Below are 115,343 nucleotides of genomic sequence, written 5' to 3' on the forward strand. Positions count from 1 at the left end.
TTACCCGCAGATAATAATACACGCTAGCAGCACTAGCTAAAACACCAACCACGGCTAAACCAACCATATCAGCACTGATAGCCGCAGCAAATACGTAATACTTACCTACAAAGCCAACCAGCGGAGGAATTCCTGCTAAAGAGAAGAGAAAAACGGAAAGCGAAATCCCCATCAGTGGTTCTTTATAACCAAGACCTGCGAGGTTTTGCACCTGATTGAAATCAAGACCTTTGTTTCTTTCATAGTATGCGATCACTCCAAAAGCACCCACATTCATGAGGGTGTAAGCGAATAAATAAAATAGTACCGCACTGTATCCCTCAAATGTACCTGCTGCTAAACCAACCAGAGCATATCCGGCGTGAGCCACACTGGAATAGGCGAGCATTCTTTTCACATTGTCCTGTACAAGAGCAATGATGTTACCAAAAATCATGGTTACAATAGCGATGAGGCTTAACACTGACTGCCAATCCAATCCTTCCATAATCGGAAGCGCTCTTGCAAGCACCAAAATAAAGGCAACAAACGTACCTGCTTTAGAGGCGGTAGCCATGTAAGCGGTTAATGTGGTTGGTGTCCCCTGATAAACATCGGGAGTCCACATATGAAATGGTACGGCAGAAATTTTAAACAAAAAACCTACCAACAGAAGCCCGGTACCCGCAAGAAATAATAGATTTGTGCTTGCAGCTGCTCCAATTTCAGGAATGTTTGTGGTACCTGTAGCACCATAAAGAAGAGCCATTCCATAGAGTAAGAATCCTGTTGAAAATGCTCCTAACAGAAAGTATTTAAGCGCAGATTCTGCACCTGCTTTTTCGTCTTTAATCAAACCTGCCATTACATATAAACAGATAGACATGGTTTCCAGACCTACAAATAACGTAATCAGGTCGTTAGAACCGGCAAGGGCCAGCATCCCCGAAGTAGCAAACAGCATCAGGGCATAAACCTCACCATAGTAGTGACCGATGCCCTTCAGATAATCTTCACTAATAAATACACAAAAAACAGCACCGGTAAGTATGATCATATTTCCGAAAGCTACAGGGCCTCCGTAAACCAGCATTCCTGAAAATGCTGTATCTAAGTTAGTACCCAAAGATTGCACACTCACGATGAGAGCTGCAATCAGGGAAAGAGCCGTAATCCAGAAATTGAAGGGGCTATCTTTTTTCAGTGATTCCACCACAATTACTACTAAACCAGCAACGGCTGTAATAACACCGGGTAGAAAAGCTTGTATGTCGCCTAAATAATCCATTCGCTAATTTTATAAAACGCTTTCAATTGCTTTGGCAAGGTCTACATCTTTTTGAGTGACCTTATCGCCCGCATCATGTGTATTTAAACTGATATTAACCGTGTTGTATACATTAAACAACTGCGGGTGATGTACCTGTTTTTCAGCTTCCAGTCCAACCCGGACAATAAACCCGAGGGCTTCACTGAAATCATTAAATGAAAATTCTTTTTTGATAACATCATCGCCTAACTCCCACCCTTCTAAGGAATTCAGAGCTTTGCGAATATCCTGTTTTGAAAGTGGTTGTGCCATGTTATTTGGATGCCATTTGTGATTCAACTTGATCTACGTCATAGAATCTTGCAGTCCAGTCAGGAAGGTCTTCATCAAGTTTTGACTGCTCGATAACAGCCATACTTTTTTCCTGAGATGCTTCAATTAATTCCGTTACCTGTACTTCTGAATACTTCGTGAAGTCAACCGGGTGGATTCCAATCCAAAACATGAATATTACCAATGGAACCAGTAAACCGATCTCACGACCATTCAGATCTACTAATTTCTCATTTTCTTCATTAGTCAGCGGACCAAACATTACCCGCTGGAACATCCACAGCATATACACTGCAGCCAAAATCACACCGGTAGCAGCGAGTATGGCAAATACCTTGTTGTTATACAGTTCTGAGAAGAATGATCCGTTCAGAATTAAAAACTCACCTACAAAACCGTTCAATCCCGGTAATCCTATTGACGCTAAAGTCGCAATCATGAACATTACTGTAAACACAGGAACCTTCTTGGCAATACCACCAAAGTCTTTAATCATACGAGTGTGGCGCCGATCATAAATCATCCCAACAATAAGGAAGAGCGCTCCGGTTGAAAGTCCGTGGTTAATCATCTGGATGATAGCACCCTGAACAGCAACGGTGTTCAGAGCAAAAATTCCCAATACAACAAATCCTAAGTGACTGACCGATGAATAGGCAACCAATTTCTTCACATCTTTCTGAACCATCGCCACAAGCGCACCATATATGATTCCAATCACAGCAAGTGTGGCCATCCAGGGAGCAAACTCCATAAATGCATTCGGGAAAATTGGCAAACAAACGCGGATCAATCCATAAGTACCCATCTTAAGCATGATGGCTGCAAGCACTACAGAGCCTGCCGTTGGGGCCTCGGTATGCGCGTACGGCAACCAGGTATGGAAAGGAAATAAAGGCACTTTGATACAAAAGGCCAGTGCAAAAGCCAGGAATAAATACGTTTGCTCAACCAAACCAATGGTATACATATCACTGGAAAGGAATCTCCAGTCGGTTGTAAAATTTGTTCCAGCTCCCATCGCTGCGCCGGCATCATATCCAAGATAGATCAATCCAACCAACATTATGAGTGAACCGACCAATGTGTAAATGAAAAATTTAATGGTGGCCTGAATCCGCCCGGCTCCGCCCCAGATACCAATCAGAAAGTACATGGGAATCAAAGAAAGCTCGAAAAATACATAAAATACCATCAGATCAAGCGAAGCAAAAACTCCCAAAGAAGCCGTTTGCAACAACAAAAGCATACTCAGGTAACCGGCCAGATGTTTTTTCACGGAATTCCATGATGATAAAATCACGATAGGCCCCATAAAGGTAGTAAGCATGAATAATAACAGACTTAATCCATCCAGACCCACGAGGTATTTAATGTCTAATGATTCCATCAACCTTCCGCCTTCAGTTAAAAACTGCGGGGTTCCTGAGGCTGCAACATCAAAACTCAACATCAGAGGCAGAGAGGCTACAAAGGTTAGGGCTGTCACCAACAGGGCAATCCACTTTCGTGAGGTTTCATTCTTGATCATTAAAATCAGCGGAATGCCTAACAGTGGTAAGTAAATAACGATATTTAAAAGAGTTTCCATCTACTAATCAGTGACAATTACATTATCATTAAATAAAGGATCACAATTACGCCAATCACAAATGCCAGCGCATAACTTGAAACCACTCCCGTTTGGACGTATCGGAATAAGCTTCCGAATAAGCGGACCGTTCCCGCTGTAGCATTTACAATTCCATCTACCACTTTCATATCAAAAACGGCAAGAACTTTGTCGGAGAACTTCACGATAGGATCTGAAATCAGTCCCTCATAAACCTCATCGAGATTATACTTGTCTTTCCATGTTTGATAAAGTCCACCAAATCGATCGGCGAGTTTTGCGTCCGACTCAAGCTGCTGATTGTTGTTGTACATTCTGAAGGCTGTCCACGTGCCGGCAATGGCAATAACAATAGAAAACGCCATGATGCCCCACTTGATTGGCTTGCCAAGAATCAGCTCATAATCAGCATTAATGTTGTACAGCCAGTTATGCAGTAAATTTATATGAGCAGTTTCTCCGGTGAAAGTTTCCACAACAAAATTAGGTACACCTAAGAATCCGCCTACAGCAGCCAGGCCTGCCAAAGTCCAAAGAGGAATCGTCATGGTTGCAGGACTTTCGTGCAGATATTTTTCAGCTCCGATAGCTTCCTTAAAACGCTGCCCCAGTTTGAAGTCCCCATGAAAGGTAGTAAGTGTAAGACGGAACATATAAAAAGCGGTAAGGAACGCAGTAATCATTCCAACACCCCAAAGCGCCATATACATATAGCTTCCAAATTCACCGGCTCCGGCGTTGGCAGTCATGGCTAAAATTTCATCCTTAGAAAAGAACCCGGCTAATGGCGGGATACCGGCAATGGCAATAGTCGAAATCAGAAAAGTCTTGTAGGTAGATGGCATGTATTTTCGAAGCCCACCCATATTTCTCATATCCTGCGGATCGAAATGCACATCTTTGCCTTCGTGCTCAAGCTCATGCTCCACATGGTGCATGGCATGAATAACCGACCCTGAACCGAGGAACAGACAAGCCTTAAAGAAAGCATGGGTTACTACATGGAACATGGCGGCAGTAAAAGCTCCGGAACCTAAAGCCAGGAACATATACCCCAGCTGTGAAACCGTAGAGTAAGCAAGCACACTTTTAATATCATTTTGAGTGATGGCAATAGTGGCAGCAACAATCGCGGTCAAAGCTCCAATAACCGCTACAATCAGCATTACTTCCGGTGACATCACAAACATCGGCGACATTCTTGAGATCAGGTAAATACCTGAAGTTACCATCGTAGCCGCATGGATAAGGGCAGAAACCGGAGTCGGACCAGCCATCGCATCTGGCAGCCAAACGAACAATGGAATCTGTGCAGATTTACCGGTTGCCCCGATAAACATCAATAGACCAATAGTGAAGGTATACTCGCCGGAGAACGCATCCAGGTTTCCAAGAATTACATCAAAGTTCAGGCTCCCTACCGTTTGGAAAACCATGAACATCGCAATCAAAAATGCGAAGTCACCAATTCGGTTGTAAATAAAAGCTTTTTTGGCTGCATCAGACTTGGCCATATCGGTGTACCAGAAACCAATCAACAGGTAAGAACAAACTCCAACTCCTTCCCACCCAAGGAATAACAGCAACAGGTTATTACCAAGAACAAGATTCAGCATCGCAAAGATGAAAAGGTTCAGGTAGGCAAAGAACTTCCAGTACCCTTCATCGTCAGCCATATACCCCATTGAGTATAGGTGAATCAAAAATCCTACACCGGTTACCACCAGCGTCATTAAGATAGAAAGCTGATCCAGCCGGTATGCAATATCAACACTGAAGCTCCCCACTTCCATCCAGGTAAACAGCTTGTAAACCACTGCTTCGGATTCAGCATTAATATTCAGAAAGAAATAAACTGCAATCGCAAAAGGCACAAATACAGCCAGGTTGGCAATCAACCCTATGAGTTGCTTCTTATTTCTATAGTTCTCTGCGAACAGGCCGATAATTCCGTTGATCAGAAAACCAGCTAATGGAAGAGCAATTATGAGTGAAAACAGCGCCGTAGCGGATTCCATTTATTAAACTTTGTTTTGATTTCAGTAAAAACAAAGCCGCGACTCGCACGGCTCCGAAATGGATGGCAAAGATACAAAAAACTATAGGAAGGTAAAGACAGTTTTACCTGATTTTTTGTTCTTTTTCAATCGCTGCTTTACAATATTTTAATGAGAAATTTCAGAATCAGATGAGTTCTGTTTTTGAAAGCTTCCTGCAACTGTTATTTTATGAACTTAAAATTTTTAACTATTCAACTCGAACATCGTGGTCTCATCATCATTATTTAAAAAACTACGTTACTTATTAGCTCCCATGTTTGTTTTGCTTCTTTCCGGAGTAGCTTTTGCTGCTGAAGAAGGAGTAAACCATGGAATTGACGCTAGTGAATTAAGCTTATTTTGGGTCATTCCTTTTGCGGGAATCCTTCTTTCAATCGCTATTTTCCCTCTCGTTGCCGAAGATTTTTGGCACCATCATTTTGGGAAAATATCCGCTTTTTGGGGATTTCTGCTCGTAATACCTCTCATTTTTGAATTTGGATTTGATAAAGCCCTTTATGAAGTGCTTCATGTTTACCTGCTGGAGTACATTCCCTTTATCATCTTATTATTTGCCTTATTTACCATTTCGGGTGGTGTCCGGATTAAAGGATATATGAAAGGTACCCCCGAGGTTAATACCGGACTTCTCCTTATTGGTACCATACTCGCCAGCTGGATGGGTACGACCGGAGCCGCCATGCTTCTTATCCGCCCTATGTTGCGCGCCAACGCCTGGAGAGAAAAGAAAGTCCATATGGTAGTATTCTTCATTTTCCTTGTTGCTAACGTTGGAGGTTCATTAACACCACTTGGCGATCCTCCGCTATTCCTTGGATTCTTACAGGGAGTAAGCTTCTTCTGGACTACAACCAACTTATTCTGGGAGATGGCTTTTGTTGTAGTGATTCTGTTAGTCCTCTATTATTTCTGGGATAAAGCCCTTTATAATAAAGAGACTAATACTCAGCCTTCCAGCGAAGGAAGCGAGCCGCTTGGACTTGAAGGTAGCTTTAACCTGTTGCTGCTTGGTGGTGTTGTTGGAGCCGTACTATTCTCAGGATTGGTAAAACTTGGAGAATTTGAGATTTATCATGTACACGTGAAGTATGAAAACCTTGTTCGTGACTTTACCCTGCTATTCCTTTCATGGGTGAGCTGGCATTTCACTTCTAAAGAAAGTCGTGCAGCTAATGGATTCAACTGGTTCCCGATTCAGGAGGTTGGAAAACTTTTTGCCGGAATCTTTGTTACCATCATCGCCCCAATAAGTATGCTTAAAGCCGCACAAGGTGGCGAAGGCGCACTTCAGTTTGTGAACAACGCTGTGTTTACGGGTGGAGAACCAAACGATGTAATGTTCTTCTGGATAACTGGTATGCTCTCAGCATTCCTGGATAATGCCCCTACTTACCTGGTATTCTTTAATGCCGCCGGTGGTGATGCAGCTATCCTGATGACAGAACTCAAGAGTACTTTAATAGCCATTTCTTCTGGTGCAGTATTCTTTGGTGCTATGACGTATATTGGTAACGCACCCAACTTCATGGTTAAATCAATTGCCGAGCAGGATGGTGTTAATATGCCAAGTTTTGGTGGCTATATGTTATGGTCTTTTGGTATACTGGTACCAATTTACATACTCGTAACCCTGATATTTATATAACTTGATTAATCCGATTAAAACATCATATTTCACTAAAGGAGCAGCTTTTATGTTGCTCCTTTTTTTTGGCTTCAACCTATCTGCAAAAGCCCAGAACCAAGCGGTTGAAGATTCAACCGAATTCGCCTTTCTTCCGGCTTTAGCCTACGATAGTGATTTGGGATTGATAGCAGGTGGCATTGCCAGTCATTACAAGTACCGTGATGGTATGAAACCATTCTACTCTTTCCTGAATTTTTATGGTATCGCAACTACCCGGGGACTTATCTCTGTTTTCCTGGAATATGATAAGCCATATATTTTTGACTCCGATCAGCGGTTTTATTCAGAAATCTTCATGTCCCGCTTCTCTGGTAATCAGTATTACGGGATTGGCAATTACAACGAACTCCCAGATGTTCTTCTTGATAGTACCGACTACTATTTATACAATTCTTTTTCTGCCGGTTTCGACTTTATGCTGCGAAAGCCTTTGGTTAAAAAGAACCAAGGACCACAATTGGATATATACGGTAAAATTACCTACGAGTATGAAACCCCATATAATAATAAAGACAGTCAGCTTATTATTGACGACCAGCCAGCCGGAGTAAACGGGTCTCATATTACAGCTATCGGGACGGGAATAGTTTGGGAGGGCCGTGACCAGGAATTTCAACCTTCTACCGGAACGTACCTGAAGGCCGGGATTGAGGTGGGAAATAAAGTGATAGGCAGCGACTATAACTATCTGCTGCTCGAAACTGATGCACGTGCATATACCTCTTTTCACCTGCTAAAGAAAATCACTTTTGCTAACCGCCTTTTCTTCCAGCATTCTTCCGGAGAATTGCCTTATTGGCAGCTTCCTGACCTGGGTGGTGCTGAATTAATGAGAGGTTATCCGGAATATAGATTCAGAGATGAGAACGCCATTTTGCTTAATTCTGAATTAAGAACATGGCTGTTTGAATTTCCCACCATAAGTTCACGTTTTGGCGGAACCTTATTTACAGACATCGGCCGCACCTTCCCAAATGGAGAATCAATAGAGACCATAATCAATGACCTTAAATACACCTATGGGTTTGGAATCAATGCTTCTTTCTTCACTGCTGATTTCATTCTAAGAGCCGATGTTGGTTTTTCTAAAGAAGACTATGGCATTTACTTCACTGCAGGGTATTTGTTCTGATTATCAATCCGTAGCTCCTGCCCACTATATTTGCAGTTGTGAACTTGATTCAGAATCCGAACCATTCTCATACAATCTTTTAGAATAAAAAAAGCCCTCCTGAAATCAGGAAGGCTTTAACCAAAACAACACAAAAGGTTGTGTTATAAATTTGTAACTGCTACCAGCGTAAGAGGTTGATTTTACCCACATCTACTGTCAGGTTATTCCTGAAGATTGCAATAATGATTGCTAATCCAACAACGGCTTCAGCAGCTGCCACCGCCAGGGCAAAAAATACCAGAATTTGTCCGTCTATGTTTCCATGATGACTTGCAAATGAAACCAGTGATAGGTTCACGGCGTTCAACATCAGCTCAACACACATGAAAATCACAATAGCATTTCGGCGAATCAGCACACCAATAATTCCAATGGTAAACATGATCGCACTTACTCCTAAAAACCAGTCAATTCCTACCATAATTAAATCTCGTCTGTTCTTTTAATTTTATGCTGTGCAATCATCAGTGCTCCAACTACTGCTGCGGTCAATAATACAGCAGTCAGCTCAAATGGCAACAAGTAATCAGTGAATAGCACATCTCCCACTGCCTCAACGGTTCCAACAGCAGCCATTTGTTCAGAAATTTGCGGGAGCATATCAGTAACCCCGGCAAGACTGTAAAAGATTTGCCCCATTACACCCATTGCCAGAAGGAAAGCCAGCATATATTTTACACGGAACTTATCAAACAGTTTTTCTTCATCTTCCACATTTAACAACATGATGACAAAAAGGAATAGCACCATGATGGCACCTGCATATACCAATATTTGTATCACGGCCAAAAACTGAGCGTTGAGGATGAGGAAAATTCCAGCCAGTGAAACCATGTTCAAAACAAGGAACAATGCACTGTTTACCACATTCTTGTTGATGACCATAGCCAATGCTGAGCCTATAGCCAGAACTGCTAACATGATGAAAAAATAAACGACCATAAATAATCTGTTTTGTGAGCGCCAAAGGTAGCCATATTTGCTTCCGGCTTCAAGAACTTGAGGTGCTATTTTTATTATTTATAAAAATTTTATTGTTATACGATAAAATAAATCAGTCCTGCCCCACCAACAAGCCAGCAGTAGTAAGAAAAATAGTGAAACCCTTTTTTCTTCAAAATGATGATGAGGTATTTCAGGGCAAAGTAACCTGAAATAAAGGACGTAAAGAATCCTACTACCAGGCTAATCATTTGCGCATCGCTTACCCCTACTTCCATCATCTCTTTAAACTGAAGCAGCATCGCACCTGCTATTACCGGAATCACCATGAGGAACGAAAAATTAGCAGCGTCTTCCCTCTTCACCCCTAAATACAAAGAGGCAGAAATGGTTGAACCTGCACGACTCACCCCGGGGATCATCGCAAACGCTTGTGCCAGTCCAATCACAAAGCTATTAGGAAGATTAATATCCTTGGTCGTATCACCAACAAACCTGGTAAGAAATAAAATCAAGCCCGTCACAATAAGCATAATGGAAACCAACAGCGGGTCCATAAAAATATCTTCAATGTAATCCTTTAAAGTGAATCCAATAACCATGGCTGGAATCATACTTACCAAAATAAAGCCAATCAGTTTTACTTGTGGATCATCTTTTTTCTGTGATGGGGCTTTCAAAAATCCAACACCCGACATCAGCAAATCCCCCAAAAGCTTGCGGTAGTAAATCAGAATGGCGCACAGGCTTCCAAAATGCACAACTACTTCGTAAGTGATGCCGGCTTCAAGGTCTCCGCCTAAAATATATTTACCCAAAACAAGGTGCCCTGAGCTGCTAATGGGTAAAAATTCGGTTATTCCCTGGATGAGTCCTAATAAAAAAGATTGTAAAACGTCCATTTATTATATTTGTTCACTTTTTGAAGGCGAGAAAATAATCATATCATCAGCTAATACTAAAAAAAGAATTTAGAAAATGAGCGAATACGCAATTGACATGGAAGCGCTGGGCGAAAAAATAGAAAAGAACAGCGCCTTTATTGAAGACATTCGAAAAGAGCTAGACAAAGTAATTATTGGTCAGCGCTATATGATTGACCGCTTATTGGTGGGACTGCTAACCAATGGACACGTACTTCTTGAAGGTGTTCCCGGACTGGCTAAGACCCTCACAGTTTCGAGTTTGGCTACGGTTTTGGATACGGCTTTTCAGCGCATTCAGTTTACACCTGATTTACTCCCTGCCGACCTGATTGGTACGCTCATCTACAATCAAAAAGAAGCGGAATTCCTGGTTAAGAAAGGTCCCATTTTTGCGAACATTATTTTAGCGGATGAGATCAACCGTTCTCCTGCAAAAGTACAAAGTGCTTTGCTTGAGGCCATGCAGGAAAAGCAGGTTACCATTGGTGAAAACACCTTCAAACTGGATGAGCCTTTCTTGGTACTAGCCACTCAAAATCCGGTTGAACAGGAAGGAACCTACCCTCTTCCGGAAGCACAAGTTGACCGTTTTATGCTGAAGCTGAAAATCGATTACCCGACCGAGAAGGAAGAAATGCTGATTATGCGTCAGCAGGCCAAAACAGGTAAAAAAGAGCAGTTAAATAAAGTGGTAAGTCCTGCCAAGATTTTAGACGCCCGTGCTACCATCAACGAAATTTATATGGATGAAAAGGTAGAGCAGTACATTGTAGACCTAGTGTTTGCCACCCGTAAGCCCAAAAACTACAACCTGGATGATCTCGAAGATTTAATCAGCTTTGGAGCCTCTCCGCGAGCCACTATCAACCTCAACCTTGCCTCCCGGGCGCAAGCCTTTATGGAGCACCGAGCATACGTTACACCGGAAGATGTGCGAACTATAGCGATGGATGTTTTAAGGCATCGCATAATCCCCACTTTTGAAGCGGAAGCCGAAGACATTACTCCGGAAGATATCGTGACTAAGATTATGAACAATGTCCAAGTTCCGTAGGAATATTGAACACTCAACATCGAATTTCGAACATTGAATTTTTAAGGGCGCCGGTTGGCGCCTTTTTTTGTTTAATGAGTCATCGCGAGGAGCCCACATGCCTGACCTTAAATCTATTTTTACTTTCGACGCGGCGATCTCCTTGAATCTATTTATTACACTTACTCAATTAACTAACCTTTTCTACTCCCAAAAAATCAAAAACTGGTCGTTCAGTCCATCGGTTAATCGCTGTTCTTTTTGATTGATAAAAGATAGAACGACCGATTTGCGATGGACGATTTAACTCATTTCTATCTCGTTACAGCCACCCGGAACGTTGGGGAAAAAAGAGATAGAAATGTGTACAAGAGAATAGCTTTTTTAAGCTTTCGAGGAGTTGAGTAGACAATTCTCCAAGGATTCTGAATCCTTGGAGAATTTGTCGTTTAAAACAAACCATCTTTTTAAACTCAAACCGTTTTCACATAAGCTGAGAAAAACCTCATCCAATAAAAAAGCCTCGCTCAACTTAATGAACGAGGCTTAATAACTTTAGAAAGCTATTCGAGAATTACTCTTCTTCGTCAGAAGATTCGTCCTCTTCTTTCTCAGCTTCTTCAGCTTTTGCTTCATCCTCGGCCTTTTTCTTCTTGGCTTTGGCAGCATCCGCTTTCTTCTGTGCTTCAGCTTTCTCTTTTTCTTCCATGTCTTTCTTCAAAGCTGCAAGACCTGACATTTCACCGAGTGTCGGAGCACCGGTTTCTGTGTTAGCACTTTCAACTTTTTTCTTGGCTTTCTTGGCTTTGTTCTTGTCAGAATCAAGCTGACTCAATTCGATGTTTTTGTTTCCTTCATCGAAGTTCAGAACAAATGCGTCTTCAACTTTATCGCCTTCTTTATATTCGGCTTCGGTTGATTTAGCATAGCTAAGGAATGCTTCAGCACCTAATGGAAGCTTAACAAATACGCCTTTGTCGGTAGTTTTAACAACTTCACCTTCAACGGTGTTACCCGGTGCGTACTCTTCAGCATATTGTTTCCATGGGTTGTCTTCCACTTGCTTGTGGCCAAGGGTGATTCGACGGTTGTCGAAGTCAACACCAAGGATTACAACCTCGATTTCCTGATCTTTGTCAACCACTTCATTTGGATGGTCAACTTTCTCAGTCCAGCTCAGGTCAGAAACGTGAATCAAGCCATCAATACCGGGCTCGAGTTCAACGAATACTCCAAAGTTGGTAAGGTTGCGAACAACACCGGTGTGCTTGGATCCAACAGGGAAACGATCAAGGATGTCTGCCCATGGGTCATCTTCAAGCTGCTTAACACCAAGAGAGATTTTCTTCTCTTCTTCGTTGATGTTCAGAACAATACATTCTACGATGTCATCTTTCTCAACTAATTGAGACGGATGCTTAATATGCTGTGTCCACGACATTTCAGAAATGTGGATCAGACCTTCAACACCTTTCTCAAGCTCAATAAATGCACCGTAATCAGCGATAGAAACAACGCGACCCTGTACTTTATTTCCTTCAGGATACTTCTCGTTGATAGCGTCCCATGGGTGTGGCTGAAGTTGCTTCAGACCCAGAGATACTCGCTTACTTTTCTCATCAAAATCGATAACAGCTACGTTCATGCGCTGGTCGAGTTGTACAATCTCGTGTGGATCGTCAACACGTCCCCAGGATAGATCCGTAATGTGAAGCAGACCGTCAACACCACCAAGATCGATGAATACACCGAAGTCGGTAATGTTTTTAACAGCACCTTCGAGAACCTGACCGGCTTCGATCGTTTCGAGAATTTCTTCTCTCTGCTCCTCAAGATCAGACTCAATAAGAGCACGGTGAGATACAACTACGTTCTCAGCAGCCATATTCAGTTTAACAACCTGGAATTCCATGGTTTTGCCTACATAGGCGTCAAAGTCACGAACAGGTCGAACATCAATTTGAGAACCAGGCAGGAAGGCATCGATGCCTAATACATCTACAACCATACCACCTTTAATGCGGCGCTTGATATATCCTTCAATAATAACGCCATCGTCATGGGAAGCTTCAATTTTCTCCCATGCTTTCAGGATGTCTGCTTTACGACGGGATAGAATTAATTGTCCTTCTTTGTCTTCAACACGATCAAGGAATACTTCCACTTCGTCGCCGGGCTCCATAGCTTCAAGAGCTTCATTGGAAAACTCGTTGACCTGGATAATACCCTCAGATTTGAAACCGATATCTACAACAACGTATTTCTCATCTACTGAGACCACACGGCCGTGTACAATTTCTTTTTCTTCAATTTCATTAAGGGTATCTTCATACATACCCACCATTTCATTGTACTCGTCATCAGAATATTCATCGGATGGACGTTGCAGGTCTTCAAGTTTGTATACCTCTCCTTCCACGTCTCCGGAGTACACATGAGTCAATGTCTCTTTTCTCTCTTCTGCGGCTTGTTCTTCAGCTTCAGTAGCTTTTGCCTCTTCGGCTGTAGTTTCGTCTTGCTCTTCCGCTTCAGCTACTGCTGTTTCTTCAGCCGAATTTTCAGCTGTTTCTTGTTCTGCTTGTTCTTGTTTTAATTCGTCAGTCATTATGTTTGGTTATTGGTTTACCTCACAATTGACTTTCAATTGTGGGATAAGTTATGGTTAATTGTTTTTCTGTGTTGATATCAGTTGTTCTATCTTATTACTGATGAAAGCGACTTGTTCCTTAAACGTCATTTCGGATGTATCCACCAAAATGGCATCTTCGGCTTTTTTAAGAGGATCAGAATCTCGGTTAGAGTCTATCTCATCCCTGCCAGCAATGTTTTGTTTCACTTCTTCAAGCGTAACGTCCTTGCCTTGCGCTTTCACTTCCTTGAATCTTCGCTGAGCTCGTGTTTCCAAATCAGCAACCATAAAAAACTTTAAAGCTGCATTGGGGAAGACGGCTGTCCCTAAATCCCTTCCGTCGGCTATATACACATCGTGTTTAACAATCTCGTGCATCAAATCATTGACAAATGCACGAACATCCGGGTTAGAAGCCACTTCACTCACATGCTCAGAAACTTCCATGCTTCTGATTTCGTCGCTTACATCACGACCATTCAAGAAGGCATGAAACTTTTCTTGTTTGAAGTGAAAGGAAATCTCACTTTCTTTCAGTGAATCAAAGAACTGTGGTAAATCTTTGTTTGCGTCCAGATAAACTAAGGTAGCCACACGATACAACGCTCCTGAGTCAAGAAATTGAATCTGAAGGTTGGCCGCTACGGCCTTAGCTGTTGAACTTTTACCCGATCCTGCGGGTCCATCGATTACCACTATCATAACAGATCAGCTAAATTAAACTTATCTTGTTAATTATTCAATCATTTCTTGTTTAATATTTTCATAACTCTTAATTTTGGTTTCTCGGAAAGATTCGAGGAAAAAATAATTTTAAAAGCATATTAGCAATGCCAATAACCGAACAAGCCAAAAAAAGAGTACGACAGGCTGCAAAACACAGAGATCATAACCGAAGCCGTAAGTCAAAGATGAGATCTTTGGTTAAGAAAGTTTATGAAATTGATGACAAAGCAAAAGCTGAAGAAGCTCTGAAGGAAGCTGTGTCTTACCTTGACAGAATGAGCGTGAAGGGAATTCTTCATAAAAATAATGCTGCCCGTAAAAAAGCTCAGTTAACTAAATACGTTAACAACCTATAAATTATTAGCTGAATGGCCAACGCCGAATCGAAAGCACTGCTCGTCATTTTAGATGGATTCGGGTTGGCTGAAAACCCAGATGTCAGCGCGGTAGATAAAGCTGACAAGCCTTTCATTGATTCTCTTTTCCAAAAATATCCGCACTCCAAACTCTCTGCCAGTGGAGAAAATGTAGGTCTTCCAGATGGCCAATTCGGAAATTCTGAAGTAGGCCACCTTAATATCGGAGCTGGAAGAATTGTTTGGCAGGAACTTTCCAGAATTAATAAAGCCATTAAAGATCGTTCTTTCTTTGAGAATGAAGAACTTCTGGATGCGGTAGAAAAAGCCAAACAAAAGAATAAGATTCATATCATGGGTCTTTTCTCAGATGGCGGTGTTCACAGCCATAATGAACATTTATTTGCTTTACTTGAGCTGTGTAAAAATCACGGTATCGATAATGTTAATGTTCATGCATTTACTGATGGCCGGGATACCTCCCCTAATGGTGGAATTGAATATGCAAAAGAGTTTGAGGCTAAAGCACAAGAAATTGGGGTTGGCCAACTTTCTTCCATCATTGGAAGATATTACGCCATGGACCGCGATAATCGCTGGGAGCGCATTAAGCTGGCCTATGATCTGCTGGTACATGGAGAGGGTAAAAAGTTTGATTCCGCTGAAGAAGGATTCAAAGCCTCCTATGCCGCCAAGGTAACCGATGAATTTATTAAACCTATTTTGCTGGATGATTCTCCGGAATCACGTATCCAGAAAGGTGATGCTGTCATTTTCTATAATATTCGCGGAGACCGTGCCCGACAGATTTCGAGAGCTTTAAATGAAGATGGGTTTAATGAGTTTGATGTGGAAGATTTAGATCTTCATTATACGACCTTCACTTCTTACGATGAGACTTTTGAGTTTGCCCGGGTAGCTTACACCCCACAGGAACTCACAAATACGATGGGCGAATGGATCAGCAAACAAGGATTGAAACAGTTCAGAATTGCTGAAACCGAAAAGTATCCACATGTTACCTATTTCTTTAATGGTGGCGTTGAAACGCCCAATGAAGGCGAAGATCGAATTGTGATTCCAAGCCCAAAAGTGGCTACCTATGATCTTCAACCTGAAATGAGTGCCGACAAAGTAGCTGATACACTTTGTGAAAAACTATCATCAGAAGAATATCAGTTTGTAGTACTCAATTTTGCCAATCCTGATATGGTTGGCCACACCGGTGTGATGAAAGCCGCTATAGAAGCTGTCGAAACGGTCGATAAACAACTCAAGCGGGTTATCGAAACCGCGAATAATCACGGTTATCGCTCGCTCATAATTGCAGATCATGGCAATGCCGACTGCATGATTAAAGAAGATGGAAGTCCGCATACAGCTCATACTACCGCTTTGGTTCCGGCTATTGTTGTAAATTTTCCGGAAGAAATAACCTTAAGGGATGGTATACTGGCAGACGTATCCCCTACGCTCCTAAAGCTTATGGGGATTGAGCAACCGAAAGAAATGACCGGCAAATCGTTATTTTAATTCTATCGATTCGCATTTAGTTTGCATTTACTTTTCCGCGCTACTACCTTCGAGTAGTAATGAACTAAAGCAGTGTTTCACACGTTTTTTTATCTGAATATTCACAGATTTATTTAGCAATTATTTAAGGAACTCGTCAGATGGAGGGAAATTTTTCAAGCAAAGTTCGAGATGTAATACAGTTCAGCCGGGAGGAAGCTCTGAGGTTAGGACATGATTATATCGGGACGGAGCATTTAATTTTAGGTATCGTTCGTTTAGGTGATGGAGTTGCAGTCCGAATTCTCAAGAATCTGGATTGTGATCTTTTCAAGCTTAAAAAAACTATTGAAGACACCGTCAGAGGAACTGGTGGATCTGTACAGGTTGGTAATATTCCACTTACCAAGCAAGCCGAGAAAGTACTTCGGATTACTTACCTGGAAGCCAAGCTTTACAAAAGTGATACCATCGGCACCGAGCACCTTCTGTTATCTCTCTTGAGAGATGATGAAAATATCGCTGCACAAATACTGCAACAGTTCAGTATTTCTTACGATGCAGTTCGCGAAGAACTGGATCTTATCATATCCGGAAAATCTCGTGACGATCATGGCGATTCCTCGTCTATGACTGCGAGTGCATCTACATCCAAAGGATCCGGTTCCGGATCGGGAAGCTCAAGGGAAAAGAAAATGGAAAAATCAAAAACACCAGTACTCGACAACTTTGGCCGTGATCTCACTGAGATGGCTGAAGAAGGTCGCCTCGACCCTATTATTGGTCGTGAAAAAGAAATTGAGCGCGTGGCCCAGGTGCTGAGTCGCCGTAAAAAGAATAATCCGGTACTTATTGGTGAACCGGGTGTTGGTAAAACTGCTATTGCAGAAGGACTGGCAACCAGAATTGTGGAGCGTAAAGTATCACGTGTTCTTTATGACAAACGTGTAATTGCACTTGACCTTGCTGCATTAGTAGCGGGCACTAAATACCGTGGCCAGTTTGAAGAGCGAATGAAAGCGGTTATGACCGAGCTCGAAAAAACGGATGATGTCATTCTGTTCATTGATGAACTTCATACCATTGTTGGAGCCGGTGGAGCAAGTGGCTCGCTGGATGCTTCCAACATGTTGAAACCTGCACTCGCACGTGGCGATGTACAGGCAATTGGAGCTACAACCCTGAATGAATACCGTCAGTTTATTGAGAAAGACGGTGCACTGGAACGACGTTTCCAGAAAATCATGGTTGATCCGACCACTCCGGAAGAAACAACAGAGATTTTAAACCAGATCAAACCGAAATACGAGAAACATCACAGCGTGCGCTTCACCGATGAAGCAATTGATGCTTGTGTAAAACTCACGGATCGATATGTGACTGATCACTTCCTTCCCGATAAAGCAATTGATGCTTTGGATGAAGCCGGAGCTCGGGTTCACTTATCCAATATCACGGTACCACAGAATATCATTGATCTGGAAGAAGAGATTGAAACCACCAGCGAAGAGAAAAATTCGATGGTCAAGAAGCAGCGCTTCGAAGAAGCTGCCCGTTTGCGGGATAAAGAGAAACGTCTGATTGAAGAATTAGAAGTTGCGCAGCGCCAGTGGGAAAAAGAATCTGAAAACATCGTCTATGATGTGAATGAAGAAGATGTTGCTTCTGTAATCGCCATGATGAGTGGCGTGCCTGTGAATAAAATCACCCAGAAGGAAGGCCAAAAACTGCTCAAGATGAAAGAAGAGCTAAGCGGCCAGGTGATTGGACAGGACGAAGCTATTGTGAAATTGACCAAAGCTATCCAGCGTACACGCGCCGGATTGAAAGACCCAACTCGTCCTATCGGTTCATTTATATTCCTTGGACCCACCGGTGTTGGTAAAACAGAAATGGCTAAGGTGCTTTCCAAGTATTTATTTGATAAAGAAGACACACTCATTCGTATTGATATGAGTGAATATATGGAGAAATTCTCCGTATCTCGTCTGGTAGGTGCGCCTCCGGGCTATGTGGGTTATGAAGAAGGTGGTGTGCTGACTGAAAAAGTCCGTCGAAAGCCATACAGTGTCATACTTCTGGATGAAATTGAAAAAGCTCACCCGGATGTATTTAATATTCTACTTCAGGTGCTGGATGATGGAATTTTGACTGACAGCCTTGGCCGTCGTGTTGACTTCCGTAACACCATTATCATCATGACTTCCAACATTGGAGCACGTGATATCCGAAATATGGGTAAAGGTATCGGTTTTGATACCGACGAATCTGCTTTCGATTACGCGAAGATGAAATCAACCATCCAGGATGCGCTTAAGAAAGTATTCAATCCTGAATTCCTGAATCGTATTGATGACGTGATTACATTCCGTCCACTCGAGAAAGCCGACATTTATAAGATCATCGATCTAATGAACGAAGATCTCTTCAAACGAATCAAGGAGCTGGGTTATGAGATTGAAGTAACCAAAGCTGCCAAGGAATTCATTACAGATAAAGGCTTTGATCAAAAATATGGTGCGCGACCTCTGAAACGTGCTATCCAGAAATACATCGAAGACCCTTTAGCTGAAGAATTGCTTGAAAACAGCCACAACGAAGGCTCTGTCATCAAGATTAAGATGAACAACTCTCGTGACGGACTTGAATTCGACTGGAAAGAAGCTGAACCTTCGGCTTCCAAGAAAGAAGACAGCGATGAAGCAAAAGAAGAAGATACTTCAGAAAAGCCAAAAGAAGCTTAAGCTGATATTTTTCTGAAAAGAAACTAAAGCCAGTACATATTTTATGTGCTGGCTTTTTTATTTAGATCAAGATTCTATATCTGGGAGATTGCGGATCTGGGTCCGCAATGACTGAATACAGCTATTACGTTCAATCAAAAACTAACACTCAAATTCAGCGCCTTACTTAACCCGGTTAAAGAATAGCTGTTGGAACCTGTTCGCTTCAAACTCAGAGAAAGTAATTCAGAAATCCCAAGGCTGGAATTATAATCCTGACGCTCAATCGCTCTTGCTTCAATATTAATGGCATGAAACTCTATCCCCGATAAAACGGAACCGGATTCATCGCCTGTAAGTGCGATAATCGTATTATCCTGCGGCACATACTCTGCAAAATGAAGCATAGACCTGAAACTGGTGCTTCCCTCTCTCTCTCCATCCAGAACCGAATACACTCCCACCCTGCTATTTGAACGGACCGTCAAAAATTCCCCATCTTCAGAAAAACGCACATCAGCAATGGTCTGATTAAATGAAATTGTCTCCAGCTCATTACCAAACCGATCCATGACATCAATCATATCATCTTCACCATCTTTATAGGAAACCACTGCAATAAACTGCCCGTTTTCAGAAACCTTCACAAACCGGATGGGGCGATCTCCGCTATAAAAAATGTCGCTTGTCGTCCAGTTAGGTTTTACGATTCGTGCCCTGGAACCTTCAATTTGATCCCGAACAATCTTGGGATTATATAAAACCACTGTTTTGAAAGCTGGATCAGCAGCTAATTCAGAAACCGATTCTCCCTCTGTACTTTGAGAACTATTTGAAACAGACTGCTCAATTTTTCCCGATTCATCAAAAAACAGGAAGTTCGCAATGTTTTCACGCACTATAAAACCACCATTAGGCTTTACATATACCTTAACGGAATTATCATCTGACTGAAGCTTGTATGATGAAGAGCTATATAATTCCTCTCCTGCTCCTTCGAATACCGTAACACCTGAATTATTTAACGCACTAGATAAAGCAGTAATATCATTCAAATCGGAAGAAACCGCACCAGAGCTAAAGCTTAGGGAGCTGTTATTTAAATCAATTTGGTGCCCGGCTACTGTAAATTGATTCGTATTATTACCCTGGGTTGAGGAAGATTCAGAAATACGTAGTGATTGTGAAAAGGCTGTTCCGGTAACCAGCGCAAAAACAATAAAGGAAAATATATATCTCATGAGTGAATTTTGATTAAATGCACTGCAAAGAACGGGATTTTTCAACAATATTTCTTCTTTTTCAAAGGCTTTTTCTCAAAATTCATATCTTCAGTGAAAATCAGAAAAATAAACTCTTTATATGGGCTATCATCTAATTACAGGCGGATGCGGATTCGTCGGAAGAAACTTCGTAAAACGACTTCACAAAACTACTGACGACATCATCTTTTTTATTGATGATTTGTCCGTTGGAACTCACCCTTCAGATTGGCTTCCGGATGGAACTCCGGCCCGTAAAAAAAATGGCTTGGAGTTTTTTGGAGAAGATGAGCGTATGGTATTCTTGAAACAGGATGCCCGCTATTTCATCCGGGCCATGCTCGACAATGAAAATCACATTAAAGACACCTACGGATTGGATGTAACCCGGTTCAAAGATGTATTTCACTTCGCGGCTATTGTTGGCGGACGCGCAAAAATTGACGGCGACCCGATGCTGGTTGCGCTCGATTTATCTATCGACGCTGAGTTTTTCTTATGGGTATGTCGGCAGAAACCAAATCGTGTTCTTTACCCAAGCTCCAGTGCTGCCTACCCTGTTGATCTTCAAACAGAAGAGGATGCTATTGCACTCAGCGAAAGTGATATCAACTTTAAAAATATGGGGCAACCTGATATGACCTACGGTTGGTCTAAACTCACCGGAGAGTATTTGGCTCATATTGCTGCTAAATATTACGGTGTATCTGTTACTTGTATCCGGCCGTTCTCTGGCTATGGAGAAGATCAGGATCTCTCCTATCCAATCCCCGCCATTGCACGCCGAGCCGCACTCAAAGAAGATCCATTTGAAGTTTGGGGAACCGGGCAACAAGGTCGCGATTTCGTTCATATCGAAGACGTAATGGACTGCACCCTTCACGCCATGGAAAGAATTACAGATGGACGAGCCATTAATATTGGAAGTGGCCGGTTAACTTCCTTTCTTGAAATCATTGAGATTTTCACGGAATTCGCTGGCTATGATCCCGAAATCAAAAAACTGTTGGATAAACCAGTTGGTGTTCATTCCCGCTATGCAGACATGAATTACGTAAATGAAGAACTCGACTGGAAGCCCAAACTTTCTCTGCGAGAAGGCATGCGACGCGTTTATGATGTTGCAGTAGAAAAATACGCATAAGCTGTGGCAAAAATCGTATGCTTCGGGCCCGGACCAAAATTTAAGGGGGGAATTTCCAACTATAACACCTCGCTGGCAAAAACACTGGACAAAGATCCGGATAATGAAGTCCACATTGTGTCATGGACCAACCAGTATCCGTCTATTATTCCGCGAGAGTTCGTAGACAAAACCAGCCAGTCCGATTTTTTGGAAGGTACCCGGATTAAGGTGAAATATATCACTAACTATAACAATCCATTTAGCTGGAAGGAAACGGCGAGATACATCAAGTCACTTAATCCCGATAAAGTGATTTTTCAGTGGGCAATTTCCATACAGGGAATTCCGATGGGATCGATTGCAAAATGGCTGAAAAAACATTCTGAAGCTGAAGTCATTTTTGATCTCCATTTTGTAGTACAGAAAGAAGGCAGCACCATAGATGAGCGGCTCACCAGAATAGGCATCAAACATGCCGATACCTATATCACCCATGCCTACAAAACGGTAGATGAACTAAAGGAGCTTTATCCAAACCGGGATTTCGCCGTAAATGAAACCGGAGAGCGATCGAAAACTGAAGCTACAACCGTAATAAAGCTTTTTCACCCAGTCTACGATTTATATGAACCGGATCCCGATTTTGATACGGAAGCTTTTAAAAAAGAACTAGGCTTAAAAGAGCATGTATTTCTTTTCTTTGGATTCATACGAAAGTACAAAGGACTGCATAACGCAATTAAGGCTTTCAAAAAAGTAGCTGATCAGCGGAATGATGTTTCGTTGCTGATTTGCGGAGAAGAATTCTGGGCTACGCTCGATACTTCTAAAATCACCACCAAAATTAAGCGTGGATTATTTGCAGTTGCTCAAAAGCTGTTTCTCAAAAACAAGGAAAGTGAACAAGATTACAGGCCTCTTAAGTTGATTGAAGAGCTGAATTTGGAAGATAGAACCGTCGTAAAAAACGAATTCATCCCCAACGAAGACGTGAATAAATATTTTCAAGTAAGTGACTGTAGTGTGCTTTACTATCTCACTGCTACCCCTTCTGGTGTAGAGTCTTTAACCTATAATTTTGAACTGCCAATTCTGGCTACCAACGTAGGCCACTTTCCTGAAACCATAAAAGATGGTTTTAACGGATACCTCGCTGAAGACCGGGATATCGACTCCATGGCAGAGCAAATGCTGAAGTTTATTGAGCACCCTCTTCCATCAGAAAATGTTCGGAAATCAGCCGAGAATATGAGCTGGGAAAACTACGTTACTGCTATCCTGAAAGATCACACCAAATAATTACTAATTTTTAGAAAAAAGTGATTTATTCGTTTGGCAACCGTCTGAAATAAGTCCTATATTTGGAGTCTTTCGAAGAACGGGGAGTGGCGCAGTCCGGTAGCGCATTCGCTTTGGGAGCGAAGGGTCGCAAGTTCAAATCTTGTCTCCCCGACTAAAGAAAGATTTTTCGGTTTTATGATCGGAAAATCTTGTTTTTTTGACATATTGTAAGTTGAGCGCCCGTAGCTCAACTGGATAGAGCAACGCCCTTCTAAGGCGTAGGTTACAGGTTCGACTCCTGTCGGGCGTACTAGCTTTTAGCTTTTGCTTAAGGCGACATGGCCGAGTGGTTAGGCAGAGGTCTGCAAAACCTCGTACGGCGGTTCGAGTCCGCCTGTCGCCTCTAAAGAGGGTTGCACATATTGCTCTTTTATTGACTTATTGATTTTTCATAATGCCGCGTTCGTCTAGGGGTCCAGGACGCCGCCCTTTCACGGCGGTAGCACGGGTTCAAATCCCGTACGCGGTACTATAATGGAGCTCGTAGCTCAGTAGGTTAGAGCGCTAGGTTGTGGCCCTAGAGGCCGTGGGTTCAAATCCCATCGGGCTCCCTTTTTACTTAAGCTGTGGATTGATACATCATCCACGGTTTTTTTATTGAAAAAATTTTATGCCGCGTTCGTCTAGGGGTCCAGGACGCCGCCCTTTCACGGCGGTAGCACGGGTTCAAATCCCGTACGCGGTACAAAACTAAAAGGCCTGTGAGCTTCACCTCACAGGCCTTTTCTATTAGTGGTCACTTATTGTTCTTAAAATTATTTTCTGATGATTTAATCATAGTTTTTTATCGCACTTCGGAGTAATACGAATCCTAGAATCCCACTTATCAGAGAACCTATAATGATGCCAACTTTGGCATATTCGAGGTATTGGGCCGTATCAAAAGAGAGACCTGCAATAAATAAACTCATTGTAAAGCCAACACCACTGAGGCAGGCAAGTCCGTAAACAATCTTCATAGTTCCTGGTTTATCAGGCAGAGTACTTAGTGCCATTTTTTTCATCAGAAAAACTGCACTGAAAATCCCTATTTGTTTCCCAAAAAACAGACCCGCTACAATCCCCCATGTTAATGGTGAAGCAAAAGCTTCGGTCAAAACATCTGTGTTGATAGTAACACCTGCATTAGCGAATGCAAAAATCGGTATGATCCCAAATGCTACCCATGGATGCAGCTGATGCTCGAGCCTGTATAATGGGGATTCTGCTTCTTCCACCACTTCTCCTACATAGCTTAGGGCAGTCTCTCTTGACTCCGTTTCTTTGTGGATTATCGCATGTTTGAAAAGTTTCGAGGCTGCTTCAATTTTCTCAGATACAAGATCAAGACTTGATGTTCGTCGTGCGGGAATTGTTAAACCTAATAATACACCAGCGATGGTAGCGTGCACACCCGACTTCAAAAAAGCTACCCAGAGCACGATGCCCACCAACATATACAAACCTATCTTGTTCACATTCATCATGTTCATGACTACCAATATGACCAATGCAACCCCGGCTATGATTAAGGCAGTCATTTCTATACTGGCTGTATAAAATAATGCTATCACCATTACGGCAATAAGGTCATCTACAACGGCAACCGCAGTTAAGAATACCTTTGCCCAAACCGGAACTCTCGATCCCAGAAGGGTTAATATTCCGATGGCAAAAGCTATGTCGGTAGCGATGGCTATAGCCCAGCCATCTACAAATTCGGTTCCCTGATTGAATCCAAAAAAGATTAATCCCGGAACCAACGCTCCTCCGAAAGCAGCTACTATCGGCATCATTGCAGATTTCAAATCGGAAAGCTCGCCGTACTTAACTTCTCGTTTTATCTCAAGACCGATCAGCAAAAAGAAGATTGCCATCAACCCGTCGTTAATCCACAGGATGAGTGGCTTATCAATTTTAAAAGATGAGATTCCTACTGCCAAATGCGTTTGAAATAAATCAAAATAGGTTCCTGCAAACGGCGTATTTGCAATGACCAGAGCAAGTACCGTAGTAACTAAAAGGATGATACCCGATGAAGACTCCGTTTTCAGAAACTCCTGTATTGGCGTTATCGGGTTAATTGAACGTAATTTATCTTTCATAATGAATAGGTTGTTTTAATCTTTATTTTAATTTCTCATTAGTTCTTTAATGTCTTCCGGATCACCCACCATCAGGAATTCATCTTCTCCGCTAATGATGGTATTACCATGTGGAATGATGAGCTCTTTTCCTCTGTAGATTATGGTTATGAGGCTCGTCCCGGGTAGACTTATATCCCTGATAGCCTTGCCAGTAAATGCCCTGAGCAGCTGACTATCCTTTACTTTCAAATGAATGAAATGTCCTTCGGTCAACAGACATTCTCTCAACTCTTTTTTATTACCTGATTGGAGCCACCGGTTTTGAAAACCTGAAGACTGTACAATTTCAGCTAAATGCCCGACCAACCGGATATCCAATCCCTCCTCTTCTTTGGGAACCAGGAGAATGGCATACATATAAACATCGCTTTCAATTCCTTCTATGTTCAAATTAAAGGCTTGCTTTATTCGAAACACTACCAGCTCCGGAGTTTTTATCTGCTCCATTGAATGATAGCTGCAGATAGCCTTACTGCCTAGTTTGTTAAAACGTACATTGTAACTTTGGCTTAACTCGTTGAACAGTTTCTTTTTTTCAATCTTTAGGCGTCCTGCAAAGATTTCTGAAGCTTCATCTAAAAGATCATCCACATTATTTAATGAGTGATCAACATCTATAATTACACTTCGGGCAATAGTTTCTTTATAGGAAAGATGTTCACCTGAGCTTTTCTCGTTGAGAACATTTAATAGTTCATGTTCCAGATCTTCATACCTTCTTTTTCCAAGCCTTTCATGCACATGAAAAATGGCTCCTCTTCTGCTAATCTGACCTTTTGTGTAGTACATAAACCAAGCCACACACATCACAACAATAAAGCCGGTTAAAGACACGGCAAGAATTCCCATTTCAGCAACCAGCCATACTGAAATTAGCATCCCGACAATTTGAACCCAGGGATAGAATGGTGATTTAAAACCTGGTTGGTAACCTTTGATGTTACTTTCTCTCATAACAATCACAGCAAAACACATCAACCCAAAAAGCAATAGTTGAAAAGCGCTGGCGAGCTTCGCTACTGCTTCTACATCAAAAATCAGCAGAATTAAGATCATGCAGACTACCGTTACGATAATGGCATAATAAGGAGTGCCCTGCTTCCCAATATCGCTGAACCGTGGACTCATGAGTTTGTCTCTCGACATAGCGAATGGATACCTCGAGGCAGACATAATGCCCGCATTTCCGGTTGAAGCAAATGCCGCTACGGCTGCAACTACAATCAGAAGCACACCACCGGAACCGGGAAGCCAACTCATAAATTTAGCGCCGGCATCAGCCACGGGCGTAAGGCTTGAATAAAACTCCTGAGGAGTCAAAATCTGTTGCATTACATAAACTCCTGCCACATAAATCAACGAAGCTGTGGCTAATGAAAGAATCATACCAAGCGGTATATTTCTATCTGGATTTTCTACTTCTTCAGCCACACTGGTAACCTTGGTAAGCCCGGCGTAGGACACAAAAACCAAACCTATAGTGGAGATAAAACCATGAAGGCTATTGCTGAAAAATCCATCTTCCGAATTGGTAATACTGAAATTTAAGCCAACCGCTGATACACCCTGTATAATAAAAACCCCCATAATCAGCACCAATACGGTTACTAATATCCGCTGCAAGAGCGTTGTTTCTTTGGCCCCAAATATATTGAGGAAGCCAAAGATAAGTGTGAGAATAAGGGCAAGCATTGTAAATGAGACATCAACAAAAAGTGCCAGATATGCACCCATACCAATTAATGCGAAAGAACTCTTGAACATCAAAGCTACCCAGGATCCCAACCCGCCAATGGTTCCAACCATTGGCCCAAGACTTCGGTCAAGGAAGTAATAGGTTCCCCCCGATTTAGGCATAGCCGTAGACAACTCCGCGACACTAAGCATGGCAGGTATTATCAGAATACCAGAAGCCAGGTAAGCCAAATACACCGACTCCCCTGTTTGTGCTGCTGCAATTCCCGGTAGCAAAAAGAACCCTGAACTAAACATTGCACCAGTACAAATTGCAAAGACATCGTACAGACCGAGCTGTTTTTTTAGTTTTTTATCAGACATCAGAATACACCTATATTTCTATTGGATATAGTTAACCACTAATAATTTTTGTTTTTTTGTCAGATACACCCTATCCAGCACTGTTATTTATAAGCAGGAAGGGCTCTTAATGGTTTTTTGAGATTTAAAAAACCTGAATACTAAAACGGAGTACTACTTCAAGCGGCGTTCAGGAAAGTCCGTAAAGTTGAAGAAAAGCTCACTTCCGAGACAGTTAAAAAGAATGGCACATAAATATTTTTGGCACATGCCCCGAAGCTGAAGCAAGTTACTTTTTGGACAAAACGAATTTAAGTGAATAGATACTGACATAGCCATTGGCTGTTAATTTATAAAATTGCAGTTTAGCTAAATCAGGAGCAAACCTTGTTCTGAATCCAACAGATGAGTTGACGCCCATAAAAGACGCTCCTTATTTATGACAAAACAAAATAACGGAAAAATATTTTATCTGACAAGTACAAGTTTCTATAGATTAATGCTTTTAACAAAAAGTTAATCTGTAAAATGCACTCAAGTTGTTGATAATAATAACTTGCAGAAATTATTAATTTTTCTTCAGCTCAAAACCAAGATAGTAGCGAATTGGTTCATTTTGTCCGGACTCTCCATATACAAATAGCTGATAAGTGTAAGTGCCCGCCTCCAGATAATCTTCTCCAACATAATCGATTGGCTGTAGTACGGCTTTCTGCCCGTCGATCTCGGATTCAATGTAAGCATACCGGTACGCTTTCTTAACCTTTCGGTAGTCGCTGCTGTCGGCAGGATCTAATGTACCATAACTTACTTCTTCTTCAGGGAAAGAAACCCTGATATTCTCCAGAGTGTACTCTGAAGAATTCTCAATTCTGATCTGCACATCTTTATCTTTATCTGTATCAAAAATGTTTCCGTCACATCCGGTTATCAAGATGAAAAGTGAAGTGAAAATGAAAAGCAGCTTAAAGTTTGTGTTCATGAGTGTTGGGATTAGAAGTTGACCGACAAAATATAAACGCTTTTAAAAATAGATAAGTATTGCTGCTAAATAATTTCTCTTATCCGGGGCTTTTGATCCTTTACATTGTTTTTATTGATCATCTCACCGAGTAAACCGGTTGAGAAAAACTGTACACCTACAACCATCAATAAAATTCCGAGAAATAAGAGCGGACGGTCTCCTATACCCTGCCCATAAACAAACTTAAGAAATGCCATATACAGATTAATGCCACCACCTATCATGAGCAATAGCACACCTACTGTACCAAAAAAATGCATGGGCTTTTGCAGGTAACGTTGTACAAAAGTGATTGTGACCAGATCCAGAAAACCATTCATAAACCTGGACAGGCCAAATTTAGTTTTCCCATATTTTCGTGGATGATGGGTGACTACCTTTTCAGTGATCCGGCTGTAGCCCTCCCTCTTGGCCAGCATAGGTATATATCGGTGAAGTTCTCCATACAGATAAATATTCTTAACAACTTCCGCCCTGTAAGCCTTCAATCCACAATTAAAATCATGCAATTCAATTCCGGCCACCTTACGGGTAACAAAGTTGAAAAACTTAGAGGGAATGGTCTTGGAAATTGGATCATGGCGTTCTTTTTTCCAGCCACTTACCAGGTCATAACCATCTTTCAGCATTTGAACCATTTCGGGGACCTCATTAGGGTCGTCTTGCAAATCGGCATCCATCGTGACAACGTACTTGCCTTTTGCTTCCTCAAAACCTGCCTGCAGTGCGACACTCTTTCCATAGTTATGACTGAGTGCGATACCATGGACAAAGTCTTTCTTCTTCCCTAACGAGATAATCTGTTGCCATGATTTATCAGCTGAACCGTCATCTACAAAAATAATTTCGTAGGAATAATCAGCCGATAATGCATTATCGATTGCTTTTTCTAGTTCAGGCAGTGATTCCTCTTCATTATAAACCGGAACAACAATGCTGATGTTAATATTTGCTTGCGAAGGTGTATCTTCCAAAATGTATTCTTTTATATATGTTCAGAAATGGTTTACTTTCATGCCATTAAAAACGTTCTAAAATACACTTTCTGTTTGCTATGAAAAAATTGTATTACTCAATGGGAGAAGTTAGTAAGCTTACCGGACTTGAGCCCCATGTTTTAAGAAACTGGGAAAAAACTTATTCGGACCTTAGCCCCAAGAAAAACAGCGCTGGAAACAGAGTGTATAAAGAGCAGGAACTTGCCTTGATTTTCAAGATCAAAGAATTGCTTCACGACAAAAAATATAGTGCCGAAGGTGTACAAGAAATTTTACGAGATGGTGAAAAAAAAGACACTACACCGCTTAGCGCTAAAGCCCGTAAAGATCTGAATGAAATAAAAGTATTTTTGAACGACCTATTAGAGCGATTATAACTGTAACCTCGTGCCTGATCAAATAGTCGCTGAGTAATTTCCTTTCTTTAGTACAAGAATCATCAAAAACTGCGTACAGACCATAACTGCCATCCCCAAAAGATGCAGCACCTGAAGCACACGGGGCATAGCTAAATAGTATAAACCCACTCCTATCAGTACCTGAAGAAAAACCAATGTTACATTTAGGTTACCCAGCTTTCTTATCCAACCTTCCGCTTTATTCTTCATCAAAATATAGAATAGCCAGACTGAAGCAAGTACCAACAGCCATGAAAAACTGCGGTGAATTGGAAATACTGAACCGATATTTTCGAGCCAGCTGCCACGCGGTGGAACTACAGCAGCATTTTTAACAACATCAATAGCTTCACGCACCTGAGTTCCCAGAACCAGCTGTATCATCGTCAGAGCTAATAAAATCCAAACCGTCCATAGTAACTTTGTTCTAAAACTTTCTTCGATCCTGATTTTGAACAAGTCACTGGTAGCTTCAAATGTAGCATATAGGAGCACCGTCACAATCACCATAGCTACAAGCATATGTGCTGTAATTAAGCCTTCATGAAGGCCGGTTCTCACAACTACACCGCCGAGCCATCCCTGAAAAAGTACGAGCACAAAAGCAGCAATGGAACTGTAAAAAACTGTAGGTTTCTCTTTTCTATACCTGGCCGAGAGCAGAAAAGTAGCCGTGATGAGTAATCCTATAACTACCCCGACCAATCGATTTACATACTCTATCCAGGTCTTCCACACATTGAACTGAGATTCATCAAAACCAGCCGGAAGGTCTGCTAAAGTAGTGGGAGGTATCCACATACCAAAGCATTTGGGCCAATCAGGACACCCTAGCCCTGCACCTGCAGCACGGACAAGTCCACCTACTAAAATTAAAAATAAGGTGGCTAAAACGGTGGTTATTGCTGTTTTCTGAAAAGCATTCAATTTCATAGCTGAAAGACTGTGAAGTATGAGGAATAATATTTAAATTTGGTGTTTGTAAACGTATTTATTTCGACCTATCAAATTTACATGAATTCAGCCGAAGATAACATTCTCATCAAGAGATCTTTTACGGATGTTATTACCGATTACTATCAACTGACCAAGCCCGGCATTACTATGTCGGTACTGGTTAGTATGCTGGTTGGTTTTATCCTTGGCAGTGGGGCTAACATCAATTTTGTGACGCTCATTCACGCTTTGATAGGAACTTATCTGATAGCTGCAGGTACCGGTGCTCATAATCAGTTTATCGAGCGAGTTTCGGACGGTTTGATGAAGCGAACTTCCAAACGCCCTCTCCCCGACCACCGAATCGATTCCAAAAGTGGAATGATATTTTCCTTGAGCCTGATTTTCTCCGGCTTATTATATCTAATCCTTCTGGTTAACCCTGTTGCGGGAACCGTATCCTTTTTCACAGCCTTGATTTATCTGGGTGTTTACACTCCAATGAAAAAAGTTTCACCCATAAATATCGCTATTGGAGCCATACCAGGAGCATTACCTCCTGTAGGCGGATGGGCTGCAGCAACTGGTAACATTGCTGAACCTGGGATGTGGCTGCTATTTGGAATTATGTTTTTCTGGCAGGTTCCTCACGTACTGTCAATTGCCTGGTTGTGTAAAGATGATTACTCTAGTGCAGGATTAAAGATGCTTCCACGTAAAGATGAGAAAGGTTACAAAATCATATTCTGGTCACTTATTTGCACACTATCTATATTTCCAGTGACCTTTGCCCTTTACCAGCTGGATATCGCCGGTATGCTCTTTTTGATTTTAGGATTACTCTTTGCAGCTGGCTTCCTCTTCTACACTATTAAATTTGGTATGAACCGAACCAAGGAAAATGCCAAAAAAATGATGTTTGCTTCCATCGCCTACCTCCCACTTGTTTGGATAGCCGTATTTGTGGATCGCTTTTTTGTATAAAGCCGAAATAAGATTCTTTAGGAAATCTTTATAACCACATTTCCTGTTTTCTCGCCGGTCTCTACATAGTGATATGCTTCTTTGATTTCATCAATAGCATAAGTCCGGTCAAGCACCGCTTGGTATTTTCCTTCTTCCATCAATTTTTTAATAAACCTGATGGTTGCACTAATATCTGAGGGAACGGGAAATTTTACTTTTTTCCCATCTGATCCTGAGGTAATAAGTGCCAAAAATGGATTCTGAATGTATGGCCCCAATTCAGATGAGATATAGATTCCTGAGGGCTTTAGCAGTGATTTACACTTCGAAAAGGTACTTTTACCCACGGCATCAAACACATAGTCAAACTCATCCGAAAGCCGTGTAAAGTCCTCTTTGGTATAGTCAACTACCGCATCCGCGCCAATAGATTTGAGTAAATCTAAATTCTTTGTATTGCCAACGGCTGTCACGGATGTCCCGAAATATTTCAAAAGCTGTACCATTGCAGAGCCAATAGCTCCGGTAGCACCATTTACCAAAATGTTATCTCCTCGCCTAAGCTCTACCTTATTGATAAAGTTATAAGCATAATGAGCACCCTCGAGTGAGGCGGCTGCATGCTCAAAGGAAACGCTCTCAGGTATCCTGGAAAACAATCCATCTTCATTGATGATCAAGAATTCCGCCTTTGATGCTAATCCGGAATCATTAAAACCAAATACTTTGTCGCCAACCTTATAGCTGTTTACTTCGGCGCCAATGGCTTCAACTTCTCCTGAAAAATCCGTGCCCGGAATCTTAATTTTGGGAGAGTTCAATCCATGAAAAAAACGCATAATAAAAGGCTTGGCCCTAAGAATCGCGCAATCCGTTCGGTTTACTGTAGATGCATGAACTTTCACTAATACCTGGTTTGGCGACGGAACAGGCTTTTCAATTTCCTGCAACTTCAGGACTTCCGGTCCGCCATATTTTTCATGCAGAATTGCTTTCATATCACCTTTTCTGGATTTATCAGGATTGTTTAGTTCTTAGAATATAAAAATCGAAGCATATCTGGCACCCGCTTTGCCCAGGCTCGTTCGTTATGAGCTGCTCCTTCCTCAATCACAAAATTAAGGTTTTCTTTAGACCAGCCTTTATTTAACAATGCTTTGTTCAGAGCCTTTGCACTTTCTACAGCTCCTTCTCCTTCTGCTGTTCCCATATCCAGCCAGATGTGCTGATTAGTTGCACCAGGCAGTTCGTTAACCTTACTGATAATCATCTGGCCATCCCACCAAACTGAAGGAGAAACCACCAGTAAATTACTGAATGTGTCCTGATACTCAAGTCCGAGATATAGCGTAATCAATCCACCAAGAGATGAACCTCCAAGCGAGGTAAATTCTCTTTCCGGCCTGGTTCGAAAATTCTGATCGATGAACGGCTTCACTTTCTTTATAATAAATCCACCATACAAATCACCATCCCCACCCATTGTTGGCTTACTTGCAACAACCTGGTTTACCTCCGTCTCTTTCACATCAAAAGTAAACGTGATCCCCGCTTGAGCAAGGAAAAATGCATGTTCAGATTCAGGAATTAGCGGCTGCCAAAATTGTCCACCCGGAATCATAGTCAAAAGAGTATCGTGTTTTGTTTTAAACCGAATCGTATCACCCTCTGTACTGATATAATTACCAGCAAATGCCTCAGGAAATGTGGTTCTTTCCTGACTTGATATGCGGTTTAGCTCGTATCTCCACACCTGTTCGGTTGGGGTATATTCATCAAAACGGTTTTGAGTATTTCCAATTCCCACAATAATAACCGGCTCAATCTCACCGGCTCGAATCAGCTCCTCCGCTGCCTCGTCCACTCTCCACTCCTGCCCGATCTCTGATGCATCAAATAATGCCTGCCCGTCATGCATATATAAAACCGGGTAACGCTGATTACTTTCTTTATAACCCGGTGGCAGATAGACATATAAATCTCTTGGCACGAGATTGTCACTTTGGAAATCCCTGAAAATTTCAACCTGACCGGTAATAGTAGTCGGGGCCTGTGGTGGTTCATCCGCCCACTTTAGCGTTACTTTATTTTTTACTCCTTGATAGATCATTGCTTCATGATTCCGCCCTTTCTGCCAACCATCATCAGGATTATTCACTCCATCTACTTTTATCTTGAAGGAAACCAGTAAGCTATCTGAGTGTAGATTAAAAGGTACGGCAACTTCATAAATCCCATCTTTGTCAGGATCTGATGCTTCAAAAGTATTTCCCCAGTTCAATGGAGACTGGTCACCCCGAATACCCACTATTTCTGTTCCGTGTTTTAGCCAGCCTTCAGAAATCGGCTCCGTCATATCCAGTGAGAAATAAACGGTGTCAACTGACTGGGCTGAGATATTGTGAGGAAAAAACAGATGGAAAAAGATCACCCCAAAAAGACCGTAACTGAGTAACTGACGCATAGATATTTTTATGAAATAAGGTTGGTTAATAAGCCGCAGAATATACGCCTTATACCTATTTGAGTTACTTATTTTTTAAGGTTACTTCCAAAAAACTGGTCACATGTTCCATCGTAGTCTCAAACCAGGGATGAAATAGCCAGAAAGAATGAGGAGCCTGTTCCAGCAGATGGGTCTCATTATAAATGCCATGCTTATTTAGGGCTACCGTCATTTCTTCTCTTCCAGCCAAAAACCGAGGGTAGGCACTTCCAATAAATAATGTAGGTGGTGAATCTTTGTTAACATGAGAAAGAGCTGAAGCTTCGATCCAGGTTTCCTGGGCTTCCTGTTGATCCCCTCCCAGCCACAACGAAGCAACTCTTCCCTCCTCCGACACCGGATGAATAAACGCCAGCACGCCATCTATATCAATCAACGCCTGTATAGTTGTAGAAGCTTTAGAAGTATCGGCCGGATCTTCAAACTTTGATTTATTCTGAGTGTTTGCAACCAAAGCGGCAATCTGACCGCCAGCCGAAGTACCCATAATCGCAATTTTATCCCGATTGATCTGATACTTTTCCGAATGATCCCGCATCCATTTCAGCGCTGACTTTACATCATAAATAGCCGCCGGATATTGGGCTTCCGGACTTAACCTGTATTCTACAGCAACGGCCACATAGCCTTCTGAAGCTAATCGCATTGAGATCTGCTTCATCATAGATTTGTTACCGGAAATCCATCCTCCACCGTGAACAATTAGTACTCCGGGCTTGATTTCTGAATTCTGTCTTGGTGAGTAAAGGTCAAGCTGAAGGTTGCGCTGACCCGTATTCTTAAAAACTATATCCTTTTGAATAGTGACCTCATTCTCCAGTTTTTGATCTACCAGTTCAATATCAGGATAGTTTTTTACGTATTTCTGATAGGCACTTTGTAGGGTGTAAGAAGTGTCGCGGGGAAAGTCCTGGGCAATTAAATCAGAACAACTGATTAAACACAATACTAAAATGGAAAAAATATAACTCTTCAAAACAGTCTGACTAAAAATTAATAATTCACAAACTCCAAAAATCCGCACCAACAGTGTCATCCGTGTTCCATTACCCTTTCCCATGAATAGCATTATAGTCTTTAATCACCGTTCGCAGGAAGTCGTCTCCGCTCATGCCATGATCTTCCACTCCTAAACGGTCTTCAATTTTTTTGCGGGTTTTTTGGAGCATAAGAAACCAGTTGTCATAATCGTAATGTGAGCGGGAATCCAGTACTTCACGAATAATCCGAATATCTTTGTCATTCAGTTCGGCTACCTGCTTGAATTGAGGTTCATAAGCATCGGCTATTTTAGAATACAGGGTGTTATCAAGGTTCACTTTTTTGCGTTCTTTAATCACACAGGTTTTTCCAAGGATGTCTCCCACCCTTTGCCCTTTTCCATTCAGCAGAATAGTTACAAAAGCCAGTACTCCGCTGGTCATCGATATTTCGATAAGCCTGAACATCCATCGGATAATATATCCGCCAAGATTGGCCCGGGTCCCATCTATTTTAACCACCCGAATGCCAACAATCTTTTTACCCAGGCTATATCCATTCGAAATGACCTCAGAGACAAGGTGATAGAGCATCAAAGGCAACACCAGTATGATATAAAGCACCCATATTGAATCCTCAAAATTTCCCGCTGTGGACGGACCAATATCATTGGCATAGCCCCAGATCCAAATTACCACCAGGTAGTAAATCCCTATAAAAAAGGCATCCAGAAAGAAAGCAAGGATGCGCTCCCCCACTCCGGCAGGTTCGTAGCTAAGTTTAACATGTTGCGATGTTTCAATACCTACCATAAGTGCTGATTTATTAGGATTTCTGTGGTTTCGGATTGGTTTTGATTTGTTATCTTCCTGCACACAAACGAGCGCCAAGTTAGGCTCATGTATGTTAAAACGAAAGTGAATTCGCTGAATGAGAGAAGTTGCCTTTTTACGAAAAAATGCGGACAAGTGGAAGGAGTTTGAGCAGCTGCTGAAGGATAAATCGCAGGATGATCCCGATAAACTAGCTGACCTGTACATTGAGCTGAATGCTGACTTAGCCTACGCCCAGGCGAATTATCCCGGCAGCAAAACCGAGGAATATTTGAATCAGCTTTCGGTGGCGGTTCACGATGAAATATATCGCTCGAAAAAAGAAGAGACGAATCGTATTGTTACTTTCTGGACTCGTGAGCTTCCCGAGCTTTTTGCTACTAAGCAGAAAGAACTGCTCTACAGCTTTATCGTTTTTAGTATAGCCATAGCAATCGGGGTTTTATCTTCTATAAATGACCCTTCATTTGTACGCTATATCATGGGCGATGCGTATGTAAACATGACCATCACCAATATTGACCGGGGTGATCCGCTGGCTGTATATAAAGAGGCCGAAGAAATGAATATGTTCTTCGCCATTACCATCAATAATGTCCGGGTTTCTTTCTATGCTTTTGCAAGTGGGCTGTTAACCTCATTGGGGGTTGGCATGGTTCTGTTGAATAATGGAGTGATGGTGGGTGCATTCATACACTTTTTTGCTAAATATGGATTAGTTACTGAAGCCCTTCGTGTGATTTTCATCCATGGTATTCTGGAGCTTTCAGCCATTGTGATTGCCGGAGCAGCAGGGTTTGTAGTAGGCAACGGTTTTTTATTCCCGGGTACTTTTTCAAGAAAAGAATCCTTCATCAAAGCCGGGAAAGAAGGGTTAAAGATGATTATTGGTTTGGTCCCCGTTTTTGTGGCTGCCGGTTTATTGGAATCGTTTGTAACCCGCTATACCGAAATGCCACTTTGGTTGAGCTTATTCATAATTTTAGGTTCATTAGCCTTTATTCTATGGTATTTTGTATATCTGCCTAACACTTTAAAATCAAAAAAATGAGCGAATTCAAACTTCAAAAATATCGTGATCTCGGGGGTATTTTAACCGATTCATTTGCTTACATCAGGGTACATTACAAAAGCCTTGGCAAAGCTCTGGGACTTCTGGTTTTGCCTTTCTATATCATTTCCGGGCTGCTAGTTGGCAGCGGATATTCCAGCTTTTTCACTGCCATAATGGATAACCCGGATGCTTCTGCTGATGCTCTCTTTAGTGGGGACTTCCTGATTGGAATGCTGCTCCTGGCCTTTTCATCCGGGGCCTTATTAACGGTTTCTTTGACCCATATTAAGCTTGCACAGGATACCAACGATGTTCGTTTTGAACAGATTTTCAATAATTTCGGGCGCAATTTCTTTACGCTGCTGGGGCTATATATCCTGATTATCATCATTGTATTCTTCGGGTTTATGTTTTTCATCATCCCCGGTATTTATTTTGGAATCAAACTTTTTGTGGCTCCGGCCATTGCTGTAATCGAACAACGAAATCCCTTTGACTCCATCAGCCGGTCCTGGGATTTAGTACAAGGTCATTGGTGGTTTACTTTCGCCACTTACCTGGTAATGAACATTATCACTTCCTTCATGTCGTATGTGTTGATTATTCCCATGTCCATAATATTTGGCTTCCTTGCCGCTTCAGGCGCTGAAAACTCAGCAATGATTGGTACCGGAATGGGACTTTTTTACGGACTGCTTATCGTAGTGGCTTCTTTGTTTTCCGTCCTGATGCTGATTGCTATGGCCTTGCAGTACTTCAACCTAATCGAACGGAAAGAAGGCAGAGGCCTGCGCGAGCAAATTGAGGAGCTGGGTTGATATACAGATTGCTGTTCATACTTTGTTTTTTACTTCCTGCAAATGTATTCGCTCAGGATTCATCCGCAATTCAGTTCCGGCCTGATAGCAGTGAGGTTAACATCAGAACCATCGATACTTCAACTCTCGATAGCCTGACCCGCGAAGATGTTTTTGCTTATAACGAACAAGCCAAAAACCCTGAAACTTTATGGAGCCGTATACAGCAGTGGATTTTTCAGATTTTGGCGTGGATTTTCAGCAGCCCATGGGCTTCAATTACCATTCGGATTATATTCTTTACAATTTTCGGAGCCCTTCTATTTGCCCTGATAAATCAGATGATGGGAGGAAATCTGACCTCTTCATTCTCAAAGAAAAAAGCCGGTCAGGCACTCTCTCTGAATATCGGTGAGTCCGAATTATCTAAAACCGATTATGATGAAATGCTGCAGGCGGCACTCTCAGAAACCCGCTATCGTGATGCCGTCCGTATTCTGTACCTGAAGTCATTACAGCAGCTCAATGAACATGAACTCATCACCTGGAAACCCGACAAAACCAATCACGATTACCTGCGGGAACTAGGAAGCCACCCCTCTCGCAGTTTCTTCAATAAACTCACGACCTATTATGAGTATGTGGAATACGGAGATTTTAAGATCGATAAGACCGGCTTTGAAACGGTTCAGAATGTATATCATCAATTTAAAGATCAGGCCGGATCATAGTGTTTAAAAAAGAACGTACATACTATTTCATCCTTGGCGGACTGATCTTTATTTATGTCCTTGCCCAGATCTTAAGACCAAGACCTTTGGACTGGACCGAAAGCTTTTCTTCCGAAGATAAAATTCCCTATGGAGGGTACCTTATTCAGAATCTGCTTCCTGCCGCATTCCCTGATGATCAGATAACTATTAACAGATCTCCAATTTTTGAATACGCTGACACTACCAATCCCCGGAAAAACTGGATTTTCATCAACAAAAGTTTTGGTATCGATCGCTGGGAAACCGACATTTTACTTTCGCTGGTTGAACAGGGAGCGAGCGTTTTTATTGCTGCACGTACCTTTGAGCAAGCACTTCAGGACAGCCTTGAAATCGGTACGTACTTGAACAATCCCTTTTTAACCAGTGGCTCTATTCTGGATGAAGACACCGCTCACGTTAACTTTACCAACCCTCAACTGAAAACAGAATCCGGTTTCCCTTACTATCAAAGTACAACCGAAACCTATTTTTCCAGTTTCGATTCCACTTTTCAGGTTACTTCTCTTGGGGTAAATGACGAAGGGAATCCTAATTTCATCAGAATTCAGTTTGGTGAGGGTGAGCTGTTTCTTCACTCCAATCCCACCCTTTTTACCAACTACTTTGTGCGGGAAGAATCCGGAGCAGATTATGCACTAAAAGCACTTTCCTATTTGCCGGAACGGGAAACCATTTGGGATGAATATTATAAAGATGTGCGCCTCGCTGGAGGAAGTGTTGTTCGATATGTAGTATCTGAAGAACATCTCAGTTGGACCTGGTTCATCAGTCTAAGCGGGGTTTTGTTATTTATGATATTCAGAGCCAAACGGAAGCAGCAAATTATTCCTAACATTGAAGCCCCAAAAAACTCCAGTATTGAATTTGCCCGAACCATAGGAAGCCTGTATCTCGAGAAAGGTGATCACAAGCTAATTGCTGATAAGAAAATCCGGTTCTTCTTTGATTATATTCGATCCAATCTTGGACTGGATACTTCTGAAATTGATCGTGAAAGAAAACATGATATAGCCCTCCGGTCTGGGATTGAAGAGACTGAAATACAAGCACTTTTTGATTTGATTGATAAAATTTCAAGTCAGGATAACATCAACCAAAAAGAATTAAAATTGTTAACCGAACGAATTGACGAATTCTATAACCTGAGTCAACGATGAGTACAGAAGAAAAAGATCCCACAAACGAACAGCCATCAGCTGAAAACGAAGAAAAAGCGCCCTTTGAGAGCCGCACCGATTTATCCGGCGTTGAGAAACTGGTGGAAAGCATCCGCACCGAAATCGGTAAAATCATTGTCGGTCAGCATCGTATGGTCGATTTACTCATAGCTGCCCTACTGGCCGATGGTCATGTGCTGATTGAAGGCGTTCCGGGTGTAGCCAAAACCCTGACTACCAAATTGCTGGCCCAAACCATCAGTGCTGATTTTTCACGTATTCAGTTCACGCCCGACCTGATGCCGGCTGATGTTATCGGAACATCGGTATTCAATCCTAAAACCACCGACTTTGAGTTCAAAGAAGGACCAATATTTTCAAATCTTGTTCTAATTGATGAGATCAACCGTTCTCCGGCAAAAACACAGGCTGCACTTTTTGAGGTGATGGAAGAGCGGCAAATTACTGTGGACGGAAAAACCTATTTTATGGAGCCTCCTTTTATGGTTATTGCCACCCAAAACCCGATTGAACACGAAGGAACCTATCGGCTTCCTGAAGCACAATTGGACCGTTTTTTATTCAGGATTGATGTACCCTACCCATCCCTTGATGAAGAAGTAAAGATTTTATCCGGAAGTTATTCCCGAAAAAACAAGCTGGATATCAGCGCTCTCGATAAAGTGATCTCCGCAGAAGAAATCGCCAAGCAACGTAATGTAGCCGCTTCGGTTCATGTAGAGCCCGAGCTGATGAAATACATTGCCCAGATTATTCAGAATACACGAAATAGCAGTTCGGTATCGATAGGGGCTTCACCACGTGCATCCGTATTTGTGATGAAAGCTGCACAAGCATGGGCTGCAATGAACGGCCGGGATTTCATCACTCCGGAAGACGTGAAAGAAGTTATCAATCCCGTACTTCGCCACCGTATCACGCTCACTCCCGAAAAAGAAATGGAGGGAATGAAGCCCGATCAGGTAATACAGATTATCTTAGAAAAGGTGGAAGTCCCGCGGTAATTGACATAATTTTCCTCTCCCCGGGGGGATTAAGGGGTGGGTCAATATTTGTAAAGACAACGAAGTTGAATCAAACATAACCCTCACCTTTGTTTCCTCTCCTCTGAGAGGAAGACTCTTTACCTAAAATTTTGCGCTTGAAGAAAAATAATAACTCACAATGAACCCACTGACCATTTTAAAACAACTGCATCTCAGCAACCTGTTTTTCCAGGTACTGGCAGGAGTAGCTCTGGCCTTCCTGGTGGGATATTTTGTGCCAGCTATTGGGGCTTTTGCTGAAGTGCTGTTCTTCGGTTTTGCAGTGATATTTGGTGTCGACCTTGTTCTTTTATTTAGCAGGAAAGTGCCGGTTTCCGGAAGACGAATTGTAACCCAGCGGCTCTCCAATGGAGATGAGAACACAATCCGGTTACAATTAACCAATAAATTTAACTTTTCAGTACAGGCAGAGATAATTGATGAAATCCCGCATCAGTTTCAAATCCGGGACTTTAATATTGCAGCCTCTCTAGAGCCGGAACTAAAAAAAGAATTCACTTATGAACTGCGCCCGACCGAACGCGGCGAATATGATTTTGGTGACATGAATATATTCCTGAATACAGGAATTGGATTTGTGATGAGGAAATTCAGCATCGCTGCAAAACAAACGGTTCCGGTATACCCCTCTTTCATTCAGATGCGTAAATTTGAGATGTACGCCATTTCAAACCGGCTGACGGACATTGGCATCAAGAAGATACGCAGAGTGGGCCATACCATGGAATTCGACCAAATCAAGGAATATGTGCGGGGCGATGATGTCCGTTCTATCAACTGGAAAGCTACCGCGCGTGCCAACGACCTGATGGTAAACCAGTACCAGGATGAGCGATCCCAAAATGTTATAAATGTAATTGACATGGGTCGGGTGATGAAAATGCCTTTTGACGGACTTCATCTCCTCGACTACGCCATCAACACAAGCCTGGTGATTTCAAACATTGCACTTATCAAGGATGATAAAGCAGGGTTGGTTACTTTCTCTAATAATGATTCTGTGGTGGTTAAACCGGAGAAAAAGCGTACGCACATCCAGCGCATTCAGGAAGCTTTGTACAACCTCAACACCAATTTTCTGGAATCAGACTACGAGCGACTGGTAGTGTCTCTTCGAAAGCATGTAAATCAACGAAGCCTGGTATTGCTTTATACCAATTTTGAGACTTTTTCATCCATGGAGCGGCAACTTCCTTATCTTCAGCGCATTGCCAAAGATCATTTGCTGGTCACCATCTTTTTTGAAAATACTGAAATGACCAAACTGCTCCATGAAGAGTCGAAAACAATTGGCCAGATTTACACCAAAACTATTGCAGAGAAATTCGCCTTCGAGAAAAAGCAGATTGTGAAGGCTTTAAATCAACGTGGCATTCAAACCATCCTCACTCCACCCAAAGAGCTTTCGGTAAATGCCATTAATAAGTATCTTGAGCTAAAAGCGCGGGGGCTTATATAACAACTATTAGCTAGCAGGCTTTAGCTGAAAAGTTGTGACAAATTAATAATTCAATGTCATTCCTGCGAAGGCAGGAATCTGCTTGTCTTCAAGTGCATTTTCTTAGAATAAAAACCAGATCTCGAGCATTCGCCGCGAGAAGACTACAAATAATTGACAGCTACTTTAATAAATAGCCGGAAAGCGCTCCGTATCTGCCTTTCGCATCATTTCGTAAATTGCTTCGAAGATATCCTCGGCGTTGGGCTTGCTGAAGTAATCTCCATCAGAAGCGTAGGCCGGACGGTGGTCATGAGCTGTCAGGCATTTTGGTTCTGAATCCAGATCAAAATATCCACCCTGCTCTTCGAGTACCTTATGCAATATGTACGCCGAAGCTCCGCCCGGAACGTCTTCATCCACAATTAAGAGACGATTGGTCTTACTGAGTGATTTTCCAATTACATGATCCAGATCAAAAGGCATAAGCGTTCTCACATCAATCAGCTCGATGGAAATTCCGGCATCCTCAAGTTGCGGTATAATGCTTTCCACAATATTGAAGGTCGATCCATATGAAACTACCGTAATATCGTTTCCTTCGTTGATTATCTCAGGTTTGCCAAGCGGCGTCGTGAATTCACCTAAATTGGAAGGCATATCTTCTTTGAGGCGGTATCCATTCAGAGGTTCAACAATAATCGCAGGATCATCTCCCTGCAGTAATGTATTGTAGAATCCGGCTGCTTCCGTCAGATTTCTCGGAACACACAAATGCACACCCCGGGCTCCGCTGGTTATCATTCCCATTGGGGAACCTGAGTGCCAGATTCCTTCGAGTCGGTGGCCACGAGTTCTTACAATTAATGGCGCAGCCTGCCCTCCTTTAGTTCGATATCGGAGTGTAGCAAGATCATCCGAAATTCCCTGAAAACAATACAAAAGATAATCCAGGTACTGAATCTCAGCAATGGGCCGAAGTCCGCGAATCGACATCCCAATTCCCTGTCCTAAAATCGTAGCTTCACGGATTCCGGTGTCGCTCACGCGAATCTCGCCGTATTTATCCTGCATTCCTTCCAGTCCTTTATTCACGTCACCAAGTTTCCCAGAGTCTTCTCCAAAAACCAGTGTATTCGGATATTTCTCAAAAATAGCATCAAAGTTTTCGCGAATAACCAACCGGCCATCCACACGTTCCGGATCTTTAGGATATTCCGGCTTCACCTCTTCTATGTTCAATGGTGAATATGGAGTCTGGCTATATAAATGAGAATTATAGCGCTCTTTATTTTCTGCCCTATAATCGCTGACCCAATCAGCCAGTTCCTGGCGTGCAGAGCCCTTTTTACCCGCTGTTACCGCCAACGACTTTCGAGCCGCTGACAAAATATCTTTGCGCATTGCATTCGGGTAATTCTTAAGTTTTTTAGCAAAGTCACCCAGTTTCTCAACACCACTTTCGTCTTTCAGTTTATTGATCAGATCAATAACAGTGGATTTCTCTTTTTTTATGGGGTCCATGAACGCTTTCCAGGCTGCTTTCTTGGCTTCATTGATTTCATCCTGTGCCTCTTCTTCCAGCTTATCCAGTTTATCAGCCGTAGCAATATCATTCTCTAAAATCCATTGGCGAAGTCGTTCAAGGCAACAATACTCTTCTTCCCACTTCAGTCTTTCTTCTGATTTATAGCGCTCATGTGAACCGGAAGTGGAATGTCCCTGTGGTTGTGTTACTTCCTGTACATGAATTAAAACCGGCACGTGCTCTTCACGCGCAATCTTTTCCGCTTTTTGGTAAGTCTCGATGAGTGCCTCATAATCCCAGGCTTTTACCCTCAGAATTTCATACCCATCTTCATCCTTGGTTCTCTGGAATCCTTTGAGTACCTCAGAAATATTCTCTTTGGTAGTTTGGTATTTCTTAGCCACAGAAATACCAAAGCCATCATCCCAAACCGACATGATAATGGGCACTTGCAAAACACCGCCTGCGTTGATGGTTTCCCAGAATACTCCCTCAGAAGTACTTGCATCACCGATGGTACCGAAAGCTACTTCATTTCCTTTATTGGAAAACTTCTTCCATTCCTTGCCTTTCAGCGCTTTCTCGTTACGGTATACCTTAGAGGCTTGAGCCAGTCCTAAGAGACGTGCCATTTGTCCGGCTGTTGGCGAAATATCTGAAGCCGTGTTTTTGGATTTGGTTTGATCAATCCAGTTGCCCTCATTATCCACCAAGCGAGTTGCAAAGTGGGAATTCATCTGTCTTCCGGCTGAATTTGGATCGGCTTCTACATCAGCGTGGGCATAAAGCTGTGCAAAAAGCTGTTGGGGAGTTACTTCCCCTATTGCCATCATAAAAGTTTGGTCTCGATAATAACCGGATCGGAAATCACCATTCTTAAAAACTTTGGCCATTGCAATCTGCGGCACTTCCTTTCCATCTCCAAATATCCCGAACTTGGCTTTTCCGGTGAGTACTTCTTTTCTACCGATCAGCGACATATGCCGGCTTACCCAACCCAGTTTGAAATCTGCAAGGATTTCCTTTTTCTGAGCAGCGGTAAACTTACTTTTTGTCGTCTTTTCTTTTACTTGAGCCATTATTTGATTTTAGTTCTGAATATTTAGGAAAGCGCCCTTCCAAAAGGGGCGATATAATACGGAAAAGCGCTTTTTTATGAAACAGTCTCTATCGTCTTTATCGTTCTTTTTCTGTTAAATTATGATGAATTTTGAGCTTAACCATATTCTTCAAAAGCTAACCCTTCAAGGGTTAATTTGTTTTAAAGCTATGGCTGGAATCCTTAAAAACCCTTGAAGGGTTTATATCAAAATTTACCTACTCAGTGAAACCTCCTTTAGTCATTTTTATTGGATCTAATGCCTTATCAAGTTCTTCATCCGAAAGATCAGTCATTTCTTTGGCCACTTCTTTTAGAGCTCGTCCTTCTGCAAAAGCCTTTTTGGCAATCTTGGCTGCCTTATCATACCCAATAATTGGATTTAAAGCTGTAACCAGGATCGGATTTTTCTCAACCATAGATGCAATATTCTCTTTTCTTACCGTAAGTTTGGAGACGGATCGGTCGGCCAGGTTACGTGCTGCATTCGCCAGAATGTCGATTGACTGAAGCAGGTTGTGTGCCACTACGGGCAGCATCACGTTAAGTTCAAAATTTCCAGCCTGCCCGCCAATAGTCACTGTGGCATCATTACCAATTACCTGTGCGCAAACCATAGTAAGTGATTCTTCGATCACCGGATTCACTTTTCCAGGCATAATTGAAGAGCCTGGTTGTAGAGCGGCTAGCTCAACTTCACCAATTCCACTGTTTGGACCAGAATTCATCCAGCGAAGGTCATTCCCGATTTTCATCAAGCTAACTGCAATAGTTTTAAGCTGTCCACTTAGCTCAACGGGCGCATCCACGGTAGCCTGTGCTTCAAAATGATTTTCAGCTTCAGTGAATGTTTCGCCGGTGAGTTCAGAAATTTTAGCTGCGAATTTCTTCCCGAAATCTTTGTGTGTATTAATTCCGGTTCCAACTGCAGTTCCGCCCTGAGGTAGTTCGCTTACTCTCTCCAGGGCCGATTCAACCCGCTTGATTCCCAATTCAACCTGGCGGGCATAGCCACTGAATTCCTGCTCAATGGTGACCGGCATGGCGTCCATGAGGTGAGTTCGTCCGGTTTTAACTACGTCGGCATATTCTTTTCCCTTTTCAATGAAAGCCTTGTGCAGATGTTTCAGCGCCGGGATCAAATCATTGTTTACAGCCTTAACTGCAGCTACCCGAATAGTCGTTGGTATTACATCATTGGAGCTTTGTCCATAGTTGATATGATCGTTTGGGTGGATATTTACATCCAGGTTTTTCTTCAGCTCATTGGCCCGGTGAGCAAGTACTTCGTTTGCATTCATATTCGTGGAAGTACCCGAACCCGTTTGAAAAATATCGATAACGAATTCTTTGTCGTGCAGTCCGTCAATTACTTCTTGCGAAGCAGCTTGAATAGCTTCAGAAACTCCTTCATCCAGAAGTCCCAGTTCAGCATTCACCGCTGCGGCCGACTTCTTCACAAAACCCAGCGCCTCAATAAACTCACGGCTGAATTTGATTCCGCTTACCGGAAAATTGTCGTGTGCACGCTGGGTTTGAGCTCCATACAAGGCATCTTTCGGAACTTTAACTTCACCCATGGAATCTTTCTCGATACGATATTCACTCATTCTTCTGCTTTCTTCTTTAAATGTTGAGAATTACACGCCCCAAAATGATTCAAAAACGCTGAGCGTTCGGGGCAAACAAAATTTTACTTGATAGCCTTAAGAAGATAAGGAAAAACTATGTAGATGTTGTGAATCGGATGTTAAAAAGAAGGGATGCCTTAAGAAATAATGGCTGAGCGGTTAAAGCTCTTTCGAGTACATTCGGTAGGTCTTATCCAAAGAACCCCCGATGCGTTCAGCTACGCGAATCATTTCAGGGTTTGATTCCAGAATCCAGCTGAGTTCGGAAACGGTTTTACCTTCGGTTTCCAGTCCATTTTGGATAGAACGCTGATGGAGAAGGGCATCGATTCCTTTGCCCTGCCATTCCGGTAGTACGCCCATTAATGCTGTCCGGAGTCCTTTTACCCGGCTTTTACCCCAAAGGAGCTTGATAAATCCAAATGGAAAGAGTTTTCCATTCATCCCCTTGAGAATTTCATTGATATTGGGAAGTCCAATGGAAAAAGCTACCGGTTCACCTTTTATCTCCGCGATATGAGCATAATCCGTATCTACAATCATTTTAAGGTCTTTACCCGCTGCCTGGAATTCTTCTTCGGTTAGCGGGATGAAGCCCCAATTATCTTTCCAGGCCTTATTAAAGATTTCCCGGACAATTTTAATCTCGGAATCCATCTTTTTCAAATTTACCGGACGGATATTCAAATCAGGAAGTCGCTTCTTAACTATTTCCATCGCCCGGTTCATGCGATCTACAGCTACCGTTTCAGTATCCACGATATAGGCATACATATCCATTTCTTTACTGAATCCGGCGTTCCTGATCAGCTCATCATAATAAGAAAAGTTGTATGGCATCATGATATATGGATCTTTATCAAAACCGTCAATCAAAACACCAATAGTGTCCATCATACTGGGACTGGCCGGTCCCACTACTTTATTCATTCCCTTATCGCGAAGCCAGTCTTCAGCTACACGGAATAGTAAATTCGTGGTATGCTGATCATTTATACTTTCGAAAAAACCGAAATGGCCGGTTTTTGTACCATGAAATTTATTAAAGCGATGATCTATAATAGCAGCTATTCGCCCGACGTCTTTGCCGTCTTTCTCGGCTATGAATAAAGCTATTTCAGCATTATTGAAGAAAGGATTCTTGTTGGTATCAATCAGTTTTTTCTGATCCATTCTGAGTGGCGGCACCCAATGTTCTTCGCCTTCATAAAATGGATAAATGAAATTGGTAAATCGTTTCTTTTCCTCTTTGGTTGAAACGAAGGTTACCCCTGAACTATTCATACAGCCTGGATCAGATTATTATATTATTCAATTGCTGAATGACCATTTCTGTCGATCACGCCATGCTTTAAACCAACTTTACGGAAAGCTTCCAAAATTTGGTCAAGATGTTCATCTGTATGACTGGCCATATAACTGGTTCTCAATAGAGATTGCCCTTGTGGCACAGCCGGAGGAACAACAGCATTTGTATAAACGCCTTCCTCAAACAGATCTTTCCAGAATTTGAAACAGCTCATCATTTCCCCAATTACAACAGGGATAATTGGACTTTGACTACTCCATACATTAAATCCTAATGCGCGCAGTTCTTTGCGCATATAATTGGCTATTTCCTCAAGGCGTACTAACCTCCAGGGTTCCTCCTGAAGAATTTCCAGAACTTTAAGTACGGTAGCAACATTGGCCGGCGGCATGGATGCACTAAAGATATGCGCCGGTGATTTATGGCGAATGTATTCAATTACAGGACGATCACCTACCAAAAACCCTCCTAAAGAGGCGAATGATTTTGAGAACGTTCCGCTGATTAAATCGACTTCATCGGTCAGGCCAAATACAGAGGCTGATCCCCTTCCACCTTCACCAACAACTCCAATAGCGTGAGCATCATCAAGATATAGGCGGGCATTAAATTCTTTGGCTAGTTTTACCAGTTCAGGTACTTTAGCCAGTGTTCCTGACATGGAGAAAACCCCATCTGTTACAATGATTTTTCCGGCATCAGGGTCGGCCCGTTCCAGAAGCTTTCGAAGCTGATCCATATCGTTATGTTGATAACGCATAGTTTTTGCATTCGAAACAAGGGTACCAACAACAATACAAGCGTGATTATCCTTATCCGAAAAAATAATATCGTTACGATCAGCTATAGTCTGTATAGAGCCTTCATTGGTTTGATAGCCGGTACTGAAAAGCACACACCCTTCCTTACCCATAAACTTGGCTAATTTATCCTCCAGCTCGAGGTGACTGTCGAGCGTACCATTTAAGTAGCGGGAACCTGTACAACCGGTTCCATATTTTTTAAGCGCATCTTGTGCAGCTTTAATAGTACGCTGATCGTTGGTGAGGCCTAAGTAATTATTAGACCCAGCCATAATTACTTTTTTGCCTTCAATTTCAACTATGGTACCATCGGTGGCTTCGAGAGGTTTAAAGTACGGATACAGCCCCATCTCTTTGACTTCATCCGCTTTTGTAAAATTAAAAGCCTTGGAAAAAATGTCTGATTTTGTGGCGCTGGATTTTTTATCGGCCATTCGGTAATTCCTTAACAAAGATTCTAAATAAACAGCGAAATATAGCCAGTATTAAATTTCTATCAAATTTTCGCTAACTCGTTATTACGAACTGATCGCTGTAAAATAAGTTCAAATTTCGTGCTGAAGATAAGAAATATATCGGTCTGCTACTGAATTCTAAAAGTGTAATTAACATCAAAATTCACAGAATTCAAAAATTCTGCTTTCAGCGTTTATAAAGCTGTTTTTTTTGTTCTACTAACTGCTCGTATTTATTAAAAAGAAGTTTGAAATGATCATCCATTGTTCCTATTTCTTCTTGAGCAGCCGTTTTGCATGCTTCAACCATCTCCTCTCTGTCTCTTGAGGTAATATCAAGCAGGGCACCTTTTAAGGATTCCGAGTTTCCGGCTTTAAAGGTTTCGGCAATATCAGGATTGGCAATATCACCAGCCCCTCCCCTTTTGGGAACAACCACAGGCAAGCCACTGCAAACTGCCTCGGCCACTACAATGCCATACGTTTCTGCTGATGAGCCATGAACAAAATAATCGCATGAAGCGAGGATATTTGCCAGTTCATCGCGGTTTTCCGTAAAACCCATCAGCTTAACATGCGGAGTTTTGTTCGCTTTAAAATCCACATACTTTCGTATGGGTCCGTCGCCGAAAACAATCAGTGCCATTGGCTTTTCTTCCGCGGCTGCATGAAAGCCATCGATTAGAGAGCCCAGTCTTTTTTCGGGGTGATGACGACTTATGGCAATCATCAATTTAGCTGATTCAGGCAACCCAAAATCTGCTAATAGTTTTTTCCGGAGCTCTGTATCTCTTCTGCCAGGAGAAAAGAAATCTTTATCTATTCCAAATGGGACTGGGATTGGGTTATGCACTCCATAATTATCAATGCGTTCGCCCAACCATTCGCCACTTACAATGGTCGCATCAAAATTATTGCTGAGCCGCTGGAGGTACTTCCAATAGAAACCAAACAGCTTGTCAACCCGATCAAAGCCGAGCATATTTCCAAATATAGTATGAGGGTAAGCAGCAACCGGATCCTGATGAAAAATGAAGGTCTTAACAGCCTCTCCTTTCCATCTGCCAGCAAACCATCCACCCGTCCAGGGGGAGGAACCCTCAACCACATCAGGATTTTCACGATCCAAAATTTCATGAACGGCTTTTTCGCGCCACAAAATATAATAGCGCCAGTCTACCGGTAGGCGCGGGCCTTTAACCCAAATCACCCTTCCTCCATAGCGTTCTTCTTCTCCCCAATCCTCACCAGGAGCAACGATTACAATTTCATGGCCATGTTTTTTCCCAGCCTGCAATTTTTGGTTGATGTAGGTTTTTACCCCACCTCCCTGATCTGTATAAAATTCGGCGACGTCAATGATTTTCATGAACTAAAATTTTTTATAGATAGGTTTGTGGCACCGGAAGTTCTAACGCTTCTTTGTAATTCTGCACCAGCTCACCATTAATCTCATCCCACTCATATTGTACTGCCTTGTCACGGGAGGCTTTCTTCATTTTGTTACGAAGATTTGAATCAGAGACGATAATGGCTAATTTTTTGGCAAAATCTACTTTGTTCTCGGGTTCAGCTAGTCCTCCATTCACTCCGTGTTCAACCAGGGATTTACTTCCTGTAGCATCAGCAACCAGACAAGGCAACCCACTACTCATGGCTTCCAGAGTAACATTTCCAAAAGTTTCGGTATGAGATGGAAAAAGGAATACATCACTGCTAGCATAAGCTCTTGCCAGGCTTTCCCCTTCCAGAAATCCGGTATAATGTGCTTCAGGCATTAATCTCTGTAATTCTGCTTTAGCAGGTCCATCACCTACAACCAGCGCCTTAACTTTTGAATTTTTAGATGCTACTTGCTGCACACTATGCCGAAAGGTATCCAACTCTTTTTCCCAAACAAGCCGGGATACAAAGGTCACAATAATATCATCGTCTTCAAATCCAGCACCTCTCCTCCATTCCAGGTCTCTTTTTTCAGGTGAAAACAATTTTGTATTTACTCCTCTTGCCCAAATTTTCATGCCTTCATTAAAGCCATGAGTTTCCAATTCGTCAATCATTGACTGTGACGGCACATACACATGAGAACAGGAATTGTAAAACCAGCTCAAATACCGCCAGGCAATAAACTCAATAGGCGTGAGACCATAATACTTGAAGTAGCTTGTAAAATGTGTGTGATAGGAACCAACTACCTGAACATTATTTTTTTGTGCCCACAACAATGCCTTATATCCGGCCAGGTCTGGCGTTGCAATATGAACAAGAGTTGGATTGAAGTCTTCCAGTTCCTTAATTGACCTGGCTGAAATCCCTATTGGTACTCTATACTCTCCACGCCCAGAAACAGGCATCCTAATGGAGGGAACTGAAACCAAGCGCCCATTATGTTCGAGCGCCGGCTCTTTTACTGTTGGACCAAATACCAAAACTGGTATTCCCTGATCTTCTAAATATTTCACCAACCGATTCAACGTAAGCGAAACACCGTCTTTGATGTGATTATAGTTGCCTGTAAAAAGGGCGACTCTTAATTCTTTCATAAAAATTTAAAAGCAGAAGGTAGATTTGTATCTTAATTACTCGGCGATGATTTTCGCTGAAAACTCTTTTTTTATCCTAAACAATTCGCCAAATATAAGGAAATAAATGAAAGCCTTTGTAACCGGAGGAACAGGTTTTATTGGAAGTCACCTGGTTGAAGCTTTAATCAAATCTGAAGACTATGACGAGGTTCGATGCCTGGTAAGAAGTGACGAGAAATGGCTGGCTGGGCTAAACTTCAAAAAGATCTCCGGAGATCTTCAAAACCTTAACGCTTTATCGAAAGGACTTGAAGGTGCGGATGTAGTATTTCACATTGCCGCTATCGTAAAAGCTCCCACAAAAAAAGAGTTTACTCATGCGAATGTAGATGCCACCGAAAACTTAGTGCGACTAGCCCAGAAAAAGGGCGTCAGGAATATGGTGATTTTATCTTCATTGGCGGCAGCAGGTCCTAGTAAAGGATCCCCAAAAACTGAAGGTGAACCCATGAATCCGGTGAGTATGTACGGTGAGTCAAAAAAAGAGATGGAAGCCCGCATCAAGAAAGCCGTTGGTAAAGATGACAGTATTAAAATCATCCGCCCGCCTGCTGTTTACGGACCTCGTGAAGATCAGATTTACTCTTTCTTTCAGGCTTTTTCAAAAGGAATCTGCCCTATCGTAGGCGATGGGAACAATCCCCGTGTTTCAATGGTGTATGTAAGTGACTTAGTAATAGGAATTATGCAGGCGGCTCAAAAAAAGGATACTGGCATACATACCTATTTTATCTCCGGTGAAGGCACCCATTCCTGGAATGAGATTCGTGCCATTACTTCTAAAGTAATGGGTAAAAAAGCCATCCCGATTAAGATTAAACCTAAGTTGGTTAAGAAAGCGGCAACTGTAATTGAAAATGTAGCATCATTAATTGGGAAATATCCCGTTATTAATAAAGAAAAAGCTAATGAGTTAATTCTGGAGTGGACTTGCTCCTCAGAAAAAGCTCAAAAAGAATTAGATTACGATCCCAAAGTTTCACTGGCAGAAGGAATCTCCAGAACAGTCCACTGGTATAAAATGCATAATTGGTTATAGTATTATGAAATTTATTGTAAGGATTACCCTGATATTCACATTTACTTTCATCTCTTATGCTCAGGTACACGGACAAGAGAAATTAGTCCAGAATTATTCCCGAATGATGGAAATTCCGGACGTTTCAGCAATGGAATCCTCTCCTACACATCTTTATATATTGTCTGAAAGTGAAGGGATGGCTGTTTTCAGAGCCTACCCGGATTCATTGCAATGGCTTTATACTTCTTCGGGTATGCAACGCAGGGGAAACAAGATCATGGCAGATATCCGCTTTGCTTACCTCTTCGGTGACTCCAGAAGACTTACGGTTCTGGAACCCACTTCGGTGTTGGGAGTCTATTCCTCCACTATTTTACCGGCTCAACCCAGAGCTGCGGCTCGCTTGAAGAACAGTTTGTACATAGCGTTAGGAGAAGAAGGACTGGGACGCATTTCACTTGAGTCGCCGGAGTCGGTAGATTCTGATCCCGAGTCTGTAGCTAAGAATCAGATAAAAGGAGCTGAAGTTTTAGATTTACGATCGTCCAACGTGAGCAATCAGCTATTTGTGTTAACGGATGCTCCTTCCTTACTTGTTTTTAATCAACAGGACAGTACCCTTCGTATTTCAGAAAACATTTCTCTGCGAAAGCCCCTCGAACAAATTTTTATAGATCAGGAACGGGTTTGGGGAAGCACTGTAAACGGGGAGATCTTTGAGATAAGATCATCGGGAACGGGGAAAAGAATTGGAGTTACCAATGAGTCTGTAAATCATATCTCAAGCTGGAATGGAAGGTTGTTTGTAAGAACAGCTTCAGGTCGGGTATGGACCACTGATGAATCTGGTCTTCTTGAAATATGGAAAGATGATCAAAGCGCCGGGAATTATCTGGCCAACAGCGCTAGCCGAATTTGGATTTCAGAAAATGATAATATTTCTGAAATCATCCTGAAGGAAAAAAGAACCAATGATTCACCTGTTACATCTGGTGACTTTAAAATAAAGAGTATCCCAAATCAGGTTATCACCTATCCAAATCCACTTATTTTAGCCTTTGAAATGGAAGGCAATTATCCCGCAGGACAGGTTGAGTTTTCTTATCGGTCGAATGCACAAAACGCTAAGATCCGAAAGCAGGGGTTTTTCTGGCAGCCAACAGTAAATCAGGTTGGAAATTTTTGGTTTAATATTGTCGCCACCAATGCCGAAGGTCAATCGGACAGCACCCGCTTTGTTGTAGATGTACGTTCTTTTAATGCCCCTCCCCGTTTTAGCCCTGTCCGTTCTACTTCTATTGCAGTAAATGAAAAGTATATCCTTCAGTTTAATGCAACCGACCCCGAAAATCCTCAAAATTCATTAGTCAGATATATTGGGGTTGATATGCCTGATGGCGCAACTATTAATGAAAAGACCGGTGAATTTACCTGGACCCCAACTGAACGACAGGTAGGAGAATCTACGTTTAAAGTGATCGCAACAGACAGACTTGGAGCTGCATCTTCCATTGATGTAACTTTAAACGTTCTCAACATCTCCCGTAGTGGTGAATAGTAATTTCAGAACTTATTTTCTCTTTTGAACAATAACGACTTTTCGCATTCCCTGTTAAAGTGGTACAAAGATCATAAACGCCAAATGCCCTGGCGGGGTGAAGCCGATCCCTATAAAATTTGGGTATCTGAAATAATGCTTCAGCAAACCCGTGTTGAACAGGCAACTCCCTACTTCCAGAATTTCATTTCTTTATTTCCTACTGTTTTTGATTTAGCTAATGCTGACCAGCAGGAAGTTCTGAAAGCTTGGGAAGGGTTAGGCTATTATAGCAGAGCCCGTAACCTTCATACCGCAGCTAAAACTGTTGTGAATGAATATGATGGCGAGCTTCCTGACACCTACGACGAAATCATCAAATTGAAAGGAATTGGACCTTACACTGCTGCTGCAGTAACCAGTATCGCATTCAACAAACCAAATGCTGTGGTTGATGGAAATGTGATTCGCGTGTTAACGAGATACTTTGGTATTGAAGATGACATCCGAAGTACCAAAACGAAAAACAAAGTTCAGGACTTTGCTAACGAGCTGATTGATGAAGAAAATCCGGCCGATTTCAATCAAGCGATGATGGAAGTGGGTTCTATTGTCTGTAAACCATCTAACCCAAACTGTTCTGAATGCCCGGTTCATTCAGGTTGTGTTTCCTTCAAGATGGCCAAAACGGATTCGATTCCCTATAAATCACCCGCAAAGAAAAAGCCCCATTACACGATTGGAGTTGGCATTATTGAGGCCGAAAATGGAAAATTATTGATAGCCTTACGTCCTGAAGATGCTATGTTGGGGGGACTTTGGGAATTCCCGGGCGGAAAACAAAAAGACGGGGAAGAAATCCAGCAAACTGTAGAGCGGGAAATGAATGAAGAGCTCGGGGTTCAGGTAAAAGCCTACAAAGAACTGATGAGCCTGAAGCACACCTATTCTCACTTTTCCATTACCATGCATGCGTGGATGTGTAAATTAGTTTCAGGGGAACCTCAGCCTAAGTCAAGCCAGGAAATACGCTGGGTTAAGCATGCTGAATTAGAACAATATCCTTTTCCAAAAGCCAATAAAGTACTCACAGAACGCCTTATGAATAAAGGACAGGGTGAGTTGGAAATTTAATTACTTAATGGCGACCCCTGCGATATGAGGAATGATGGGTATAAACAGCGTTGAATGAGAAAATTCGTCCTGTTTGATTTCACTGAATCCTGCCATTAGTATGATTCGCCCCGTATCCCTTGTCACATTACATCCATCAAAGAACCACTTCCAGGAGTTTTTCACCGTTCGCTGAACTTTACATACCCAACTATGTTTATGTGCTCTGACATGCTCCAGATAAAGAAACTTTCCTTCAGGTTGAAGAATTCTTTTTACCTCAGACAGAACCTTTGGCGGATTCTTAACCGAGCACAGCACTAAACTGCTGATCACCATTGCAGCAGAACCATCGGAAAGAGGAATTTCTTCTGCCACCGATTCATAGATTTCCAGATTGATTCCATACTTTTCAGCCCGGTGATTCAAAACGTTTTTAAATCCTGCATTTGGCTCAATCACTTTTACTTTAGTGCCCTCTCTCAGGTATCTGAAATTAGCCCCATATCCTGCCCCAATTTCCACAAGAACATTTGGGTGGTCTTTGAATAAAGCTTCTTTACGCCTACCATACTGCGAATGCATGTAGTTATCTACTATGCCGAAGAACCAATTTTTTATAAACTGAATCAATTCGCCTTGTTTTTGTTTGGTAGATGAAGGGTTCGAAATTGCGAACCCTGTATTTATCGGCTTTTGTAACCAATACTTTATTATAAATAATTCAGAGTAGTACTTTGCCCAAAAAAAGAAAAAACTTCAAAACCCTATCCAGAAATAAATTACTTGAGCTTAAATCTTTTCTGGATGAGCTTGTGAATAAGATTGAACAACCGGATTACATCAATGATGACCCGGTTCAATTCATGCACGCCTTCGAGGATAAACGGGATCAGGAACTTGCCGGTTTTTTTGCAGCAACCATGGCCTGGGGGCGCCGGGATATTGTGAATGCAAAAGTTGAAGAACTGCTTCAACGCATACAGTACAAACCTGCTGAATTTATTGAACATTATTCGGAAGATGATTTTTCAGCATTTGATGGCTTTAAGCACCGAACCTTTAAACCTGTTGACATTCACTGGCTAACGAAAATCTTGCAAACCATTCTTTTAAAGTACGGTTCCTTCGAACGTTTTTGGAAACACTGTTCTGATGAGGCTAAATGCCAGAAGAGAGAGTTGATTGCTGTTTTCCATGAGAAGTTTTTCACCTTTCATCCCGAAATGCCCGGACGAACTCGTAAACATGTATCCAATCCCGAGAAAAACAGTTCGGCCAAACGACTGTATATGTACCTGAGATGGTGTATTCGCAAGAACAGTCCGGTCGATCCGGGCATCATGGATTTTATGGCACCATCAGAGCTAAAAATTCCATTAGATGTACACGTAGCCCGTCAAGCTCGAAAATTAGGTTTGTTATCCAGAAAACAAAACGACTGGAAATCAGTGCTCGAATTGAATGCAAGATTGAAATTTCTCGACCCTGAAGATCCCGCTAAATATGATTATGCACTGTTCGGAATTGGTGTTTTGGGATCTGATATTCCTGATAAATATGTAATCAACCCTTAATTAGTACTTCATATATATGAATGCCCCGCCGTAGAGTAAAAAGGCCGTCAATATGGAGTACCCAAAGTATCCAAGAAAGAAGGTGAAAATTACTTTAACGTGGTCCATAAACCTGTTAAACCTAAGGTAACTTCTCATCACATAGTATGTGAAGCCAAGCATTATACCGATGGTCAATACCATATACCAGGAAGATAAAGCAAAACCTTGTTCATCAATTAATGGAGAGACCAGGGATGAAAAAATCGAGAAAGTGGTCAGGTTGTAAAGCATCATCACATAATGATAGACAAACTTTTCTTTTTTGGATTTAAAAAACATCCATGAGAAAAGAGCCATAATGGGGGCAAAAATAAGAATGGCTCCCACCTGTGAGAATTTTTCAGAAAACATGACTGACAATTCTAAGAAGCTGTCAAAGTACTTCTGCCAATCGAAGCCGGGCACTTGTGCCGAAAGAGTAGCAATAAAAGTATTGAGGTCTTCACCCGCTCCTTCTTCCAGTGCATGCCTGTATAGAGCTTCATAATCCACAAAAAAGCCGACTATCACAGCCGTTATAGCCAAAACAATGATCGCATACCTGAATGGGTTTATATAACGGCCCCTGTCGGTAAAATACGAATCGATGACCACACCCGGCGACTTTATCATATGCCATACCGTTACCGGAAGCCCCCTTTCAAGGCTTAATACATCCTGAGTAAGGTCTTTAAAAACACTGTTTTCAGTTACATTCGGTCTTTTTGATTCAGAAGTGTTACTCATAGTATAGCCCCCGCTACATATTTAAAATAGAATGTTAGATTAACCGACTTTTTTCTTATATTTGCAACCCCAATTCTGGGAAAAAATTAAACGAAAGGATGTGATACTTCATGTTAGGAGTCGAAGTTAAAGACAACGAAAGTGTTGACCGCGCAATAAATCGCTTCAAGAAACTGGTAACAAGATCACGTGTTCTTAATGAATACAAAGATCGTCAACAGTATACGAAGCCTTCTGTTGAGCGACGCGAAGCTTTGAAAAAAGCAAAACGTGAACAACGACGTCGCCAGCGCGACAACTTCTAAACGAAGTTAAACTCATTTGAGCCCTCTGGTTTTTAACCGAGGGCTTTTTTTATGGCCTGATGTACGTACCGAACCCCTTCTTTCTCTTTTGATGCCGGAAGAATAACCTGTTTATATCCCAATTTCTTTGCTTCTTTTTCACGCTGTTCAAGGTGAGGCACCGTCCGGATTTCTCCTCCCAAACCCACCTCGCCTATAAACGCCATATTTTGAGAAACCGCTTCATCCATTAAACTGGAAACCAAAGCACAGCATACACCTAAATCTCCGGCAGGATCGTTGAGTCTGAATCCACCCGCTATATTCAAATACACATCGTGATTAGAGAAGTTCTTACCTACTCTCTTTTCCAAAACCGCGAGTAATAAGGCCAGCCGGTTTCGGTCAAAACCGTTTGCTGTACGTTGGGGTGAACCGTATGACGATGGAGTTACAAGTGCTTGTACTTCAATCAAAAGCGGACGAGTTCCTTCCATCGTACAAACCACAGCATTTCCACTTACTCCGGATGTTTTATCAGAAATAAAGAGTTCAGATGGATTGGAAACTTCAATCAGCCCGTCCGATTTCATCTCAAAGACACCTACTTCCTGTGCTGCTCCGAAACGGTTCTTCAGGCTTCTAAGTAAACGATAGGTATACTGTTTATCGCCCTCAAACTGAAGAACCGTATCGACCATATGTTCCAGAACCCGTGGACCGGCTATGTCGCCTTCTTTAGTCACGTGTCCAATCACCAATGTGGTAATATTTTTCTTCTTGGCCAGCTGCTGGAACAAAGCCGCACATTCTTTCACCTGTTGAATGCTCCCCGGCATACTCGACAACTCGGTTCGGTACACTGTTTGTATGGAATCCACGATCAACAAGTCGGGCTTCATCTTTTGCGCTTCAGCGATGATATTATCCACCTGGGTTTCGTTGTAAATCAGCAGTTTATCTGATTCTACTCCAAGCCTGGCTGCCCGCTGTTTAATTTGTCCAGCCGATTCCTCTCCGGCACAATATAGAATGGTTAAATCAGGATTGGCTTTTGCGATCTGAAGCGTGAGTGTGCTTTTTCCTACTCCGGGTTCTCCTCCAATTAGCACGTAAGATCCCGGTAAAAATCCCCCTCCCAAAACCCGGTCCAACTCTGTAATATTACTTTTGAATCGGCTTTTTTCGGAAGTTTCTACCTCTTCTAATTTCTGAGGAGCCGCAGAGGATTCCAGCCCTTCAACTTTGGCTTTGTGTTTTGATGAAGACTTATTTTTACTGACCGTTTTTTCTACAAAGGTATTCCACTCGCCACACGACGGGCAGCTTCCATTCCACTTAGGCGAAATGTATCCACAGCTGGAGCATTCATATTGTGTTTTCACCTTCGCCATGAGTTAATCTTGTGTCTTTATTTCAACAACTTTTTGGTTCACATACCAGGTTGTGGCCATCATACCCAGCCCAATACTTATGTAGTAGCTTATTATCCTCCACAAGAAAACGGCCAGCCCAATAAAACCTTCACGGGAAATTAAAGGGCCCTGAAACAGTACAAAAAGTCCTTCCACGCCACCACTACCGCCGGGAGTTGGGACTACGAGAAAAGCCAGATTCATAGCTAAACTTCTCAACACCGACAGAACCTCCGGCGCAGGCAGCAGACTTAAAACTACAATTGTGGGTAAAGCTATTCTTGCCAGCCACGACATCGTTGACAGGAAAAAAGCTTTCAGCAAAAAACTAAGGGGCTTCTGACCCAGTTGCTGAGCATATTCTTCCAGGTTTTCAGCTTCCTCTTCAACCTTGTCACTCATTCTTCTGAGAAAAGGCAGCTTGAAAACAAACTTAACTACTTTTTTAATTGCAGCTGGATTCACTAAAACACCATAAGCTAGTAATCCGGCATAGCTCAATAGCCCCAAATAAAGCAAACCCATTGATACATCACCAACCAAACCTATTTCCGGAGGCACTACTTCATAAAAGATGCCGGATATCAACAGAATAGGTATGGCCAGGGCAAACCAGATTTGATCAAGTAATACACCATACAGAATAATGGCACCGGAATCGCCCAGCTTTATTCCTTCTTTGGTCATAGCATAGGTCGCCATAGGCGCACCACCAATGGTTGAAGGTGTTACAGCAGATGTAAAATCCCAGGCCAACACCACGCGAACTGAGGCATACCAGTCTAACTTTTTTTCTGACAGGAATCGAATCTTAGCGGCAGAAAACCACACCCTCAGCAATGAGACAACGAGAGCGATTATCAATCCTGGTAGTCGGCTTTTGGATAGATATTCCAATACCCCGGGAGTATAAGTCCAATATATAACCCCCGCCATAGTAGCAAGGCTTAACATTATGGATATAATCAGGTATTTCCTTGAAAACAAGGATTGGGGCTGGCTGATATTTACGGATTCAGAACTCAATTATTAGCTACTTAGATATAGATGGGCCTTCAATAAAAAAGCCTTACAGGTAAACCCTGTAAGGCTGTAATTATTTTGCACTATCAGGCTAGTGTGATTTCGTCGTTCAGGTAAACATCCTGAATCATATTCAATAGTTTCACACCTTCTTTCAGTGGTCGCTGAAATGCTTTACGTCCACTAATAAGCCCCATACCACCGGCACGTTTGTTAATGATGGCTGTTTTAACAGCATCGGCGAAGTCGTTGGATCCGGAAGCACCACCTGAATTAATCAATCCGGCACGCCCCATGAAGCAATTTGCTACCTGGTAACGAGTCAAGTCAATAGGATGGTCAGATGATAATTCTGAGTAGATACGCTCATCCAGTTTTCCATAGCTGGAGTCGCCACTATTCAGTGCTTTATAACCACCATTATTTGTTGGCTGCTTCTGCTTAATAATATCTGCACCCAGTGTAGTACCAAGGTGGTTTGCCTGACCTGTTAAGTCAGCTGAGGAATGATAGTCAACACCATCTACTTTAAATGCTTCATTTCGGGTGTAGCACCAAAGAATGGTTGCCATCCCCAGCTCATGAGCGTAGGCAAAAGCCTGGGCTACTTCCTGAATTTGTCGGCTTGATTCTTCGGAACCAAAGTAGATCGTTGCTCCAACCGCTGCAGCGCCCATATCATAAGCCTGATCAATAGTTCCAAACATAATTTGATCGTAGTTGTTTGGGTAGGTCAAAAGCTCATTGTGATTAATTTTAACCACAAACGGGATTTTGTGTGCATACTTTCTTGAAACAGAAGCCAACGCCCCAAATGTGGAAGCTACTGCATTGCAACCCGCTTCAATAGCTAAGTTTACAATACGCTCAGGGTCAAAATAATCTGGATTTTTAGCAAATGAGGCACCTGCGGAGTGCTCAATTCCCTGATCTACAGGCAGAATTGACAAAAAACCAGTACCGCCCAAACGGCCATTGTTTAAAAGTCTTTGAAGATTTTGCAGAACCCGGTTGTTTCGATCCGAATGGTACCAAACATCGTCAACATAGTTTGCGGTTGGTTTGATCAGGCGGTCTTGACTGATAGTCTGACATTTGTGACTAAGTAGATCAGAAGCTTCATCTCCCAGAAGTTCTTCGATACTGTTAATTCCTAGTGACATATTAAGTTTTCCCTTATTAGAATTAGTTTTCTTGTGAGTGAGTAAGTGGGCTGAAAATATAAGCCTAAAAGAGGGGAATGGCTAAAGGGAACTTTTAAGAATTAACCTATTTAATTAATGTCATACTTTGGGTGGTTGTACCTGCATTGGTTTTAATCTGATAGAAATAAGTACCACTTGGTAAATTGGTTGCTTCAAAACTGACCTTATGGCTGCCCGCTTGTTTAAATTCACTACTTATCAAACTGCGAACTTTTTGTCCTAAAAAATTATACACATTCAAAGATACAGACATTGCTTCCGGAAGATTATACGAAATGACTGTTTGAGGATTGAATGGGTTTGGGTAATTATTGAAAAGCTCTACTTCTTGTGGAATCTCTGCATTGAAACCTTCTTCAGCTGAAGTGACAATACTCCATCCCGTTACAAATAAAGCATCCCTTGTGAATGAAATTTCTTTCACCAACTCTTTTTCTGAACCATCAAGGTTTGAACGGTATATGGCACCTCCCTGCCCAGAGAACAGATAGTCCTCAACCCAATAAATTTTACCCGTTGTTTCTTCAATATCTATAGCGGCAGGACTATCAGCATCTGCAATTGATTCCACATCACCCCCACTCAATGGAACTCTCCTGATTTCATCATTGCTGGAGTCTGTCCAGTAGGCAAACTCTGATTGCGTATCCAATGTAATACCAGTCGGCTGTATGTAGGACGCCATTTCAACCACAGTGGAAACACCGCCTCCGTCTATATTTGCACTCATTATGGCACCTGATTTAACCCAGTACATTTTTCCGTTAGCTTCATCAAGGTCAATGTCCAGTATTCCGTTTGTCACGCCGTTGGATTCCCCTGCAATCAGCTCTTCAGTTTCACTACCATCCATATTAGCCCTGTAGATGGCACCATCATTTCTGAGATCAGCCCAATACATTTTCCCATTATCGGTATCCAACGCAATCCCTCGTGCATTCGGACTTTCGGTTAAAACCTCGCTTTTCAAGCTGTCTAAATCTGCCCGATATATTTCGGAATCAAAAGCACTATCCTGAGTCCAGTATACATATCCGCCTGAAGTATCAACAGCAACGGAATTGATAGGAAGTGAACCTCCTTCAGCAATAAATATTGGCTCTGCACCACTGTTCTGCTGTACCCATAAGGTGTCATCTGATACATAATAGATTTGAGCTTCTGCCAGGTTTGGCATCAGCATATAAGCAATACAGGTAACAACGAATGCAGTTATTGATTGGAAAAATGTAGTAGAATTGAGCATCGGATTTTTAAATAGTTTTTTCATTAATGAGTTCTGAAAGCTTTCTTTCTTCATTTATTTACGAAACAGGTAATTGAATTGGCTCATACTACTTGAACATTTCATTATATAACACAGCTCCTCACTACGTATTGGAATTATAAATCCAGGATAAAAACTGTATCTTTAATTTTAAAATTAAGATCAAAACAATTCATCAGTAATGAATATCGGTCCCATCGAATTACCAGAACAACCCCTGTTTCTTGCTCCTATGGAGGATGTTACAGACTCCCCCTTCCGGCAGCTTTGCCGTCGAAAAGGAGCTGACATTGTGTTCACAGAATTTATCAGTTCAGAAGCCATAATCCGGGATTCTGACATCGCTATGCAAAAGATGGATTTTGAGGAAATGGAACGTCCGTTTGGGGTTCAGATTTTTGGTGGCCGGGAAGAGGCTATGGAAGGGGCGGCAAAAGTAGCCGTGGATCAGAATCCTGATCTGGTTGATATTAATTTTGGATGTCCTGTTTATAAGATCGTAAAAAAAGGTGCAGGTGCCGGTTGCCTCAAAGACCTCGCCATGATGGAGCGGATGGCTGGTACTGTAGTAGATGCTGTTACAGATCGCCCGGTTACGGTTAAAACACGTCTGGGATGGGATGACAACACCATCAAAATTCAGGAAGTTGCCCTCATGCTTCAAAAACTTGGTGTTAAGGCGCTTACTGTTCACGCCAGAACCAGGTCTCAAAAATATAAAGGTGATGCAAGATGGGACTGGCTAAAAAAGTTAAAGAATACACCGGGGTTGGAAATCCCTATTATTGGTAATGGTGATGTCACCTCCCCAGAGCTTGCCAAAAAAATGTTCGAAGAAACCGGAGTGGACGGGGTAATGATTGGCCGGGGCGCTATTGGCAATCCATGGATTTTTGAACAAACCCGCCATTACCTTGAAACGGGTGAATTACTTCCTGAACCAACTGTTCGTCAGCGGGTTGAATTATGTGCGGAACAATTACGGCTTTCTGTTCAGCAACACGGAGAGCGGTATGGTGTTATCATCATGAAGAAACATTATGGACAATACCTGAAAGGGGTTCGGAATGGCAAAAATCTTCGTATGCAACTTATGGAACATGACGAGATGGATCCGATTCTGGAGCTTCTGTACAATTTCGATGAGACTGAAATTCATGCCGTAGCTTGACAGAAGCAGCTGGATTTGATAGCACAACCCTGTTTTCTATACACTGAGGAACTGATCACCAGAAATTGAATCTTTTCCTGACTTGGGTCGTATTCTGCTAAACCTTTGAACTAAAACACTCCCATGCTAGCACGATTAGCCCGACTTTTTAAATCCCTTCTTGGAGCATCAGCCATAGCAGCTTCTCCCCTCAAAGCCATTACAGGTATCGTTATTAGCATCATTCTACCCTACTTGTTATATGCCTTTCTAGGTGGATTTGGAATAGCTTTAGCTTTGGTGGGCATTATCTGGGGAATTGTATGGCTGGCAAAAAAAAAGTAGTAAACTTTTGCCAGTCACACATTAACTAGCCCATTCCATCTATTCTTCTGAATCTTTCTTCTCTGATGTAGTATCAGATTTACGCACCCAAGGCTCCCAATCTTTTCCTAATGTATATTTTTGAATCCACTTAATTTCTTCTATATCACGGGTTCGCTGATTTCTTGGCTCTCTAAACCCATGCCCTTCCCTTTTAAATGAAATATACCGTGTGTCAACTTTTCCAATATCCCTAAGATAAGTAAAGAAAATTTGGCTCTGTTCAGGAGTATCAACCCTGTCTCCCTGACCATGCAAAAATAAAGTAGGTGTTTTTACGTCCTTTGCGTGCATAGCCGGAGACCGCTCTCTGTATGCTTCCGGATTCGACCATGGAGTGCCACCTATGTACCAAAGACTTATATCAAAGTTAAAACCAAGAGCATATTCAGAAGTCCAATCTGAAACCATTGCCCCAAGTGATGCCGCTTTAAACCGATCCGTTTTTGTTATAACAGTTCCGCCTAAAATACCCCCATAACTCCATCCTCTGACGGCCATTTTATTCGGATCAATTTTCTTATCGTCAATCATTTTGTCTACTCCAGTCATTAAATCCTGGAAATCTCCATCTCCAATATCCTGCATATTTGCTCTAAGAAACTCATCGCCATAAGCTGTACTTCCGCGGACATTTGGTGCCAGCTGTACATATCCCAATCCTGCCCAAATATGATATCTTGGACTAAAACTATTCATAAAAACACCGGCGGGCCCTCCGTGAATATGTAGTAAAAACGGAGCTTTGCCATTATTTTTGATATCTGACGGGCGATATTCTATGCCTTCAATTTCCATACCATCGGAACTCGCCCAGTTTACAATCTCATATTCAGCAAGCTTAAGACTGTCTTTTATAAATGGATTCAGGTTGGTCAAACGCACCGGGTTATCAATTTCATCTACTTTTGCCACATAAAGATCGGGAGCTGTTACTATGTCTTCTTTGGTAAAAAGCACCTTCTCCCGGCTTTTGTCAAAATCTATAATATTGATCGAACCTTTTACATTTGAATGCTGGGTGATTTCTCCATTTTCTGTTTTAAGTGAATAAAGGTTAGCATTTGTTCTTACGATCCCATTAAATAAGACAGTGTTGCCATCATTAGTCAAATAAAAGTCTCTGATCTCGCCATTAAATTCACCTGAAAGAACTTCGTATTCCCGAGAATCAGCGTTCATTCTCCAGAGTTTATCTTGTCGAAGTTCCCACTCTTTATCATCGGGAGCAGTGTATAAGAAATGTTCATTATCAGGCAGCCAGGTTAAATTATTTTCTGGCGCTTTATTTTCGGTGAGACGGATTGCGGTAGTATCTCCCGCCGGCAACATATATATTTCGGAAAGGTTACCTTGATTTCTTCGATTCTCAAACCTTAAGGTTAAAAGAATTTTTTCCTGATTCGGTGAAACTTCAAAATCACCAATTATATTTTCCCCACGGGTAAGCTTCGTTTCTTTCTTTGACTCCAGATCAAATTTCCACAAGTGATTCCAGTCCCCTTCTGTTTGACCATTTGGAGCTTCATCCATAAAAAAGTGATCGTAACCAGCTTTATATTTCTTCTTTTCTTTATCACTTTTAGGTACGTCAGCTACAAAATATATGGCTTTACTATCACTTGACCACTCATAACTGCCCACGCTATTTTCATGCTTTGTAAGTTGAATGGCTTCTCCCCCCTGGGTAGGCAATAAGAAGAGTTGAGAATTGCCATCAACTGTTCTTTTAAGTGAAATATAGTTGCCATCCGGTGAATATTGCATGCTGCTTGCACCTTCTTCACCTATATATTGATAACTTTCACCACTATCAGCTGGTATATAATGGTATGTGGTTTCGTATTTATTTTTCTCCCAGTTTAATTTCGTTTTGCCGAAAATAACCGAATTTCCATCTGGTGAAATCATAGAGGATCCCACTCTTATCATGTCGAGATAGTCATCCGTAGTCATAGCACGTTTTTGTGCCGAAATATCTAAAGCAACGAATAGTAAAAGTATTGAAAGAATAAATTGACGCATAAGAACTATATTGTTTTTTTCAAAAACTGAATATAATAGTATAAGCGCCAAAACAAAGAGTAATTACCTTTTTATAGAGAAGTTTCCAGACAATTACTCCATAAGCTACTATCTACAAGTAATCTTTACCCATAAATGGCTTCAATACTTCAGGCACTCTTACCTTTCCATCCTCTTCCTGGTAAGCTTCCAAAATTGCTGACACCACACGCGGAAGTGCCAATCCCGATCCATTTAAAGTATGTAATGTCTCTATTTCTTTTTCATCTTTTCGGTATCTGAGTTGCATTCGTCGGGCCTGGAAACTTTCAAAATTAGAACAGGAACTTACTTCCAACCAGCGCTTTTGGCCCGGACTCCAAACTTCAAGATCATATTTCTTACTCTGGGTAAAACCCATATCTCCGGTACACATCAAAAGCGTTCGGTAAGGAAGTTCAAGGGCTTCGAGTAATTTTTCTGCATGCTCCCTGAGGCTTTCCAGCTCGTCATAAGAGTCTTCCGGTTTCACGATTTTCACCAGTTCTACTTTATCAAACTGATGAAGCCTGTTCAATCCGCGTACATCTTTGCCGTAAGAGCCGGCCTCACGCCTCCAGCATGGAGTATGGCAAACATATTTCAGGGGCAAATCCTTAAGCTCAATGATTTCATCACGGTGAAAATTGGTAACCGGAACTTCAGCCGTTGGAATGGTGAAGAATTCATCCCGTGGAATAACATACATCATATCTTCCTTATCCGGAATCTGACCTGTTCCCCTTGCTGAATCTTCATTTACAAAATAAGGAGCCTGAAGCTCGGTATACCCTGTCTTTCCAGCTTCATTGATGAAATAGTTGATCAGTGCTCTTTGCAATTGAGCAACTCCACCAACGTAAAATGGGAAACCGGCTCCTGTAACCTTAACACCTCGTTCAAAATCAACCCAACCGTGTCGTTCGGTCAATTCCCAGTGAGGCTTGCGCCATTCATCCTTGCTTGGCTCACCCCAGGTTTTAAAAGTCTGATTGTCATCTTCAGTAGCCCCAACCGGAACACTGGGATGGGGAACATTTGGAATCCGGAGCAACATATCATCACGCCTTTCGCGGAGCTCTTTAACCTCCTCTTCAATCTCTTTTATCTTTTCCTTCATCTCAGAAGTTTTTTTGATAATCTCCTGAGCCTCTTCTTTTTTTCCCTGCCCCATCAGCTTTCCTATCTCCTTCGCTTTTGTGTTACTTTCACTGCGAAGCAAATCTCCTTCATGCACTTTTGATCTCCATTCTTCATCTATGGCAAGTACTTTTTCAACTACCGAAATATCTTTCTCACCTTTATTGATGATAGCCTTTTCTACCCGTTGCTGGTTTTCTTTGATGAAGTTGATGTCGAGCATATTTGAATACTAAATGTTTGAAGATTTAAGCATCAAAGATAAGAGGTATTCGCCTTTTTGTTATACCTTTTTTAGACCTATTAATTTTAGAAATACATCTTGATTGGAAGCGCTTTTTGTATTGACTACCTAAATAATTAAGGTTATCATTCGACATTCAAAGAATTTTTAGGGAATCTAAGGCAAATTATGAGTCATTTATTAGACGATACCGATCTGGCTATTTTAAATCATCTTCAGGAACATGGACGAGCTCAGCGAAATACGATTGCTGAATTAGTAAACCTTTCCGTCCCTTCCGTTTCCGAAAGAATGAAAAAGCTGGAAGAACGTGGCCTCATAGAAGGCTATAAAGCGATTCTTAATAGCAAGAAATTCCATTTTGATATAACAGCCTTTATTTTTGTTCAGGTCGATGGTTCTGAGAACTATAAAGCTTTTGTTGAAAAAGCCGCAGAAGAGAGAGAAGTTTTAGAATGCCACTCAATTACCGGCGACGGTTCGCACTTCCTCAAAGTGCGAACAAAGAACACGGGTTCCTTTGAAAGTCTCCTTTCCAGAATTCAAGCCTGGGAAGGTGTCAGTAAAACCCGCTCAAACCTTGTCTTATCCAGCTTTAAGGAAACAAGATCGCTACCTGTCGAGCATGCTGTTGAGCTTATAAAGCAATAGAACAGCTCCAATTTACCCACATATTTCATTTACTTACTAGAGCAGGAATCGTTAACTTACGTCATTCTGACAGTATGTAATTCTAAAGGTATCAGTGATATCAATGCAGCTTGCCTGACAATCAGCTGATACTTAATTCTATTTTTTATATGGATCGCGAAGTATTTCAAGAACAGTTTGGTTTGCTTGGCAGCTCTGAAGCCATGCGACAGGTTATCGATAAGATTATGCAAGTCGCTAAAACCGATATCACCGTAACTTTACAAGGTGAGAGTGGAGTAGGTAAAGATGTGACAGCAAGGGCTATTCATTCCATGAGTGACCGCAGCCGAAACAACCTTGTTATTGTAAACTGCGGGGCTATCCCTGAAGGTATTATTGAAAGTGAATTATTCGGACATGAGAAAGGTGCTTTTACCGGAGCTGAGACCTCCCGTGAAGGCTACTTTGAGAAAGCTAACGGCGGTACCATTTTCCTTGATGAAATCGGAGACACTCCCAAAAATGTTCAGGTGAAATTGCTTCGGGTACTCGAAAACGGGGAGTTTTTCAGAGTAGGATCAAGCAAAGTGCAAACAACGGATGTACGAGTCATCGCTGCCACTAATCAGAATCTCTGGCAAATGGTACAGGACGGAGCATTCCGGGAAGACCTCTACTATCGCCTTGATACCGTACAAATTAAACTACCGCCATTGCGGGACAGGCAAGAAGATGTTATCCCAATATTCAGAAAGTTTGTAGAAGAATATTCAGCCCGATATGATTCTGTTTTTAAAGGTTTTTCTGATGAAGCAAGAGAGTTGCTGATTTCCTATCGATGGCCAGGCAACATCAGAGAGCTTAGAAATGTAGCCGAACAGCTTGTTGTACTGGAGAAATCACAATTCATTGACAAAGATAAGCTCCAGAAATATCTGAAAGGCCGGCAAAGGCAAGGCAGAACAGACAACCTCCCCATGGTGGCTAATGATACTTACCGCGAAGAAGCTACAGGACCGGGAAATGACTTCGACCGAAAAGACCGTGAACTGGTTTACAGGGCTCTGGTTGAACTCAGAAATGACATAGCTGACGTCAAAAAGATGTTTGCTAATTTCCTTTACTCCACGTTTTCAAGTAAAAACCTGAAGGCATTGCCTGCTTCTGTCAGGGATGAAATGGATAAATCAGAAGCCCCCGGAGTTAATGTTGATCTGGGTGATCATGCCACGCTTGGAATGCAATCCATGCCCGAGACCCCTGATTTGGACGAAGGAGAAGAATCAGAATTAGTAGATTTTCTTCAGAATGATGAGATTCCTTCTATTGAGGAAGCAGAAAAATTTCTTATCCAGCAGGCGCTTAAACGCTTTGATGGAAACCGCAGAAAAGCTTCAGAAACGTTGGGTGTAAGTGAACGAACCTTGTATCGAAAACTGGATCAGTATGGACTGGAATAGAATTATCCTTTTATTAACGCTGTGCTTTTCCCTGATTTTCGGAGGCTGCCTGAGATATAGTTTCACAGGTGCGTCTATTCCGCCTGGCGTCAACACCATTTTTATTCCCTTTTTCCCGGATCAGTCTAACAGTGGACTCGGGGATCTAAGTGACCGTCTGAATGAAGTATTAATCAACCGTTTCGTAAATCAAAGCAAGCTGCAGTTGGCTAATAATGAAAATGATGCCGATGCAGTTTTGGATGGTGTTATTACAGCGTACACGAACCGCCCCTTTAGTATAGGTGGCAACGAACAGTCTAACGAAAATGAAGTTTCAATCAGTGTTCGGGCAACGTTTAAATATGCTTCGAAAGAAGAACCAGAATGGACCAACACTTTTGCCGGTAAATTTACTTATGATCCTACTGAAGACCCTATAGATGGTGAAAACCAGGCTGCAAACAGTGCTCTCGAACAAGTTGCCAATAATATGTTCAACGATGCTGTAAGTAATTGGTAATTAGCTTTGATTGTAATCACACTTCACTTTATTATAGTTCAGTTTTAATACAGCACATGCAAGAACTGCCATTCAACATACCAAAGTCTTTATCTTCCTACGTTGAAAAGTTTGAAGAGAATCCGGATGAGATTACTCAAAAACTCAAGAAGCATTTGAAGAAACGAGGGCCTGATGCCGTAGGCCATTTTTTACTTTCCTGGTTTTATCACCTTCAGGACAAAAAACCGGATGCCATTAAACAGGCTTTGAAAGCCAAAACGTACGCCCCCGGAAGTCCCTTAATGGAACATCTGCATTACTTTCTGGTTCACCCCGAAAAATTTGAAGCGGCCATCCCCACTACGTCGTATACATCCTCGAAACTTAAATTACAGCAAGGCTCGCGTACGTCTCCGATTCTGGATTTAGACCGGCTCATTGAAATGCTGGAAGCGGTTGAATCGAAAAGAATTCAAATTCCTACAGATGATGAGGATTTTGATGATTCAGATCTGAGTAAAGAGTCGGAAGAAATTGATGATATGGTTACGGAGACTTTGGCCAAAATTCACTCCAAGCAGGGTCGAAAGTCGGAGGCCATCAAAATGTACGAGCGACTCATCGATAAAGACCAGGAAAAGGCTGAGCATTATCAAAATCAGATTGATAAGCTCAAGAGCAAGCAGCAATCAACTGACTGATCAAGAGCCTACTTAACAAAGGGATTATTCTGTTTCTCGTGAGCAATCGTAGTTTCAGGTCCATGGCCAGGGTAAACCGTCGTATTTTCTGGTAATGAATAGAGCTTTTCTTTGATACTTTCGGCGAGCAGCTCGAAATTTCCTTTGTATAAATCTGTTCGGCCTATACTTTCTTTGAACAAAGCATCTCCGGCTATTACCAACTCTTCCTTAGAAAAATAAAGAGAAACGTGATCCGGTGAATGACCCGGCGTATACAAACATTCAAATTCAAAATTACCTATTTCAAATGAACCTTGACCAGGTAAAGCTTCCGGTTCAAAACTGAAACCTGTTTGGTTAATTCCGAACATTTGTGCCTGGCTTCCAAAATTTTCCCACAAAAAACGATCTTCCGCACTTAAATAAACCGGTACTTTAAAATCATTTCTCAACCGGCTCAGCCCTAAAACATGATCAACATGAGCGTGTGTTAGCACTACAGCTTTCAACTCACCTGTAATGCTTTCTTTTACCCTTTGATATTCCGGTTCATTAGAAAAGCCCGGATCAATAATAAGATGTTGTCCATTTTTAGTGAGCAGATAAGTATTCTCTAAAAAGGGTCCGACTTCAAATTTTTTAATTTCCATAGACTAAATAAAAAAAGGATGCACCTTTACAGATACATCCTTTTGAATAAAATGATTGCTAAAATTACTTGTCGTCACCTTTTCCGTATCGGCGCTTGAAGCGATCAACACGTCCGGCTGTTGACGTAAAAGTGTTACTCTTGGTGTAGAATGGATGATTTTTTGAGTCAACCTCGCTGCGATACACTCCGTCTTTGGTATCCATAGTGCTGCGGGTTTGAACCTCAGTACCATCGCTCATCACTACCGTAATTTCTTTGTAATCTGGATGAATTCCTTTTTTCATGGTCTTATACTTGCTTGAAATTTGCAAAGGCTTTAAATATAAGGCTAACAAAAACTGAATTCAATCTAATTATCACTCAAATTCATCGTAGCCTTCCTCGTCTATATCTCCCAGCGAAGAGAACATAGAACCTAACATATCAGTGTATAAAGTTTGATCGTCAAGGTCTTGCTTGCTGAGCATTGAGTTCTGATGCAGAGCCTCTAATACAAAATCCATCCAAATGTATTGCTCGGATGTGTTCGCATCATTGATCTGATTTTCAACCAACACCTTCAACCCTTTTACTCCGTCAAGCACTTTTTCGTACTCTTTGTTAGGTAAAGTATCTGATATGCTAATTTCATTTCCATCAGCAAACCAATCCATAATTTCTTTATAAGTCGACTTTTTGTCCTCTGATTTTGCTTGTGGATCAGGGAAATGTACCTTGAAAATTTTACTGACAGCTTTCCCTAATATGTGTTTTGCTACGCTGATGGCTCCTTCCTGCTCTCCTTCATAAACCAATTCTATTTTTCCGGTGAGAGCGGGAACCATATGATATAAGTCGGCAATCCTTACGGTCGTTTCTTTCTCGTTGTTTAATATGGCGCGCCGTTCGGCCGATGATACGACTTGTTCCAGGGCGGTGATCGTCATTCGGGTGGAAACCCCACTTTTTTGATCTACGTACTCTGATTCCCGGGCCTCAAAAGCCGCTTTTTCTATTACTTCCCGGTATAAATCAGGAATATGAATTTTAATACCGGTCTCTCGCTCCTGCCATGCTTCCTGTTTTGTGATATTGACTCCCACACCCAATTCTTTTGGATAATGAGTTATAATTTGAGAGTCTATTCGGTCTTTCAACGGAGTAATGATATTTCCACGATTGGTGTAATCCTCCGGATTTGCAGAAAAAGCCATAGACACATCCAAAGGAATACGAACATTAAAGCCCCGAATCTGGATATCTCTTTCCTGCATAATATTCAAAAGTGCTACCTGAATTCTGGGTTGAAGATCAGGCAACTCATTAATCACAAAAATACCACGATTGGTTCTTGGAATAAGCCCAAAGTTGATCACATTTTGGTCAGCAAGTGTTAACTTTTTTGTTGCTGCTTTGATAGGATCTATATCACCAATTAAATCGGCTACCGTTGTATCTGGTGTAGCCAGCTTTTCGCCATATCGGAAAGACCGATGCAGCCATTCAATGGGTGTATCATCCCCTTTTTCTTCAACCAGTTCCTTAGCATATTTTGAAAGTGGATTCAAGGGATCATCATTAATCTCTGAACCTTTTACTATTGGAATGTATTCATCCAAAAAGTTTACCAGCAAACGGAGCATTCTGGTTTTAGCCTGTCCGCGCAGTCCCAATAAGATCATATCGTGCCGTGATAGTAAAGCGTGCTGCACTTGTGGGATTACGGTTTTATCGTATCCAAGAATCCCGGGAAAAAGCTCTTCCCCGCTTCGCATTTTTTGAATTAAATTTTTACGAATCTCCTCTTTGACCGATATGGATTGCCAACCACTTTCTTTAAGTTCTCCTAGTGTACTCGCCTTCATTCTGATCCTTCGATGTGATGTGATTTCCTCATTTGTGTTTATAACCCACAATCAACGGTCTTCATTCAGCTTGCTGTAAATTCTCAAAAATATTTGTAATTGCTTTGGCCTTCACCATTGTCTCTTCCCATTCTGCTACTGGATCTGAGTCGCTGGTTATAGCCCCGCCTACCGGATAAACCAATTTATTACCTTCTGAAATCGCAGTTCTTATGATCACATTAAAATCGAAATCACCATTGGGTTTTATATACCCAAGCGCACCTGAATAAATACCACGCTTGTAATTCTCATACTTTTCGATGGCTTTCATAGTGGAAATTTTAGGAGCTCCGGTCATAGAACCCATCGGGAAACAAGCTCTGATTATTTCGATGCTATCAGTGCTTTCGGATACGGTACACTCCACCGTTGATACCATTTGATGAACCGTCTCAAAGCTCTGTATTTCAAACAAGTTGGATACCTTTACGCTTCTTTTTACAGCTACACGGCTTAAGTCATTTCTCACCAAATCGACAATCATCAGGTTCTCGGCTCTCTCTTTTTCTGATTCCCTTAATTTTTCGATATCCAAAATTGTCTCACTTTTATTCTGGCGGGAAGCTGTTCCTTTTATGGGTTGAGACCATACCTGATTTTCAGATCTGGCTAAGAACCGCTCTGGTGATGAACAACAAATGGCTATGTTTCCAACACATGCATATCCGCCAAATGGAACCGGGCCAACCGATTTCATGGCTTCATATAAATCCCAGCTATCCCCTTCTAAAGTAAACTCTAAAGGGTGTGATAAGTTTATTTCGTAATACTCTCCCTCATAGATATCCTGCTTGGCCTGCTCAACCTTTTGGATATAATCGGCTTCTGAAATCTGATTCACAGGCTTTATGGAAAATTCTAAAGCCGGGCTATCTTTTTCAAACATACCAGGGGCTTTCCCTTTTACCAGTTTAACATCACCTTCAGAATCTATTTCCAGCAAAACCTCCGGAATCATAAAATAAAGGTCAGGAGCATTTACCAGTTCTCTGTTTTTTGAGTAGAGATCCTCCGAATGATTTTTGAGGTCATATCCCAGATAGCCAAACAACCATTCATGATGTTCATTTCTGAACCGGCTTAAAAAATCCCAGGCGTTACCTTCGTATTGCCGGATGGAATTACCGTCCGATATCTCGATCTTTTGTTGCCATGCTTTTATCCATGCCTTTGGTTTGAGGGCAAGGTAACTTTTCGTACTAGCAGGATGCTCAGGCATTTGCGATTCAAGTAAAATGAGATCACCATCTGCACGTGATTGCCTAATTAGTTGCGATATGTATTGCTTTGATTTTTTCATATAAAACAGGCGATCGAGTATAAGGCTTCTTTCACTCTTTTTGAACGTTTTTTCGTATCATTGACCCGATGATTTATAAAAAGCTTCTCAAACCTCTTTTATTTAAAACAGATGCAGAAAAAGCTCACGAATGGGCTCTTTCTATGGCGTCTAAAACCAATAATTCGCCTTTGCTGCAGACACTGGCATCAAGCATTTACAATGAACCCCGTATAGGGTTAGAACAGGAGTTATTTGGCCTTACGTTTCCAAACCCTATTGGACTTGCTGCAGGATTTGACAAAAATGGCACCACACCTAAAGCCATGCAAGCCCTGGGTTTTGGTTTTGTAGAGGTGGGAAGCATCACTGCAAAACCCTCTGAAGGAAACCCAAGGCCGAGAGCTTTTCGCATTCCTCGGGACCATTCCCTGATTAACCGCATGGGACTGAATAATGAGGGCACAGATGTCATTACCAACAGACTCTCATCCTTAGATTTAGAAATCCCATTGGGAGTAAATATTGCCAAAACTAATGATGCTTCTATACATGGTGACGCTGCACTTCGCGACTATTTATACAGCTATGAAAAGGCTCAATCCGTTGCTGATTATATAACTATCAATATCTCATGTCCCAATACCGGTGAGGGCAAAACCTTTGAAGATCCGTCAGCCTTAAGAGATTTATTGGCAATCCTTCAGCCAGGCAATGAAGAACGAAAACCCTCTTTAGTTAAATTCACGGTAGATATCGACAGAAAAAACCTTGAAAACCTCGTCCGGATTTGTGAAGACTTCGGTGTTGCTGGATATGTAGCAACAAACACATCTTCGGTGCGTGATGACTTAAAGACCGAACAAGCTGTATTAAATAAGATTGGAAATGGGGGACTCAGTGGCCGGGCCATTCAGCAAAGAAGTACAGAGGTTGTAAAATGGCTGGCTGAAATCACAGAGAGAAAGAAACCTGTAATCGGTGTTGGGGGCATTGACAGTGCCCAAGCAGCAGTCGACAAAATAAAGGCAGGTGCTTCCTTGATTCAGATATATACTGGATTGGTTTACGAAGGTCCCGGGTTGTTAAATAAGATCAAGAAAAGCCTGGCATAAAGATCGCTTAATTCTGAACCGGAAATGTAATCTCACATTCTACCGAAACAGCCTGACCTTCATTCAGAACCGGCTCAAAATTTAATCCTGACTCCATAGTTTGTTCGAAGGCAGATTTAACCTCTGAGGGAACTTCGGTAGTCTTAAGAACGAACTCATCAATAATGCCGCGCTGGTTAACTCTGAATAAATAGGTTATTTCTTCTATTTCGGGATTTTCAGGGACATTTACCTTATCCAGGAACGCCTGCATTCCTCCCCTGATATTCAGTTTTGCATCAATACTTTGACAACTTATATACCCCTCCTTAGTCTGACCAGCTTCAGCAACAGGTTTTGGTTGTTCTGCGGGCTGCACTTCTTTTACCTCTGCAGTCGGCAAAGCAAGCTCTTTCTTTAGCTTATTGACCTTCCCTGTAAGATCAGATTCTTTGAAAATCACTAAAAAGGTGTCGACGGCAGCTCGTGCACTATCCCACATTAAGCCTTCGTATGGAAAAGACTCTGAAAAATCTGGCTTGGTAAGAGTTGAATCTATAAGTACCTGCAGACTCCGGCTTTTTTCGTCAGTTATTGTTGAGTCTTCCAATGCATCTCTTGCCGAGTCTTTGACAGCCTCAAGATTCTGCACTTTTTGAGACCAGATTTCATTCTTATTTACCCACTCCGAAATTTTAGTCTGGTATTCCGGATTACCCTTTCCTGCCGACATATAATATTGAATAGCCTCATAAAGTGCTTTTGGAGCAATACGGTGGGTCGTATTTTGAAATGACAACAACTCTAAATGACGTGCTTTCTCAGCTTGATCTAAAGAATCTTGAGCAATGATTTCATTATATGTTTCAAATGGATTGCTGGTTTTTTCCTTTTCTCCAATTGTTAATGGGATGTCAAACTTAACTGATACTCTTCGCGCATATTCTGTTTGAGGATACTCTTCAATTAGACGTCGAGCATAATACCTTGCTTCTTCTTCATTCTCTTGAATCGTGTACAATTCCGAAAGTGAATACAAAGAAACCGTATTAATATTTTCTTTTGATGGATTCTCTATAGCTTTCTGGAAATAATAGGTGGCACTATCAGGCATATTAAGTGATAGAAAAAACAAATTGCCTAACTGATACTCATATGATGCAATAAGTTTTTGCACAGAATCTTGCTCCTGAGGGGTAAAGGGAACAGCACTTAAATCAATCTTTACAGTTACTTGTTCATTTCCTGATGTTGCGTCCGAGCCCGCCACAGATTTTGACGCATCATTGGATATAGCTGAATAGTCAATCATGCTTTCCACCCTCCAGTTATCCGTCAGCGGTCGGTCTCCCCATATCGCATAAAATTGTTGCCGCACGTTCTCTTGCACCACTGGATTATTAGAATTCAGAAATCCATTACTCATGTTACTGGTAGCATTTGATTCTTCATCATCCCTGTTAACTGTTACAAGTTGGTTCTGCTGTTGTTCTTGTTCCTCTTTCAACCTTTCCAGTTCAGCAATTTTTTTCTGTCTCAGCTCAACAAGTGCAGAATCAAAAGCTTCAGGCGAAAGACGGCCAAGTTTAAGGAGACTGTCCTGGAGAGCTATTTGAGATTTAAACCGGGCATAGTTTCCAAAAGACTCAGCAAGTTCTTTGGCTTGAAAGTCTTCAGGTAACTTCTCGGCAGGTACATTTTTTTGGGCAGCAGAGTCATAGTAAGCAGCAGCTTTTTCAAAATCATCGTAAGCAAAACGATGTATCTCTGCCAGTCCGTAGTAAGCTCGTGCTGCTACATCAGGTGCTGGCTGGCGCAGATTATTATGAAGTACATTATTATATAGTTTTACTGCCCGCTTATAATTTTGGCGTTCGTGTTCTGTTCTGGCTAATTCGAAATCGAGCTCAGCCTTATATTCGAGATTCTTGTCATCCCGCACCATGTCATCAAAGATTTGATAGGCCACTTCATTTCTTCCGAGATTACGAGCTACCTCTGCTTTTTTTCTCTGAGAAAGATACTGAATGCGATATTCTACATAATGATTCTGAACTTTATTATATGCATCAAATGCAGCTTCCGTGTTACCCAAACGTTCATAAATCTGACCTAGTAGAAAATAACCCCGCTCCCTGTAATCTTTTTTTTCCAGGTTAGGAAGCGCCTCAGAAAGTACATTAGCAGCAACCTGCCAATTTTCAACCTTAACATAATGCTGTGCCAACAGGGCTTTTACTTCCGCCCGGTAGCCTTCATTCCATTCTCCCTCTAATAAAGTAAGCTGTTCGGATAGAAATGCTATTCCCTGATTATATAACTCCATATCAAGTAAAACCCGGCCCTGCCACAATATGGACTTCTGCTGCATGTCTGGATTCTGAGTAGTAACAAAAAGCTCCTTAAACTTTTGATCTGCAGAAAAATATTCCTGTCTGAAATAATAAGACTTACCAATTAAACCAATGGCATCATCCACCCATTTTGTTTCTTCATATCGCCGAAGTACATCAGCTCCTTTTTGAATAGCTTTATCGAAATCCTGTGCTCCTGCATTTACAGGCTTGGGATGGATTCTAATTGGCTGTAGCGGGTTATATTCTCGTTGCTGGCCAAGATTTTTTTGCAAGCCAGACTGATAACTTTTTTGCGCATTATAATAGGTATTATAATAGGCATTGAAGTTTTTCCATTTTGATTGAAATGAGGTTTTACAACCTGTCATAATAATCAATAAGAAAATACCAAAAAGAAGTCTGCGCATTTTCATAACGTCTGCTTTAACACACTACCTTATTCAATCGTACTTACTTTAATCATATTGGTTCGCCCTCGCTTGGCAATAGGCATTCCCGTTGCCACAATGACTCTGTCACCACTTTTTACCATGCCATTGTCATGAAGGTAATTCTCCATCATTCGAACACTTTTATCGGTATCAAAAAGCTCATCCAGTCTTACCGAATATACGCCCCAAACCAAATTCAACTGCCGGCGCACTTTTTGACTTTCCGTGAAAGCAACAATGGGCACTTTCGGACGGAATTTAGCAATTCGCCGGGCTGTATTTCCTGAGTGTGTAATCGTGCTGATCGCTTTCGCCTCCACGTTATCAGCAATGGTAACGCAGGAATAGGCTAAAGATTCTATCACTTGTTTTTCTTTCCACTCCGGTTTTCTATACCCAAGGCTGTTATAAATTTGAGGACGTTTTTCTTCAACTGAACGGCAAATTCTATCCATTACATTTACTGCTTCCATAGGGTACTTACCAGCAGCTGTTTCTCCGGAAAGCATTACGGCGTCGGTGCCATCCAGAACGGCATTGGCCACATCCGAACTCTCAGCCCGGGTTGGTCGCGGATTATTGATCATAGAATCCAGCATTTGCGTAGCCGTGATAACCGGTTTACCAGCCATCCGGCATTTCTCGATAATCATTTTTTGCACGATAGGTACCTGCTCGGTTGGAATCTCAATCCCCAAATCTCCCCGAGCTACCATAATACCATCTGCTTCTTCAATAATTTCATCTATAACATCAAGAGCTTCTGGTTTTTCAATTTTTGCAATGATTGCTGCCTGACTTCCGGCAGCCCTCACTCTGGAAATGATATCCCGGACATCTTTAGCTGACCTTACAAAAGACAATGCAATCAGATCCACATCTTGTTTAATACCAAACTCGAGATCTTTTAAGTCTTTTTCGGTCAGAGATGGAATTGAAATTCGCACATTGGGAAGATTGACCCCTTTCCGGGATTTCAGCACTCCGCCAATCACTACTTTCGCTTGTAAGGAATCAGGCTTTTTTTCTGTAACCTTAAATTCAAGCAAACCATCATCGAGTAAAATTGAGTTTCCTACTTCCGCTTCATGTAACAGGTTTTTATAATCAATGGGAATAACTGAGCTGTCTCCTAGTACATCTTCACCCGTAATTTTTACGGTAGAGCCCGTTTCTAATTTCACGCCTCCGTCTTTCATCTGTCCTACTCTGATTTTCGGACCTTGCAAGTCCATCAAAACAGGTACACTATATTCATATTTCTTTGCTGTTTTCCTGATATACTTAATCACCTTTGCGTGATCTTCGTGAGAACCATGAGAGAAGTTTACACGGGCTACATTCATGCCATGTAATAAAAGTTCTTCAATCTTGTTTTGTGTATTACAGCTGGGGCCAATTGTGCATACAATTTTTGTTCGGCGCCTTGCAGATATCATATAGAGTGTTTATTTAATGTGAGCAAGAGATTATTAACATAGATAAGATAGGTGAAATGTTACAATCATTGTGAAATGATTTATAAAGTTTTTAGTTAATAAAAAGCAGCTTACTTTCGTCACATATACATTAAGTCAATCAAACTTTTATTTTTATGAAGTTTCACTTTTCTCCGGCCTGTATTTTATTATCTATTCTTATAGTTACACTGGCAGGTTGCTCAAACAATTATGTTGATAAGATTGACCGTGGTGCCGGGTATCAATATCAACCAGGATTTCCTGAATTAAGGCTTGCCGCTACAGGTCAAATAACAGAAAATAATGTTTCTACAGTAATTGTTAATGGAGATATCGTATATGGAAGTTTAGTTTATGAGCAAGAAAATGATACCCTTCAGGCCAGAATACTAATTGAAATAGCTGTTCAAAGAAAAACTGATGAACAAATGGTTGTGGAGGATCAAATTTCCTTCTCCGAAACGATTCGTGCGGAAGATCAAAACATCATCAACAGTCAGGATGTATTTCGTTTTGAAAAGGTCTTTGATGTACCTCCCGGGTCTTATACAATACGAACAGTTGTTACTGATCAGGTTTCAGGTAAGCAAACTTCCAGAACACAGGAAACTTCCATTCCGGACCCGACTGAAAATGTCTCTCACATTACCGACATCAGAATCCTTACCAAGAATACAAACTCCTCTGTATCAGATTTCAATCAGGCTACAACCTATGACATTCAGTCAAGTAATGATTCTCTGAAATTCACCTTCCAGGTAACAAATAATAATCCCAACAAACCTTTAAATATAGAATCAAGACTCATCAGATTTCGCTCTGATACTTCTATTGCACGACCAATGAACTACAATGATTACTCAGCATCCAACATTGCATATATTGGTATCGATTATGATGAGTTTGAGGTCATACAGTCCTCGACCCGTACTCTTACCCAACCTGGCAGTGTTGTAATTGAGTTTATTTTTGAGGATTTACAAAGAGGAAATTACCGGCTTGAGGTCACTTCTAAACTTGGAGAAGAAGACGAATTATATAAGGCAAGAGATTTTAGCATTAAAAGTCCCAATTACCCCACTCTGCAAACAGCAAAAGAGTTTGCCCGGCCATTATACTATTTAATGAGCGAGAGTGAGTACGAAAAACTAATGGCCATTGAAAATGCTCAGGAATTAAAAAAAGCTATTGATCGATTTTGGTTATCCAATGTCCAGAATTCGAATAAAGCCAAGAATGTCATCTCTCTATATTATGAACGTGTAGAAGAAGCCAATAAGATGTTCTCCAATTTTAAGGAAGGCTGGAAGACCGATCCGGGAATGATATACATATTATTTGGGCCTCCATGGTATAACGAACAATTTTCCGGGCAAATGCTTTGGTCTTATTCATATAATAGAAACGATCCTGAAAAGAACTTTTTGTTCAATCAAACACGATTAAATTCTAAGTTTTTCCCATTTAATAATTTTCTTCTCGAACGTACTGCCCAGTATTATAATATTCAGTCTCAACAAGTTAACAGATGGCTTTCCGGCTCTATCCTCAACTACAACCTTTAGCCCTCCTTTCCCAGCTACCTCTTGTTAATTTTTTTTTGTAATACAAGATAATTCTACTGATATTAAAAAATCATTCTTTTCCTAATAAGAATGATTACAATTTAATAATAATTAATTGAGGCTACTATGTTAAAAAAGCTACAACTAGCCCTCTTTGCGTCTTTACTCAGTGCGAGTTTATATGCGCAATCAGGGACAATTACTGGTATGGTAACTGATGCAGGTACATCAGAGCCACTTATCGGTGTGAACGTTATATTACAAGGCACCACCTATGGTGATGCTACAGATTTAGACGGAATCTATGAGATTTCAGGAGTACCGGCAGGTACTTACACTCTTAGAGCCAATTTCATTGGTTTCAAACCTTTTGAAACTCAAGTTGAAGTTGGATCTGGAACTGTAAACTTAGACATCGAATTAAATGAAGATGTTCTTGGACTCGAAGATTTAGTTGTGACAGGGATTGCCTCTCGATCATCTAAGGCTATTTCTGAAGTTGCAATTTCCAGAGTCGATGCTGCTGAACTTACAGCCGACAAAGCATACAATTCTGTATCACAATTATTAACTGCTAAAGTTGCCGGTGTTTCTGTACAGCCTGCTTCTGGTACAGTTGGTGGTGGTATTCGTTTTGTAGTTCGCTCTGGTGGTGGACTAAACGGACAGGGACAGCCTGTTATTTATGTTGATGGTGTAAGAATTGATAATGTTCAGACTGGTTTTGGTGCTGGTGGACAGAATTACGGTACACTATCTGACCTTAACCCTGAAAACATTGAATCTATTGACTTCCTTAAAGGTCCGGCTGCTGCTGCTCTTTATGGTACCTCTGGTTCAAATGGTGTTGTACTTATTACAACAAAAACAGGCCAAACCGCGTCAGCTGGTAGTTCTGTAAGCGTTAACTATAAAGGAAGCATTGGTGTTAACAGCCTTGCTAACGAATATGACGATGACGTTTTCATTAGTGCTGAGGATGCAAACGATGCATTCAGAGACGGACAAGTGCAATCTCATAACGTAAGTGTTAGCGGTGGTAACGAATTTGTTCGGTACTTCACTTCTTTCGGAACACGTAATGAAGAAGGTACTTTACCACAGAATGCTCAGGAAAGACAATCAGTACAAGCTAACTTTGATGCTTTCCCATCTGACAAAGTTACTTTTTCTGTAAACACCAGCTATGCTCTTAATACCGTTAACATTCCTCAGAATGATAACAACGTAACGGGTTGGTTAGGAAATACACTACTTTTCCCAACCTCCTATGGTTTTACTGATAGTTTAGCTATTGCAAATGTTGAGAATGAGTCTAAGACCAACCGTTTTATTGGTTCTTTCCAGTTTAACTACCGTCCTATTGATGGGTTAAACATCAACCTTGCTGCAGGTATTGACGATTCTGATTTGAGAGCATTCACTTATCAGTCTCCTGAATACGCTTACTCAGGTATTGGCTTCCAAGGTTCAAAAAACATTTTCAACCGCCAAAATCAGCAGGTAACTCTTGATGCTAATGCTTCTTATGCATTTGACATTACAGATGATATTTCTTCTAACACTGTGATTGGTACTCAGCTGTTTAATAGAAAATTTAGAACTTCACAACTTGGACGTCAGAACTTTGCTACAAGTTTGGTCCGGGATATCCAGTCAGCTTCTCAGATTAACGTTACTTCTGAAGGTTTTGGACACGTTCGTTCTGCTGGTATTTTCGCACAGGAAGAAATTAACTATCAACAAACTTACTTCTTAACGATTGGTGGACGTCAGGACTTTGCTTCTGCCTTTGGTACTGATACACCAAACATTTTCTACCCTAAAGCCAGTGCTGCTGTTCGAATCGATAAATTAGGAATCCTTCCTGACGCTATCGACTTCCTTAAGGTGCGTGCTGCTTACGGTGAAACTGGTCAGTTACCAGGAAACAATGATGGTATCCGCCTGATCTGGGGTGCTACTCCTTCAGGATTTGGTACCGGTGGAGTGCCTGCGAGCATTGGTAACCCATCCATTAAGCCTGAAAGAGTTAAAGAGCTTGAATTAGGATTTGAAGCTTCAATATTTGAAAATTACGGTATTGACTTCACATACTATATTCAAAACGCTGAGAACTCTATTATTGGATTGTTAAATAGTCCTTCAACTGGTCTTGTTGCTTCTTCTTCACCATTCAACATTGGTGCACTTGAAGGAAGCGGAATTGAAGTGGCTATTAATGCAACTCCAATCCTTTCCAGAGATTATCAATTAGATATTTCTGCTATTCTGTCTTACTCTGAAAACGAAGTAACTGATATCGGTGATGCACAGCCAATTCGTGACGGATTTGACTTGAATACAATTCAGCCAGGTCTTCCAAGAAGTGCTTTCTACACATTTGAAGTTCAGGGAGCAAACTTTGATAACAACGGATTCTATACGGGTCCTGATGTAGCATTTACTGAAGAAAACCGTGTAGCTCTAGGAACTCCATATCCTGAGTACCAAGGTTCTTTCTCTGTAGATTTCAGATTCCTGAAAAACTTCAACGTATTCGCCCTTGTTGAGTATCAACTAGGACTTTCTGTTTTCAACAACACATTGCTCTTTGCAAACAGTTTTGGAAATGGCGCAGAATATGAAACACTTCAAGGTCTTCTGGCAGGAACTCCTGGTGTTGGTTCTTCTTATTACAACACCAATGCAAATCCTGATGACGATATCACAGCTTTAACTCCCGGATCACAAGAGTATATTGATGCAGCTAACCGATATGCTGAATTAACTACTGGCGCTGATTATGGGTATGTTGAAGAAGCTGATTTTGTGAGACTTCGTGAAGTAAGTGTTCGTTACGACTTTACTGATGTACTTAACTCTGCAAACTTAACTCAGTATGTTAAAAATGCGAGTATTTCAGTTTCAGGTTCTAACCTGTGGCTATCATCTAAGTACAGCGGTAATGATCCTGAAGTTAACTTTGCTGGTGCAAGAAGCAACTCACGAGGACAAGACTTCTTAACACTTCCACAACCAAGAAGTGTATTTGCCACTCTTAACATCGGATTTTAATCTAATTGGATAATATTATTATGAAATACTCAATAAAACTTTTAACACTCCTCCTGGTCTCAGTCTTTACTGCAGTTTCTTGTAGCGACTGGGTTGGAGAAACAGACGACCCGATTGATGAAATCGTGGACGATGCACTGAACAATGAAGAGCAGGTCCCATTCCTTGAGACTGGTGTTCTTGCGAACTTTGCTCAAACACATGATAACCTCTCCGTAACCGTTGATGGTTTATCAGATCTTCTTCAGTTTGACCCTGAAGGTAACTCTTTAGCAACATTCCCTACTTACCAAGAACTGGATCAGGGTGATATCACCTTTGATAACAACTCTGTTGACGGGGTTTACGCTAACCTTAATGAGACCCGTTTTCTCGCCGATGATTTAATTCGTCGAATCGATCAAATTGGTAATTTTGAGGATGCAGCAGTACGTGATCAAGCGTTGTTTACTGCTAACTGGGTAGGAGGCATTTCCAGATACTGGTTAGGTTCTTACTTTGGTTTAGTACCAACAACTAAAGGAGCTCCTATTGATAACTCCGACATTATTCCACGTGCTGAGCTATATACTCAGGCAATTGCGAAATACGATGAAGCACTGAATTATGCTAGCGCAGCTCAGGCTAAAATCGTTAACTCTCTCAAAGCTGAGCTCTATATTGCCCAGAATAATTATTCTGCTGCTGCTGATGCAATTGCAGACGGTGCACTTGTAAGTGGCGACGCACCTCTTCAGTCTCTTCACAGCCTTGAATCAACTAACGCTTGGTACAATGCTGCTGGACCAGGTCGTACTCAGTTAAACGTAGATCCACGATTCCCGGACTATATTTCTGACGTACCTGAAGAAGCTAACAGAATCGAAATCACAGGGTTTGATGAAGACTTTTCTGGACAAGTAATTACATATTACTATGTTAATTACGAGCTAGATAGTCCTATTGATGTTGTTACCTGGCAAGAAGTTGCTTTAATGAAAGCAGAAATTCTTCTTGATAACCCAGCTGCTGATGTTGGAGACCCAGGTGCTACACCATTAAGTCTTATCAATGCTGTACGTGCCAGCCACAACATTCCAGATTATGTTGGAACTGTTGATATGGATGTAATCATGGAAGAAAGAGAGAAAGAATTGTTCGCTACTGGCGATCGTCTACTCGACCAGTTAAGAACTGGTTCTTTTCACCTGCAAGGTGGTTCTCTTTATTCAGTGCCAAGTTCTCCGGTTACTGGTAACTCTTACCTGATTGTAGCTAATCCTTGGGAGCATTTACCAATTACTTCCAGAGAAAGAAATAACAATCCTAACTTTAACTAATTAAAGCTTAGTTAATAACAATTTATTAGGGTTTAAAAGGCTTAACCGAACGGTTAAGCCTTTTTTTTTGCTGTTTGAGAAATACCTATGTGTGTTTATAAAGTCTTTTTTTTATATATATACTTATGTAATACTCAATGTCTTTAACATAGGCTTATCAGGTTATAATCATGTTAACAGTAAAAATCCTACTAACACTGCTATTTAGTTTGGTTCAGCTGAATAGTTACTCTCTGGTTCAACAAATACCGACTGACCCCTATCAGGAAGGTAAAAATGCTATTGAAAAAGGTGACTGGAAAGAAGGTATTACAATCTGGATTCAGTACTCAAATATAGCTGATAGCTCCGAAATTGATCCAAGAATTGGTTTTGAGTACATCGAATTTATCACTCAAAATAAGTACAAGAAGTACTATAAGTATGCTGCCCCCCTTTATTATAAAGCTTTATCCCGAAATTCAGTTGATAAGTACAAATCCGTTTATTTAAAAGAATTGGAAAAAGCAAAACCACTTATTGAAAATAAAGACTACAGGCTCTGGAAAAATCAAATTGAAGATGGGGATATAAAAGGGCTGGAAAATTTAAAAAAGTTTTGGCAACAAAAAGATGTTACCATAAGTGATACTTATAACGAGAGACTTATCGAATTTTGGGAACGTATAGCTTATATAAAGAAAACTTTTAATCGCAATAAATCTACAGTATACGGCACCGACGACCGTGGTTTAATTTACCTTAAGCTTGGCAATCCAGACTATATCAGAGAAGGTGTTCTTCAGTATAATCAGCTACAGGCAGAAGGCTGGGCACAAACAATCATTATAAATAATTACAATTCGACAACTTCAATATCTGACAGCAGCTTTGCATCATCTTCATTAATTGGAGCAAGTTATAACAGTACGGCATTAGCCAAAAATCTGGCCTACCTTGCAAGGCAGTATTTCGATTATCCCCAATATGAGATCTGGATCTATAAAAATGAAAATGATTATAGAAACCTTGTTCATATTTTCGGGCAAAATGGTAATACAGGGGAGTTTTCAATAATAAATACAATAGACGATTTTATTCCCAGGTCGGCATTTAGAAAAAATTATGCCTCCGACAGTCAGTACCCGGTGCCTCCCGCTACGCTTCTGCAAATGATTTACTATTCCCAGTTAACGACCATCGACCGTTTTTTTGCAAGCACTTATATTGATCTCCAAGAAGATATTCTTAACAATACAGAGATAAACAACAGAAATCTGGCACACAAGTACCGATCCATACATCAGTCAAAAATGAATACACTGACTGCATTAAACCCTTCTGAAAAATCAGGACTGGATGATCTGAATACGCTGAATCTTAATGTAAGAAGGTATCGCATACTTGATGAGAATAATCAGAATATGGTCATTACTTATTTATATGCTGCACCATATGAGCAAATATTAATGTCTACACTAACCGGAGAATTAAGCCCGGAAAATCTATTGCTAAATTATACTATTCAGCTTCGTGACAACAACTGGAACCTTCTCTTCAAAGATGTTAGGTCTACCAGGTTAAATGATGCTGTATTACAAAATAATGCCAATAATTATATTACCGTAGCTTTTCTTGTCCCAAATATAGAAGATGCAAATAACTTATTCGGGGTTGAATTAACAGCTATTAATTCTGGTGATGTGGATTCTTCTGAAAAGGTGGAAAACTTAAAGGCTTATTCTAAGCTGGAAGAAAAAAGCATGGAACCTTTAAGTACGGACCCAAATCAATTAGAGGCCAGTGATCTTATTCTTGGATATGCAGATTCCTCTTCTATAGAAGCAGGCAGTGAAATTCCTTTTTTCATCACCCCTGATAATATAATTCCTACCAACAACAGCTTATTCCTAAGATTTGAAGTATATCACCTGGATCTTGACAATGGTTCATCCGAGTTTTCTATGAATTACAGAATAACTGAAGTTGAAGATGGTTTCTTCAAGCGCCTATTCAACAGAAATAATGAATTGAAAAGTATTACTGTAAACCTTAATTCATCATCATCTACCTATAAAAACAGTTTTGAAATTGTAACTGAGAAACTTGAACCCGGAACTTACAACCTCATCGCTACAATCAAAGACCTCAACTCAGGGCAGGAAATTGAGAAAGAGATTGAGTTTTCGATTTCAGATAAAGCCAATTATTAATCCTGAAATAAAAAAAGCCTTCTGAAATTAATCAAAAGGCTTTATATAGTGGCGGGGGCAGGATTCGAACCTGCGACCTTCGGGTTATGAGCCTTACCCATTCTGGCGTGATATGGCCTCAAATGTATCCATAATGCCGTTTTATAGCTATTTAAAGCACACTTAAAAACACACCATATCAAGTTAAACCGCCAAATGTTTGACCTATGTTGTACCCATTTTAGAAAAAGAATCCTTATGTTGTCTTAGGCACTCATTAAAGCAACATAGCTTATGGCTTCTTTAAAGGTACTACTGCGAACAAATAAACAAAAGAAAGACGGCACCTCTCCCCTTGTTCTGCGAATTACGCACAACCGAAAGTCACGTTACATATATTTAGGTCAATATCTGGATGAGAAGTATTGGGACTTTGATAATCAGCGTGTCAAAAAATCTCATCCTAATTCTAAGCGACTGAATAATCTTATTCTTAAAAAATTGTCAGAAGCGAATGACACTGTTCTTGAACTAGAGACCAAAGATGATCCGGTCTCTGTTAAACAGATCAAGAATAAGGTCAAAAACAGTAATGCTGATATAAGCTTTTTTGATCTTGGTGAGAAACGAATCAAAGAGTATGAAGATAAAGGTACGTTCTCAGTAGCCCGTGCCGATCAGTCGATCTTGAACAATGTTGAAACATTCAATGGTGGTAAAGACCTCTACTTCCATGAAATCACAGTCTCTTTCTTAGAGAGATTTAAAACCTACTGCCTAACTGAACTCAAACACAAGAAACGTACGGCCACTAACCAGTTGATGCTGATTAGAACACTTTACAATAGAGCTATAAAAGAAGGTATCGTGGATGAGAAGAATTATCCTTTTGGCGGTGATAACGTCACAATCAAATTGAGTTCTGGGAATAAGATTGGATTAACCGAAGAAGAAATCAGAACTATTGAAGAGATGGAGTTCGAGAAAAACACCTCCATCTGGCATACAAAGAATATATGGCTCTTCTCATTCTATTTCGCCGGAGTGCGAATATCAGATGTTTTATCTTTAAGATGGTCTGACATTAAGAATGACCGTCTCTACTATGAAATGAGTAAGAACGAAAAGCCTGTGTCTTTAAAAATCCCGGATAAGGCTATAGAGATATTGGCAAGTTACAGACCTGATAAACAGTCAAAGAATGACTATGTGTTCCCTTACTTAAAGGAAGCCGATCAGGATGATGAAGAGGATATATTCCGAAAGTCACGGAATGCGGCTCGTCTATTTAATAAGTGGCTGAAAAGAATTGCAGAGCAAGCCGAGATTGATAAGAACTTATCCAATCATATCTCCCGTCATTCCTTTGGCAATATCGCCGGAGAGAAGATTCACCCGTTGATGCTCCAAAAACTTTACCGTCATTCTAACCTTAAAACGACAATCAATTACCAGGCTAACTTCATAAATAAAGAGGCTGATGACGCTCTAGATAAGGTTATAGACTTCTGATAAAATGAAGCCATATAATAAAGGATAAAGAATGGATCTAAGTAATAAAACTATCTGGCAACAAGCTTGTGGTGATACAGACAGAAACTATAGTAAAGTATGCCTAGACTGGGATGTTATTCTTAATGGTCCCGGAATACATGGGAAAACACCAGACACTAATAAAAAATTACGGAACCTTGGCTTTTCATCGAGAAAAGTTACTGACTTAAATAGATTTGCTTTGGAGATGAAAGATGGTGATCTGGTAGTCTTAAGACTGGGGACAGGATTAATTCATGGCATAGGGGTAATAGTGGGTGACTATCAATGGTTAGATATCTTTGGAGATATTGATGGTTGGGATTTACAACATGTTCGAAGAGTAAAATGGCTCAAAAAGTTTTACTCCCCTATCGAGTTTGATACTTATACTTTGAAGCAAGGCGACACAACTCAGATTCTTGATTCAGATACAATAAATGATTGGATTCAATCACTTGATATTAGTGAGGAGGAGATGAATCGCGAGTTAGTTCAGCTGCCTACAGATATTGATTATTCAGAAGTTTCTCATGAAGATATTTCTGAATTTTTATTCGCAGAAGGTGTTGCAAGTAATTCAATAAACAGGCTTACAGAAGAGATTGATGAACTTCAAAGAATTGCAAAATGGTATCAAAATCATACGATCCCTTCTGAGCATGAAACTGTAGCATATCTTGTAGCTCCCTTATTAAGAGCTTTAGGATGGACACCGCAAAAGATGGCCGTTGAATGGAATAGGGTCGATGTTGCTCTATTTAAATCATTACCCCGAGAAGACCAAAATCTTACAATTGTGGTTGAGGCAAAGAAAAAGGGCTACTCTTGTTTAACTGCCAGATCGCAAGCTGAATCTTATGCAATAAATCGTTCTGGTTGTGATCGCCTGATCGTTACCGATGGCCTTAGATATGGTATCTATTTTAAGAAAGACGATGACTTCAATCTTTATGCATATATGAACCTTACTAACTTAAGAAGCTCTCATCCTATCTATAAATGTAGAGGAACACAGCACGCATTACTTGCAATTACACCTGAGTGGAATCCAAATTAAATGCATTAAATGAAAAATAGATCTGCCCCTAAAATATATTTAAATCATAATCCTAATACACCTTTCATAAAAGATTTTTGGATATACACACCTTCTGGTGAAAAATCTGATTTTTACAATGTATATCCAGATGGCTACTCAGACATCATCTTTAAAATTGCTAAGGTTCAGAATAGGCTATACATATCTAAACCACGAATAATGGGTTTGCTTACTAAACCTAAATCTTTCAGTGGTCATGGAACTGAAATAATAGCTGGTATTAGAATTACACCCAGTTCAGCTTATCATTACTTTGATGTTAAAGAAGAAGCAAATATCAACGATATTTCAATAGAGTTTACTAAGGGAACTCAATCTGAAGTTTCAATTCCTGTTTTAAATAACTCAATTGAATCAACAGTTCTTATTTTCCTAAAAAACTTCACGCTAAAGCACCTCTACAAAGATAAAGATCCCATTCCAATCAACTACGCAATTGATCTTATTTTAAAAAAAAGTGGTAATATTGATATTAAAAAGCTTAGCTCTCAAACCGGCTATTCCTTAAGGCATCTTGAAAGGAAATTTCAAGCAGTAATTGGCATTGACCCAAAGAAATACGCATCAATCGTTCGATTTAGAAAAGCCCTTTATATGGTAAAAAATACAAATTTATCATTACTCGAAATTGCTTTTAGCACTGGGTATTATGACCATCCTCACCTTACTAAAGAGATAAAAAATCACTCTTTTCATACCCCGTCGAAGATTAGAACTGAAAATGTCGAATATTTACAAAGCTTAAATCTCGACTTAAAATTATGTTCTGGCTAATTCATTCCACTTAACATGCTTAAACATGTTAGCTGAACTAGCTTATGAAATTGTCAGAAAAAGAATTCGCTGAAAATCTACGCCACCCTTTCGGTGAATCGGGAAAAGCCGTCGCTGAATTCATGAAAAGTGGTAATAAATACATGTACGATCATGTGCTAACCCATTTTGAAAAACTCAGTGATGTAAATAAAATAATTGAGATTGGATGTGCTGATGGATCAAACAGCTTAAGCATAATAGAAAGAAGTAACGCAAATTACATTGGGATAGACAAATCAGGTGATATGATAAAACTTGCTACTGATTCTTACTCTAACCATCCCAAATCACCCCTTTTTTATAAAGGCTCCGCCGAGTCTTTTTCAAAAATTTCAGAGTCAGCAGATCTAATATTTATGGTCAACGTTATCTACTTCATTAATGACCTTGACCTTCTTTTTAAGCACTCTAAAAAGGTTCTGAATAGAGGGTTACTCTTAATATGCTACAAAAGCTCCAGACAATTAGACAAATCATGGAGCAAATACGGTTTCAATTTTTATACTGATAAAGACATATATAATGCTGCTTTAAAATCTGGATTTAAAAGACTAGCAATTGATCGAATTAAACCAGGTGATTATAACTCAGTTATACAAATTTTTCAAATCTATGTACCACATTCTTAAGTCTATTTGATGTGTTTTAATATAAGAATCGAAGTCCATTGTAATATTTCGGATAAAATATTTTAGGTGATAAAATGAGCAAGTATAAAATAAAAATTGAGTGGAAAAGTGATGTTAAAGATTTTACTCAAGGCGAATATTCAAGAAAACATAAGTGGAAATTCGATGGTGGTTTAGAAATAACTGCTTCCTCCTCTCCATCTGTAGTTCCTATTCCATTTTCTATAGAAGAGGCTGTAGATCCTGAAGAAGCGTTTATTTGCTCAATATCAAGCTGTCATATGTTGTGGTTTTTAGACTTAGCAGCTAAAAAAGGAATAAATATCCATGAATATAACGATGAGGCTATCGGGATTATGAAGAATAAAAATGGTGCTATCCAAATAACTGATGTTCAACTTCATCCTAAGATCACTGGCATTGATGGAGAATTAGATAAGAATTTATTAGAGCAACTACATCATGAGGCACATAAAAGATGTTTCATCGCAAATTCTGTAAAAACCAACATTGAAGTAATCTTCTAGTTTTATGTCTAAAGGCATTTCATTTTATACTATTGATGTATTTACAGATCAGGTTTTTTCCGGGAATCAACTGGCTGTCTTTATAGAAGACCGCTCAATTGATGATCAATTCAAACAAGGCTTAGCTAAAGAATTAAACTATTCTGAGACTACATTTATAAAACCCATTTCTGGTGACAAATATTACTGTCAAATTTTTACACCTGAACATGAAATTCCATTTGCCGGACATCCAACATTGGGATCTGCTGCTATAATCTATTTCAATTATGAGGAAAAAGGGGAAATAAAGCTAGTTGAAAAAATTGGTGAGATAGAATGCAGTGTTACTCAAAAGGAGAATTTTAGTTTTTCAGTACAGACTGATTTAGATCTGGATTTACCTATTAGGAAAATTAAAGTAGCCCCTGACACAATTAATAAGATAATCGGAATGGATATTTTTAATACTACTAACCATTTCAGTGTTATCAACTCAGGGGGAGACTATTTGATGATCCAAATCCCAGAAGATTTTTCTATTAATGAAATAAATATTAGTCTGAAAGACTTAGCAAATATTAGCAAAGAAAATTCAGGTTTAGATCTTTATCTCTTTAAAAAAGTAGATAAAAATCAGTATTCAGTAAGAATGTTTGCCCCAAATGCTGGAATTCTGGAAGACCCTGCAACCGGTAGTGCTGCTGTTGCATTAGCAAAGCTTCTATACAAAGAGCATAATATTTCAGAAGAGGAGTTAATTATTCATCAAGGAAGAGCCCTCAGCCGTCCATCAAAAATCTATGTAACTCATTTAAGTAATGGAAAAATTAGACTGAAGGGTAATGCAAGGCTTGTTCTTAATGGAAAGACATTAATTTAAAAGTATGGAAGTTATTTGTATAGAGACAGAAGCTTTCTACCAGTTAATTGATAAGGTTGTAGAGAGATTGGAATCAAGCGATCCAGAAACAAATAACAAATGGATTGATACAGATACAGCAATGGACATGCTAGGCATCAAGTCTAAGACGACTTTACAAAAGTATAGGGATAACGGGAACATACGTTTCACTCAGCCCCGTAAGAAGATCATTCTGTATGATAGGGATTCAATCTTAGATTTTTTGGAGGGGAATGCTAAAGAGACCTTCTAAAATATCACTCATTCCACATCAACTAATGGACGGTTCGATCACTGTCGATAATATCGTCTGGCCGTTTCATTTTACGGTACCGGAAGTTATGAAGCGATCTGGACGTCTCTTTACTCATTTCAATAGTACCAAAGACTTGTTGTCTGAGACTTTCAAATTCACTCCACGAAATATCCCCCCTGTCAACTTCTGTCAAAAACTCAGCCAACATATGAGTGTACCATTCTTGGTCAATATCATTGATAAAGTACTCAGGAAACTCACCATCAAAATGCTCAAGCAACATCTTGTGTGCTTTTTCTCTGTTCTTTTCTGGGATCTCTTCTGGTTTCAAATTCTTCATAGTCGCCCTCTTAATTTTTTTAATTATACCATACATGCTGGAACGTAATCAATACATATCCCTGCTAAGGCAACTCAAAGAGGATGAGCAAAAAGCTATTAGTAGGTTACTCCTGCGCCAAGAGGCAGAGTATGAAGGACGAGGTATTCGCCCGGGTGATGACACATCATTGGATAACAAATTCATTTCACAAATCGAGGCTTTAGAAGACAGCTTTGATGAGAGACGATCTTCTTTAAAAGATCATAGAAACCAAGATAAGCTCAACGAATTTTACCAAGAATTTATACAAGAACCTGATCCCTACGGCCTAGGCCAAACTACTGACGGCACTGACCGCCCCATTGAACCTGATGCAGAATCCGATTATTTCAAAGGCTTTACTCAGGGCTATAAACTCCAAGAGCTAGCCCCTGATATCAATGAAGCCTTTATCAATTCCGGCAATCCAAATGATGAACGCATACAAGGTATGCAAGATGGTCGTGAGCAACATAACAAGGATAAAGAATTGGAGTCTGATATCTCACCTGAGATTTGGGATGAGTTGAATACCAATAAGGGTGAAATCGAAACAGGTCACTCACGAGAAAAAGAGCCTGATAAGGGCAAGGATATAAACTAACCTCAATTCTGGAACAATAGATCTTGATACAACCATACTAACCTTTCCAAATTCCGGTAACACACTGGATGATATCTGGACACTTCGCAATGCGGTTCAAGGTGTTCAGGTCTTCGGTGGTATTGGTTCTGGTAAGTCTTCGGGGTCTGGTGCAACACTGGCTAGAAAATATCTCTCCCTTGGTCTTGGTGGATTGGTTTTAACGGTTAAGACTGGGGAAAAAAACACATGGGTTGAATACTGTAACCAGACTAACCGCTTAGATGATCTTATCATCTTAGAACAAGATGGTAACTACCACTTCGACTTTTTGGACTATGAGTACAATAGATCGGGTGATGGCTCAGGTATTACCGATAATATTGTCAATGTTCTAAAGACGGTTATACATGCCGGCAAATCAGAACAAGGTCAGGTGGCAAATGAAGGGTTCTGGGAAGATGCTCTTGATATGCTCTTATTCAACGTGGTTGATCTGTGTGTACTTGCTCATGGCAAGCTTAAGATTGATGATCTCTACCTTGCGGTTCAAAACCTTCCAAAATCTAAATCAGATGTTGTCCAACCAACATCTGATGCTGATGATCCCTTTGCCCAAATTCTCTATCAGGCCAAGCTGAATGTTGCCCGTCAGGCCGAACAAAGAAAGCGGATATTTAAGAAGAACAATCCTGATAAACGTTTTGAAGTAAAGTCCGATAAAGGCTTAGCCTCTTTTAAAAAGGTCATGCATTATTTTATGTCTGACTTTCCGGGATTAAGTGATAAAACCCGCTCGGTAGTTGAACACTCTTTTTTCGGTTTACTATTTCGTCTGATCCGTGAACCGATTAAAAGTCTGATCTGCTCTCCTACGCCTAACTTCTCTCCTGATGATTGTTTTAACGGTAAGATCATCCTGATTAATCTACCGATTAAACAGTTCGATAAAGTCGGTCGTGATGCCCAAATCTTATTTAAATATGTCTGGCAAAGAGCGATGGAGCGCCGGACAACTGATAACAATAAAATGCCTGTTTTTCTCTGGGCTGATGAAGCTCAAAACTTCCTCCATGAACATGACATTGATTATCAGGCCACTGCTCGAAGTTCCAAAGTTTGCACCGTTTATTTGACTCAAAATCTTCCAAATTATTTTGCTCATTTAGGAGGGCGTTCCGGTGAGTTTCAAGTCAAAAGTTTTCTGGGAACAATGGGCACGAAGATCTTCCATGCTAATGCCGATATGGAGACCAATAAATACGCCTCTGATTTAATCGGCCAACAAGAGATTTGGAAGGAGAATAAAGGCTCTCAATTTGTCGGTGGTTTTACTATGTCAGAGGGCACTTCTCAGGACAGAGATTTTGTTATTCATCCAGAAGATTTTACAGCCATGAGAACAGGTGGACCGATCAATAAATATCTGGTTGATGCCAGGATTCACAGACAAGGCATGCCGTGGTTTTCTACAACAAGAAATGACAGAAAAATATCCTTCAAACAATCTATCAATAACAATAAAAAACGAGGTGAATCATGAAGCAAAAATCATACTTCAAACAAGTGTTCAGACGAACAAATTTTAAGCTCTCATTTCTGTCATTTTTCTACAGCATATGTTCAGTTCCCCGGCTTCTTCTTGAAGTCTTTATCCGAAAAAATATGGGGTCGAGATATTTCAGTTTTGGGCTAAGTATTATTCTCTTTTTACTTTTTCTCATTACACTATTATTTAGTGCTTTCTCACAAGCGGCGTCCTTTTCTGCACTCGGCAGTAATGGCTACGGACTTGGTATATTTGGGATACTGTTTTTTGTCTTTGCAAATAAACGTCGATCTGAAATCAACAGTGATCCGACGCATGTCAGCTTTGATGAATTCAGTTTGTCCACAGGTGAATTGACAGGTTGGTTTAAGTCAAGAAAAGAGAATGGTACAAGTTTACGGAGGATTGAAATATGGTTTGAACCCCTTCCCTTTTTTATTGGTGGTTTGGTGTTAATGTTTATTCCATTTACTCGAATACTTGGCCTCCTTCTTCTCCTATCCAGTGTCCTTTATTCACTGAGTTACATGGGCGCTTATGCGTTAGCCAGAGATTTTATTATGGACAAGATTGATGAGAAAATTGCCGGAGAAGAAATGGGGCAAGCTCTTAAATCTGGGTTAGCTGGACATGAGGCCAGAGGCTTTACAAATCGCTCCCCCATACCAACCGATGAAGAGCATAGAGATCAGCTCTACAATCTGATTTTAAAGCGAGATAAATCAGGCGAACCAACAGCCGTTGCGCAATAAAAAATTAAAGAGACATGACAGTGCGTAAGCTCTGTCTCATCTGACCGAAACACTGCTTAGGGGAGATGTCTGATAGGATTGCGCACTGCTTGAAGCTACGCACTGTCATAAGTCAATCTAACGCACTGCACGTTACGCACGAACACCGTATGAGCGTAGGAAACCTGTGATGTTTATCCCATAAATAGACCTTCACTCAAGAGGGAATATCACCGAGAAAATGTTATGATACGAATGTTTCAAAGTCAAACTGTGGAGCAGGCTAAGACCTACTTTAATGAAGCTCTCAGCAAGGCGGATTATTACATTGATGACCAGGAATTGAACGGACGCTTTCATGGAAAGCTGTCCTCTCGTTTAGGTATTGAACATGATATTGTTGAACGGGATATCTTTCACAAACTGTGTGATAACATTCACCCCATCACGGGAGACAATCTAACACCTCGAACGGTGGATAATCGCCGGGTTGGGTATGACATTTCGTTTCATTGTCCAAAGTCTGTCTCCATCCTTCACGCCTTCGGTGATGATGACAGAGTTTTGGATTCCTTTCGAAAAAGTGTTTTAGAGACAATGCGAGAAATGGAAGCTGATATGCAGACCAGAGTTCGCTTACAAGGCCAAAATCATGACCGGGATACCGGGGAATTAATGTGGACAGATTTTATTCACCAAACCGCCAGACCGGTTGATGACCACCCCCCTGATCCGCATTTGCATTGCCACTGTTTTACCTTTAATGCCACATGGGATGAGACTGAAAATCGCATTAAGGCCGGACAGTTTCACAACATCAAAAGAGATATGCCGTGGTACCAAGCCAGGTTCCAAAAACGACTTGCCGATAAACTGTCTGAGTTGGGTTATGGGATACGAAAAACGGGCAGAAGTTTTGAGGTGTCAATCGTTCCTCAAAAAGCGATTGAGCACTTCTCAAAACGCACCAATGCGATTGGTCAAACGGCCAAAGAATTAGGCATTACTGATCCAGAAGAACTCGATCAATTAGGGGCACGCACCAGAGGCAAAAAACAGTCCTCACGATCAATGCCGGAGCTTAAAAAATCATGGGTTGGGCAACTTAAAAAGGTCGGTATAGATCACCACCTAAATGAAGAGATTGAAACGACTATTCGAGATCTAAATTCAGTGCAATGTATTGACCATGCTTTGAGCCATTCTTTTGCCAGAAAATCGGTTGAACGAGACCGTAGAATTTTAGCTGAAGGTTACCTGCATGGGATCGATTCAAAAGCTGTGTCATTGGATGATATTGACCAGGCTTTTGATAACGATGATCGGGTGTTCAAAGTCCCTGATGGTAAAGATAAATTATGCACGACGATTCCGGTTCAGGCCGAAGAAAAGCGTATGGTGAAACTGGCAAAGAATATGCGAGGCTCTGTCAATCCAATCAGCCCGATTATGAATGAAACAGTGTTCGAGAATTTAAACGATGAGCAAGCGGTTGCCGTCAAACATATCCTCAAATCCAACGACCTTTTGATGATGGTACGTGGTGGCGCGGGAACGGGTAAGACAACCATGATGAAATCGGCTGTGAAGCTCATAGAAGAATCTGAGAGACGTGTCTATGCCTTTGCCCCGACTTCCGCTGCCTCACGGGATATGTTGCGCTCTGAGGGCTTTGAAAAGGCTGATACCGTTGCCCGGCTTTTAAAAGATGACAAGCTACAGTCAGAGATTAAAGATCAAGTCATCTGGATTGATGAGGCCGGAATGCTTGGTACTAAAGATATGGGTGATATTTTAGAGTTAGCTGATGATCTGAATGCCCGGGTAATTTTGACTGGAGATACCCGTCAGCATACTGCCGTCCAACGTGGTGATGCCATGCGTATCTTGAGACAAGTGGCAGGGATTCCAATTCCGTCTGTGAACCGTATCTATCGCCAAAAAGGAAAAGAGTATCGTGAGGCTGTTGAGGCTATCAGTTCGGGGGATGTATCGAGTGGTTTTGATAAACTGGAGTCATTGGGATGTATTGAAGAAATTGAGACCAATGACGTCTCAAAGCAATTAGCTGATGACTATTTACAAGCCCAAAAAGAAAACCGCTCTGCACTGGTGATCTCTCCCACCAATGAACAAGCTCAACTGGTTACGAATGGGATTAGACAAGGATTAAAAGACAGTGGTGAATTAGAAGACAAAGATCGCCCCTACTCTCGATTGAAAAACCTCTACTATTCGAATGCTCAAAAGAAAGACTGGCGGTCTTATAGAAAAGGTCAGGTTGTTCAGCTTCATCAGAATATGCCGGGATTGAAAAAAGGCTCTCAAACCACCGTAATTAAAGTTGATGATAAGAGCGTCAAGATCGTCCAAGATGGTCAGACTCATTCACTAGACCTGTCTCGCCCAGATGATTTTGATGTTTACAACTCTTTTGAGATCAACCTATCCAAAGGTGACCGTATTCGCATCACAAAGAACGGCTTTGATAACAATGGCCGTCGCTTGAACAATGGTAAGATATTGGAAGTGGACAGCTTTAGCCGTCAGGGTGATATCCGACTGAAAACGCCAAATCGAAAGAATGGTGCCATTTATGAAATTGATAAAGACTTTGGCAATTTCAATCATGCCTATTGCATTACCTCTTATGCCTCCCAGGGCAAGACAGTAGATCGGGTATTGATTGCTCAACCCTCTGCCACCTTCCCGGCCTCCAACATGAAGCAGTTCTATGTCTCGGTCTCCCGTGGTCGAGAAGCTGTAAAAATCTATACCGATGATAAAGAGGATCTTCTACAAACGATCCACAAAGAAGGGAACCGTATGTCAGTCCATGAACTTGAGGAGATAGATCAAGGTCGCACGCAAGCCAAATCTAAAACCCCTAATAAAGGAGATTATGAACCGGATATCTAAGGAGATACTGGCTGAACTGAATGGTCAGGATAAAGAAGAGTTAGAAGAAAAGGGTTTTAAGTCCGGTGATATCGGAACCATAGATTTTATTAAACAAGATGGTACTCGTCAAATGTTTGCATACTCTCAGCTTATCACCTCATGGACAGAAAAAACAGATGAGCATAATATCATCAAACTCTTCTTCTCTACGCATGTTGTAAAGCTAAAGGGATACAAGCTAGCTGGTCTCTATGAGCTTATTAGAAAACACAATCTGGAAATTGTCTTTGCACGTGATGAGAGGTATTTGAATACTTCAAAAGAAAATCAGCCTTATGTATATTCGATTGAATCGGAATGGAGAAGCAATCACAAAAATAAATAATCACAACTCATTCTTCTGTGCCTTAATTATAAAGCTGTAGGGCATTTTCATCCAAAAAATTTTATTTTCCAGTATTGAATTATCTCGATAAGGTTGTGATTGAGAATCTTTATTAAATTCGATTTCTGGTTCAAAAAATCCTTTTAGTTCAAAACCTGCCTTTAGTAAGGTATTAATGTATGTTTCAAGTGTTCGATGATATCGATAAAATTTTATATTTTTAGATTCGTTTTCAAATTTCCAATTGAATTCAATTTTTCTTTGATTAAAGTAATCTATCGTATCAAAGAATGTATTTACTTTATCTTTGGTAATTTGTCCTGCAGAAGAAAATGGATGCAAATCACAAAGAATTAGATTTCCATTTTTGGATAGAACACTATTCATTTTTTTAAAAAAATCAAAAATATCTGATATATATTCGATAAGAAAAGATGACAGAATAACATCAAATTCTCTATTAAAGATTTCATCAATTCTTTCTACGCGTGAAGCAACAAAATCGATTTTTAAGTTATTGGCCTCAGCAAGTTTTTTTGCATATGCAATCTGATTTTTTGAAAAATCAACACCTGTAACATTTGCTCCTCTTGAAGCTAGAAAAATTGAATTCTGTCCTCCCCCACAGCCTAACTCCAAAATTCTTTTATTGCTAACTTCTCCTATCAAATTGTAGTAATTTTCCCCCAATCCACATGGACCATAGTGGACATCTTCAGTTGAAATATCTACACTGTTTTGATATTTCAAGGATATATTGTCCCAAGATTTTTTTAAATCAATATTTGTCATTCATTTGATAATTGATAGATCATAAGCTTATAGCCATCTGGATCAGTTATAGAAAATTCAATAGTTCCCCAGGGACGTTTAGAAATATTACTAACTATTGCACCCGATTCTTTTATAGATTCATAATCTGTGTAGATATCATTACTTTTGACATAAATGAAAGCACCATTTCCTTTTGGGTCCTTGTTGGCCTCAGCTTTAAGTTCTTCAATTGTTTCAAGTTTCTTATCGTGAAATTCAAACTCAAAATTTGATAATGCTATTTTAAGATGCCCTTCCTTAATTACTTCGACATTAAATCCAATTTTTTCATAATGTTTTAAAGTTGCATTTATATCATTTACGTAAAAAACTATTGCATAGACGCCTAAAGAATTCATAGGTTAATAATTTAATAAGTCATTAATATTTATGTCTGGTAGGTCTTTATTTTCAAGAGTATGACCATTTGCCCAACATTTTTCAAATAAATTGCGGTATTTTTCTATAGAATCCTCTTTACTAATGTAAATTCCTTTAAGGTTTCTTTCTTCGTCATATTCAATTGTTTTATATACTGTCTTATTACTGTAGATACCAAAGTCAATACAATCGTTATTGAAGCCATAGTCCGACATCAACCTTTCAAACTCAGTAGCTCCTATAACCCGGAATTCATATTTTCTTGTATTACTATGAGCTGCAATAATTTTTTTACTAATCTCACTCATTAGCTCTACTTCATTTTCATATACAAATAACCGACTTACCTTTTTTACTTTCTTATTTTTTACACTCTCATCGACTTTTCGTAACCATTGTTTTTCATGTACATTTAATAACTCTGAATTATACTTAAGCCTATGTACAATTCTTATAAAGTCTTGACTAGAACCATTGAATGAATCTAATAATATATCACTCAAATAAAGATGCTCATGATTAATTTCAATTTCTCCTGAAGCAACTACAGAATTTAGTTCTTGCTCTAATCCATTAATTTTTTTTATAAAATATTCATTCAGTATACTTCCCTTTTTATTTACAATTCTATTGTTGATAAATAAAGCTCGAACATTATGTAAAATTCTAGAAATTTCATTTTCGATCCTCTCTATTTTTATTAGTTCTTTTCTCTCAACTTCTTTCAGGTTCAACATTATGAGTATTTCTATTAGACTTACCACGATAAAAATAATTAAGCCAAAAATTATACTATTAAAGTAAGGCTGACTTGCTAATTCATTGCCTAAAAGAATAGGTAGCGCAACACTCACAAGAACATTAATTATAAGAAGTAAGTAAAAGTAGTTTTTCAAAATCCAGAATTTTTAGTCATATAATTTATGAAGTAAATCAAATACATCACCTAGCTGACTTGTTTCCCACCAGGGAAATTCATCTGGGATATTAGTTTTATTAAATGCAACAATTTCGGAAACCAGATCAGATGTCTTGGGCTTATCTTCAACTTCAGCTAATATATTTAGACACATATGCCAGTGATTATTATCATCTGCCCAACTCACAAAATTTTGGAATTGAATACCCTCCAATTTAATGCTAGCATATTTCTTGGTAAGCCGATTAGCACATTGAAAAGCTGATTCTCCAAATCTTATCAACCCATGAGGAAAATAAAGACCATTTTTTTTTGCCCCATGTAATCCATCAGGTAATCTTAGGCCAAAAATATTTCTTCTATTGTGTAATATAATATCAAAAGTTAAATGTGCACCACCTTGTACTTCTTTCTGTAACGGTGGGCCAAAATTTGCTTCTTTATTTTCATAAAAGTATTCGTAATCTGACATTTTTCCCCTTTATTTTTGTTGAAATTCCTCTAAAGCCCTTTTTCTATCTAAACATGATATACATTCGTTGCAGGGATCATTCCTATCAATCCAACAACTCCATGATTTATCAATTGGGGCATTTACTTTAATTCCTAATTCAACAGCCTCTTGATCAGACATATGAATTAATGGCATGATTATTTCGACTTCACTTTTTATCCTTTCTTCTTTAAGAAAGCTTGTAGAAAAAGAAACTCTGCATGCGTTCTCTAGTATTCTAAAAAAATTATAGCTTGCATCAGCATGGACCTTACTATCTGATTTTAAGTGCCCCCCAATTATTTTTTTCGCATGTAAAATATCTGCATAATGTGCTGCAATCGAATAAAAAATTAAATTTCTCATTGGGATATATGAATCTGAACTACCATATACATTTCCATCACCATATTTTATTTGCCTAAATGATTTTATAAATGGTAGTTCGATTTCCAATAACTTAACCCCATAAGCGTGGCAAATTTTTTGGGCTGCCAAAATTTCCTTTTTAGGTCTTTCTGGAAATAAATAAGAGAGACAAATTACTTCACCATACCTTTCTAGAGCCCACGCTAATGCAATTGTAGAATCAAGCCCACCCGAAAAAAGTATAATTGCTTTACTGTTCATGCTGAAATTCCTCCATCAATATAAATTAGTTGTCCAGTTATGTATGAAGAATTATTTGATAATAAGAATTGTACCAAATCCGATACTTCTTTTGGCTTTCCTAATCTTTTCATCATCTTTTTAACAGCTTGTAAATTCTTTTTTTCACTATCAGATAACTTCCACCCCTCAATCCAATCTGTTTTTATGGAACCTGGTGCAATAACATTGGCTCTAATATTTGGAGCTAATGCTCGCGCTAATGATTTCGTCAACCCTACAACCCCTACTTTAGCAGAATTATAAATAAATGTATCTGCATCACCCCTCATTGAACCGCTCGAGGAGAAATTTACAATTGCTCCTCCATCTTTTTCCATCAATGGAATTGAGAATTTAGAGCATAGAAAAACAGCCGTTAAATCTATTTTAAGACATTTTTCCCATTGATCTAATGAGATTTTAGTAGGTTTTATGTTCCAGAGTTTTTCCGAGGAATATGAGGCATTATTGACTAAAAAATCTAATTTTCCAGATTCATCATAAATGACTTTAAAGACTTCTCTTATATTACTTTCAAGTAAAAAATTTGCTTGAATTGCTGATAAATTGTAATCCTCTATTAAAGACTCCGCTTTCTGTTTATTTTGATTGTATGTAAAGTAAACTTTACACCCTTGATTCTTTAAGTCAACACAAATTTTTTCCCCAATTTTACTCGTTCCCCCAGTAACTAATGCTATTTTACCTTTAAATTTATTCATAGCATTTTTTTTGCTATAAAAAACTTAAAAAAGACGAGATAAGAAAGTATAATTAGTTTTAGCCAAAAAGGATCGCAACTATTATCCCCGTTTGTGCCATAAATCCGATGTATACCCTATTTAAAATTCTTACTTCCAGTTTTGCTAAAGCTGTTTCTAAATCTTCAATATCCAAAAAACCATTAGTCCGAGCCTCAATGACTCGGACAATGGCTTTAATTTATTTTTGAGAAAATTTGGCCTTTCTCAGTATATGATCCGCTGAATAACTCATGGGGTCATTGCTTTACTATTTACTGATTTAGTACCCTGATTGGTTTGCTCATCAACTTGACGCACAACCAGTTCAACATTGAATCCAAAGAATTCAATTACCTGGGTCATACCATTGTCATCTTTGTGTGTCCAAGCAGCTCCAACCTTTTCCCAAAACTGCTCACCATCTTTGCTTTCTTTGATAAAATAGACATTGTGCGTTGGTTGTTTACTTTGTCCTTTGTCAGACATATTTCACTCCTTTGTTTGTGAATGGAAGGTGAATATGACACAAAGGCATTTATTTGAATACGCACAAAGATTTTTTGTAAGGAATTGTATTGAAATCGCTCTAACTATATGAATTCAATAATAAAGTATGGAACAAAAAAACATTTCAGATGAAGAGCTAAGAGAACAAGCTCAGTTAAGACTAGAAGAAAAATTCCCCGGTATAAGTAAGGAATGGAAAGAATTAACCCAAAACATCGGAATGGATGTAAAAAACAAGGTTAAAAAAGAAATTCAGGGAAACTTCATTTCAATTCAGGGCATTGGTCGACTCAATGCATCAGTTATTATTGACAATAACTTTGTTATTGCTCAAATGCGCGGAATCCTCAGTAGTGATAAAAAACTTGAAGATTCATTTATTTATCGTCTTTTGAACTCCATTTTTATCACAGCTTATGCTCCACCTAAATTAAAAGAGGAACTTTACGACAAAGTCGATAAGTATTTTTCTGATCAATATGAGGAAGCATGCGTTTTAGCTGAATACGTATTAGAAAGAGTTGTGATTAAAGAGGCCTATTTTGTTGATAATTGGATCAGTGCACAAAGAAAAATTGGAGATATCGATGAAGATGATGTACCATACTTAGCTCTTGCATTGGACATAAAAGGCCAAGCAATATTGTCATTAGACAAGATATTCCAGCACCAGAATGATGTAGTAGTTTGGGAGATGAAAGATGCTGGCAAAGTTATGGCAAGTTTTAGTCAAGGTGTTGCCTCTTTGGGACTAATTGGGACAGGAGCTATTACTTTAAAATCAATCTATCAGGTTATAGCATTTATTTTTGAAATCTTGATAGAGATTTTGAAAGATATGCTGAAAGCAATTATGGCATTATTTAGTCTTATAGTGAATTCTGCTGCAAATGTACCAAAAGAGATGTGGGCACTACTCTTAATTACATTATTAGGTAGCCTCTTTTTCAGTGAAGATTTACGAGCGAAAGGGAAAGAGTTTTACGATAAAGCTATTGAAAAATTCAGTCAATTTATTCGTGATTTTCGCGATTTTTTAATCCGTTTAAAAGAAGACCTATTAGAGCTTTGGAACGTTTTTAGCCCTGTTGCTAGTGTAACGGGTCAAATACTTCTTTTTTTATTTGCAGAGGTGAATTTAATGCTGAATGAAGTTAAATCTCTTGAACTAGATGAATTATAAAGCCCGGTTTCCCGGGCTTTATATTAATTGATGAATAAATGGTGTTCATCATGTTTTGTTTGAATGGAATAGAATTCACCATTGAGTTCCATATCTCTTGCCATTGATTTGTAATCAATATAATATTCCAGGCATTGGGGAATATCATAGCATCCAGATGTTAGCTCTTCAGCATAGTCTGATAAGCTTTCATAGCAACCAAGATAGTTATCTTCCAGCACCTCTTTCGCCTTATCAATATCATCATGAATATCTAAAAGCTCTGCACCAAGACGCTCATATTCTTCAATGAACAGTGCAAATTGACTGAGCTTTTCTGGCAGATAGCCACTTGGATCAAAACCACAGAAATATTCATAGTCATGGATTTGCCACTCTTCAGCCATTTCAATCGGTGAGGCTTTAAGCATCTGTTGGATATCTGTTTCAATATCCTCCGGATCATTAGCACAATCAATCCATGAACCATGAAGTATGCCGTTATTGTATGAGGCTAAACAGGCTACATAAACACGAGGTATATTCATTGAATTATCCTTTCTTGAAAAAGGAAGAGAGCACTAGGCTCTCTCCTGTTCATCTTTGTTTTCACGGACAACCAACTTGGTTTCTAATCCAAGTAAATTGATACTTTGATTTAAACCTTTCTGATCTTTGTGAGTCCAAGCAACACCAACTTTATTCCAGATGGCATTATCACCTTCACCGGATACGGTATAGACAGTGTGTGTAGGTTTTTTAGTTTGATCGACTGATTTCATAATAAACTCCTTTTCTGTTATTGGTTTCGAAATCGAGAAATGACCAATCCAAAGTTAGAGACGAGATGTCATGAGCCACACGTTTAAGCGGGCCAGCGTATTGACATCGAGTCGATTTGGATAAATTGACGCGATCCGAGAAACCGATGCAGAAAAGGATTAACAGAGTCGATCACTTAAAAAAACGCACAAGTATGTGGTGATTAGGAAAATAATTTAATTTTTATTGTAAGGAATACCTTCTAAATCCCTCTTACTTATACGAACCATAACTAAAATCCAGTAATATGAAACAAATATTAGGAGTTTTAGCACTATGGCTGATTTCAAGTAGTACAGTTTTAGGGCAATACCAAGAAATTCATACTAAACACTTTTTTAAGGGCTACCCAGCTGGTACACCAGAAAGCAATGACTTGATTATCCGAGATCTTTACAGTTTGAGTAATAATGATGAAACGAAGTTTGCAGACTGGGTTGCCTACCGTATTGATACACTTACTATGTCTGGAAATGATATGCCTAGAAATTGGAAATCAGATCCTTGGTTACATGAAAGCGAAACACTGGAAAAAGATGATTATGACGATGCTCATGCTATTCTAAAAACGGATCGTGGGCATCTAGCACCTCTTGGTTCATTGGACGGGAATCAAAACTACTTTGAGACTAATTACTTATCCAATATTACACCACAAAAAACAAACTTAAATCAGGGGCCCTGGAAAGTTCTAGAAAGATTCGAACGAGATATCATAACCACACACAAACTTTCTAATTATATTATAGTTTACACGGGCACATTGTATGAGAGAGAAATGGAGACTATGCCTCGTGCAGATGAAAGCGCAAAAGTCCCAAGTGGTTACTGGAAAATAATTATTGTACCCAAAGCAGATAATCAATTCGATACTGCGGCATTTATATTTGATCAAGACACTCCTCGAAATGTTTCTCCTATAGATAGCTTGGTTACGATTGATGAAATCGAGGAAAGGAGTGGTTTGGATTTCTTTTGGGAACTTGAGAATATAGAAGAAAACCAGCTTGAAGCGATGAGCAACTCATCATGGATTTCGCCTTTATTGGATTAATTTATGAGACAGTTATATCAAGATTTAATAGATTATTTAGGCCAAAAAAACGAAGGTATCTCTTTTGATTATCGCTTTTTAAGAGGTGCAATTGGTGCTGTAGCATTTGCATTACCAATTATTGTATTTTTCAGGTCAGACAAACTATTTGAGTTATCATCTATTAGTCATTCCTACTATACACCTGCGATAGACTTCTTTGTAGGGATTCTATTTTTTGTTTGTGCATTCTTAATAGCTTACAAAGGCCATACAAAAAAAGAGAACTTGGCAAGCTCTTTAGCCGCTTTTGCAGCACTCGGAGTAGCTATATTTCCAACTGATGAAATTAGAGGAAACGACTCTTTGACTGGTGATATCCATGCTGTCGCAGCCATAATTATGTTTTCCATTTTGGCCTATTTTTGTCTCTCCCCTTTTGCAAAGGGAGTTCAAGAAAAAATAGATAATAGTAGGCAAGGTGATACCAAAATTAGCGCCATGAAGAGGCGTCGTAGAACTTATTTATTTTGCGGGTGGGCAATTATTTTGATAATGGTAAGTTACGCAATTACCAATCTTATATCCCCTAATCTTGTCTGGAAATATAAATTGTTATTTTGGGCTGAGGCTTTTTCCCTGATGATTTTTGGAATAGCTTGGTCTGTAGCTGCTAAATATCTCCCTTATATGCGCTGAAAGTATACTGTATTTGAATTAGTGAGTAATTATATCAAATATTAAATCCGGCTACTATGCTTATGCCAAGTCGTTTTGAGATTGAATTATTCGTTTCAATTCCAAAAAAATCCTCGATCATAAAGTTAAGACCACCAAGTATTTTTGTACTTGCATCTTTATGGGTTAAATAAACTCCTAACCCCATATTACTAATGTATTTTTGATCTTCAATGGCCTTGCCTCTGTAATGCCCAGAAAATAATAGACGATGAGAAAATACTGATGGTAGTATACCTGCATCCATATTTAAATTAAAGATACCTCTACTACTCATGTAATCGTCACTGATTAATCCTTTCAAATCCTTTTTTTCGGTAATTGTTTGCGTAGCAGAACTTTCGATTATGTTAGTTAATATATATTCACTCTGACTAACTTCATCGGCATTATCTCCCAAATCGTAAGACACACTCACTCCAAAGAGAGTATTTTCCCATATATCTTTGCCATCACTATTTTCCCTTTTAAATAGATAGCCCACTCTATTGTAAGCTACTTCTAGTGAGAACCCTGGGGTTTTTTCATCAAATGAACCTTTTCCAAAATTAGTAGTGTCAATCAGTGAAACTGATTCAAGTTTAAGTCCACCAGAAAAAATAAAGTAATCAAATCTTTCATTGATTTTATGTTTTGGTTCATTTTTACCATAGGCTGTATAGTAAAATGAAATCTCACCTGTAGGGTCCAAACTACCCTCGTTGAAAAGTGTACTTACACCAGAGTTTGCAATTGCATTAACTGTGATTCCAAATTTATTGGGGAAGTATTTTTCCCTAACTATAGGTCTGAAATAGTTAAGTTTAATTGACTGTTCAGCAGAATTTATCGAAATAACATTGTCATTAATTTTAAATGCTCCCTCCCCTTTCGAGTCTTCAAAAAAACTATTTTGGGCAAAAACATTAGTACTCAATAATAGGATAATGATTGATATATATGACCATTTCATCTTATTCAGCTTTACAGTTTCCATTTACAATTGCGCCGTTTGGAATATTTCTATTTGTATAGTCAGTATCTGATTTAACCTTTTCTTCTACTTTGGTATTAAGAATTTCGTAGTCAAATTTGACTCTCCCTGTTGCTGAAATAATAATTTTATAATCGAGTTTTTCATTTACTTCTATATCAGTAACACTGCCCTCCCATTTTTTGGATGAGACCGGCTTCATTGGCACGATATTAATAAACTCTAAAACACAAGAAACATTATGAAGCTCAGCAACACCTTCGACCGTGATTTTATATGATTGTAGTGACATAATGTTGAATTATGACGTTATAAAAAGCTTTATATTTACCTTTAATATATTCATTCCCAATCTAATAGAAACGCATAGTCATGTGGTTTCTACAACTTATTGTCAATTTTCTGTTTTGTACCTGATTGAAAATATCAGCTTGTGCCTTTACCAAGCTTCAACTCCATGTTTTTCAGCATAATAAAAAAGTATATCAAAGCTTTCGGTAGGCTTACCTAGTTCCCTTAAAAGTATTGCAAGCTGTCCACGATGATGAACGCCATGAATGATTACGTGATGGAGTAACTCTCCGATAGGCATTGAACGCGTCTTACTTTCTTTGCCTGAATATTCAGCATAGTTATTGATTTTTTTGTCATCTAATTGAGATAAAAAAGTATACATATGCTCTTTGACCATATTCCAATCGTCCAAGAGGGGCTTGAATATTGGATAATCATCAGCCTTTAAACTAGGTCCTCTTTTATATCCACCACAACGGTCAAGCCATCCCCATTCTGCACTTAATAGATGAACAAGGGTATTTCTTATTGACGAATGCCCACCTGCTATTGATTGTGTAAATTCCTGATTTGTAAGTTTTGCGACTTCTTTAAATATCTTTTCATTCGACCAATAATGATATTCGTAGAGATTTCTTATATCGTTTACATTCATTTTTATAATCCTCTTTTACTATATAGTTGACATAATTTACTCACCGCCATCTGGTCCATAGAAAATGACCCAAACTGCGAGGTCTTTACTAAAATTTTCAAAACGGTGCACCGTCCCTGCGGGTACAAAAATTAATGATCCAGGTGAGATTTTTATTCGTTCTTTTCCGTTGAAAAACTCTCCTTTCCCACGAGCAACAAAATAAATTTCATCTTTGGAATGTGGTGATTGACTGTCAATCTTATCAGGGGCATAAAATTCTGCTTCCATTGTACCATGGCTGAAGACCGATATTGCTAAATCACCATCTTGAACAGGTCCTAATTTTGAAGCATCATTAAAGCTGATATGAACTGCCTCTCTATATTTACTCATCGATAAGCTCCATTGTTAATACAATAGTTTAATTGGTATAGGATCAAAAAGATAAATTAACTGTTTTCTACATTCATGCTGTAATATGAGAGCATTTCATTACCCTTCTTACGATCACCTACATAGGTGAGACCAAGACTTGCAAGCAACTTAATTGATTTCTCATTTTCTGGTGAGGTAAATGCAATGATGGTGTTTGGGATTTCTGATTTTATTTTTTTTAAATAAGCTCTGCATGCCTCTAGCGTATAACCATTTCTTTCATATTTGGGTAATAGTGCAAATCCAATATCAGGGAACTCCTCCTCTTCTCGTTTCATAAAAGTAACGATACCAATGGCTTTTGTTGTCTTTTTTTATTCGAAAACTGTGTAATAGGTATCTTCTCTATCAAGTATATTTAGAATATAATTTTCTGCATCCTTCTGGCTTTTGACATTTCTATCCCCTATAAACCTTAGCCACCCGTCTGAATTCACCAATTCGAATATAAAATTGGCATCATTTAAGTTCAGAGGTCGCAAAATCAATCTTTTGGATTCAGTCTCCATATTCATTTTATCAATTTATTTTCTGGATAAATTTTATTTGGGTATTTCTCATTGAGTAAACAACTTAACTTTTTCTCCATCATTAAGGATCTTACATTGCTTACTTAAGTTGTTTTCTTTTAAAAAAACATTTAGAAATTCACGGTCTTCTACACATGGACTTACCGCTTCTAAATGTGTTATCCAAATAGTCGAGTTTTTTGAATAACTTGCAAGCTCTTTGATATCCGTAGCCGTCATTGTTACTGGTTCACCAATCGAAAAAGTTGCCGCACCCCCTGCAAATATAATATGATCTGGTTTATGAATATCTATGTTTTTTTTAACTTCTGAACACCATATTGTATCACCTGCTATATATATATTTCTGTCCTGATACTGAATAACTAATCCATTGACTTGACCCATTTTTTCTTGGATCTTGCCTTCTCCATGTTTACCCTCGGTCAAATGAAGAACTGTTTTATCTAAAGTAAGTTTATCTTCCAGTTCAATAATATTTGAAAATCCATATGAAGATATTGGTTCAGATATTACTTTAGGGCATATTACTGCTGTACTTTTATTTATTAGTTTAATTGCTGTTTCATCTAAATGGTCTGGATGAAGATGAGAAACAAAGACCATATCAATGCTTAGAAGTTTCTTCTTTAGATCATCTATCCCAAATGGTAAATCAATGATAGGGTTTTTGCGCTTATCACTAGTCCATGGAAAAGCTCCAAATGATCCTTTTTTACCAAGCATTGGATCTATAAGAATCGTTAGATCTTGAATATCAAGTTGCAAGGTTGCGTTGCGCCATAATTGTAATTCCATACTAATTGAAATATTATATCCTCTTATTAAAATTTGACTAAACTTATCGGAGTATAGCATACTTACCAAGAGGGTTACTTTGATGTAACTTAGTTTTTAAAAAAAATGATGAAAATGAACTACAAAGACTTTGAAAATTGCGGACTAAATAAAGCACTTGATATGATATCGGGGAAATGGAAACCATTAATCCTTTATTTTCTATTTCATCAAGGCGAGTTCCGGTTTAACGAACTTTGGCGTTCTATGCCAAAAGTTTCTAAAAAAGTACTTTCTGAGCATCTAAGACAAATGGAAGCCCATGACTTGATAATAAGGTATGAACTCAACGGATTCCCGCCTGAAGTATATTATAACCTATCAGAAAAGGGGAAATCATTAGGTCCCATTCTCTCGGCATTAGATGATTTTGGCGAAACAACAGGTTCGCTTAAAGAATGGTAAATTAGATTGGGAAGACGCTCCATTTGCAAATAAAAAGAGCTAGGTAGTATCACTCTATCAATCAGAAGAGTTTGTAATAATCTCTTTCATGGTGGTAAGTTCCCCTATGGTCCAATAGAAGATCCTTCCCGAGACTCTATTTTACTTACACATTCTATAACTATACTAGAACACATCCTTGGACTTGATAATGAATTGAAAGTGATTTTTGAAGACTAAATGTAGTAGGTAACACCTTGAAAAACTGTAGTCATAAAAACTTAACGTGTCTTAATCCATACGAGTTAATTCGTAAATATCAGTGTCTGGATTGCGAAGAAGTTATGATGTGCGACTGTGACAAAAAAATTGGCCTTAAATATCTCAGTCATCAACTTTCAGAGGGTACTGAATTAAAAAATCAAAAAAGAATACCAGTCTCTCTTGGGTTTCAAAAAAATATCTGCCGAGAATGTAGAGGCTTAAAACCAGAAGTGTATCCAAAAGCAGAAATGTATGGTGCTACCTCAAAAATCAAACGCTACTACTGGAGAGAGCTTCACTTCAAGCAACTTGAAATTTTTGAAAGGCTATCGTCAAGAGGAACAGTAGATCCAATATTGGATACCTCTGAAGAGGTGCAGGAGCTATATAAAAAAGCAAAAAATAAGGCTCTAAAAGAAATTAAAAAGCTTCATAAAGAGAACCCTAAATATGAATATAATGAGCTTACAGAGCCCGAGGTTATAGAGAAGTATAATATTGATGTATTAAACTTTAAAGGCACTTACATAAAATCATCTAAACATGAGAAATCTAAAGTTCAATATAAAGATGAACCAGTTACTGTCGAAGATTATGTAAGGCTTAAGTTTAGGGAAGATGGTTATGATAGCCTCTTCCTCGAGAGCAGACCATTGCACGCTCTTTTTGGAGTGTTCATGTGGATTTTGATTCAAGATCCAGTAGATCCTAAAAACCGCATGGTTGGTTTCGGAGATAGAAATGCATTTGAAAAGAATGGTGAGAAAGTCCTAATTCATACATTTTTACCAGAAGATTTTGGCACCTCTGGCTATTATGAACGGCGGAAAAATGCAATTAATAAACATATTAGCGAGCTAGAGCAGGAACAATCGGATTTAGATTGGTTATTCAGGTATTGGAGCCAACATAGCTATAACTTTAGGCAGTACTTATGGGCACACAAAGAGACTGATTTAATTAGAGCAAAAGAATTGCTTAACGTACTTCCTACGTCTACTATTCTAAAAATCTTGAGGTATTTAGTCTCCGATTATTGGGGAAATTACGTTGGCTGGCCTGATTTATTAGCTTTTAAAGATAATGACTTCATTTTTTTAGAAGTAAAATCCACCGGCGATAGTTTATCTGATGTTCAAAAGAATTGGATCAAGAATAACTATGAACACTTAAAATTTCCATTTCAATTGGTTAAGGTTCATAAACATAAAGAAATAGAAATTTAGCCACTTTTCTCAGCTCTACAAGAGAGTTTTTATTTGCGTAATTTAAAAAGGTAGTATAATTTTTTAATATACTTTTTTATAAAACGCAAAGGCAGTAAAATGAATCTTCTAAAACAAAACAGTACACCATCCAATAAATTACAATTAATTGGAAGGGCACATTCTCAAAAAAGCTATGAGTTACGTGATTTCTTAAAGCGTAGTGTTGTTAATTTTGAATGGATTGAAATTAATAATGATGAAGAGGCAAAAAAGTTTGCTGGTATTTCCTCAATCAGTGACCGTCTTTTACCTATATGTATATTCCCTGATGGAACACGTTTGTATACACCTTCTTTAAGAGAGGTCGCTGATCGCCTAGGGTGGATCTCCAAACCCAAGTATGAAGAATACGATGTATCAATCTATGGTGCTGGTCCTGCTGGATTAAGCGCAGCTGTTTACGCTGCCTCCGAAGGATTAAAAACTATTGTAATAGAAAGGAACGCAGTCGGTGGCCAAGCTGGAAGTAGCTCACTTATTGAAAATTTTCTAGGCTTTCCTTCGGGTATTAGCGGAGCTGATCTTGCAGAACGTGCCCGTCAACAAGCAGTAAAATTTGGCTGTGAGATTCTACTTCTAAGAGAAGGTGTTCATGCAGAATTTATTGATGGAAAAATTCATGCTGACTTAGCAGATGGCGGAAAGATTATTGCTAAAACAAACATCTGCGCGACTGGAGTTGAATATCAGCGATTAAATATAGCCAATGAGGATAAATTTCTAGGTGCGGGAATTTTTTATGGGTCAGGAGCCAGCGAGGCGCCAATGTGTTCAGGTCAAACTGTATTTGTCATCGGTGGAGGGAATTCAGCTGGTCAAGCAGCCATGAATATGTCAGAGTATGCGAGTAAAGTCGTAATGTTAGTTCGTGGCGATTCACTTTCTTCTACCCTTTCACATTATTTGATCGAAAAGATTGAAAATACGAGTAACATTAAAGTTCTCACAAATACAGAGTTAGTTGAAGTTGATGGTGATAAAACTCTTAAAGAAATTACTATCTTAAACAATAATGATGACTCGACAGAAATTTTTAACGCATCGCGTATCTTTATTTGTATAGGGGGAAAACCTCACACAGAATGGGCAAAAGAAACAAAGATCATTAGAAATGAAAAAAATTATCTTATTACAGGTACTCAATTACTAAAAGATGAGAACTTTACTAAAATTTGGCCTCTAGACCGAGAACCATACTTTTTAGAAACAAGTGTACCTGGATCATTTGCTGCTGGTGATGTGCGTCATGGTTCAATCAAGCGTGTTGCGTCCGCAGTTGGTGAAGGAGCTATGGCGGTAACTTTCA

General features: G+C 40.2%; 105 protein-coding genes and 6 tRNA genes (2 of these 111 only partly in view). 56 read left to right on the plus strand and 55 right to left on the minus strand.

Annotation, left to right across the window (positions count from 1 at the left end; genetic code table 11):
- The 4 genes in view from RIB15_RS07905 to nuoL are tightly spaced (at most 17 nt apart) and all read right to left on the minus strand, a layout consistent with a single transcriptional unit that may run on beyond the window.
- A protein-coding gene (locus tag RIB15_RS07905; protein ID WP_350201611.1) for an NADH-quinone oxidoreductase subunit N crosses the window boundary here: on the minus strand, positions 1–1,267 show its 5' portion. The gene continues 200 nt to the left of window position 1, outside the view; the window shows 1,267 of its 1,467 coding nt (coding positions 1–1,267); its start codon is at positions 1,265–1,267; the stop codon falls past the left edge of the window.
- A gap of 9 nt (positions 1,268–1,276) precedes the next feature.
- Positions 1,277–1,561 (minus strand): 4a-hydroxytetrahydrobiopterin dehydratase, encoded by a 285-nt coding sequence (locus tag RIB15_RS07910; RefSeq protein ID WP_350201612.1) that lies wholly within the window; start codon positions 1,559–1,561, stop codon positions 1,277–1,279.
- Position 1,562: 1 nt separating this feature from the next.
- Entirely contained in the window at positions 1,563–3,173 is a 1,611-nt protein-coding gene (locus RIB15_RS07915) for a complex I subunit 4 family protein (protein ID WP_350201613.1), read from the minus strand.
- A gap of 17 nt (positions 3,174–3,190) precedes the next feature.
- Positions 3,191–5,212 (minus strand): NADH-quinone oxidoreductase subunit L, encoded by a 2,022-nt coding sequence (gene nuoL / locus RIB15_RS07920; RefSeq protein ID WP_350201614.1) that lies wholly within the window; start codon positions 5,210–5,212, stop codon positions 3,191–3,193.
- Between the two features lie 295 nt (positions 5,213–5,507).
- Between nuoL and RIB15_RS07925 the strand changes: the two genes are divergently transcribed.
- Positions 5,508–6,899, plus strand: coding sequence for a sodium:proton antiporter (locus tag RIB15_RS07925; RefSeq protein ID WP_350202050.1), 1,392 nt, complete (start codon positions 5,508–5,510; stop codon positions 6,897–6,899).
- Positions 6,900–6,948: 49 nt separating this feature from the next.
- The gene (locus RIB15_RS07930) at positions 6,949–8,073 is read left to right on the plus strand and encodes a BamA/TamA family outer membrane protein (RefSeq protein WP_350201615.1); all 1,125 of its coding nucleotides are present in this window, start codon (positions 6,949–6,951) and stop codon (positions 8,071–8,073) included.
- 160 nt (positions 8,074–8,233) lie between these two features.
- On the opposite strand, the gene nuoK is transcribed toward RIB15_RS07930, so the two are convergent.
- From nuoK to RIB15_RS07945, 3 genes are all read right to left on the minus strand, one after another.
- Entirely contained in the window at positions 8,234–8,536 is a 303-nt protein-coding gene (gene nuoK / locus RIB15_RS07935) for an NADH-quinone oxidoreductase subunit NuoK (protein ID WP_350201616.1), read from the minus strand.
- Positions 8,537–8,538: 2 nt separating this feature from the next.
- The gene (locus RIB15_RS07940) at positions 8,539–9,057 is read right to left on the minus strand and encodes an NADH-quinone oxidoreductase subunit J family protein (RefSeq protein ID WP_350201617.1); all 519 of its coding nucleotides are present in this window, start codon (positions 9,055–9,057) and stop codon (positions 8,539–8,541) included.
- 95 nt (positions 9,058–9,152) lie between these two features.
- Positions 9,153–9,959 (minus strand): undecaprenyl-diphosphate phosphatase, encoded by an 807-nt coding sequence (locus RIB15_RS07945; RefSeq protein ID WP_350201618.1) that lies wholly within the window; start codon positions 9,957–9,959, stop codon positions 9,153–9,155.
- 76 nt (positions 9,960–10,035) lie between these two features.
- On the opposite strand from RIB15_RS07945, the gene RIB15_RS07950 reads away from it, so the two are divergent.
- Entirely contained in the window at positions 10,036–11,037 is a 1,002-nt protein-coding gene (locus tag RIB15_RS07950; RefSeq protein ID WP_350201619.1) for an AAA family ATPase, read from the plus strand.
- 553 nt (positions 11,038–11,590) lie between these two features.
- On the opposite strand, the gene rpsA is transcribed toward RIB15_RS07950, so the two are convergent.
- Positions 11,591–13,621 carry a 30S ribosomal protein S1 gene (rpsA, locus tag RIB15_RS07955; protein ID WP_350201620.1) on the minus strand — a complete coding sequence of 677 codons (2,031 nt, stop codon included), beginning with the start codon at positions 13,619–13,621 and terminating at the stop codon, positions 11,591–11,593.
- Positions 13,622–13,678: 57 nt separating this feature from the next.
- Positions 13,679–14,347, minus strand: a complete 669-nt coding sequence (cmk, locus tag RIB15_RS07960; RefSeq protein WP_350201621.1) for a (d)CMP kinase — start codon at positions 14,345–14,347, stop codon at positions 13,679–13,681.
- 128 nt (positions 14,348–14,475) lie between these two features.
- Here cmk and rpsT point away from each other — a divergent pair, with 128 nt between their 5' ends.
- The 3 genes from rpsT to RIB15_RS07975 all read left to right on the plus strand — a co-directional run bounded on the left by rpsT (position 14,476) and on the right by RIB15_RS07975 (position 18,983).
- Positions 14,476–14,727: a 30S ribosomal protein S20 gene (gene rpsT, locus RIB15_RS07965; protein WP_350201622.1), complete on the plus strand. Its 252-nt coding sequence runs from the start codon at positions 14,476–14,478 to the stop codon at positions 14,725–14,727.
- A gap of 12 nt (positions 14,728–14,739) precedes the next feature.
- On the plus strand, positions 14,740–16,260 hold the full coding sequence (gene gpmI, locus RIB15_RS07970; RefSeq protein WP_350201623.1) for a 2,3-bisphosphoglycerate-independent phosphoglycerate mutase: 1,521 nt from the start codon (positions 14,740–14,742) through the stop codon (positions 16,258–16,260).
- A 140-nt stretch (positions 16,261–16,400) separates the two neighbouring features.
- Positions 16,401–18,983, plus strand: a complete 2,583-nt coding sequence (locus RIB15_RS07975) for an ATP-dependent Clp protease ATP-binding subunit (protein WP_350201624.1) — start codon at positions 16,401–16,403, stop codon at positions 18,981–18,983.
- Positions 18,984–19,117: 134 nt separating this feature from the next.
- On the opposite strand, the gene RIB15_RS07980 is transcribed toward RIB15_RS07975, so the two are convergent.
- Positions 19,118–20,203 (minus strand): hypothetical protein, encoded by a 1,086-nt coding sequence (locus RIB15_RS07980; RefSeq protein WP_350201625.1) that lies wholly within the window; start codon positions 20,201–20,203, stop codon positions 19,118–19,120.
- 121 nt (positions 20,204–20,324) lie between these two features.
- Here RIB15_RS07980 and RIB15_RS07985 point away from each other — a divergent pair, with 121 nt between their 5' ends.
- The 8 genes from RIB15_RS07985 to RIB15_RS08020 all read left to right on the plus strand — a co-directional run bounded on the left by RIB15_RS07985 (position 20,325) and on the right by RIB15_RS08020 (position 23,376).
- Positions 20,325–21,368, plus strand: coding sequence for an NAD-dependent epimerase/dehydratase family protein (locus RIB15_RS07985; RefSeq protein WP_350201626.1), 1,044 nt, complete (start codon positions 20,325–20,327; stop codon positions 21,366–21,368).
- 3 nt (positions 21,369–21,371) lie between these two features.
- Positions 21,372–22,649: a glycosyltransferase gene (locus RIB15_RS07990; protein ID WP_350201627.1), complete on the plus strand. Its 1,278-nt coding sequence runs from the start codon at positions 21,372–21,374 to the stop codon at positions 22,647–22,649.
- 80 nt (positions 22,650–22,729) lie between these two features.
- A tRNA-Pro gene (locus RIB15_RS07995) sits at positions 22,730–22,803 on the plus strand.
- A gap of 64 nt (positions 22,804–22,867) precedes the next feature.
- Positions 22,868–22,941 (plus strand) — tRNA-Arg (locus tag RIB15_RS08000).
- A gap of 22 nt (positions 22,942–22,963) precedes the next feature.
- A tRNA-Cys gene (locus tag RIB15_RS08005) sits at positions 22,964–23,034 on the plus strand.
- Positions 23,035–23,087: 53 nt separating this feature from the next.
- Positions 23,088–23,160: transfer RNA gene (locus tag RIB15_RS08010), tRNA-Glu, on the plus strand.
- An 8-nt stretch (positions 23,161–23,168) separates the two neighbouring features.
- Positions 23,169–23,242 (plus strand) — tRNA-His (locus RIB15_RS08015).
- A 61-nt stretch (positions 23,243–23,303) separates the two neighbouring features.
- Positions 23,304–23,376: transfer RNA gene (locus tag RIB15_RS08020), tRNA-Glu, on the plus strand.
- Between the two features lie 85 nt (positions 23,377–23,461).
- Here RIB15_RS08020 and nhaA read toward each other — a convergent pair.
- The 4 genes from nhaA to RIB15_RS08040 all read right to left on the minus strand — a co-directional run bounded on the left by nhaA (position 23,462) and on the right by RIB15_RS08040 (position 28,852).
- Positions 23,462–24,775: a Na+/H+ antiporter NhaA gene (gene nhaA, locus RIB15_RS08025; RefSeq protein ID WP_350201628.1), complete on the minus strand. Its 1,314-nt coding sequence runs from the start codon at positions 24,773–24,775 to the stop codon at positions 23,462–23,464.
- A gap of 27 nt (positions 24,776–24,802) precedes the next feature.
- Positions 24,803–26,875, minus strand: a complete 2,073-nt coding sequence (locus RIB15_RS08030) for an amino acid permease (protein ID WP_350201629.1) — start codon at positions 26,873–26,875, stop codon at positions 24,803–24,805.
- A gap of 547 nt (positions 26,876–27,422) precedes the next feature.
- The gene (locus tag RIB15_RS08035) at positions 27,423–27,836 is read right to left on the minus strand and encodes a hypothetical protein (protein ID WP_350201630.1); all 414 of its coding nucleotides are present in this window, start codon (positions 27,834–27,836) and stop codon (positions 27,423–27,425) included.
- Between the two features lie 65 nt (positions 27,837–27,901).
- The gene (locus tag RIB15_RS08040) at positions 27,902–28,852 is read right to left on the minus strand and encodes a glycosyltransferase family 2 protein (protein WP_350201631.1); all 951 of its coding nucleotides are present in this window, start codon (positions 28,850–28,852) and stop codon (positions 27,902–27,904) included.
- 80 nt (positions 28,853–28,932) lie between these two features.
- Here RIB15_RS08040 and RIB15_RS08045 point away from each other — a divergent pair, with 80 nt between their 5' ends.
- Complete coding sequence (locus tag RIB15_RS08045; RefSeq protein WP_350201632.1) at positions 28,933–29,253, plus strand: MerR family transcriptional regulator; 321 nt, start codon at positions 28,933–28,935, stop codon at positions 29,251–29,253.
- An 18-nt stretch (positions 29,254–29,271) separates the two neighbouring features.
- Here the strand turns inward: RIB15_RS08045 and RIB15_RS08050 are convergent, their stop codons facing one another.
- A complete protein-coding gene (locus RIB15_RS08050) occupies positions 29,272–30,207 on the minus strand; it encodes a COX15/CtaA family protein (RefSeq protein ID WP_350201633.1) in 936 nt (311 codons plus the stop codon).
- An 81-nt stretch (positions 30,208–30,288) separates the two neighbouring features.
- On the opposite strand from RIB15_RS08050, the gene cyoE reads away from it, so the two are divergent.
- Entirely contained in the window at positions 30,289–31,194 is a 906-nt protein-coding gene (cyoE, locus tag RIB15_RS08055; protein ID WP_350201634.1) for a heme o synthase, read from the plus strand.
- 17 nt (positions 31,195–31,211) lie between these two features.
- Here cyoE and RIB15_RS08060 read toward each other — a convergent pair whose 3' ends face one another.
- From RIB15_RS08060 to RIB15_RS08075, 4 genes are all read right to left on the minus strand, one after another.
- Entirely contained in the window at positions 31,212–32,174 is a 963-nt protein-coding gene (locus RIB15_RS08060) for an NAD(P)-dependent alcohol dehydrogenase (RefSeq protein ID WP_350201635.1), read from the minus strand.
- Positions 32,175–32,203: 29 nt separating this feature from the next.
- Complete coding sequence (locus tag RIB15_RS08065; protein WP_350201636.1) at positions 32,204–33,640, minus strand: alpha/beta hydrolase; 1,437 nt, start codon at positions 33,638–33,640, stop codon at positions 32,204–32,206.
- Positions 33,641–33,704: 64 nt separating this feature from the next.
- Positions 33,705–34,742, minus strand: coding sequence for an alpha/beta hydrolase (locus RIB15_RS08070; RefSeq protein WP_350201637.1), 1,038 nt, complete (start codon positions 34,740–34,742; stop codon positions 33,705–33,707).
- Positions 34,729–35,631, minus strand: a complete 903-nt coding sequence (locus RIB15_RS08075; protein WP_350201638.1) for an RDD family protein — start codon at positions 35,629–35,631, stop codon at positions 34,729–34,731. Before RIB15_RS08075 ends, RIB15_RS08070 begins: the two co-directional genes overlap by 14 nt.
- Here RIB15_RS08075 and RIB15_RS08080 point away from each other — a divergent pair.
- The 6 genes from RIB15_RS08080 (at position 35,594) to RIB15_RS08105 (ending at position 41,806) form a co-directional block, all read left to right on the plus strand.
- Entirely contained in the window at positions 35,594–36,547 is a 954-nt protein-coding gene (locus RIB15_RS08080; RefSeq protein ID WP_350201639.1) for a stage II sporulation protein M, read from the plus strand. The genes RIB15_RS08075 and RIB15_RS08080 overlap by 38 nt on opposite strands.
- On the plus strand, positions 36,544–37,368 hold the full coding sequence (locus tag RIB15_RS08085) for a YciC family protein (RefSeq protein WP_350201640.1): 825 nt from the start codon (positions 36,544–36,546) through the stop codon (positions 37,366–37,368). Before RIB15_RS08080 ends, RIB15_RS08085 begins: the two co-directional genes overlap by 4 nt.
- A gap of 8 nt (positions 37,369–37,376) precedes the next feature.
- Positions 37,377–38,078 (plus strand): DUF4129 domain-containing protein, encoded by a 702-nt coding sequence (locus tag RIB15_RS08090; RefSeq protein WP_350201641.1) that lies wholly within the window; start codon positions 37,377–37,379, stop codon positions 38,076–38,078.
- Positions 38,078–39,280, plus strand: coding sequence for a DUF4350 domain-containing protein (locus tag RIB15_RS08095; protein WP_350201642.1), 1,203 nt, complete (start codon positions 38,078–38,080; stop codon positions 39,278–39,280). The genes RIB15_RS08090 and RIB15_RS08095 overlap by 1 nt, the downstream gene beginning before the upstream one ends.
- Positions 39,277–40,305: an AAA family ATPase gene (locus tag RIB15_RS08100; protein ID WP_350201643.1), complete on the plus strand. Its 1,029-nt coding sequence runs from the start codon at positions 39,277–39,279 to the stop codon at positions 40,303–40,305. The genes RIB15_RS08095 and RIB15_RS08100 overlap by 4 nt, the downstream gene beginning before the upstream one ends.
- A gap of 160 nt (positions 40,306–40,465) precedes the next feature.
- Entirely contained in the window at positions 40,466–41,806 is a 1,341-nt protein-coding gene (locus RIB15_RS08105) for a DUF58 domain-containing protein (protein WP_350201644.1), read from the plus strand.
- Between the two features lie 165 nt (positions 41,807–41,971).
- Here RIB15_RS08105 and RIB15_RS08110 read toward each other — a convergent pair whose 3' ends face one another.
- The 6 genes from RIB15_RS08110 to RIB15_RS08135 all read right to left on the minus strand — a co-directional run bounded on the left by RIB15_RS08110 (position 41,972) and on the right by RIB15_RS08135 (position 51,153).
- Positions 41,972–44,392, minus strand: a complete 2,421-nt coding sequence (locus RIB15_RS08110) for an alpha-ketoacid dehydrogenase subunit alpha/beta (protein WP_350201645.1) — start codon at positions 44,390–44,392, stop codon at positions 41,972–41,974.
- Positions 44,393–44,630: 238 nt separating this feature from the next.
- The gene (locus RIB15_RS08115; protein WP_350201646.1) at positions 44,631–46,022 is read right to left on the minus strand and encodes a class II fumarate hydratase; all 1,392 of its coding nucleotides are present in this window, start codon (positions 46,020–46,022) and stop codon (positions 44,631–44,633) included.
- A 180-nt stretch (positions 46,023–46,202) separates the two neighbouring features.
- Positions 46,203–47,327: a GNAT family N-acetyltransferase gene (locus tag RIB15_RS08120; protein ID WP_350201647.1), complete on the minus strand. Its 1,125-nt coding sequence runs from the start codon at positions 47,325–47,327 to the stop codon at positions 46,203–46,205.
- 23 nt (positions 47,328–47,350) lie between these two features.
- Positions 47,351–48,589, minus strand: a complete 1,239-nt coding sequence (locus RIB15_RS08125; RefSeq protein ID WP_350201648.1) for an aminotransferase class I/II-fold pyridoxal phosphate-dependent enzyme — start codon at positions 48,587–48,589, stop codon at positions 47,351–47,353.
- Positions 48,590–48,797: 208 nt separating this feature from the next.
- Positions 48,798–49,979 carry a glycosyltransferase gene (locus RIB15_RS08130; protein ID WP_350201649.1) on the minus strand — a complete coding sequence of 394 codons (1,182 nt, stop codon included), beginning with the start codon at positions 49,977–49,979 and terminating at the stop codon, positions 48,798–48,800.
- 13 nt (positions 49,980–49,992) lie between these two features.
- The gene (locus RIB15_RS08135) at positions 49,993–51,153 is read right to left on the minus strand and encodes a glycosyltransferase family 4 protein (RefSeq protein WP_350201650.1); all 1,161 of its coding nucleotides are present in this window, start codon (positions 51,151–51,153) and stop codon (positions 49,993–49,995) included.
- A gap of 106 nt (positions 51,154–51,259) precedes the next feature.
- On the opposite strand from RIB15_RS08135, the gene RIB15_RS08140 reads away from it, so the two are divergent.
- Genes RIB15_RS08140 through mutY form a run of 3 tightly spaced genes read left to right on the plus strand, consistent with a single transcriptional unit; the run spans position 51,260 to position 54,887 of the window.
- Positions 51,260–52,234, plus strand: coding sequence for an NAD-dependent epimerase/dehydratase family protein (locus RIB15_RS08140; protein WP_350201651.1), 975 nt, complete (start codon positions 51,260–51,262; stop codon positions 52,232–52,234).
- 4 nt (positions 52,235–52,238) lie between these two features.
- Positions 52,239–53,774, plus strand: a complete 1,536-nt coding sequence (locus tag RIB15_RS08145) for an Ig domain-containing protein (RefSeq protein WP_350201652.1) — start codon at positions 52,239–52,241, stop codon at positions 53,772–53,774.
- Positions 53,775–53,798: 24 nt separating this feature from the next.
- Positions 53,799–54,887 carry an A/G-specific adenine glycosylase gene (mutY, locus tag RIB15_RS08150; RefSeq protein WP_350201653.1) on the plus strand — a complete coding sequence of 363 codons (1,089 nt, stop codon included), beginning with the start codon at positions 53,799–53,801 and terminating at the stop codon, positions 54,885–54,887.
- Here mutY and RIB15_RS08155 read toward each other — a convergent pair whose 3' ends face one another.
- On the minus strand, positions 54,888–55,451 hold the full coding sequence (locus RIB15_RS08155) for a class I SAM-dependent methyltransferase (protein WP_350201654.1): 564 nt from the start codon (positions 55,449–55,451) through the stop codon (positions 54,888–54,890).
- A gap of 152 nt (positions 55,452–55,603) precedes the next feature.
- On the opposite strand from RIB15_RS08155, the gene RIB15_RS08160 reads away from it, so the two are divergent.
- A complete protein-coding gene (locus RIB15_RS08160; RefSeq protein WP_350201655.1) occupies positions 55,604–56,443 on the plus strand; it encodes a TIGR02757 family protein in 840 nt (279 codons plus the stop codon).
- Here the strand turns inward: RIB15_RS08160 and RIB15_RS08165 are convergent, their stop codons facing one another.
- On the minus strand, positions 56,444–57,211 hold the full coding sequence (locus RIB15_RS08165; protein ID WP_350201656.1) for a hypothetical protein: 768 nt from the start codon (positions 57,209–57,211) through the stop codon (positions 56,444–56,446).
- Positions 57,212–57,321: 110 nt separating this feature from the next.
- Between RIB15_RS08165 and rpsU the strand changes: the two genes are divergently transcribed.
- Entirely contained in the window at positions 57,322–57,516 is a 195-nt protein-coding gene (gene rpsU / locus RIB15_RS08170) for a 30S ribosomal protein S21 (RefSeq protein WP_255135103.1), read from the plus strand.
- Positions 57,517–57,548: 32 nt separating this feature from the next.
- Here rpsU and radA read toward each other — a convergent pair whose 3' ends face one another.
- From radA to RIB15_RS08190, 4 genes are all read right to left on the minus strand, one after another.
- Entirely contained in the window at positions 57,549–58,889 is a 1,341-nt protein-coding gene (gene radA / locus RIB15_RS08175; protein WP_350201657.1) for a DNA repair protein RadA, read from the minus strand.
- Positions 58,890–58,892: 3 nt separating this feature from the next.
- The gene (locus RIB15_RS08180) at positions 58,893–59,864 is read right to left on the minus strand and encodes a lysylphosphatidylglycerol synthase transmembrane domain-containing protein (protein ID WP_350202051.1); all 972 of its coding nucleotides are present in this window, start codon (positions 59,862–59,864) and stop codon (positions 58,893–58,895) included.
- 155 nt (positions 59,865–60,019) lie between these two features.
- Positions 60,020–61,096 (minus strand): class I fructose-bisphosphate aldolase, encoded by a 1,077-nt coding sequence (locus tag RIB15_RS08185; protein ID WP_350201658.1) that lies wholly within the window; start codon positions 61,094–61,096, stop codon positions 60,020–60,022.
- A gap of 106 nt (positions 61,097–61,202) precedes the next feature.
- Positions 61,203–62,408 carry a T9SS type A sorting domain-containing protein gene (locus RIB15_RS08190; protein ID WP_350201659.1) on the minus strand — a complete coding sequence of 402 codons (1,206 nt, stop codon included), beginning with the start codon at positions 62,406–62,408 and terminating at the stop codon, positions 61,203–61,205.
- 178 nt (positions 62,409–62,586) lie between these two features.
- On the opposite strand from RIB15_RS08190, the gene dusB reads away from it, so the two are divergent.
- Together dusB and RIB15_RS08200 are read left to right on the plus strand one after the other, a co-directional pair.
- A complete protein-coding gene (gene dusB / locus RIB15_RS08195; RefSeq protein WP_350201660.1) occupies positions 62,587–63,576 on the plus strand; it encodes a tRNA dihydrouridine synthase DusB in 990 nt (329 codons plus the stop codon).
- Between the two features lie 123 nt (positions 63,577–63,699).
- Positions 63,700–63,900 (plus strand): hypothetical protein, encoded by a 201-nt coding sequence (locus RIB15_RS08200; RefSeq protein ID WP_350201661.1) that lies wholly within the window; start codon positions 63,700–63,702, stop codon positions 63,898–63,900.
- A 39-nt stretch (positions 63,901–63,939) separates the two neighbouring features.
- Here RIB15_RS08200 and RIB15_RS08205 read toward each other — a convergent pair whose 3' ends face one another.
- Together RIB15_RS08205 and serS are read right to left on the minus strand one after the other, a co-directional pair.
- Positions 63,940–65,964, minus strand: a complete 2,025-nt coding sequence (locus RIB15_RS08205; RefSeq protein WP_350201662.1) for a S9 family peptidase — start codon at positions 65,962–65,964, stop codon at positions 63,940–63,942.
- A gap of 112 nt (positions 65,965–66,076) precedes the next feature.
- Positions 66,077–67,345 carry a serine--tRNA ligase gene (gene serS, locus RIB15_RS08210; protein ID WP_350201663.1) on the minus strand — a complete coding sequence of 423 codons (1,269 nt, stop codon included), beginning with the start codon at positions 67,343–67,345 and terminating at the stop codon, positions 66,077–66,079.
- 189 nt (positions 67,346–67,534) lie between these two features.
- Here serS and RIB15_RS08215 point away from each other — a divergent pair, with 189 nt between their 5' ends.
- From RIB15_RS08215 to RIB15_RS08230, 4 genes are all read left to right on the plus strand, one after another.
- Positions 67,535–68,017, plus strand: coding sequence for an Lrp/AsnC family transcriptional regulator (locus RIB15_RS08215; protein ID WP_350201664.1), 483 nt, complete (start codon positions 67,535–67,537; stop codon positions 68,015–68,017).
- Between the two features lie 149 nt (positions 68,018–68,166).
- Positions 68,167–69,459, plus strand: a complete 1,293-nt coding sequence (locus RIB15_RS08220) for a sigma-54 interaction domain-containing protein (protein WP_350201665.1) — start codon at positions 68,167–68,169, stop codon at positions 69,457–69,459.
- Positions 69,446–69,961 carry an LptE family protein gene (locus RIB15_RS08225; RefSeq protein ID WP_350201666.1) on the plus strand — a complete coding sequence of 172 codons (516 nt, stop codon included), beginning with the start codon at positions 69,446–69,448 and terminating at the stop codon, positions 69,959–69,961. The genes RIB15_RS08220 and RIB15_RS08225 overlap by 14 nt, the downstream gene beginning before the upstream one ends.
- A gap of 56 nt (positions 69,962–70,017) precedes the next feature.
- Entirely contained in the window at positions 70,018–70,644 is a 627-nt protein-coding gene (locus RIB15_RS08230) for a hypothetical protein (RefSeq protein ID WP_350201667.1), read from the plus strand.
- 8 nt (positions 70,645–70,652) lie between these two features.
- Here the strand turns inward: RIB15_RS08230 and RIB15_RS08235 are convergent, their stop codons facing one another.
- From RIB15_RS08235 to RIB15_RS08250, 4 genes are all read right to left on the minus strand, one after another.
- Positions 70,653–71,276, minus strand: a complete 624-nt coding sequence (locus RIB15_RS08235; RefSeq protein ID WP_350201668.1) for an MBL fold metallo-hydrolase — start codon at positions 71,274–71,276, stop codon at positions 70,653–70,655.
- Between the two features lie 64 nt (positions 71,277–71,340).
- Positions 71,341–71,562, minus strand: a complete 222-nt coding sequence (gene rpmE, locus RIB15_RS08240; RefSeq protein ID WP_255135117.1) for a 50S ribosomal protein L31 — start codon at positions 71,560–71,562, stop codon at positions 71,341–71,343.
- A gap of 72 nt (positions 71,563–71,634) precedes the next feature.
- The gene (locus tag RIB15_RS08245) at positions 71,635–73,122 is read right to left on the minus strand and encodes a sigma 54-interacting transcriptional regulator (protein ID WP_350201669.1); all 1,488 of its coding nucleotides are present in this window, start codon (positions 73,120–73,122) and stop codon (positions 71,635–71,637) included.
- A gap of 61 nt (positions 73,123–73,183) precedes the next feature.
- A complete protein-coding gene (locus tag RIB15_RS08250; protein WP_350201670.1) occupies positions 73,184–74,464 on the minus strand; it encodes an anthranilate synthase component I family protein in 1,281 nt (426 codons plus the stop codon).
- Positions 74,465–74,532: 68 nt separating this feature from the next.
- On the opposite strand from RIB15_RS08250, the gene RIB15_RS08255 reads away from it, so the two are divergent.
- A complete protein-coding gene (locus RIB15_RS08255; protein WP_350201671.1) occupies positions 74,533–75,558 on the plus strand; it encodes a quinone-dependent dihydroorotate dehydrogenase in 1,026 nt (341 codons plus the stop codon).
- Positions 75,559–75,565: 7 nt separating this feature from the next.
- Here RIB15_RS08255 and porW read toward each other — a convergent pair whose 3' ends face one another.
- On the minus strand, positions 75,566–78,307 hold the full coding sequence (gene porW, locus RIB15_RS08260) for a type IX secretion system periplasmic lipoprotein PorW/SprE (protein ID WP_350201672.1): 2,742 nt from the start codon (positions 78,305–78,307) through the stop codon (positions 75,566–75,568).
- Between the two features lie 23 nt (positions 78,308–78,330).
- Complete coding sequence (gene pyk, locus RIB15_RS08265; RefSeq protein ID WP_350201673.1) at positions 78,331–79,764, minus strand: pyruvate kinase; 1,434 nt, start codon at positions 79,762–79,764, stop codon at positions 78,331–78,333.
- Positions 79,765–79,919: 155 nt separating this feature from the next.
- On the opposite strand from pyk, the gene RIB15_RS08270 reads away from it, so the two are divergent.
- The 11 genes from RIB15_RS08270 (at position 79,920) to RIB15_RS08320 (ending at position 93,640) form a co-directional block, all read left to right on the plus strand.
- On the plus strand, positions 79,920–81,350 hold the full coding sequence (locus RIB15_RS08270; protein ID WP_350201674.1) for a GWxTD domain-containing protein: 1,431 nt from the start codon (positions 79,920–79,922) through the stop codon (positions 81,348–81,350).
- A gap of 126 nt (positions 81,351–81,476) precedes the next feature.
- A complete protein-coding gene (locus RIB15_RS08275) occupies positions 81,477–84,407 on the plus strand; it encodes a TonB-dependent receptor domain-containing protein (protein ID WP_350201675.1) in 2,931 nt (976 codons plus the stop codon).
- Positions 84,408–84,427: 20 nt separating this feature from the next.
- Complete coding sequence (locus tag RIB15_RS08280) at positions 84,428–85,726, plus strand: RagB/SusD family nutrient uptake outer membrane protein (protein WP_350201676.1); 1,299 nt, start codon at positions 84,428–84,430, stop codon at positions 85,724–85,726.
- A gap of 170 nt (positions 85,727–85,896) precedes the next feature.
- A complete protein-coding gene (locus RIB15_RS08285) occupies positions 85,897–87,918 on the plus strand; it encodes a GWxTD domain-containing protein (protein WP_350201677.1) in 2,022 nt (673 codons plus the stop codon).
- A gap of 273 nt (positions 87,919–88,191) precedes the next feature.
- Positions 88,192–89,409, plus strand: coding sequence for a phage integrase SAM-like domain-containing protein (locus tag RIB15_RS08290; RefSeq protein ID WP_350201678.1), 1,218 nt, complete (start codon positions 88,192–88,194; stop codon positions 89,407–89,409).
- A 31-nt stretch (positions 89,410–89,440) separates the two neighbouring features.
- Entirely contained in the window at positions 89,441–90,490 is a 1,050-nt protein-coding gene (locus tag RIB15_RS08295) for a DUF8426 domain-containing protein (protein ID WP_350201679.1), read from the plus strand.
- Between the two features lie 9 nt (positions 90,491–90,499).
- A complete protein-coding gene (locus RIB15_RS08300) occupies positions 90,500–91,306 on the plus strand; it encodes a helix-turn-helix domain-containing protein (RefSeq protein ID WP_350201680.1) in 807 nt (268 codons plus the stop codon).
- A 50-nt stretch (positions 91,307–91,356) separates the two neighbouring features.
- Complete coding sequence (locus RIB15_RS08305; protein ID WP_350201681.1) at positions 91,357–91,977, plus strand: class I SAM-dependent methyltransferase; 621 nt, start codon at positions 91,357–91,359, stop codon at positions 91,975–91,977.
- Positions 91,978–92,051: 74 nt separating this feature from the next.
- Positions 92,052–92,504, plus strand: a complete 453-nt coding sequence (locus RIB15_RS08310; protein WP_350201682.1) for an OsmC family protein — start codon at positions 92,052–92,054, stop codon at positions 92,502–92,504.
- A 4-nt stretch (positions 92,505–92,508) separates the two neighbouring features.
- A complete protein-coding gene (locus tag RIB15_RS08315) occupies positions 92,509–93,366 on the plus strand; it encodes a PhzF family phenazine biosynthesis protein (protein WP_350201683.1) in 858 nt (285 codons plus the stop codon).
- Between the two features lie 4 nt (positions 93,367–93,370).
- A complete protein-coding gene (locus RIB15_RS08320; RefSeq protein ID WP_350201684.1) occupies positions 93,371–93,640 on the plus strand; it encodes a helix-turn-helix domain-containing protein in 270 nt (89 codons plus the stop codon).
- Positions 93,641–93,662: 22 nt separating this feature from the next.
- On the opposite strand, the gene RIB15_RS08325 is transcribed toward RIB15_RS08320, so the two are convergent.
- Entirely contained in the window at positions 93,663–93,983 is a 321-nt protein-coding gene (locus RIB15_RS08325; RefSeq protein WP_350201685.1) for a hypothetical protein, read from the minus strand.
- A gap of 34 nt (positions 93,984–94,017) precedes the next feature.
- On the opposite strand from RIB15_RS08325, the gene RIB15_RS08330 reads away from it, so the two are divergent.
- The 5 genes from RIB15_RS08330 (at position 94,018) to RIB15_RS08350 (ending at position 100,153) form a co-directional block, all read left to right on the plus strand.
- Complete coding sequence (locus RIB15_RS08330) at positions 94,018–94,608, plus strand: hypothetical protein (protein WP_350201686.1); 591 nt, start codon at positions 94,018–94,020, stop codon at positions 94,606–94,608.
- Between the two features lie 310 nt (positions 94,609–94,918).
- The gene (locus RIB15_RS08335) at positions 94,919–96,130 is read left to right on the plus strand and encodes a TraM recognition domain-containing protein (RefSeq protein WP_350201687.1); all 1,212 of its coding nucleotides are present in this window, start codon (positions 94,919–94,921) and stop codon (positions 96,128–96,130) included.
- Positions 96,127–96,888 carry a hypothetical protein gene (locus RIB15_RS08340; RefSeq protein WP_350201688.1) on the plus strand — a complete coding sequence of 254 codons (762 nt, stop codon included), beginning with the start codon at positions 96,127–96,129 and terminating at the stop codon, positions 96,886–96,888. Before RIB15_RS08335 ends, RIB15_RS08340 begins: the two co-directional genes overlap by 4 nt.
- A 225-nt stretch (positions 96,889–97,113) precedes the next feature.
- On the plus strand, positions 97,114–99,786 hold the full coding sequence (gene mobF / locus RIB15_RS08345) for a MobF family relaxase (RefSeq protein ID WP_350201689.1): 2,673 nt from the start codon (positions 97,114–97,116) through the stop codon (positions 99,784–99,786).
- Positions 99,770–100,153, plus strand: coding sequence for a hypothetical protein (locus RIB15_RS08350; protein WP_350201690.1), 384 nt, complete (start codon positions 99,770–99,772; stop codon positions 100,151–100,153). The genes mobF and RIB15_RS08350 overlap by 17 nt, the downstream gene beginning before the upstream one ends.
- Here the strand turns inward: RIB15_RS08350 and RIB15_RS08355 are convergent, their stop codons facing one another.
- From RIB15_RS08355 to RIB15_RS08385, 7 genes are all read right to left on the minus strand, one after another.
- Entirely contained in the window at positions 100,154–100,945 is a 792-nt protein-coding gene (locus RIB15_RS08355; RefSeq protein WP_350201691.1) for a class I SAM-dependent methyltransferase, read from the minus strand.
- A complete protein-coding gene (locus RIB15_RS08360; RefSeq protein ID WP_350201692.1) occupies positions 100,942–101,325 on the minus strand; it encodes a VOC family protein in 384 nt (127 codons plus the stop codon). Before RIB15_RS08360 ends, RIB15_RS08355 begins: the two co-directional genes overlap by 4 nt.
- Before the next feature lie 3 nt (positions 101,326–101,328).
- Positions 101,329–102,243 (minus strand): hypothetical protein, encoded by a 915-nt coding sequence (locus RIB15_RS08365; RefSeq protein WP_350201693.1) that lies wholly within the window; start codon positions 102,241–102,243, stop codon positions 101,329–101,331.
- Positions 102,244–102,255: 12 nt separating this feature from the next.
- Positions 102,256–102,738, minus strand: a complete 483-nt coding sequence (locus RIB15_RS08370) for a hypothetical protein (protein ID WP_350201694.1) — start codon at positions 102,736–102,738, stop codon at positions 102,256–102,258.
- Between the two features lie 9 nt (positions 102,739–102,747).
- Positions 102,748–103,389 (minus strand): 7-cyano-7-deazaguanine synthase, encoded by a 642-nt coding sequence (locus RIB15_RS08375; protein ID WP_350201695.1) that lies wholly within the window; start codon positions 103,387–103,389, stop codon positions 102,748–102,750.
- Positions 103,386–104,132 carry an SDR family NAD(P)-dependent oxidoreductase gene (locus tag RIB15_RS08380; RefSeq protein ID WP_350201696.1) on the minus strand — a complete coding sequence of 249 codons (747 nt, stop codon included), beginning with the start codon at positions 104,130–104,132 and terminating at the stop codon, positions 103,386–103,388. The genes RIB15_RS08375 and RIB15_RS08380 overlap by 4 nt, the downstream gene beginning before the upstream one ends.
- Before the next feature lie 270 nt (positions 104,133–104,402).
- Entirely contained in the window at positions 104,403–104,639 is a 237-nt protein-coding gene (locus tag RIB15_RS08385) for a hypothetical protein (protein WP_350201697.1), read from the minus strand.
- Between the two features lie 127 nt (positions 104,640–104,766).
- Between RIB15_RS08385 and RIB15_RS08390 the strand changes: the two genes are divergently transcribed.
- A complete protein-coding gene (locus RIB15_RS08390; RefSeq protein WP_350201698.1) occupies positions 104,767–105,843 on the plus strand; it encodes a PIN domain-containing protein in 1,077 nt (358 codons plus the stop codon).
- 23 nt (positions 105,844–105,866) lie between these two features.
- Here the strand turns inward: RIB15_RS08390 and RIB15_RS08395 are convergent, their stop codons facing one another.
- Together RIB15_RS08395 and RIB15_RS08400 are read right to left on the minus strand one after the other, a co-directional pair.
- Complete coding sequence (locus RIB15_RS08395; protein ID WP_350201699.1) at positions 105,867–106,370, minus strand: antirestriction protein ArdA; 504 nt, start codon at positions 106,368–106,370, stop codon at positions 105,867–105,869.
- A 33-nt stretch (positions 106,371–106,403) separates the two neighbouring features.
- The gene (locus tag RIB15_RS08400; RefSeq protein ID WP_350201700.1) at positions 106,404–106,604 is read right to left on the minus strand and encodes a hypothetical protein; all 201 of its coding nucleotides are present in this window, start codon (positions 106,602–106,604) and stop codon (positions 106,404–106,406) included.
- Between the two features lie 287 nt (positions 106,605–106,891).
- Here RIB15_RS08400 and RIB15_RS08405 point away from each other — a divergent pair, with 287 nt between their 5' ends.
- Positions 106,892–107,698 (plus strand): DNA/RNA non-specific endonuclease, encoded by an 807-nt coding sequence (locus RIB15_RS08405; RefSeq protein ID WP_350201701.1) that lies wholly within the window; start codon positions 106,892–106,894, stop codon positions 107,696–107,698.
- 3 nt (positions 107,699–107,701) lie between these two features.
- Entirely contained in the window at positions 107,702–108,376 is a 675-nt protein-coding gene (locus RIB15_RS08410; protein ID WP_350201702.1) for a DUF998 domain-containing protein, read from the plus strand.
- Between the two features lie 34 nt (positions 108,377–108,410).
- Here the strand turns inward: RIB15_RS08410 and RIB15_RS08415 are convergent, their stop codons facing one another.
- The 6 genes from RIB15_RS08415 to RIB15_RS08440 all read right to left on the minus strand — a co-directional run bounded on the left by RIB15_RS08415 (position 108,411) and on the right by RIB15_RS08440 (position 112,082).
- The gene (locus RIB15_RS08415; protein ID WP_350201703.1) at positions 108,411–109,391 is read right to left on the minus strand and encodes a hypothetical protein; all 981 of its coding nucleotides are present in this window, start codon (positions 109,389–109,391) and stop codon (positions 108,411–108,413) included.
- Complete coding sequence (locus tag RIB15_RS08420) at positions 109,369–109,680, minus strand: hypothetical protein (RefSeq protein ID WP_350201704.1); 312 nt, start codon at positions 109,678–109,680, stop codon at positions 109,369–109,371. The genes RIB15_RS08415 and RIB15_RS08420 overlap by 23 nt, the downstream gene beginning before the upstream one ends.
- 147 nt (positions 109,681–109,827) lie before the next feature.
- On the minus strand, positions 109,828–110,337 hold the full coding sequence (locus tag RIB15_RS08425) for a DinB family protein (protein ID WP_350201705.1): 510 nt from the start codon (positions 110,335–110,337) through the stop codon (positions 109,828–109,830).
- Between the two features lie 36 nt (positions 110,338–110,373).
- Positions 110,374–110,712 carry a cupin domain-containing protein gene (locus RIB15_RS08430; protein ID WP_350201706.1) on the minus strand — a complete coding sequence of 113 codons (339 nt, stop codon included), beginning with the start codon at positions 110,710–110,712 and terminating at the stop codon, positions 110,374–110,376.
- Between the two features lie 56 nt (positions 110,713–110,768).
- On the minus strand, positions 110,769–111,050 hold the full coding sequence (locus RIB15_RS08435; RefSeq protein WP_350202052.1) for a GNAT family N-acetyltransferase: 282 nt from the start codon (positions 111,048–111,050) through the stop codon (positions 110,769–110,771).
- A gap of 261 nt (positions 111,051–111,311) precedes the next feature.
- Positions 111,312–112,082: an MBL fold metallo-hydrolase gene (locus tag RIB15_RS08440; protein WP_350201707.1), complete on the minus strand. Its 771-nt coding sequence runs from the start codon at positions 112,080–112,082 to the stop codon at positions 111,312–111,314.
- Between the two features lie 114 nt (positions 112,083–112,196).
- On the opposite strand from RIB15_RS08440, the gene RIB15_RS08445 reads away from it, so the two are divergent.
- The 3 genes from RIB15_RS08445 to RIB15_RS08455 all read left to right on the plus strand — a co-directional run.
- Positions 112,197–112,526 (plus strand): winged helix-turn-helix transcriptional regulator, encoded by a 330-nt coding sequence (locus RIB15_RS08445; protein ID WP_350201708.1) that lies wholly within the window; start codon positions 112,197–112,199, stop codon positions 112,524–112,526.
- Between the two features lie 236 nt (positions 112,527–112,762).
- Positions 112,763–113,995 (plus strand): VRR-NUC domain-containing protein, encoded by a 1,233-nt coding sequence (locus RIB15_RS08450; protein WP_350201709.1) that lies wholly within the window; start codon positions 112,763–112,765, stop codon positions 113,993–113,995.
- 99 nt (positions 113,996–114,094) lie between these two features.
- A protein-coding gene (locus tag RIB15_RS08455) for an NAD(P)/FAD-dependent oxidoreductase (RefSeq protein ID WP_350201710.1) crosses the window boundary here: on the plus strand, positions 114,095–115,343 show its 5' portion. The gene runs 29 nt beyond the window's last position; 1,249 of the gene's 1,278 nt are visible here — the first part of the coding sequence; it begins with the start codon at positions 114,095–114,097; its stop codon lies beyond the right edge, outside the window.

The organism is Gracilimonas sp., from assembly GCF_040218225.1.
Lineage (GTDB): Bacteria > Bacteroidota > Rhodothermia > Balneolales > Balneolaceae > Gracilimonas.

Coding starts and splice junctions, on each gene's coding strand:
- RIB15_RS08145 (WP_350201652.1), top strand. CDS start 52,239: ATGAAATTTATTGTAAGGATTACCCTGATATTCACATTTACTTTCATC.
- RIB15_RS08425 (WP_350201705.1), bottom strand. CDS start 110,337: ATGAATGTAAACGATATAAGAAATCTCTACGAATATCATTATTGGTCG.
- RIB15_RS08045 (WP_350201632.1), top strand. CDS start 28,933: ATGAAAAAATTGTATTACTCAATGGGAGAAGTTAGTAAGCTTACCGGA.
- rpmE (WP_255135117.1), bottom strand. CDS start 71,562: ATGAAAAAAGGAATTCATCCAGATTACAAAGAAATTACGGTAGTGATG.
- RIB15_RS08385 (WP_350201697.1), bottom strand. CDS start 104,639: ATGTCTGACAAAGGACAAAGTAAACAACCAACGCACAATGTCTATTTT.
- RIB15_RS08205 (WP_350201662.1), bottom strand. CDS start 65,964: ATGCGTCAATTTATTCTTTCAATACTTTTACTATTCGTTGCTTTAGAT.
- RIB15_RS07940 (WP_350201617.1), bottom strand. CDS start 9,057: ATGGTCGTTTATTTTTTCATCATGTTAGCAGTTCTGGCTATAGGCTCA.
- pyk (WP_350201673.1), bottom strand. CDS start 79,764: ATGATATCTGCAAGGCGCCGAACAAAAATTGTATGCACAATTGGCCCC.
- nuoL (WP_350201614.1), bottom strand. CDS start 5,212: ATGGAATCCGCTACGGCGCTGTTTTCACTCATAATTGCTCTTCCATTA.
- RIB15_RS08105 (WP_350201644.1), top strand. CDS start 40,466: ATGAACCCACTGACCATTTTAAAACAACTGCATCTCAGCAACCTGTTT.
- RIB15_RS08180 (WP_350202051.1), bottom strand. CDS start 59,864: ATGTTAAGCCTTGCTACTATGGCGGGGGTTATATATTGGACTTATACT.
- RIB15_RS08125 (WP_350201648.1), bottom strand. CDS start 48,589: ATGGCCGATAAAAAATCCAGCGCCACAAAATCAGACATTTTTTCCAAG.
- RIB15_RS08445 (WP_350201708.1), top strand. CDS start 112,197: ATGAACTACAAAGACTTTGAAAATTGCGGACTAAATAAAGCACTTGAT.
- RIB15_RS07910 (WP_350201612.1), bottom strand. CDS start 1,561: ATGGCACAACCACTTTCAAAACAGGATATTCGCAAAGCTCTGAATTCC.
- radA (WP_350201657.1), bottom strand. CDS start 58,889: ATGGCGAAGGTGAAAACACAATATGAATGCTCCAGCTGTGGATACATT.
- RIB15_RS08080 (WP_350201639.1), top strand. CDS start 35,594: ATGAGAGAAGTTGCCTTTTTACGAAAAAATGCGGACAAGTGGAAGGAG.
- RIB15_RS07975 (WP_350201624.1), top strand. CDS start 16,401: ATGGAGGGAAATTTTTCAAGCAAAGTTCGAGATGTAATACAGTTCAGC.
- RIB15_RS08130 (WP_350201649.1), bottom strand. CDS start 49,979: ATGAAAATCATTGACGTCGCCGAATTTTATACAGATCAGGGAGGTGGG.
- RIB15_RS08400 (WP_350201700.1), bottom strand. CDS start 106,604: ATGAAATCAGTCGATCAAACTAAAAAACCTACACACACTGTCTATACC.
- RIB15_RS07945 (WP_350201618.1), bottom strand. CDS start 9,959: ATGGACGTTTTACAATCTTTTTTATTAGGACTCATCCAGGGAATAACC.
- rpsA (WP_350201620.1), bottom strand. CDS start 13,621: ATGACTGACGAATTAAAACAAGAACAAGCAGAACAAGAAACAGCTGAA.
- RIB15_RS08065 (WP_350201636.1), bottom strand. CDS start 33,640: ATGCGTCAGTTACTCAGTTACGGTCTTTTTGGGGTGATCTTTTTCCAT.
- RIB15_RS08320 (WP_350201684.1), top strand. CDS start 93,371: ATGGAAGTTATTTGTATAGAGACAGAAGCTTTCTACCAGTTAATTGAT.
- RIB15_RS08250 (WP_350201670.1), bottom strand. CDS start 74,464: ATGAAAAAATCAAAGCAATACATATCGCAACTAATTAGGCAATCACGT.
- RIB15_RS07915 (WP_350201613.1), bottom strand. CDS start 3,173: ATGGAAACTCTTTTAAATATCGTTATTTACTTACCACTGTTAGGCATT.
- RIB15_RS08360 (WP_350201692.1), bottom strand. CDS start 101,325: ATGAATTCTTTAGGCGTCTATGCAATAGTTTTTTACGTAAATGATATA.
- gpmI (WP_350201623.1), top strand. CDS start 14,740: ATGGCCAACGCCGAATCGAAAGCACTGCTCGTCATTTTAGATGGATTC.
- RIB15_RS08110 (WP_350201645.1), bottom strand. CDS start 44,392: ATGGCTCAAGTAAAAGAAAAGACGACAAAAAGTAAGTTTACCGCTGCT.
- mobF (WP_350201689.1), top strand. CDS start 97,114: ATGATACGAATGTTTCAAAGTCAAACTGTGGAGCAGGCTAAGACCTAC.
- RIB15_RS08285 (WP_350201677.1), top strand. CDS start 85,897: ATGTTAACAGTAAAAATCCTACTAACACTGCTATTTAGTTTGGTTCAG.
- RIB15_RS08190 (WP_350201659.1), bottom strand. CDS start 62,408: ATGAAAAAACTATTTAAAAATCCGATGCTCAATTCTACTACATTTTTC.
- nuoK (WP_350201616.1), bottom strand. CDS start 8,536: ATGGTAGGAATTGACTGGTTTTTAGGAGTAAGTGCGATCATGTTTACC.
- RIB15_RS08295 (WP_350201679.1), top strand. CDS start 89,441: ATGGATCTAAGTAATAAAACTATCTGGCAACAAGCTTGTGGTGATACA.
- RIB15_RS08085 (WP_350201640.1), top strand. CDS start 36,544: ATGAGCGAATTCAAACTTCAAAAATATCGTGATCTCGGGGGTATTTTA.
- RIB15_RS08380 (WP_350201696.1), bottom strand. CDS start 104,132: ATGAATAAATTTAAAGGTAAAATAGCATTAGTTACTGGGGGAACGAGT.
- RIB15_RS08135 (WP_350201650.1), bottom strand. CDS start 51,153: ATGAAAGAATTAAGAGTCGCCCTTTTTACAGGCAACTATAATCACATC.
- dusB (WP_350201660.1), top strand. CDS start 62,587: ATGAATATCGGTCCCATCGAATTACCAGAACAACCCCTGTTTCTTGCT.
- RIB15_RS08225 (WP_350201666.1), top strand. CDS start 69,446: ATGGACTGGAATAGAATTATCCTTTTATTAACGCTGTGCTTTTCCCTG.
- RIB15_RS08405 (WP_350201701.1), top strand. CDS start 106,892: ATGAAACAAATATTAGGAGTTTTAGCACTATGGCTGATTTCAAGTAGT.
- rpsU (WP_255135103.1), top strand. CDS start 57,322: ATGTTAGGAGTCGAAGTTAAAGACAACGAAAGTGTTGACCGCGCAATA.
- RIB15_RS08415 (WP_350201703.1), bottom strand. CDS start 109,391: ATGGAAACTGTAAAGCTGAATAAGATGAAATGGTCATATATATCAATC.
- RIB15_RS08070 (WP_350201637.1), bottom strand. CDS start 34,742: ATGGGAAAGGGTAATGGAACACGGATGACACTGTTGGTGCGGATTTTT.
- nhaA (WP_350201628.1), bottom strand. CDS start 24,775: ATGAAAGATAAATTACGTTCAATTAACCCGATAACGCCAATACAGGAG.
- RIB15_RS08350 (WP_350201690.1), top strand. CDS start 99,770: ATGAACCGGATATCTAAGGAGATACTGGCTGAACTGAATGGTCAGGAT.
- RIB15_RS08370 (WP_350201694.1), bottom strand. CDS start 102,738: ATGTCAGATTACGAATACTTTTATGAAAATAAAGAAGCAAATTTTGGC.
- cmk (WP_350201621.1), bottom strand. CDS start 14,347: ATGATAGTGGTAATCGATGGACCCGCAGGATCGGGTAAAAGTTCAACA.
- RIB15_RS08375 (WP_350201695.1), bottom strand. CDS start 103,389: ATGAACAGTAAAGCAATTATACTTTTTTCGGGTGGGCTTGATTCTACA.
- RIB15_RS08245 (WP_350201669.1), bottom strand. CDS start 73,122: ATGAAGGCGAGTACACTAGGAGAACTTAAAGAAAGTGGTTGGCAATCC.
- RIB15_RS08200 (WP_350201661.1), top strand. CDS start 63,700: ATGCTAGCACGATTAGCCCGACTTTTTAAATCCCTTCTTGGAGCATCA.
- RIB15_RS08255 (WP_350201671.1), top strand. CDS start 74,533: ATGATTTATAAAAAGCTTCTCAAACCTCTTTTATTTAAAACAGATGCA.
- RIB15_RS07930 (WP_350201615.1), top strand. CDS start 6,949: ATGTTGCTCCTTTTTTTTGGCTTCAACCTATCTGCAAAAGCCCAGAAC.
- RIB15_RS08035 (WP_350201630.1), bottom strand. CDS start 27,836: ATGAACACAAACTTTAAGCTGCTTTTCATTTTCACTTCACTTTTCATC.
- RIB15_RS08230 (WP_350201667.1), top strand. CDS start 70,018: ATGCAAGAACTGCCATTCAACATACCAAAGTCTTTATCTTCCTACGTT.
- serS (WP_350201663.1), bottom strand. CDS start 67,345: ATGCTCGACATCAACTTCATCAAAGAAAACCAGCAACGGGTAGAAAAG.
- RIB15_RS08290 (WP_350201678.1), top strand. CDS start 88,192: ATGGCTTCTTTAAAGGTACTACTGCGAACAAATAAACAAAAGAAAGAC.
- RIB15_RS08155 (WP_350201654.1), bottom strand. CDS start 55,451: ATGCATTCGCAGTATGGTAGGCGTAAAGAAGCTTTATTCAAAGACCAC.
- RIB15_RS07985 (WP_350201626.1), top strand. CDS start 20,325: ATGGGCTATCATCTAATTACAGGCGGATGCGGATTCGTCGGAAGAAAC.
- RIB15_RS08235 (WP_350201668.1), bottom strand. CDS start 71,276: ATGGAAATTAAAAAATTTGAAGTCGGACCCTTTTTAGAGAATACTTAT.
- RIB15_RS08395 (WP_350201699.1), bottom strand. CDS start 106,370: ATGAATATACCTCGTGTTTATGTAGCCTGTTTAGCCTCATACAATAAC.
- RIB15_RS08050 (WP_350201633.1), bottom strand. CDS start 30,207: ATGAAATTGAATGCTTTTCAGAAAACAGCAATAACCACCGTTTTAGCC.
- RIB15_RS08270 (WP_350201674.1), top strand. CDS start 79,920: ATGAAGTTTCACTTTTCTCCGGCCTGTATTTTATTATCTATTCTTATA.
- RIB15_RS08030 (WP_350201629.1), bottom strand. CDS start 26,875: ATGTCTGATAAAAAACTAAAAAAACAGCTCGGTCTGTACGATGTCTTT.
- RIB15_RS08340 (WP_350201688.1), top strand. CDS start 96,127: ATGAAGCAAAAATCATACTTCAAACAAGTGTTCAGACGAACAAATTTT.
- RIB15_RS08330 (WP_350201686.1), top strand. CDS start 94,018: ATGCTGGAACGTAATCAATACATATCCCTGCTAAGGCAACTCAAAGAG.
- RIB15_RS07925 (WP_350202050.1), top strand. CDS start 5,508: ATGTTTGTTTTGCTTCTTTCCGGAGTAGCTTTTGCTGCTGAAGAAGGA.
- RIB15_RS08165 (WP_350201656.1), bottom strand. CDS start 57,211: ATGAGTAACACTTCTGAATCAAAAAGACCGAATGTAACTGAAAACAGT.
- RIB15_RS08185 (WP_350201658.1), bottom strand. CDS start 61,096: ATGTCACTAGGAATTAACAGTATCGAAGAACTTCTGGGAGATGAAGCT.
- RIB15_RS08280 (WP_350201676.1), top strand. CDS start 84,428: ATGAAATACTCAATAAAACTTTTAACACTCCTCCTGGTCTCAGTCTTT.
- RIB15_RS08410 (WP_350201702.1), top strand. CDS start 107,702: ATGAGACAGTTATATCAAGATTTAATAGATTATTTAGGCCAAAAAAAC.
- RIB15_RS08115 (WP_350201646.1), bottom strand. CDS start 46,022: ATGAGTGAATATCGTATCGAGAAAGATTCCATGGGTGAAGTTAAAGTT.
- RIB15_RS08355 (WP_350201691.1), bottom strand. CDS start 100,945: ATGACAAATATTGATTTAAAAAAATCTTGGGACAATATATCCTTGAAA.
- RIB15_RS08325 (WP_350201685.1), bottom strand. CDS start 93,983: ATGAAGAATTTGAAACCAGAAGAGATCCCAGAAAAGAACAGAGAAAAA.
- cyoE (WP_350201634.1), top strand. CDS start 30,289: ATGAATTCAGCCGAAGATAACATTCTCATCAAGAGATCTTTTACGGAT.
- RIB15_RS07980 (WP_350201625.1), bottom strand. CDS start 20,203: ATGAGATATATATTTTCCTTTATTGTTTTTGCGCTGGTTACCGGAACA.
- RIB15_RS08390 (WP_350201698.1), top strand. CDS start 104,767: ATGGAACAAAAAAACATTTCAGATGAAGAGCTAAGAGAACAAGCTCAG.
- RIB15_RS08215 (WP_350201664.1), top strand. CDS start 67,535: ATGAGTCATTTATTAGACGATACCGATCTGGCTATTTTAAATCATCTT.
- RIB15_RS08220 (WP_350201665.1), top strand. CDS start 68,167: ATGGATCGCGAAGTATTTCAAGAACAGTTTGGTTTGCTTGGCAGCTCT.
- RIB15_RS08440 (WP_350201707.1), bottom strand. CDS start 112,082: ATGGAATTACAATTATGGCGCAACGCAACCTTGCAACTTGATATTCAA.
- RIB15_RS08310 (WP_350201682.1), top strand. CDS start 92,052: ATGAGCAAGTATAAAATAAAAATTGAGTGGAAAAGTGATGTTAAAGAT.
- RIB15_RS08140 (WP_350201651.1), top strand. CDS start 51,260: ATGAAAGCCTTTGTAACCGGAGGAACAGGTTTTATTGGAAGTCACCTG.
- RIB15_RS07950 (WP_350201619.1), top strand. CDS start 10,036: ATGAGCGAATACGCAATTGACATGGAAGCGCTGGGCGAAAAAATAGAA.
- RIB15_RS08100 (WP_350201643.1), top strand. CDS start 39,277: ATGAGTACAGAAGAAAAAGATCCCACAAACGAACAGCCATCAGCTGAA.
- porW (WP_350201672.1), bottom strand. CDS start 78,307: ATGAAAATGCGCAGACTTCTTTTTGGTATTTTCTTATTGATTATTATG.
- RIB15_RS08420 (WP_350201704.1), bottom strand. CDS start 109,680: ATGTCACTACAATCATATAAAATCACGGTCGAAGGTGTTGCTGAGCTT.
- RIB15_RS08430 (WP_350201706.1), bottom strand. CDS start 110,712: ATGAGTAAATATAGAGAGGCAGTTCATATCAGCTTTAATGATGCTTCA.
- rpsT (WP_350201622.1), top strand. CDS start 14,476: ATGCCAATAACCGAACAAGCCAAAAAAAGAGTACGACAGGCTGCAAAA.
- RIB15_RS08275 (WP_350201675.1), top strand. CDS start 81,477: ATGTTAAAAAAGCTACAACTAGCCCTCTTTGCGTCTTTACTCAGTGCG.
- RIB15_RS08060 (WP_350201635.1), bottom strand. CDS start 32,174: ATGAAAGCAATTCTGCATGAAAAATATGGCGGACCGGAAGTCCTGAAG.
- RIB15_RS08315 (WP_350201683.1), top strand. CDS start 92,509: ATGTCTAAAGGCATTTCATTTTATACTATTGATGTATTTACAGATCAG.
- RIB15_RS08300 (WP_350201680.1), top strand. CDS start 90,500: ATGAAAAATAGATCTGCCCCTAAAATATATTTAAATCATAATCCTAAT.
- RIB15_RS08120 (WP_350201647.1), bottom strand. CDS start 47,327: ATGAATAGTTCAGGGGTAACCTTCGTTTCAACCAAAGAGGAAAAGAAA.